At 63.6% G+C, this 110,554-nt stretch carries 119 protein-coding genes and 1 pseudogene; 26 read left to right on the top strand and 94 right to left on the bottom strand.

Annotation, left to right across the window (positions count from 1 at the left end; translation table 11 throughout):
- Positions 1–176: 176 nt before the first annotated feature.
- Positions 177–1,964: a peptide ABC transporter substrate-binding protein gene (locus BM118_RS09590; protein ID WP_177234159.1), complete on the top strand. Its 1,788-nt coding sequence runs from the start codon at positions 177–179 to the stop codon at positions 1,962–1,964.
- A gap of 386 nt (positions 1,965–2,350) precedes the next feature.
- Here the strand turns inward: BM118_RS09590 and BM118_RS09585 are convergent, their stop codons facing one another.
- The 3 genes from BM118_RS09585 to BM118_RS09575 are packed head-to-tail and all read right to left on the bottom strand — an operon-like array spanning position 2,351 to position 5,730.
- The gene (locus BM118_RS09585; RefSeq protein WP_092184602.1) at positions 2,351–3,223 is read right to left on the bottom strand and encodes an ABC transporter permease; all 873 of its coding nucleotides are present in this window, start codon (positions 3,221–3,223) and stop codon (positions 2,351–2,353) included.
- Complete coding sequence (locus tag BM118_RS09580) at positions 3,220–4,161, bottom strand: ABC transporter permease (protein WP_092184600.1); 942 nt, start codon at positions 4,159–4,161, stop codon at positions 3,220–3,222. Before BM118_RS09580 ends, BM118_RS09585 begins: the two co-directional genes overlap by 4 nt.
- Before the next feature lie 57 nt (positions 4,162–4,218).
- Positions 4,219–5,730: an ABC transporter substrate-binding protein gene (locus BM118_RS09575; protein ID WP_092184598.1), complete on the bottom strand. Its 1,512-nt coding sequence runs from the start codon at positions 5,728–5,730 to the stop codon at positions 4,219–4,221.
- 236 nt (positions 5,731–5,966) lie between these two features.
- On the opposite strand from BM118_RS09575, the gene BM118_RS09570 reads away from it, so the two are divergent.
- The 5 genes from BM118_RS09570 to BM118_RS09550 are packed head-to-tail and all read left to right on the top strand — an operon-like array spanning position 5,967 to position 12,466.
- On the top strand, positions 5,967–7,175 hold the full coding sequence (locus BM118_RS09570) for an ROK family transcriptional regulator (protein ID WP_092184596.1): 1,209 nt from the start codon (positions 5,967–5,969) through the stop codon (positions 7,173–7,175).
- Positions 7,172–7,948 carry a glucosamine-6-phosphate deaminase gene (gene nagB / locus BM118_RS09565; RefSeq protein WP_092184594.1) on the top strand — a complete coding sequence of 259 codons (777 nt, stop codon included), beginning with the start codon at positions 7,172–7,174 and terminating at the stop codon, positions 7,946–7,948. The genes BM118_RS09570 and nagB overlap by 4 nt, the downstream gene beginning before the upstream one ends.
- Entirely contained in the window at positions 7,945–9,540 is a 1,596-nt protein-coding gene (ggt, locus tag BM118_RS09560) for a gamma-glutamyltransferase (protein ID WP_092184592.1), read from the top strand. The genes nagB and ggt overlap by 4 nt, the downstream gene beginning before the upstream one ends.
- Positions 9,541–9,586: 46 nt before the next feature.
- Complete coding sequence (locus BM118_RS09555; protein ID WP_177234280.1) at positions 9,587–11,203, top strand: ABC transporter ATP-binding protein; 1,617 nt, start codon at positions 9,587–9,589, stop codon at positions 11,201–11,203.
- Positions 11,204–11,236: 33 nt separating this feature from the next.
- Positions 11,237–12,466, top strand: a complete 1,230-nt coding sequence (locus BM118_RS09550; RefSeq protein WP_092184588.1) for a Gfo/Idh/MocA family protein — start codon at positions 11,237–11,239, stop codon at positions 12,464–12,466.
- On the opposite strand, the gene modD is transcribed toward BM118_RS09550, so the two are convergent.
- Positions 12,375–13,337, bottom strand: a complete 963-nt coding sequence (gene modD / locus BM118_RS09545; protein ID WP_092184586.1) for a ModD protein — start codon at positions 13,335–13,337, stop codon at positions 12,375–12,377. The two genes, BM118_RS09550 and modD, sit on opposite strands and share 92 nt — an antisense overlap.
- Before the next feature lie 235 nt (positions 13,338–13,572).
- Between modD and modA the strand changes: the two genes are divergently transcribed.
- The 3 genes from modA to modC are packed head-to-tail and all read left to right on the top strand — an operon-like array spanning position 13,573 to position 16,360.
- The gene (gene modA, locus BM118_RS09540) at positions 13,573–14,325 is read left to right on the top strand and encodes a molybdate ABC transporter substrate-binding protein (RefSeq protein WP_092184584.1); all 753 of its coding nucleotides are present in this window, start codon (positions 13,573–13,575) and stop codon (positions 14,323–14,325) included.
- Positions 14,326–14,330: 5 nt separating this feature from the next.
- Positions 14,331–15,017 carry a molybdate ABC transporter permease subunit gene (modB, locus tag BM118_RS09535; RefSeq protein ID WP_092184582.1) on the top strand — a complete coding sequence of 229 codons (687 nt, stop codon included), beginning with the start codon at positions 14,331–14,333 and terminating at the stop codon, positions 15,015–15,017.
- On the top strand, positions 15,014–16,360 hold the full coding sequence (gene modC / locus BM118_RS42260) for a molybdenum ABC transporter ATP-binding protein (protein WP_177234158.1): 1,347 nt from the start codon (positions 15,014–15,016) through the stop codon (positions 16,358–16,360). The genes modB and modC overlap by 4 nt, the downstream gene beginning before the upstream one ends.
- On the opposite strand, the gene BM118_RS09525 is transcribed toward modC, so the two are convergent.
- The 11 genes from BM118_RS09525 to nifH form a co-directional block, all read right to left on the bottom strand.
- Positions 16,334–16,540: a TOBE domain-containing protein gene (locus BM118_RS09525; protein WP_063195642.1), complete on the bottom strand. Its 207-nt coding sequence runs from the start codon at positions 16,538–16,540 to the stop codon at positions 16,334–16,336. The two genes, modC and BM118_RS09525, sit on opposite strands and share 27 nt — an antisense overlap.
- 3 nt (positions 16,541–16,543) lie before the next feature.
- Positions 16,544–16,840, bottom strand: coding sequence for a ferredoxin family protein (locus tag BM118_RS09520; RefSeq protein ID WP_092184580.1), 297 nt, complete (start codon positions 16,838–16,840; stop codon positions 16,544–16,546).
- Positions 16,841–16,879: 39 nt separating this feature from the next.
- A complete protein-coding gene (locus BM118_RS09515; RefSeq protein ID WP_092184578.1) occupies positions 16,880–18,187 on the bottom strand; it encodes an FAD-dependent oxidoreductase in 1,308 nt (435 codons plus the stop codon).
- 15 nt (positions 18,188–18,202) lie between these two features.
- Positions 18,203–19,309, bottom strand: a complete 1,107-nt coding sequence (locus BM118_RS09510) for an electron transfer flavoprotein subunit alpha/FixB family protein (protein WP_092184576.1) — start codon at positions 19,307–19,309, stop codon at positions 18,203–18,205.
- A 19-nt stretch (positions 19,310–19,328) separates the two neighbouring features.
- Positions 19,329–20,171, bottom strand: a complete 843-nt coding sequence (locus tag BM118_RS09505) for an electron transfer flavoprotein subunit beta/FixA family protein (protein ID WP_092184574.1) — start codon at positions 20,169–20,171, stop codon at positions 19,329–19,331.
- 193 nt (positions 20,172–20,364) lie between these two features.
- Positions 20,365–20,694: a nitrogenase stabilizing/protective protein NifW gene (nifW, locus tag BM118_RS09500; protein ID WP_092184572.1), complete on the bottom strand. Its 330-nt coding sequence runs from the start codon at positions 20,692–20,694 to the stop codon at positions 20,365–20,367.
- Positions 20,687–21,478 (bottom strand): serine O-acetyltransferase, encoded by a 792-nt coding sequence (gene cysE / locus BM118_RS09495; RefSeq protein WP_092184570.1) that lies wholly within the window; start codon positions 21,476–21,478, stop codon positions 20,687–20,689. Before cysE ends, nifW begins: the two co-directional genes overlap by 8 nt.
- 7 nt (positions 21,479–21,485) lie before the next feature.
- Positions 21,486–22,667, bottom strand: coding sequence for a homocitrate synthase (gene nifV / locus BM118_RS09490; RefSeq protein ID WP_092186112.1), 1,182 nt, complete (start codon positions 22,665–22,667; stop codon positions 21,486–21,488).
- Between the two features lie 143 nt (positions 22,668–22,810).
- Entirely contained in the window at positions 22,811–23,296 is a 486-nt protein-coding gene (irr, locus tag BM118_RS09485) for a Fur family transcriptional regulator Irr (protein ID WP_092186111.1), read from the bottom strand.
- A gap of 11 nt (positions 23,297–23,307) precedes the next feature.
- Complete coding sequence (locus tag BM118_RS09480; RefSeq protein WP_092184568.1) at positions 23,308–24,036, bottom strand: nitrogen fixation protein NifQ; 729 nt, start codon at positions 24,034–24,036, stop codon at positions 23,308–23,310.
- Positions 24,037–24,101: 65 nt separating this feature from the next.
- The gene (gene nifH / locus BM118_RS09475; protein WP_092186110.1) at positions 24,102–24,992 is read right to left on the bottom strand and encodes a nitrogenase iron protein; all 891 of its coding nucleotides are present in this window, start codon (positions 24,990–24,992) and stop codon (positions 24,102–24,104) included.
- Between the two features lie 392 nt (positions 24,993–25,384).
- Between nifH and BM118_RS09470 the strand changes: the two genes are divergently transcribed.
- Both BM118_RS09470 and BM118_RS09465 read left to right on the top strand, forming a co-directional pair.
- Positions 25,385–25,819 carry a response regulator gene (locus BM118_RS09470; protein ID WP_092184566.1) on the top strand — a complete coding sequence of 145 codons (435 nt, stop codon included), beginning with the start codon at positions 25,385–25,387 and terminating at the stop codon, positions 25,817–25,819.
- A gap of 10 nt (positions 25,820–25,829) precedes the next feature.
- On the top strand, positions 25,830–26,240 hold the full coding sequence (locus BM118_RS09465; RefSeq protein ID WP_092184564.1) for an ArsC/Spx/MgsR family protein: 411 nt from the start codon (positions 25,830–25,832) through the stop codon (positions 26,238–26,240).
- Between the two features lie 3 nt (positions 26,241–26,243).
- Here BM118_RS09465 and BM118_RS09460 read toward each other — a convergent pair whose 3' ends face one another.
- The 3 genes from BM118_RS09460 to BM118_RS09450 are packed head-to-tail and all read right to left on the bottom strand — an operon-like array spanning position 26,244 to position 27,181.
- Complete coding sequence (locus BM118_RS09460; RefSeq protein WP_092184562.1) at positions 26,244–26,597, bottom strand: (2Fe-2S) ferredoxin domain-containing protein; 354 nt, start codon at positions 26,595–26,597, stop codon at positions 26,244–26,246.
- Positions 26,594–26,929, bottom strand: coding sequence for a Grx4 family monothiol glutaredoxin (gene grxD, locus BM118_RS09455; protein ID WP_092184560.1), 336 nt, complete (start codon positions 26,927–26,929; stop codon positions 26,594–26,596). Before grxD ends, BM118_RS09460 begins: the two co-directional genes overlap by 4 nt.
- Before the next feature lie 18 nt (positions 26,930–26,947).
- Positions 26,948–27,181 carry a BolA family protein gene (locus BM118_RS09450; RefSeq protein ID WP_092184558.1) on the bottom strand — a complete coding sequence of 78 codons (234 nt, stop codon included), beginning with the start codon at positions 27,179–27,181 and terminating at the stop codon, positions 26,948–26,950.
- A 355-nt stretch (positions 27,182–27,536) separates the two neighbouring features.
- On the opposite strand from BM118_RS09450, the gene BM118_RS09445 reads away from it, so the two are divergent.
- Genes BM118_RS09445 through BM118_RS09430 form a run of 4 tightly spaced genes read left to right on the top strand, consistent with a single transcriptional unit; the run spans position 27,537 to position 29,419 of the window.
- Complete coding sequence (locus BM118_RS09445) at positions 27,537–28,016, top strand: hypothetical protein (RefSeq protein WP_177234157.1); 480 nt, start codon at positions 27,537–27,539, stop codon at positions 28,014–28,016.
- Between the two features lie 7 nt (positions 28,017–28,023).
- On the top strand, positions 28,024–28,353 hold the full coding sequence (locus BM118_RS09440; protein WP_092186109.1) for an iron-sulfur cluster assembly protein: 330 nt from the start codon (positions 28,024–28,026) through the stop codon (positions 28,351–28,353).
- A 38-nt stretch (positions 28,354–28,391) separates the two neighbouring features.
- Positions 28,392–29,159, top strand: a complete 768-nt coding sequence (locus BM118_RS09435; protein WP_092186108.1) for a dienelactone hydrolase family protein — start codon at positions 28,392–28,394, stop codon at positions 29,157–29,159.
- Between the two features lie 14 nt (positions 29,160–29,173).
- Entirely contained in the window at positions 29,174–29,419 is a 246-nt protein-coding gene (locus tag BM118_RS09430; protein ID WP_092184554.1) for a hypothetical protein, read from the top strand.
- On the opposite strand, the gene BM118_RS09425 is transcribed toward BM118_RS09430, so the two are convergent.
- The 19 genes from BM118_RS09425 to BM118_RS09335 form a co-directional block, all read right to left on the bottom strand.
- Positions 29,408–29,860 carry a group II truncated hemoglobin gene (locus tag BM118_RS09425; protein WP_092184552.1) on the bottom strand — a complete coding sequence of 151 codons (453 nt, stop codon included), beginning with the start codon at positions 29,858–29,860 and terminating at the stop codon, positions 29,408–29,410. The two genes, BM118_RS09430 and BM118_RS09425, sit on opposite strands and share 12 nt — an antisense overlap.
- 207 nt (positions 29,861–30,067) lie before the next feature.
- Positions 30,068–30,517, bottom strand: coding sequence for a Rieske (2Fe-2S) protein (locus tag BM118_RS09420; RefSeq protein ID WP_092184550.1), 450 nt, complete (start codon positions 30,515–30,517; stop codon positions 30,068–30,070).
- A gap of 17 nt (positions 30,518–30,534) precedes the next feature.
- Positions 30,535–30,759 carry a hypothetical protein gene (locus tag BM118_RS09415; protein WP_092184548.1) on the bottom strand — a complete coding sequence of 75 codons (225 nt, stop codon included), beginning with the start codon at positions 30,757–30,759 and terminating at the stop codon, positions 30,535–30,537.
- 16 nt (positions 30,760–30,775) lie between these two features.
- Positions 30,776–31,084: a 2Fe-2S iron-sulfur cluster-binding protein gene (locus tag BM118_RS09410; RefSeq protein WP_092186107.1), complete on the bottom strand. Its 309-nt coding sequence runs from the start codon at positions 31,082–31,084 to the stop codon at positions 30,776–30,778.
- Between the two features lie 34 nt (positions 31,085–31,118).
- Positions 31,119–32,318, bottom strand: a complete 1,200-nt coding sequence (locus BM118_RS09405; RefSeq protein ID WP_092184546.1) for a DegT/DnrJ/EryC1/StrS family aminotransferase — start codon at positions 32,316–32,318, stop codon at positions 31,119–31,121.
- Positions 32,315–32,584 (bottom strand): hypothetical protein, encoded by a 270-nt coding sequence (locus BM118_RS09400; protein WP_092184544.1) that lies wholly within the window; start codon positions 32,582–32,584, stop codon positions 32,315–32,317. The genes BM118_RS09405 and BM118_RS09400 overlap by 4 nt, the downstream gene beginning before the upstream one ends.
- Positions 32,585–32,596: 12 nt before the next feature.
- On the bottom strand, positions 32,597–32,956 hold the full coding sequence (locus BM118_RS09395; RefSeq protein WP_092186106.1) for a DUF3024 domain-containing protein: 360 nt from the start codon (positions 32,954–32,956) through the stop codon (positions 32,597–32,599).
- Between the two features lie 10 nt (positions 32,957–32,966).
- Positions 32,967–33,206 (bottom strand): nitrogen fixation protein NifZ, encoded by a 240-nt coding sequence (locus tag BM118_RS09390; RefSeq protein WP_092186105.1) that lies wholly within the window; start codon positions 33,204–33,206, stop codon positions 32,967–32,969.
- Positions 33,206–33,523 carry a nitrogen fixation protein NifZ gene (locus BM118_RS09385; protein ID WP_092184542.1) on the bottom strand — a complete coding sequence of 106 codons (318 nt, stop codon included), beginning with the start codon at positions 33,521–33,523 and terminating at the stop codon, positions 33,206–33,208. Before BM118_RS09385 ends, BM118_RS09390 begins: the two co-directional genes overlap by 1 nt.
- Positions 33,520–34,293, bottom strand: coding sequence for a 4Fe4S-binding leucine-rich repeat protein (locus BM118_RS09380; RefSeq protein WP_092184540.1), 774 nt, complete (start codon positions 34,291–34,293; stop codon positions 33,520–33,522). The genes BM118_RS09385 and BM118_RS09380 overlap by 4 nt, the downstream gene beginning before the upstream one ends.
- Positions 34,286–34,816 carry a hypothetical protein gene (locus BM118_RS09375; RefSeq protein WP_441299751.1) on the bottom strand — a complete coding sequence of 177 codons (531 nt, stop codon included), beginning with the start codon at positions 34,814–34,816 and terminating at the stop codon, positions 34,286–34,288. The genes BM118_RS09380 and BM118_RS09375 overlap by 8 nt, the downstream gene beginning before the upstream one ends.
- 13 nt (positions 34,817–34,829) lie before the next feature.
- Entirely contained in the window at positions 34,830–35,138 is a 309-nt protein-coding gene (locus tag BM118_RS09370; RefSeq protein WP_092184536.1) for a HesB/IscA family protein, read from the bottom strand.
- Positions 35,139–35,150: 12 nt separating this feature from the next.
- Positions 35,151–35,375 (bottom strand): 4Fe-4S binding protein, encoded by a 225-nt coding sequence (locus tag BM118_RS09365; RefSeq protein WP_092184534.1) that lies wholly within the window; start codon positions 35,373–35,375, stop codon positions 35,151–35,153.
- Positions 35,376–35,385: 10 nt separating this feature from the next.
- Complete coding sequence (nifB, locus tag BM118_RS09360; RefSeq protein WP_177234156.1) at positions 35,386–36,948, bottom strand: nitrogenase cofactor biosynthesis protein NifB; 1,563 nt, start codon at positions 36,946–36,948, stop codon at positions 35,386–35,388.
- Positions 36,949–37,236: 288 nt separating this feature from the next.
- Positions 37,237–38,103, bottom strand: coding sequence for an SIR2 family NAD-dependent protein deacylase (locus BM118_RS09355; RefSeq protein WP_092184532.1), 867 nt, complete (start codon positions 38,101–38,103; stop codon positions 37,237–37,239).
- Positions 38,103–38,324, bottom strand: a complete 222-nt coding sequence (gene nifT / locus BM118_RS09350; protein WP_092184530.1) for a putative nitrogen fixation protein NifT — start codon at positions 38,322–38,324, stop codon at positions 38,103–38,105. The genes BM118_RS09355 and nifT overlap by 1 nt, the downstream gene beginning before the upstream one ends.
- The gene (gene nifS, locus BM118_RS09345; protein ID WP_092184528.1) at positions 38,321–39,517 is read right to left on the bottom strand and encodes a cysteine desulfurase NifS; all 1,197 of its coding nucleotides are present in this window, start codon (positions 39,515–39,517) and stop codon (positions 38,321–38,323) included. The genes nifT and nifS overlap by 4 nt, the downstream gene beginning before the upstream one ends.
- Positions 39,518–39,546: 29 nt before the next feature.
- Entirely contained in the window at positions 39,547–39,840 is a 294-nt protein-coding gene (locus BM118_RS09340; protein ID WP_092184526.1) for a NifU family protein, read from the bottom strand.
- Between the two features lie 38 nt (positions 39,841–39,878).
- The gene (locus BM118_RS09335; RefSeq protein WP_092184523.1) at positions 39,879–40,199 is read right to left on the bottom strand and encodes an iron-sulfur cluster assembly accessory protein; all 321 of its coding nucleotides are present in this window, start codon (positions 40,197–40,199) and stop codon (positions 39,879–39,881) included.
- Positions 40,200–40,527: 328 nt separating this feature from the next.
- Here BM118_RS09335 and BM118_RS09330 point away from each other — a divergent pair, with 328 nt between their 5' ends.
- Complete coding sequence (locus tag BM118_RS09330) at positions 40,528–41,118, top strand: hypothetical protein (RefSeq protein ID WP_092184521.1); 591 nt, start codon at positions 40,528–40,530, stop codon at positions 41,116–41,118.
- A gap of 10 nt (positions 41,119–41,128) precedes the next feature.
- On the opposite strand, the gene BM118_RS09325 is transcribed toward BM118_RS09330, so the two are convergent.
- Positions 41,129–41,533, bottom strand: a complete 405-nt coding sequence (locus BM118_RS09325; protein ID WP_092184519.1) for a Rieske (2Fe-2S) protein — start codon at positions 41,531–41,533, stop codon at positions 41,129–41,131.
- A 259-nt stretch (positions 41,534–41,792) separates the two neighbouring features.
- Between BM118_RS09325 and BM118_RS09320 the strand changes: the two genes are divergently transcribed.
- Genes BM118_RS09320 through BM118_RS09310 form a run of 3 tightly spaced genes read left to right on the top strand, consistent with a single transcriptional unit; the run spans position 41,793 to position 42,834 of the window.
- Positions 41,793–42,242, top strand: a complete 450-nt coding sequence (locus tag BM118_RS09320) for a hypothetical protein (protein ID WP_092186103.1) — start codon at positions 41,793–41,795, stop codon at positions 42,240–42,242.
- Positions 42,242–42,517 carry a hypothetical protein gene (locus BM118_RS09315; RefSeq protein ID WP_092184517.1) on the top strand — a complete coding sequence of 92 codons (276 nt, stop codon included), beginning with the start codon at positions 42,242–42,244 and terminating at the stop codon, positions 42,515–42,517. Before BM118_RS09320 ends, BM118_RS09315 begins: the two co-directional genes overlap by 1 nt.
- 2 nt (positions 42,518–42,519) lie before the next feature.
- The gene (locus tag BM118_RS09310) at positions 42,520–42,834 is read left to right on the top strand and encodes a hypothetical protein (protein WP_092184515.1); all 315 of its coding nucleotides are present in this window, start codon (positions 42,520–42,522) and stop codon (positions 42,832–42,834) included.
- A gap of 21 nt (positions 42,835–42,855) precedes the next feature.
- On the opposite strand, the gene hspQ is transcribed toward BM118_RS09310, so the two are convergent.
- From hspQ to nifD, 9 genes are all read right to left on the bottom strand, one after another.
- Positions 42,856–43,173 carry a heat shock protein HspQ gene (gene hspQ, locus BM118_RS09305; protein ID WP_092184513.1) on the bottom strand — a complete coding sequence of 106 codons (318 nt, stop codon included), beginning with the start codon at positions 43,171–43,173 and terminating at the stop codon, positions 42,856–42,858.
- 19 nt (positions 43,174–43,192) lie between these two features.
- On the bottom strand, positions 43,193–43,480 hold the full coding sequence (gene fdxB, locus BM118_RS09300) for a ferredoxin III, nif-specific (RefSeq protein WP_092184511.1): 288 nt from the start codon (positions 43,478–43,480) through the stop codon (positions 43,193–43,195).
- A 13-nt stretch (positions 43,481–43,493) separates the two neighbouring features.
- Complete coding sequence (locus BM118_RS09295; RefSeq protein WP_092184509.1) at positions 43,494–43,694, bottom strand: CCE_0567 family metalloprotein; 201 nt, start codon at positions 43,692–43,694, stop codon at positions 43,494–43,496.
- Between the two features lie 9 nt (positions 43,695–43,703).
- Positions 43,704–44,174, bottom strand: a complete 471-nt coding sequence (locus tag BM118_RS09290; RefSeq protein ID WP_092184507.1) for a NifX-associated nitrogen fixation protein — start codon at positions 44,172–44,174, stop codon at positions 43,704–43,706.
- An 11-nt stretch (positions 44,175–44,185) separates the two neighbouring features.
- Positions 44,186–44,581, bottom strand: coding sequence for a nitrogen fixation protein NifX (gene nifX, locus BM118_RS09285; protein ID WP_092184505.1), 396 nt, complete (start codon positions 44,579–44,581; stop codon positions 44,186–44,188).
- A gap of 22 nt (positions 44,582–44,603) precedes the next feature.
- On the bottom strand, positions 44,604–45,986 hold the full coding sequence (gene nifN, locus BM118_RS09280; RefSeq protein WP_092184503.1) for a nitrogenase iron-molybdenum cofactor biosynthesis protein NifN: 1,383 nt from the start codon (positions 45,984–45,986) through the stop codon (positions 44,604–44,606).
- Positions 45,987–45,991: 5 nt separating this feature from the next.
- Positions 45,992–47,659: a nitrogenase iron-molybdenum cofactor biosynthesis protein NifE gene (gene nifE / locus BM118_RS09275; RefSeq protein WP_092184501.1), complete on the bottom strand. Its 1,668-nt coding sequence runs from the start codon at positions 47,657–47,659 to the stop codon at positions 45,992–45,994.
- Between the two features lie 120 nt (positions 47,660–47,779).
- On the bottom strand, positions 47,780–49,339 hold the full coding sequence (nifK, locus tag BM118_RS09270; RefSeq protein ID WP_092184499.1) for a nitrogenase molybdenum-iron protein subunit beta: 1,560 nt from the start codon (positions 49,337–49,339) through the stop codon (positions 47,780–47,782).
- 77 nt (positions 49,340–49,416) lie between these two features.
- The gene (nifD, locus tag BM118_RS09265; RefSeq protein ID WP_092184497.1) at positions 49,417–50,919 is read right to left on the bottom strand and encodes a nitrogenase molybdenum-iron protein alpha chain; all 1,503 of its coding nucleotides are present in this window, start codon (positions 50,917–50,919) and stop codon (positions 49,417–49,419) included.
- A 426-nt stretch (positions 50,920–51,345) separates the two neighbouring features.
- Between nifD and BM118_RS09260 the strand changes: the two genes are divergently transcribed.
- The gene (locus BM118_RS09260) at positions 51,346–51,798 is read left to right on the top strand and encodes a SufE family protein (RefSeq protein WP_092184495.1); all 453 of its coding nucleotides are present in this window, start codon (positions 51,346–51,348) and stop codon (positions 51,796–51,798) included.
- A gap of 13 nt (positions 51,799–51,811) precedes the next feature.
- Here the strand turns inward: BM118_RS09260 and BM118_RS09255 are convergent, their stop codons facing one another.
- From BM118_RS09255 to BM118_RS09220, 8 genes are all read right to left on the bottom strand, one after another.
- Positions 51,812–52,165 (bottom strand): nitrogen fixation protein NifZ, encoded by a 354-nt coding sequence (locus BM118_RS09255; RefSeq protein WP_092184493.1) that lies wholly within the window; start codon positions 52,163–52,165, stop codon positions 51,812–51,814.
- Complete coding sequence (locus BM118_RS09250; protein WP_092184491.1) at positions 52,162–53,403, bottom strand: cysteine desulfurase; 1,242 nt, start codon at positions 53,401–53,403, stop codon at positions 52,162–52,164. The genes BM118_RS09255 and BM118_RS09250 overlap by 4 nt, the downstream gene beginning before the upstream one ends.
- 4 nt (positions 53,404–53,407) lie before the next feature.
- Positions 53,408–54,733 (bottom strand): Fe-S cluster assembly protein SufD, encoded by a 1,326-nt coding sequence (gene sufD / locus BM118_RS09245; protein ID WP_092184489.1) that lies wholly within the window; start codon positions 54,731–54,733, stop codon positions 53,408–53,410.
- Between the two features lie 4 nt (positions 54,734–54,737).
- On the bottom strand, positions 54,738–55,496 hold the full coding sequence (sufC, locus tag BM118_RS09240) for a Fe-S cluster assembly ATPase SufC (protein ID WP_092184487.1): 759 nt from the start codon (positions 55,494–55,496) through the stop codon (positions 54,738–54,740).
- 34 nt (positions 55,497–55,530) lie between these two features.
- A complete protein-coding gene (sufB, locus tag BM118_RS09235; RefSeq protein ID WP_092184485.1) occupies positions 55,531–57,027 on the bottom strand; it encodes a Fe-S cluster assembly protein SufB in 1,497 nt (498 codons plus the stop codon).
- Positions 57,028–57,091: 64 nt separating this feature from the next.
- Positions 57,092–57,286, bottom strand: a complete 195-nt coding sequence (locus BM118_RS09230) for a 4Fe-4S binding protein (RefSeq protein WP_092184483.1) — start codon at positions 57,284–57,286, stop codon at positions 57,092–57,094.
- A 147-nt stretch (positions 57,287–57,433) separates the two neighbouring features.
- Complete coding sequence (gene nifA, locus BM118_RS09225) at positions 57,434–59,173, bottom strand: nif-specific transcriptional activator NifA (protein WP_092184481.1); 1,740 nt, start codon at positions 59,171–59,173, stop codon at positions 57,434–57,436.
- Between the two features lie 255 nt (positions 59,174–59,428).
- Entirely contained in the window at positions 59,429–60,268 is an 840-nt protein-coding gene (locus BM118_RS09220; RefSeq protein ID WP_092184479.1) for an SDR family NAD(P)-dependent oxidoreductase, read from the bottom strand.
- Positions 60,269–60,586: 318 nt separating this feature from the next.
- Here BM118_RS09220 and BM118_RS09215 point away from each other — a divergent pair, with 318 nt between their 5' ends.
- Entirely contained in the window at positions 60,587–61,423 is an 837-nt protein-coding gene (locus tag BM118_RS09215) for a xanthine dehydrogenase (RefSeq protein ID WP_092184477.1), read from the top strand.
- A gap of 268 nt (positions 61,424–61,691) precedes the next feature.
- Here BM118_RS09215 and BM118_RS09210 read toward each other — a convergent pair whose 3' ends face one another.
- The 30 genes from BM118_RS09210 to BM118_RS09060 all read right to left on the bottom strand — a co-directional run bounded on the left by BM118_RS09210 (position 61,692) and on the right by BM118_RS09060 (position 95,476).
- Complete coding sequence (locus BM118_RS09210; protein ID WP_092184475.1) at positions 61,692–63,059, bottom strand: PAS domain-containing sensor histidine kinase; 1,368 nt, start codon at positions 63,057–63,059, stop codon at positions 61,692–61,694.
- Positions 63,034–64,491, bottom strand: coding sequence for a sigma-54-dependent transcriptional regulator (locus BM118_RS09205; RefSeq protein ID WP_092184473.1), 1,458 nt, complete (start codon positions 64,489–64,491; stop codon positions 63,034–63,036). The genes BM118_RS09210 and BM118_RS09205 overlap by 26 nt, the downstream gene beginning before the upstream one ends.
- Entirely contained in the window at positions 64,488–66,188 is a 1,701-nt protein-coding gene (locus tag BM118_RS09200; protein WP_092184471.1) for a hydrogenase maturation protein, read from the bottom strand. The genes BM118_RS09205 and BM118_RS09200 overlap by 4 nt, the downstream gene beginning before the upstream one ends.
- Positions 66,189–66,197: 9 nt before the next feature.
- Positions 66,198–67,238, bottom strand: coding sequence for a hydrogenase expression/formation protein HypE (gene hypE, locus BM118_RS09195; protein WP_092184469.1), 1,041 nt, complete (start codon positions 67,236–67,238; stop codon positions 66,198–66,200).
- Positions 67,235–68,377 (bottom strand): hydrogenase formation protein HypD, encoded by a 1,143-nt coding sequence (gene hypD, locus BM118_RS09190; RefSeq protein WP_092184467.1) that lies wholly within the window; start codon positions 68,375–68,377, stop codon positions 67,235–67,237. Before hypD ends, hypE begins: the two co-directional genes overlap by 4 nt.
- Positions 68,374–68,610 (bottom strand): HypC/HybG/HupF family hydrogenase formation chaperone, encoded by a 237-nt coding sequence (locus tag BM118_RS09185; RefSeq protein ID WP_092184465.1) that lies wholly within the window; start codon positions 68,608–68,610, stop codon positions 68,374–68,376. Before BM118_RS09185 ends, hypD begins: the two co-directional genes overlap by 4 nt.
- Positions 68,610–70,865, bottom strand: coding sequence for a carbamoyltransferase HypF (gene hypF, locus BM118_RS09180; RefSeq protein ID WP_177234155.1), 2,256 nt, complete (start codon positions 70,863–70,865; stop codon positions 68,610–68,612). Before hypF ends, BM118_RS09185 begins: the two co-directional genes overlap by 1 nt.
- 2 nt (positions 70,866–70,867) lie before the next feature.
- A complete protein-coding gene (gene hypB / locus BM118_RS09175) occupies positions 70,868–71,794 on the bottom strand; it encodes a hydrogenase nickel incorporation protein HypB (RefSeq protein ID WP_092184461.1) in 927 nt (308 codons plus the stop codon).
- The gene (hypA, locus tag BM118_RS09170) at positions 71,794–72,135 is read right to left on the bottom strand and encodes a hydrogenase maturation nickel metallochaperone HypA (RefSeq protein WP_092184459.1); all 342 of its coding nucleotides are present in this window, start codon (positions 72,133–72,135) and stop codon (positions 71,794–71,796) included. The genes hypB and hypA overlap by 1 nt, the downstream gene beginning before the upstream one ends.
- On the bottom strand, positions 72,128–73,222 hold the full coding sequence (locus BM118_RS09165; protein WP_092184457.1) for a nickel-dependent hydrogenase large subunit: 1,095 nt from the start codon (positions 73,220–73,222) through the stop codon (positions 72,128–72,130). Before BM118_RS09165 ends, hypA begins: the two co-directional genes overlap by 8 nt.
- The gene (hybE, locus tag BM118_RS09160; RefSeq protein ID WP_092184455.1) at positions 73,219–73,728 is read right to left on the bottom strand and encodes a [NiFe]-hydrogenase assembly chaperone HybE; all 510 of its coding nucleotides are present in this window, start codon (positions 73,726–73,728) and stop codon (positions 73,219–73,221) included. The genes BM118_RS09165 and hybE overlap by 4 nt, the downstream gene beginning before the upstream one ends.
- Positions 73,725–73,934 (bottom strand): rubredoxin, encoded by a 210-nt coding sequence (locus BM118_RS09155; RefSeq protein WP_092184453.1) that lies wholly within the window; start codon positions 73,932–73,934, stop codon positions 73,725–73,727. The genes hybE and BM118_RS09155 overlap by 4 nt, the downstream gene beginning before the upstream one ends.
- Positions 73,931–74,794 (bottom strand): hydrogenase expression/formation protein, encoded by an 864-nt coding sequence (locus tag BM118_RS09150; RefSeq protein WP_092184451.1) that lies wholly within the window; start codon positions 74,792–74,794, stop codon positions 73,931–73,933. Before BM118_RS09150 ends, BM118_RS09155 begins: the two co-directional genes overlap by 4 nt.
- Positions 74,791–75,237 (bottom strand): thioredoxin domain-containing protein, encoded by a 447-nt coding sequence (locus tag BM118_RS09145; RefSeq protein ID WP_092184449.1) that lies wholly within the window; start codon positions 75,235–75,237, stop codon positions 74,791–74,793. The genes BM118_RS09150 and BM118_RS09145 overlap by 4 nt, the downstream gene beginning before the upstream one ends.
- A 269-nt stretch (positions 75,238–75,506) precedes the next feature.
- The gene (locus tag BM118_RS09140; RefSeq protein WP_011089676.1) at positions 75,507–75,803 is read right to left on the bottom strand and encodes a HypC/HybG/HupF family hydrogenase formation chaperone; all 297 of its coding nucleotides are present in this window, start codon (positions 75,801–75,803) and stop codon (positions 75,507–75,509) included.
- Positions 75,804–75,829: 26 nt separating this feature from the next.
- Positions 75,830–76,408, bottom strand: a complete 579-nt coding sequence (locus BM118_RS09135) for a HyaD/HybD family hydrogenase maturation endopeptidase (RefSeq protein WP_092184447.1) — start codon at positions 76,406–76,408, stop codon at positions 75,830–75,832.
- Positions 76,409–76,423: 15 nt separating this feature from the next.
- Complete coding sequence (gene cybH, locus BM118_RS09130; RefSeq protein ID WP_092184445.1) at positions 76,424–77,167, bottom strand: Ni/Fe-hydrogenase, b-type cytochrome subunit; 744 nt, start codon at positions 77,165–77,167, stop codon at positions 76,424–76,426.
- A 9-nt stretch (positions 77,168–77,176) separates the two neighbouring features.
- Entirely contained in the window at positions 77,177–78,967 is a 1,791-nt protein-coding gene (locus BM118_RS09125; RefSeq protein ID WP_092184443.1) for a nickel-dependent hydrogenase large subunit, read from the bottom strand.
- 29 nt (positions 78,968–78,996) lie between these two features.
- Positions 78,997–80,088 carry a hydrogenase small subunit gene (locus tag BM118_RS09120; protein ID WP_092184441.1) on the bottom strand — a complete coding sequence of 364 codons (1,092 nt, stop codon included), beginning with the start codon at positions 80,086–80,088 and terminating at the stop codon, positions 78,997–78,999.
- Positions 80,089–80,285: 197 nt separating this feature from the next.
- Positions 80,286–81,725 carry a nickel-dependent hydrogenase large subunit gene (locus BM118_RS09115; protein ID WP_092184439.1) on the bottom strand — a complete coding sequence of 480 codons (1,440 nt, stop codon included), beginning with the start codon at positions 81,723–81,725 and terminating at the stop codon, positions 80,286–80,288.
- A complete protein-coding gene (locus tag BM118_RS09110) occupies positions 81,722–82,738 on the bottom strand; it encodes an NADH-quinone oxidoreductase subunit B family protein (protein WP_092184437.1) in 1,017 nt (338 codons plus the stop codon). Before BM118_RS09110 ends, BM118_RS09115 begins: the two co-directional genes overlap by 4 nt.
- A gap of 67 nt (positions 82,739–82,805) precedes the next feature.
- Positions 82,806–84,125, bottom strand: coding sequence for a DUF3422 domain-containing protein (locus BM118_RS09105; RefSeq protein WP_092184435.1), 1,320 nt, complete (start codon positions 84,123–84,125; stop codon positions 82,806–82,808).
- A 40-nt stretch (positions 84,126–84,165) separates the two neighbouring features.
- Complete coding sequence (locus tag BM118_RS09100) at positions 84,166–86,481, bottom strand: TonB-dependent receptor (RefSeq protein WP_092184433.1); 2,316 nt, start codon at positions 86,479–86,481, stop codon at positions 84,166–84,168.
- Positions 86,462–87,541, bottom strand: a complete 1,080-nt coding sequence (locus BM118_RS09095; RefSeq protein ID WP_092184431.1) for a HoxN/HupN/NixA family nickel/cobalt transporter — start codon at positions 87,539–87,541, stop codon at positions 86,462–86,464. The genes BM118_RS09100 and BM118_RS09095 overlap by 20 nt, the downstream gene beginning before the upstream one ends.
- Positions 87,542–88,774: 1,233 nt before the next feature.
- Positions 88,775–89,761: a hypothetical protein gene (locus BM118_RS41275; protein WP_177234154.1), complete on the bottom strand. Its 987-nt coding sequence runs from the start codon at positions 89,759–89,761 to the stop codon at positions 88,775–88,777.
- A 254-nt stretch (positions 89,762–90,015) separates the two neighbouring features.
- A complete protein-coding gene (locus BM118_RS09080; RefSeq protein ID WP_143099453.1) occupies positions 90,016–90,768 on the bottom strand; it encodes a S1 family peptidase in 753 nt (250 codons plus the stop codon).
- Positions 90,769–91,199: 431 nt separating this feature from the next.
- A complete protein-coding gene (locus BM118_RS09075; RefSeq protein ID WP_092184427.1) occupies positions 91,200–92,054 on the bottom strand; it encodes a carbohydrate ABC transporter permease in 855 nt (284 codons plus the stop codon).
- Position 92,055: 1 nt separating this feature from the next.
- Positions 92,056–92,904, bottom strand: coding sequence for a carbohydrate ABC transporter permease (locus BM118_RS09070; protein WP_092184425.1), 849 nt, complete (start codon positions 92,902–92,904; stop codon positions 92,056–92,058).
- A 92-nt stretch (positions 92,905–92,996) separates the two neighbouring features.
- The gene (locus BM118_RS09065) at positions 92,997–94,025 is read right to left on the bottom strand and encodes an ABC transporter ATP-binding protein (RefSeq protein ID WP_092184423.1); all 1,029 of its coding nucleotides are present in this window, start codon (positions 94,023–94,025) and stop codon (positions 92,997–92,999) included.
- Positions 94,026–94,135: 110 nt separating this feature from the next.
- Positions 94,136–95,476 (bottom strand): extracellular solute-binding protein, encoded by a 1,341-nt coding sequence (locus BM118_RS09060; protein ID WP_092184421.1) that lies wholly within the window; start codon positions 95,474–95,476, stop codon positions 94,136–94,138.
- A 722-nt stretch (positions 95,477–96,198) separates the two neighbouring features.
- On the opposite strand from BM118_RS09060, the gene BM118_RS09055 reads away from it, so the two are divergent.
- Entirely contained in the window at positions 96,199–97,026 is an 828-nt protein-coding gene (locus tag BM118_RS09055) for a universal stress protein (protein ID WP_092184419.1), read from the top strand.
- Between the two features lie 285 nt (positions 97,027–97,311).
- Here BM118_RS09055 and BM118_RS09050 read toward each other — a convergent pair whose 3' ends face one another.
- From BM118_RS09050 to BM118_RS09020, 7 genes and pseudogenes are all read right to left on the bottom strand, one after another.
- Positions 97,312–98,208, bottom strand: a complete 897-nt coding sequence (locus BM118_RS09050; protein ID WP_092184417.1) for an ABC transporter permease — start codon at positions 98,206–98,208, stop codon at positions 97,312–97,314.
- 3 nt (positions 98,209–98,211) lie between these two features.
- On the bottom strand, positions 98,212–99,165 hold the full coding sequence (locus BM118_RS09045; RefSeq protein WP_092184415.1) for an ABC transporter permease: 954 nt from the start codon (positions 99,163–99,165) through the stop codon (positions 98,212–98,214).
- Between the two features lie 59 nt (positions 99,166–99,224).
- Entirely contained in the window at positions 99,225–100,829 is a 1,605-nt protein-coding gene (locus tag BM118_RS09040; protein WP_092184413.1) for an ABC transporter substrate-binding protein, read from the bottom strand.
- Positions 100,830–100,862: 33 nt separating this feature from the next.
- A complete protein-coding gene (locus BM118_RS42545; RefSeq protein ID WP_092184411.1) occupies positions 100,863–102,902 on the bottom strand; it encodes a dipeptide ABC transporter ATP-binding protein in 2,040 nt (679 codons plus the stop codon).
- A 350-nt stretch (positions 102,903–103,252) separates the two neighbouring features.
- A pseudogene (locus BM118_RS09030) lies at positions 103,253–103,657 on the bottom strand (LysR substrate-binding domain-containing protein); the annotation flags it as partial.
- Between the two features lie 185 nt (positions 103,658–103,842).
- Positions 103,843–104,991 (bottom strand): CapA family protein, encoded by a 1,149-nt coding sequence (locus tag BM118_RS09025; protein WP_092184407.1) that lies wholly within the window; start codon positions 104,989–104,991, stop codon positions 103,843–103,845.
- 114 nt (positions 104,992–105,105) lie between these two features.
- On the bottom strand, positions 105,106–105,369 hold the full coding sequence (locus tag BM118_RS09020) for a hypothetical protein (protein WP_143099452.1): 264 nt from the start codon (positions 105,367–105,369) through the stop codon (positions 105,106–105,108).
- A gap of 256 nt (positions 105,370–105,625) precedes the next feature.
- On the opposite strand from BM118_RS09020, the gene BM118_RS09015 reads away from it, so the two are divergent.
- Positions 105,626–106,075: a YbhB/YbcL family Raf kinase inhibitor-like protein gene (locus BM118_RS09015; protein WP_092186102.1), complete on the top strand. Its 450-nt coding sequence runs from the start codon at positions 105,626–105,628 to the stop codon at positions 106,073–106,075.
- A 17-nt stretch (positions 106,076–106,092) separates the two neighbouring features.
- On the opposite strand, the gene BM118_RS09010 is transcribed toward BM118_RS09015, so the two are convergent.
- Complete coding sequence (locus BM118_RS09010; RefSeq protein WP_092184403.1) at positions 106,093–106,311, bottom strand: hypothetical protein; 219 nt, start codon at positions 106,309–106,311, stop codon at positions 106,093–106,095.
- A 168-nt stretch (positions 106,312–106,479) separates the two neighbouring features.
- Here BM118_RS09010 and BM118_RS09005 point away from each other — a divergent pair, with 168 nt between their 5' ends.
- The 3 genes from BM118_RS09005 (at position 106,480) to groL (ending at position 110,034) form a co-directional block, all read left to right on the top strand.
- Entirely contained in the window at positions 106,480–107,106 is a 627-nt protein-coding gene (locus tag BM118_RS09005) for a thiamine pyrophosphate-dependent enzyme (protein ID WP_244550117.1), read from the top strand.
- A gap of 890 nt (positions 107,107–107,996) precedes the next feature.
- A complete protein-coding gene (locus tag BM118_RS09000; RefSeq protein ID WP_092184401.1) occupies positions 107,997–108,311 on the top strand; it encodes a co-chaperone GroES in 315 nt (104 codons plus the stop codon).
- Between the two features lie 70 nt (positions 108,312–108,381).
- Positions 108,382–110,034 (top strand): chaperonin GroEL, encoded by a 1,653-nt coding sequence (gene groL, locus BM118_RS08995; protein ID WP_092184399.1) that lies wholly within the window; start codon positions 108,382–108,384, stop codon positions 110,032–110,034.
- A 209-nt stretch (positions 110,035–110,243) separates the two neighbouring features.
- On the opposite strand, the gene BM118_RS08990 is transcribed toward groL, so the two are convergent.
- The coding region (locus BM118_RS08990) for a transposase (protein ID WP_143099451.1) at positions 110,244–110,554 on the bottom strand (311 nt) is incomplete at its 5' end.

Genomic DNA, 110,554 nt, shown 5'->3' with positions numbered 1-110,554 from the left:
TGGAGATCGACGATCCCCGATCGGCGACGCGACGGCCGAGACCACGGCTTTGACAGATGCGCGTTCGTCATTTCGCCGCAGGCGTTCCCCGCCTTGTCGGCATTGCCGCCTCGTCCATGATGAAACATGATGGGTTGCCGGGGACGACTTTTCTTTGCGAAGGTGGAGCTCATCCGATGAACGAGAACGAAATCCGCAAGGCCATCGCGGAGGTGAAGGACGGCACGCTGTCGCGGCGCTCGTTCATCCGGACACTGGCCGCGGTCGGGATCGCGGCGCCCGTTGCGAGCCAGATCCTGCTCTGGAACGACGTCGCGATGGCGGATGCCACCTTGCCATACAAGCCGACCAAGGCCGGCGGCGGCGGCCCGCTCAAGATCCTGATCTGGCAGGCCCCCACCCTGCTCAATCCGCATTTCGCAATCGGGACCAAGGACCAGGTCGCCTCGCGCATCTTCTTCGAGCCGCTTGCCGGCTGGGACAAGGAGGGCAACCTCATCCCCTGCCTCGCCGCTGAGGTTCCGACCAAGGCGAACGGCGGCCTCTCGCCGGATGGCACCAGCGTGACCTGGAAGCTGAAGCAGGGCGTGAGGTGGCATGACGGCAAGCCCTTCACCGCCGACGACGTCGTCTTCACCTGGCAATACGCCGCGGATCTGGCGACCGCCGCCTACACCACGGGATCCTACCAGAATATCAAGGTCGAGAAGATCGACGACCACACCGTCAAGGTGATCTTCAAGGCCCCGACCCCGTTCTGGGCCGACCCCTTTGTCGGCTCCGTCGGCCAGATTCTGCCGAAGCATCATTTCGGCGACTATGCCGGCGCAAAGTCGCGCGATGCGCCGGGCAATCTGAAGCCGGTCGGCACCGGCCCGTACAAATTCGTCGAGTTCAAGCCGGGCGACTTGCTCTCGGCCGAACGCAACCCCGACTATCACGTCAAGAACCAGCCGCATTTCGACACGATCGAGATCAAGGGTGGCGGCGATGCGGTCTCCGCGGCGCGCGCCGTGCTCCAGACCGGTGAATACGACTATGCCTGGAACCTGCTGGTAGAGGACGAGGTCCTCAAGCGCATGGAGGCCAGCGGGAAAGGCAAGGTGGAGTTCACGCTCTCAGGCGGCGTCGAGTTCATCATCCTCAACACCACGGACCCGTGGACCGAGGTCGACGGCGAGCGCTCGAACGCCAAGACCAAGCATCCGACGCTGTCCGATCCGGCCGTGCGCCGGGCGTTCAACCTGCTGATCGACCGCGAGGCCATCCAGAAATTCATTTACGGCCGCGCCGCCGTCGCGACGGCAAGCTTCGTCAATCAGCCCAGCCAGTTCAAGTCGAGCAAGCTGAAATACGAGTTCAGCATCGACAAGGCGAACAAGATCCTCGAGGAGGCCGGCTGGAAGATGGGCGCGGACGGCATCCGCGAGAAGGACGGCAAGAAGCTCAAATACGTCTTCCAGACCTCGATCAACGCCCCGCGGCAGAAGACGCAGGCCATCATCAAGCAGGCCTGCCAGAAGGCCGGCATCGACATCGAGATCAAATCGGTCACCGCGTCGGTGTTCTTCTCGTCCGACGTCGGCAACCCCGACACCTACTCGAAGCTCTATTGCGACATGGAGATGTACAACACGACGCAGCCGCAGCCCGATCCGGAGCGGTTTTTGAACCAGTGCGTCTCCTGGGAGATATCGACCAAGGAGAACAAGTGGCTGGGCCGCAATGTCTCGCGCTGGTCCGATCCCGAAGCCGACAAGGCCTACAAGGCCGCGCAAAACGAGCTCGATCCGGTCAAGCGCGCCGCACTGCTGATCAAGGTCAACGAGATCTTCTGCGAAGCCAACGTGCTCGTGCCGCTGCTCTCGCGCAACATCGTCGGCGGCGCCGTCAACAGCCTCATGACCGACATCTCGGGCTGGGACGTCACGACGTGGAATCTGGGGAGCTGGTATCGGAGCTGAGGGCGGAACACTTTCTCACCGTCGTCTTTGCGAGTTCGCAACGCTCTTAAATCCATCCTAAGGTGCGAGCATGGGACGCAACGCGTCCCATGCTCGCACCTCCAGCGACAACGGCTTCGCCGTTGCGCAGGGGTGACGGTGATGGAGTGGCGCACGCTCTTCCCACATCGTCATTGCGAGCGCAGCGAAGCAATCCAGAGTCTTTCCGCGACGGCAGTCTGGATTGCTTCCGCCTTCGCTAAAGCTTCAGCGGACAAGTCGCTCCGCTCGCAATGACGGATCCGGACATTGTGGGACGGGATCGCCGCCGGGGCCTGGGCACGGCGGTCATCAACGGCTCTCCAGCAATTCAAGGCCGGCAGATCGAAGATCGCAGCGCCTTCGATCTACTGCCTGGGATTGAGCGCATCATTCAGGCCGTCACCCATCAGGTTGAAGCCGATGACGAGCGCAATGATCGCGAGCCCGGGCCAGAATGCCATCCACGGCGCCTCGCCGAGAAATTGCCTGGCAACGTCAAGCATGGCGCCCCATGACGGGGCCGGAGGAAGCTGGCCAAGTCCCAGAAAGGCCAGGCTCGCCTCGGCGAGAACTGCAATCGCCATGGTCAGCGTCGCCTGCACGATCGTCGGCGCGAGCACGTTCGGCAGAACCTGTCCGGTCAGGATGGCGATATGGCCGAGGCCTTGGGACCGGGCCGCCGCGATGTAATCCTCGGTGCAGACAACCAGCGTCTCGGCACGCGCGACACGAACGAAGACCGGCACGGCGGAAATGCCGATGGCAATCATCGCGTTTTGCAGGCTGGGGCCCAGGAACGCGGCGAGCGCAATCGCCAGCACCAGAAAGGGGCAAGCGAGCAGCGCATCGGCGAGGCGCGAGATCACCATGTCGGTGGGGCCGCCGAAATAGCCGGCGATGAGACCAAACGGGAGGCCGATCAGCACCGCGACCGTCACAGATATCATACCGGCGGCAAGCGAGGCCTGCGTGCCGAAGATCACGCGCGACAGCACGTCCCGGCCGAGATCGTCGGTGCCGAACCAGTGCGCCGCACCGGGTGCCGCGCGAATCGCCATCCAGTCCGGCGCGTTCGGATCGTACGGCGCAATCCAGGAGGCAAACATCGCCAGCACGACGAAGAACAGAATGATCGTGGCCCCGATGACGGCGGATGGCTCGCGCAACAGGCGACGGACTTCCGAAGGAGCGGCGGCGCGCGCCTGGCTTGCGACCGGTGCCGTCTCAATCGAGCTCATGGCCTGAGCCTCGGATTGAGCAGCACATAGGCGACGTCGGCAATCAGGCTCATCAGGAGGAATAAGGCCGCCGTGCAGAGCACGACCGCCTGAACCACGGCATAATCGCGGCTGAACACGCCGTCGACGACCATCTTGCCGAAACCCGGGATGGAGAAGACCTGCTCCGTCAACACCGCGCCGGCCAGCAATTCGCCAAATTGCAGCGTGCCCAGCGTGACCACAGGGGTCAGCGCGTTCGGCAACGCATGACGCAGCACGATGGTGCTTTCGCGGACGCCCTTCGCGCGGGCGGTGCGCACGTAGTCCTGCTTCATCGCCTCGATCATCGCGCTGCGGACATGGCGCATCATGATCGCAGCGGTGCCCGTGCCGAGCACCAGAGCGGGCATCAGCATCGAAAGCAGGTTGCCTCCCACGCTTTCGGACGGCGGAACAAAACCTCCGGCCGGAAGCCAGCCGAGATTCACCGAGAACAGAAGGATCAGCATGATCCCCAGCCAGAAATGCGGGATCGACAGTCCGGCAAGCCCGAACAGACTGGCACCGTAGTCGAAGGGCGTCCCGCGCCCCAGCGCCGCGAAGATCCCGATCGGCAACCCGACGAGCAGCGCGACCAGCATCGACAGGATCGCGAGCTCGATGGTCACCGGCAATTTTTCCGCCAGCATGGTGCCGATCGGCAATCGGGTGCGTACCGACGTGCCGAAGTCGCCATGCACCAGGGCTTTCAGCCAGACGGCGTATTGCACCGGGATCGGGTCATTGAAGCGATACTTCTGCCGAAGATACTCGACGACTTCGGGATTACGCTCTTCTCCGGCGAGCGCCAGCGCAGGATCGCCGGGTAGCAGTTTCTGCAGACCGAACACCATCATCGACACCAGCAACAGGGTCGGCAGCAGGACGGCAAGCCGGCGCAGAAGCAGGGTCTTCATCGGGGCAGACTGGTCCTCACCAGGGCAAGCGCGTCGGCGGGCGCGAGGCGTTGCGCATCAATTCACCGGCCTGACGCCGACCAAACGCAAGAGACCGTCCGGCACCATGACGATGCCGCCGACCGATTTGCGGGCCGCAAAGAACCAGTTCGGGTGATGAAGGGGAATCGACGAGAGCGCCGTCAGGTAAATGTCCGTCGCTTTGGCGTAGAGCGCCTTGCGCTTGGCTTCGTCAGCCTCGCCCCGGGCCTGGTTCAGGATCGCATCGAGATCCTTGTTGCAATATTTGTTGACGTTCTGGGAGCCCGTGCAGCTGAAGAAGGCGACCAGCGTCGGGTCCGGGTCGGCGCGGCCGCTCCAGTTGCCGATATAGGCTTCGAAGTTGCCGTTCATGTAGCGCTCGATGGCAGTGGCCGTTTCCATGGGCAGCAGCTTGACGTCGAAACCGGCCTCGCCCGCCATCGACTGTATGATCTGTGCGACCCGGGAATCGCCGGCCGTATTCTCGTACTGGATCTCGACCGGCACGCGAGTCATCCCGGCGGCGGCAATCATTGCCTTGGCCTTGGCAACGTCGCGAGCCGGCGCCTTGCGCGCGCCATTGTAGAACGGAGATGACGGCGGGATCATCTGGTTATCCGGCAGGAACTCGCCGTTGAAGGCAACGCGATTGATGACATTGCGATCGATCGCCAGCTCAAAGGCCTGACGCAGCGTCGCGTTCTTGCCGAGCGGCGTATCGGCCTTCGCGCCCGCGCCGACATTGAACATCAAATGCGAGACGGCAAGTCCCTGGCCGGAATGCAGGGCAAGGTTGGGATCGTCGCGCACGGTCTTGAGATCGGTCGGCGCGATGCGCTCTGCGAGATCGAGATCGCCCGCCCGCACACGCGACAACCGCACGGTCGAGTCGGGAACGTAGTAGTAGACGACCTCGCCATAGCCGACCTGTGCAGCGTTCCAGTAGCCGGGATATTTCTTGACGCGAATGAGGTCGCGCGACTTGCGCTCGACAAATTGATACGGACCGGCACAGACCGGCGCGGCGGCAAATTCCCCGGCTTTCTCCGTGGCAGCCTTGGGCGAGACCATCATGCCGGCACGATCGCTGAGATTGGCCAGCAGCGGAACGAACGGCTCCGACAGGTTGAACTTCACCTTGTCCGCGGCAAGCGCTTCGACGTTCGCGATCGGCGCCAGCTCGGCCTTGCGCTTGGAATCCGGCATCGTCTTCATGCGCTCGATATTGAACTTGACTGCCGCCGCATCGAACGCGGTGCCATCGTGGAACGTGACGTTCTTGCGCAGCGTAAAGGTGATCGACTTGCCGTCCGCGGCCCACTCCCATGCCTCTGCCAGCTGCGGCACGATCTTGAGGTCGGCGGAGATATCGACGAGCTTGTCGCACAGCGCCGCAAACACGAAGCGGCCTGCGTACGTGCCGCTGAGCGCCGGGTCGAGCGCATCGGGATCGTCCTGAACGCCGACCCGCAATGTCGCGGCGCTCGCCGAGACAACGCCCGATGCGATCATCAGAATGGCCGCCAACGCCGTGCCCATCCGCTTCATACGGAATTCCTTTCGTCCCAAGGCTTCGTCCAAGGCTTCGTCCAAGGCTCTGCTGTGGAAGGACAAGACAAGCACGCCCAATCCAATTTGTAAATATCCCGAACAAATTGCCCTAGGGCATGCAATTAAGTTACAATATATCAGCTCATTGACAGGCAAAATCCGCAAATTACGCCCCTTGACTGCAAGCTCAGCGATGTATTAGTTCGACATATTGACTAATTGGATCGAGGCTCATGCAAGACGCCCCCTCATCGCCCGTTGCGCGACAGCAATCCGTTCGCCTCGTGGTTGAGCGCCTGCTGCGTGATCGCTCGGTATCGCGCGCCGAAATCGCCCGCAGCACGGGCCTGTCCAAGCAGACCATCTCCGAAGTGATGCGTGATCTCGAACGCGACGGCTGGGTCCATGAGGACGGCCAAATTCAGGGCAGCGTCGGGAGAAGCGCCGTCACCTATGCGCTCCGGCCGGACGCCGCCTTCGTGCTGGGCATCGACCTTGGCGGCACGAAACTGCACATCGCACTCGCCGATCTGCGCGGTGAGATCGTCGCCGAGAGCATCGAACCGACATCCAGCGACGGCGGCGCTGCCGTGGTCGCACAGATCGAGCGCATGAAGGATGCCCTGCTTCAGCATGCGTCCGTATCGGCGCAACGTTTGCGCGGCGGCGTGATGGGAAGCCCGGGGATGGTCGACCCGGCGTCGGGCAGCATCGTCATCGCGCCCAACATCCCCGGACTGGATAGCCTGGACGTGAGGGCCGCGCTGCGCGAACGGCTCGGGATCGACGTCACCATCGAGAATGACGTCAATCTCGCGGCAATCGGGGAGCATTGGCGCGGCAACAGCCGCAGGGCGCGCAGTTTCGCCTTCATCGCAGTCGGCACCGGCATCGGCATGGGCATCTTTTCGGACGGCTATCTCGTGCGCGGTGCACGCGGGGCGGCCGGCGAGATCGCCTACCTGCCGCTTGGGGGCGATCCCTACGATGCGCGCGGCCTTCGCTTCGGTACCCTGGAAACCGCCATCGGCAGTGCCGGCATCGTCGAACGCTATCTCGGGCTCGGCGGCAGCCCCGGCAGCACGGTGCGCGATGTCTTCGATCGGCTCGAAATCGAGGAGGCGGCACGGATCACGATCGACGAGGTCAGCCGGATTCTCACGACCGCGATCCTGGCCGTGCACAGCATCCTCGATTCGGAGATCATCATCCTGGGAGGCAGCATCGGCGCACGACCCGAATTGAAGCTCCGGATCGACGAACATCTGGGACGCTGCATGCGCGAGCCTGTTCGTATCGAGCTGAGCGCGCTCGGCAATCGTGCCACACTGATCGGCGCGATCGGCAGCGCGATCGACCTCGTGCATCGCTCGCAGTTTGGCATCGGCAGGGATGCCGGCCCGTTGGCGCTTCCCGCCGCGGCGGCAGATGTCGCGGCATGAAAGAACACGCGCCGAGAATTGAGGTTGTCGGCAATGTGAGTGCCGTCGCCGAACGCGCAGCCGCACATCTCATCGCCCGGCTGCACGATCGGCAGCCGATTACCCTCGGTCTTGCGACCGGAGCGACGATGACGCCGCTCTATGCCCGCCTTGTCGCCGCGACCCGCGCCGGCCTCATCTCGTTCCGAACGGTGTCAAGCTTCAACCTCGACGAATATGTGGGCGTCGCACCCCAATCGCCCGGAAGCTTCCATGCCTATATGCAGCAGCATCTGTTCGGGCATGTGGATATGGAAGCCGGTCGGGCAAGGATCCCCGATGGTACGGCCGACGACGTCGCCGCCGAGGCCGCGCGCTATGAGGCGCAGATTGCGGCGGCCGGTGGCATCGACCTGCTGCTCCTCGGCATCGGCGCCAACGGCCATATCGGCTTCAATGAGCCGGGTTCGGATTTCGCCTCACGTACCCGCGAGGTCAGACTCGACGAAGCAACCCGCATCGCGAATGCCATCAATTTTCCCGATCCGGCGTCGGTTCCCGAACGTGCGATCACGATGGGCATCGCGACAATCCTGGAGGCTCGGCGCATCCTCCTTGTCGCCAGAGGACCGGAGAAAGCAGCCGCAATCGCAGCCGCGATCGAGGGTCCGATCACGGCAGCTTGTCCTGCCTCGGCGCTTCGCCTGCACGGCAACGTCGACATCCTTTGCGATGAACCGGCCGCCGCAGCCCTCACCACGCGGCCCCACAACAACAATCGGAGAAGGGCATGAGCTGGGGACAGCGCGATTTCATGGTGCCGGGACGCTCGCTGGCGGTGGGCGACCGGGGCATGGCCGCGACTTCTCATCCGGCCGTCACGCTCGCCGCGGTCGAGATCCTGCGCGGCGGCGGCAATGCAGTCGATGCCGCCATTGCCGCGATCGCCCTCCAGGGCGTCATCGATCCGCATATGACCGGCATCGGCGGCGACTGTTTTGCGATCTATGCTCCCGCCTCCGGCAAACCTGTCGCCGTCAACGGCTCGGGTCGCGCACCGGCGAAGGCCGAACTCGACTGGTTTCGGCAACGGGGGCTAGCGTCGATCCCGGACGATTCACCCCATGCAGTCACGGTTCCGGGGGCGGTCGATGCCTGGTGCCGCCTCTCTGCCGACTATGGTTCAAAGGGCCTTGACGAGGTTCTGGCGCCCGCGATCCGCGCGGCCGAGACCGGCTTTGTGGTCACGCCCCGCGCCGCACTGGATTGGGCCCGCTACGGCGATCGCATCGAACGACATCAGACTGGCGTACCGGTCTATCTGCCCGGTGGCACTGCGCCCGCCGTCGGCAGCAGGCTCGGTCATCCCGCACTCGGCGCGACGCTGCGCCGGATTGCACGCGAGGGACGCGCCGCATTTTACGAAGGTGCCGTCGCCGAAGACATCGTCGCAACGCTCAAGGCGCTGGGCGGGGTGATGCAGCTTGAAGATCTGGCAAGTGCCCGATCGGAATACGTTGAGCCGATCAGCGCCGACTACCGCGATCATCAAATCCTGCAATGCCCGCCCAACGGACAGGGCGTCGCGGCGCTGCTGATCGCCCGCATCCTTGCCGGCTTTGACATGGCCAACCCGGCGCTCGGCGAGGCGGATCGCATACACTTCCTTGCCGAGGCGACCAAGACGGCCTACCGGCAGCGTGACGCGCTGGTAGCCGATCCGGCATTCCGTCCGCTCGATGTCGACGCGCTGCTCTCGGAGGCGTCAGTCACGGCAATGCGCTCCTCCATCGACCGGAAGCGCGCCAGCGCAGCAGCGGATTTCGACATGCCTGTTCATCGTGACACGGCTTACGTTGCCGTCGCCGATCGCGACGGCAACATGGTGTCTTTCATCAATTCGCTGTTCTTCGCCTTCGGCAGCGGCATCTACGCCCCTCGCTCGGGCGTGCTGCTGCACAACCGGGGTTCGGGATTCTCCCTCGTCGAAGGACATCCCAATGCCATTGCGCCGCGAAAGCGTCCCTTTCACACCATCATTCCGGGTCTGCTGGCGCAGCGTGGCAAGCCGATCATGGCCTTTGGCGTGATGGGTGGACAATACCAGGCGGCGGGACATATGCAGATCCTGAGCGGCGTGCTCGATCGTGGGCTCGACATTCAGCAGTCCTCAGACGTGCCGCGCAGCTTTGCGTTCGATGGCGCCCTGACGCTCGAACCCACGATTCCCGGGGCTGTTGCCGACGAACTGATTGCGCGCGGTCATCGCGTGGTCTGGGCGGACGAACCGCTTGGAGGTTGTCAAGCCGTGCACGTCGATCTTTCCAGGGGCGTCGCCTTCGGCGCGTCGGACCATCGCAAGGACGGCATCGCACTGGCGGCGTGACCGGGATGAGAAAGACCGTGATGTAGGATCGGACAGCATGAGCGAGATGGCAGAGGCGATCCTGACGATCGAGCGGCTGACGCTGGCGCTGCCCGCCGGCGCGGATCGTGCCTTTGCCGTCGAGGACGTTTCACTTGCCCTGTATCCGCGGCAGATCCTCTGCGTCGTCGGTGAATCCGGCTCCGGTAAATCGGTCTGCGCCTCTGCCGTGATGGGCCTGCTGCCCCAGGCCATTCGCCCGGTTGCAGGGGCCATTCACTTTGAGGGACGCGATCTGCTGAACCTCCCGGCAGCCGAATGGCGGGCGCTGCGCGGGCGGCGCATCGCGATGATCTTTCAGGAACCGATGACGGCGCTCAATCCCGTGATCAGGATCGGCGACCAGATCATGGAAGCGTTCGAGGCGCACGGCCAGCTCACCCCGACCGAGCGGCACGCCCACTTGCGCGCCCTGCTCGAAGAGGTCGGCATGCGCGATCTCGAGCGGATCATCCGCAGCTACCCGCATCAACTGTCGGGCGGCCAGCGTCAGCGCGCCATGATCGCAATGGCACTCGCGCTCGAACCATCGATCCTGGTCGCGGACGAACCAACCACGGCACTCGACGTCACGACACAGGCGCAGATCCTTCGGTTGATCCGGGACATTCAGCAGCGGCGCGGCATGGCAGTGCTGTTCATCACTCATGATTTCGGCGTCGTCGCCGACATCGCGGACCGCGTCGCGGTGATGGAGAAGGGCCGCGTCGTCGAACAGGGGCCAATGGAGGACGTGCTCGAGCGCCCACGGCATCCCTATACGCGTCGGCTGCTCGCCGCGGTGCCCGGCGGGACCCCGCCGGTCCGGGCCGAGATCGAGAACGAACCGATCGCCTGCGCGGCGACCGGACTTGCGAAGACCTATCGTGGCAACGACTGGTTCAGCTCGCAGACCGAGGTCGCAGCCGTGAAGAACGTGCACTTCGAAATCAGGCGCGGCGAGACGCTTGGCCTGGTTGGAGAGTCCGGCTCAGGCAAGAGCACGATCGGCCGGCTGGTGATGCGTCTTACCGACGCCGACGCGGGCGTGGTCCGCATCGGCGATCTGGATTTCTCCGAGGCCCGTGGGGCCCGCCTGCGGGATGCCCGCAAGCACGTCCAGATGGTGTTCCAGGATCCCTTCGCCTCGCTCAATCCACGTCGCCGCGTCGGGCGGATTATCGCCGACGGACCGATCGCGCATGGCGTCCCGAAGGCGCAGGCCTACGCGCGTGCCGAGGAACTGCTCGTGCTCGTGGGTCTCGACCCAAGTGCCGCACGACGCTTTCCGCATGAATTCTCGGGAGGGCAACGCCAGCGGATCGGAATCGCGCGCGCGCTGGCGCTCGACCCGGAGGTGCTGGTGGCCGACGAACCCGTGTCAGCGCTCGACGTCTCGGTCCAGGCGCAGGTGCTCGCCTTGCTCGAGACATTGAAGGTGCGGCTGCGGCTGGCGGTGCTGTTCATCACCCACGATCTCAACGTCGCAGCCCAGGTCTGCGATCGGATCGCAGTGATGCGCCTCGGCGAGATCGTCGAGATCAGGCCAACCGCAGATCTGCTGAAACGACCGGAGCATCCCTATACACAGGCCCTGCTGGCCGCGATCCCGGGCAGGCAACGCAGAACGCCAACGTCGCTCTGAACCGCCGCATTTTCATTGAAGGAGGTCTCTGACATGCAGAAGCTCACGGAACTTCCACAGCTGCGCGTCGGTCTCGTCGGCAGCGGCTTCATCGCCGCGTTCCATCTGCAATCCATGCTCGGCGTGCGCAACGTCAGCGTCGGCGGCGTCTACAGCCGTTCTGCCGAGCGGCGCACGCGCATCGCGGACAAGGCGCGCAGTCTCGGCCTCGGGCCGGCGCGTGTGTTTGACAGTATCGAGGCGATGTCCATGTCCGGCGAGGTCGATGCGCTTTGGCTGCTGACGCCGAACGACAGCCGTCTCGACATCATGCGCGAGATCCACCGCGTGACCAAGGCCGGGGCTCCCCTGCGCGCCATTGCCTGCGAAAAGCCACTCGCCCGCACGCTTGCCGAAGCACGGGAAATGCGCAGGCTCGTCGAAGATGCAAGCTTGCTTCACGGTTATCTGGAGAACCAGCTTTTCTCGACCGCGGTGATGCGCGGCAAGGATATCATCTGGCGGCGAGCCGTACCCGGAAGCGGGCGCCCCTATCTCGCGCGTGCCGCCGAGGAGCATTCAGGACCGCACGAGCCATGGTTCTGGCAAGGCGACAAACAAGGAGGGGGCGTGCTCTCCGACATGATGTGCCATTCAGTCGAGGTCGCACGCTTCATGCTGACCGCGCCCGGGGCAAAGCGCGACTCCTTGCGGCTGCTCAGCGCCAGCGCCACGACGGCCAATCTCAAATGGACGCGCCCCCAATACGCCGCCGACCTCAAGACGCGAATGGGGGTCGATTTCACCAAACGTCCGGTCGAAGATTTCGCGCGCGGGATGCTCACGTTGGAAGATGCCGACGGGCATCAATTGATGATCGAGGCGACAACCTCATGGGCGTATGTCGGCGCCGGCTTGCGCATCCAGCTTGAATTGCTGGGTCCCGAATATTCGATGGAGTTCTCCTCGCTCTCGACCGGCCTCAAGGTCTTTCTCTCCCGCGCGATCCGCGGATCAGAGGGCGAGGACCTCGTCGAGAAGCAGAATTCCGAGCAGGGTCTGATGCCGGTTGTCGAGGACGAAGCCGGGATCTACGGCTACACCGATGAGAACCGCCATATGGTGGAGGCATTCAGGCGAGGCATGAGCCCCGCGGAAACCTTCGATGACGGGGTCGGCGTCATGGAAATGCTCATGGGACTCTATCGCTCGGCGGAACTTGGCCGGACCATCCATTTCCCGGATCCCGAACTCGAACACTATGTGCCTCTCGTGGCGCGCTGAGGGCGTGAAGCCCGTGTCCGGCTGCAGCGATCCGCACCTGCACGTCCTTCGGCTTCGCCAGATAGGGCGATGACGTGACCAGGACATCGGCACCGGCGGCTGCATAGGCCGCGGCATTCGCCGCATTGATTCCGCCGGCGGCAGCAATCGTCGGACGGGCGCGCGCATAGGCCATCGAAGTCACGCGCTTGACCAATGCGGCGATCCCGGCCGGTGAAAACTTCTCGGCCTGTATCACGTCGAAACCGGCAACCGCTGCGGCAAGTGCGGCATCGATCGTCTGCACCTCGATCACGAGTTTCTTCTCCGGTGCCGCCCGGCGCAATCGCCCGACCGCCTCGAACAACGGCAGCTCACCGAGGAAGGCGCGGTGCTCGGGAAACACCAGCACCGTCTCCGAGAGGCCGAGCCGGTGCATCACGGCACCGCCCGCCTTCACCGCCGCCACCGCAAAGCGCTTCGTGCCCGGCACGTTCTTGCGCGTGCAGGCGACCGGGATGTGCGGGGCGACCGCTCTCGCCGCGTCAACAATGGCGCGGGTCTCGCTGGCGACACCCGACCAGATCTCGATCAAGGTCTGGGCAACCTTCCAGCTCCGCAGCAGCGCCGCAGCCGGACCGCGCGCCTGAAGGATCGGCGCGCCCTGCTCCAGCGTCGAGCCGGATGCGGCGAACAGCTCCACCTCGCAGCCAGAGAGCTCGATGATCCCGGCTGCATCCTCGGCGAGCGCCAGCACCATCGGCGCCCGCGCGGCAAAATGCATGACGCCATCGACCCTGCCGATCTCCAGCGCCTCGGTGGTGAGATCACCGTAGGGGACGTCGTCCTCCAGCAGGCATTCGAGCTCGGCGCGCGATGCAACGGTTGCCATGTCGTGCTTCCCTCCGCCGGCGTCGGCTTGCCGACAGGCAATGTCGGAAACCCGACAAGGAAAATCGATCCTGTCGCCGCGAGGCGCAGGAACACCCTTGATTCGAGGCTATTCTTGCAAGGCACGCACCAGATTTCGCCGGTGCATCCGGCACGCCGATTGCTGAGACCATTGCGGCCGCAGCCTCGCAGCAATCAAGCTGTGCTGAAGCGACTGCCGTCCGCTGGAGTTCATCATGAAACCGCTTCGCTCGATCGCCCTCGTCATGAGCTGGCTGCTCGCGTGCGCGCCGGCCCAAGCGGCGCAAACCAACGTTGCCGTGGCCGCCAACTTCACCGATGCCGCCAGGGAGATCGCCGCCATCTTCAAACGGAAGACAGGACACGAAGCGGTGCTGAGCTTCGGGGCAAGCGGACAATTCTATACCCAGATCTCGCAGGGCGCACCGTTCCAGGTCTTCCTGTCAGCCGACGAATCACGGCCGAAGAAACTCGTCGAGGACGGGCTTGCGCTCGCGGACAGCCGCTTCACCTACGCGATCGGCAAGCTCGTGCTGTGGAGCAAGTCGCCCGGCGTCGTGACGGGCGAGGAGACACTGAAGGCCGCCTCCTTCGCAAAACTCTCGATCTGCAATCCGGCCGCGGCGCCGTACGGGCTCGCCGCCGTGCAAACCATCAAGTCGCTGAACCTGTACGAGACACTGAAGCCGAAGCTGGTCGAGGGCGCGACCATCACCCAGGCCTATCAATTCGTCGAGACCGGAAACGCCGAGGTCGGTTTCGTAGCGCTGTCGCAACTGACCGGCAGCGATGCCGGGTCGCGCTGGGTGGTGCCGCAGGCGCTCTATGATCCGATCCGCCAGGACGCGGTGCTGCTGAAGCTAGGCGCCGGAAACGATGCCGCCCGCGCGTTCATCGCCTTCCTCAGGGGCCCCGAGGCGCGCGCCGTCATCGAGAAATACGGCTACGTGCTGGACGGGCAGAGCTGAAGCGCATGGAGATCTGGTCGGCAGAAATCCGCCAGTCGGTCTTATTGACGGTCGAGCTCGCCGCGATCTCGACCGCGATCCTGCTGGTGCTGGCCACGCCGCTGGCCTGGTGGCTGGCGCACGCCAAGGGCTGGTGGACCGAGATCATCGCGAGCATCGTCGCGCTGCCGCTGGTGCTGCCGCCGACCGTGCTCGGCTTTTATCTCCTGGTCCTGCTCGGCCCGGACGGGCCCGGCGGATGGATCGCACGCCTCTGGGGCGGGCGCACGCTCGCCTTCACCTTCGAAGGCCTGATCATCGGCTCGGTGATATATTCGATGCCTTTCGTGGTGCAGCCGATCCGGAACGCCTTCGCCGCAATGGGCGATCGGCCGCTCGAGGTCGCCGCCACCCTGCGCGCCTCACCCTTGCGTACCTTCTGGACCGTCGCGGTGCCGCTGGCGCGGCCTGGCTTCTTGACCGGGGCCGTGCTCGGATTCGCGCACACCGTCGGCGAGTTTGGCCTCGTGCTGATGATCGGCGGCAACATTCCCGGCCGCACCAAGGTGCTGTCGGTCGCGCTGTTCGACTACGTCGAGACCTCGCGCTGGCGCGAGGCGAGCATCCTCGCCGGCGGCATGGTGATCTTCGCCTTCGCGGTGATCCTGACCATGACGCTGGTCGACAAGCGTGCCGGGAGGGCTGCGGCATGAGAACGGCCGAACCCGGCCGCATCAACGCGGCCTTCCGCGGCAGGCTCGGCAATTTCACGCTTCATGCCGAGCTCAGCCTGCCCGCCACCGGCGTCACCGCGATCTTCGGTCCGTCCGGCTGCGGCAAGACCTCGGTCGCGCGCTGTATCGCCGGCCTGCAACGCATGGCCGACGGTTTTTGCGCGGTGGATGGTGAAATCTGGCAGGATCGCAGGTCGTTTCGGCCCGTGCACCGGCGACCAATCGGCTACGTGTTCCAGGAAGCCAGCCTGTTTCCGCATCTTACGGTGCGCGGCAACCTCCTGTTCGGTGCGCCGAAGGCCGCGGGCGCGCAGATCGCCTTCGACGAGGTCGTGGAGCTGCTCGGCCTTGCCGCGCTGCTCGACCGTTCGCCGCATCGCCTCTCCGGCGGCGAACGGCAACGCGTCGCAATCGGCCGCGCATTGCTGTCGCAGCCAAAGCTCCTGCTGATGGACGAGCCGCTGGCCGCGCTCGACCGCACCACCAAGAACGAGATCTTGCCGTTCCTCGAGCGGCTGCACGAAAAGCTGGCGCTCCCGGTTCTCCATATCAGCCACGACATGGCAGAGATCGAGCGCTTTGCCGATCATCTGGTGTTGATGGAGCATGGCCGGGTGATCGGCGCCGGTCCGCTGCACGCGTTGCGCAGCGATCGGCATGGAGATTGCCCGGACCGACGGAACAGCGTAGGAAACCCGACGAGGATGACTTCCATGCCGATCGACTTCCACGACATCGACCCGAACCGCGTCGCCGCGATCCTCTACCGTCCGCAGGACGACGTCGACAGCCTGCTGGCCGACTTCGCCCAGGATCTCGTGCGCTCGGGCGAGCGGATCGGCGGGGTCGTCCAGCGCAACGTCAAGGACGGCGGCGGCTGCCAGGTCGGCATGCAGGCGATCGACCTCATGACCGGCGCGGAAATCTCGATCTGCCAGCCGCTCGGACGCGGCGCGATGGCCTGCAAGCTCGACGCCGCGGGGCTTGCCGAGGCGGCCGTCGCCGTCGGGCGTGCGATCACGGCGGATGTCGACCTCGTCGTGTTCAACAAGTTCTCCAAGCAGGAGGCGGCCGGCAAAGGCCTGCGCGACGAGCTGGCCGGCGCCATCGCCGCTGGTATCCCCGTGCTTACGGCGGTGCCGGAAAAATGCCTGGACGCCTGGACCAATTTTACCGGCGGTATCGGCACCAGCCTGCTGTGCGAGCGGGACGTGATCGAGGGCTGGTGGCGGGACTTGTCCTCGCGCATGAAGCGGGCGCGCGAGCCGCGCCTGCCGTCCGATGCGCCCGCGGCGCTACTTGCCGATCATCACGTCGGATGACTTGATCACGGCGGAGACGGCGTCGCCCACCTTCAGGGCAAGATCGTCCACAGCCTCGTTCGTGATCGCGGAAAACACGACCAGCCCCGGGGCGAGTTCGATCTTCACATGGGCCGTCGTCGTGCCCTTGGTGACGGCGATAACCCGTCCGGGGAGAATGTTGCGAGCACTGAGCTTCATGGGTCAGCCGAACTTGAACAGCACGCCGTAACCACCGCGCGGATAGCTCCACTCGATGTCGCCGCTCTCCTCGCAGATCACCCGGCAGGTCCCGCACTCGATGCAGCCGTCGACGGTAATCTCGACCTGGCCCTTGTCGTTGAGCTCGTAGCAGCGTGCCGGGCAGGCCTTCAGCATGCTGAGGAGCTCGGGCGACGGCGTCGCGTGCGGTCGCACCTTGATGTGGGCCCGGCCGGCATCGACCAGATAGCGGTTGTAGAACAGCTTGTCCTCGACACGCACGGATGGCTCGATCGACATGGCTTGGGTCTCCGTCGCTGGTGTTGCGTTTCCTTAAAATCACCGCCAGGCGCGCGCGAGGCGGAAAGCGTCGCCGAACAGCCCGCTCCACGACCGCGCCTTGATGAACGATTTGAACGTCGTCTTCTCCTTCTCGACCTTCGGCGTGCCGTCGACGCGCAAGAAGTTCTGCATCGCCCTGGAGACGAGTTCCGGATAGGTCAGGAAGAAGTTCTGCGACTGGGTGTGCATCAGCGCGGGCATGTCCTTGTACTTCTTCAGGTCCTTGATGACGAAGGACTGGTCCAGCATCGTCTTGTAGAGCGACAAATTGTCAGCCGTCATCGGATCCTTGCGCGACTTGACCTGGAAGATCGCCTCTGCCGCGATGCGGCCCGAGGTCATCGCGAGGTTCGACCCCTCGCGATGGATGGCGTTGTTGAGCTGGGCGGCGTCGCCGACCACGACCCAGCCGTCGCCGTAGAGCTGAGGGATGGCCTTGAAGCCGCCTTCGGGAATGAGGTGCGCGGCATATTCCTTCACCTCGGAGCCTTCGATCAGCGGAGCGACCGACGGATGCCGCTTGAAGCGGTCGAGCAGGCCATACGGCGTCTCGCCGGTGCGCTGGAAGTCGGCGACGAGGCAGCCGATGCCGAGCGAGATGCATTCCTTGTTGGCGTAGATGAAGCCCATGCCGGTCATGCCGCGCGAGATGGTGCCGGCGGCCTCGATCACCATGCCTTCGTCGCCGCGAAGGTTGAAGCGGGCCTCGATGGTCTCGCGCGGCAGGAAATGCATCTCCTTCACGGCGAGCGCGACCTTGTCGGGCTTGGGCCGCTCGCGCAGGCCCGCGCGGGTGCCGAGCAGGCCGTTGACGCCTTCCGCCAGCACCACGACGTCGGCATGAATCTCGCCGTCCGCGCGGTCGGTGCGCACGCCGATCACCTTGCCATAGGCATCCTGCGCGAGCTCGGTCACCGTCGTCTCGCACAGCACGATGGCGCCGGCCTCGCGGACTTTCTGCGAGAACCATTTGTCGAACTGCGCGCGGATGATGGTGTAGCGGTTCGGCTTCTCCTCGTTGAAATCGTCGGAACGATAGTGCAGGCCGGTGTGCGAACGGTCGTCCATCATCCAGAAGCGTTGCTCGACCAGATGCCGCTCCAGCGGCGCGTCCTCGCGGAAATCGGGGATCAGCTTCTCCAGCATGTCGGCATAGAGGATCGCGCCTTGCACGTTCTTCGAGCCGGAATATTCGCCGCGCTCGAGCTGGAGTACCTTCAAGCCGCGCTGGGCGAGCGTGAGCGCCGCGGCGTTGCCGGCCATGCCGGCACCGACGACGATGGCATCGAACTTCTCCTCGATCATGACGCCTCTCCCCTTCTAGCTCGCGATCCGGTCGCGCGAATGCGGTGACAACCGGGCACGGAACGCCGCGGTCAGGGCCGGAAGCAGCCGGATCGCGTCCGTGACGATGCCCACGTGAGCGAAATCGAAGATCGGCGCGTTCCGGTCGGTGTTGATGGCAACGATCAGGTCGGCGCCCTCGACGCCGACGCGGTGCTGGATCGCGCCGGAAATGCCAGCGGCAATGTAGAGCTTCGGCCGGATGGTCTTGCCGGTCTGGCCGATCTGGCGGTCGGAGGTGACCCAGCCCTTCTGCACCAGCGGTCGCGAGCAGCCATACTCGGCCCCGAGCACCGTGGCGAGCTGGCGCACCAGCTGGAAATTCTCGGGCGAGCCAAGCCCCAGCCCGCCCGCGACGACGACGTCCGCATAGGCGAGATTGGATTTTGCGGAGTCGCGGTCGGGCAGGAACGACAGCACCTTGGTCACGATGTCATCCTCGACGAGACCGAGCGGATGGCTGACGATGCGGCCGACAGGACGCGCCGCGCGCTCCGGCATCGGCATCACGCGCGGGCGTACCGTCGCCATCTGCGGCCGGTAGTTCAACGTGTAGATCGTGCAGAGCAGCGAGCCGCCGAAGGTCGGGCGCGTCGCGGCAAGCGAGCCGTCGGCATCGACGTCGAGCTCGGTACAGTCCGCGGTGAGGCCGGTGAGCAGGGTCGTCGCCACCGAGCCCGCGAGATCGCGACCGAGCGTGGTGGCGCCAAGCAGAAGGATCTCGGGCTTGTAGCTGTTGACGACGTCGGTCAGCGCCTTGGTGTAGGATTCGTTGCGGTAGTCGGCGAGCAGGTTGTCTGCCACCATGTAGACGAGGTCGGCGCCGTAGCAGAAAGACTCCGCGGCGGCGGCCTGTGTTGCTTCGCCCTCGGGGCCGATCACGACCGCGGCGAGATCAACCTTGAGCTTGTCGGCGAGCTTGCGGCCGGCGCCCATCAGCTCCCAGGACACCGGGTGAACCTGACCGCGCTCCTGCTCGATGAAGACCCAGACATGCTTGTAGGCCTTGAAGTGCTCCGGCAGCTCCTTCTTGGTCGCGGCGCGCCCGGAAGCAGGTGCGGCGGTTTTCGGTGCTGTGCTCATCGTGCTTGCTCCCCTCGCCTCAATAGCCGCGCGCCAGCGCCGCGAGCTCGGTCTCGAGCGCCGGCTGGCGTTTGAAGATGGCGTCGATCAGCGCCTCCGCCGGCTGCTCGCCGGCTTCGATCAGCATCGCCTTCTCGCTGCGCGCCGCAGGCGCGAACACCCGCTTGACGATGGTGGGCGAGCCGCGCAGGCCGCATTTCGAGATGTCCTCGACGCCGGCATCCTGCGCGCTCCATTTCACGATCGGCGCGCGCGCGGCGCGCAAGGCGTCGGCCATCGCACCGCGGCGGATCTGGTTGGTCGCCTCCAGCATGGTGACGAGGCACGGCAGCCTGGTACGTAGGAGCTGCACGCCTCCCTCGGAGCGCCGCTCGGCGTCGATGGTGCGGGCCGTGAGGTCGAGCGCGCTGATCTTGGCCACATAGGTGAGCTGCAACAGGCCGAGCCGCTTGGCGATGCCGGGACCGACCTGCGCGGTATCGCCGTCGATGGTCTGCTTGCCCGTGAAGACGAGGTCGGGCGCGCCGAACTCGGTCGAGATCTTGCGGATCGCGGTGGCGAGCGCGTAGGTGGTGGCGAGCGTATCGGCGCCGGCAAAGAAGCGATCGGTCAGCAGCACGGCGCGGTCGGCGCCGAAGGTCAGCGCCTTGCGCAAGGAATCCTCGGCCGAGGGCGGCCCCATGGTCAGCACCGTGACCTCACCGCCGAACTGGTCGCGCAGCTCGAGCGCCGCTTCCAGCGCAAAGAGGTCGTAGGGGTTGATGATGGTCGGCACCCCCTGGCGCATGATGGTGTTGGTCACCGGATGCACGCGAATCTGCGCGGAGTCGGGAACCTGCTTGATGCAAACGACGATGTGCATGCGCTTCTCCAGGACTCGTCTACGGGACTTGGTTCGCAAGAAGAACAGCAAGTGTCGTACCAACTGCCGACGCGACGAAAATCAGATGTCGCTACAGCAACTTACAAAAGTGACGGTATCGGCTGCATCCCCTTCGGGCAGCGGAGCCGACAACGCTGCTGCGACACGCGTCGCAAATGCGACAGAGCACTGCTCACTTCAGCGTGCCGATCTGCACCAATGTCGGCGCCTGCTTCGGCTGCGGCGCGACGGCATCCTTCAGGACCTTGAAGACGCGCTGATCGATCGGGGACGACGCGACGAAGTCCGCGTAGGCACGCTCCAGCACCGTCTTGCACCGCTCTGCCACGGCCTGGTCGGTCGCACCGGCAAAATCCTCTCCGGCGAGGTACTGACCCATGCGCCGCAGGATATGCAGCCGCGCCACATTGACGATCCTGGGATCATAGTCGACGCCGAGCAGTGTGAAGAACTCCTCGGCCGCCGATGCCTTGTGGAGTTGTGCCAGGATTCCGTCAGCCATTGTCGACCTCCATCGGGCTCGGCGGCGCCGCACAAATCGTGTTCGACGTCGCGGGAGCGCCCGCGTCTCTCGCGCGCTTCTGCATGTGGGTCAGCCGCGCCTCCAGGAACTCGACGCGGTCGAGCAGCACCGCGATGGCGTCGCCGACGGGATCGGGCATCAGATGATGGTCGAGATCGATCCGGCCGACAACGCGGCGATGACCGAGTTGGGGACGCACGACGCGCGCGGGAATGCCGACCACGGTAACGTCCGGCGGCGTGCTGTCGATCACCACCGAATTGGCACCGACGCGCGAGCCGGCGCCGACCGTGATCGGCCCGAGAATCTTGGCGCCCGCCCCGACCACGACGCGATCTTCCAGCGTCGGATGGCGCTTGCCGGGAAACCACGACGTGCCGCCGAGCGTGACGCCGTGATAGAGCGTGACGTCGTCGCCGATCTCCGCGGTCTCGCCGATGACGACGCAGGCGCCGTGATCGATGAAGAAGCGCCGGCCGATACGCGCGCCGGGATGAATGTCGACGTTGCTCGCGAAGCGCCCGAACCACGATAGAAGCCTGGCCGGAAAGCGCCAGCCGCCGGCCCACAGCCGGTTGGCAATCCGGTACCAGATCACGGCATGGATGCCGGGATAGGTCAGGAGCGTCTCGAACTGGCCACGCGCGGCCGGATCGCGCAGGCGCACGCAGCCAATGTCCTCGCGGATCAGCTTCAGCAGCGACGGCTTTACCGGCCCGGGAGGGGACGGTTCGGCGAGTGGAATATCGACGACACAGGCCATGGCAACCTCACGCGCAATTGAGAAGCGAGCGCTCGCGCACCTCGCGCCAGATCGCCGTCACCGTCTCGCGCGCAACCGCCCCCTTGTGCGCGACTGCGTGCTGGCGGACGCGGGCAAGAACGGTCCTGGCTTCTTCGACGCTGAACGAAAGCTGCAGCTCGGCGAGCAGCGCGGTGATCGCGGCGAGCCCCGAATGCTTGCCGATCACGATGCGATTGGAGCGCCCGAGCAGCCGCGGATCGAGCGCCTGGTAGGTCCGCTGGTCCTTCAACAGCCCGTCGACGTGAATGCCGGATTCGTGGGTGAAGACGTGCTCGCCGACGATCGCCTTGTTGAGCGGAATGGCGCGCGCCGCGGCGGCAGCCACGACGGATGCGACGTTCTCCAGTTCGGACAGCACCACACCGGTATCGCAGCCATAGAGCTGCTTGAGCGCGACGGCGACCTCCTCCAGCGGAGCGTTGCCGGCCCGCTCGCCGAGACCTATCACGGTGACGGAGGCATGCGTCGCACCGGCCTTGATCGCAGCCAGCGTATTGGCGGTCGCAAGCCCCAGGTCGTCATGGCCATGAAATTCGAGCTCGATATCGGTGGTGGCGCGAAGCGCTCCGATCAACGCGAAGGCGGCGTCGGGATCGAGCACGCTCAACGTGTCGGCGATGCGGAAGCGCCGCGCGCCGGCAGCTTTCGCTGCCGCGATCAGATCGACGAGGAACTCGATATTGGCACGCGAGGAATCCTCGCCGCCGACCGCAACGTCCAGGCCCTTGTCGCGGGCATAGCCGACCACGCGTCGCACCTGGTCGAGCGCCGCTTGCCGGCTGCCGCCGAGCTTGGCGGCGATTTGCACGTCGGAGGCGGGGATCGAGACATTCACCATGGAGACGCCGGTCTCGATGGCCGCATCGACGTCCGACCGCTTCATCCTGCACCAGCCGATGATCGTCGCCGGCAGGCCGGCTTCGACGATCGCACGGATTGCGCCGATCTCCTCATGGCCCATCGCCGGCGTTCCAGCTTCGATCTCCATGATGCCGGCCCGCGCCAGCGCGCTGGCAATGGACACCTTTTCGGCGGTCGTGAAGGCCACGCCGGGCGCTTGCTCGCCATCGCGCAATGTCGTGTCGTTGAGGACAATCGATCTCGACTGCTTGTTGTCGGACAGGGACAATTTGCCGGCGAAGGCCATCGGGAGGCTCCGTAGTTCGTCTTCCGCCGACACCTCAGCAACCGCCGTGCCATCGCCGGCAGCGTCGCCAGGCATTTGAAATCGTTTGATTTCCCGGCTTCGACGAACTTTGTCGCAAATCCGACAGGGTCGGAAAGGCGACGTCACGTGTCGCTGGGCTTACGGCGGATATGAATGATGATGTCGAGCCTGGCGATCTCGTGCCCCGGCAAGGCATCCGGCACGTGCTCGAGCACGAGCCTTTCCGGAACATCGATCAAGACGTCCTCGCCGACGAGATAAAAATGCGGATGCACGCTGGTGTTGGTGTCGAAGAAGGACCGCGATCCGTCGGGACCGATCCGCCGCAACAAGCCGGCCTGAGTGAACTGGTTCAGGGTGTTGTAGACGGTCGCAAGCGACAGGTAGACGTCGGCTTCGAGAGCCTCGCTGTGAAGCATCTCGGCCGTGACGTGACGATCGCCTTTGCCGAACAGCAATTCGGCCAAGCTCAAGCGTTGGCGCGTCGGACGCAGGCCCGCTTTGCGCAACCGCCGCACCGCGGTGCAGTCATTGTCGCACGGCGCAGGCCACGCAGGCGGCCCCTGCTCCAGCGAATCCGCGACCGATCTTTCCGCGATGACATCCATGTCCATGGGTCTCAGGTCCAGCCACCGCCGCCGGAAACGGACTGATCGCCGCCACCGCGCAAAAATTCCCGCCGGCGCTCCGCCATCCGGCTCTCGCCGCTTTCCTCACCGAAGCAGAGATCGAAATCGTTGCATTGCGTGCAGACCGGCGACGTGCACATCACGAAACCATCGTCCTCGCACAGCATGCGATAGAAGAAGCGCTTCCAGCGCATATTCCCGGTGTTGCGGGCGGCTAGCGGCGCAAAATGACGCGTCAGGAGGCGCGACAATTCCGGCCGCTCGCGCAATCCAAGGTCTTCCCAGAGATGGTTCGGCTCCATGGCGCGCCGCGCCACCATTGCCGCGAGCCAGCGGCCGGTCTCGCCTTCGGTCGATCGTTGCGCAAGCAGGAGATCGCGCACCATGATCGTCTCATCGTCGATTTCCGAAGCCGATTTCGGCATCCACGCGAACGCGCGAACCATCGCGGACGGGAAATAGCGGGCAAGCACATCGTTGAGCTGCTGCTCCGAAAGACCGGCGCGTTCTGCGATGGCGCCGCCGTCCATCACGGCCGCGGCCAGGATCGAGGCCAATACATGACGATCGAAGTCCTCGTCGTCGCTGATGTCGGCCCCCGCCGGATCGTGGCCGGTCAGCAGGCGGTAGAACTCTATTCCGGTATGCGCCTCGCCGGTACTGCAGCCAGCCGGCGGAGATGACGCCGATTCGATCGTGCTTAGCTGCGCTACAATCATGAGAAGCTCCGCCGGCTATGCCGAAACGTGCCGGCCTCCCGATCGGGAAGGCCGGCACATGCGTGTTACGCCGACATTGCTGCAAGTTCGGCAGCGGTCTTGCCGACAACGGTCTCGTCGACCGGTTTCATGATGCCGTGCTCCATCAACATATCCTCGAGCTCGTCCATCGTGATCGGGGTCGGGATGATGCCCTTGCCGGCATTGTTGTGGATCTTGTGCGCAAGCTTGCGATAGTGCTCGGCCTGCTGGGACTCCGGTGCATATTCCAGAACCGTCATGCGGCGCAGCTCCGCGTGCTGCACGATGTTGTCGCGTGGCACGAAGTAGATCAGCTGGGTGCCGAGCTTCTTGGCCATGGCTTCCGCCAACTCCAGCTCCTTGTCGGTCTGCCGTTCGTTGCAGACGAGGCCACCGAGGCGCACGCCGCCGGAATTGGCGTACTTCAAAATGCCCTTGGAGATGTTGTTGGCGGCATACATCGCCATCATCTCGCCGGACATCACGATGTAGATCTCCTGCGCCTTGTTCTCGCGGATCGGCATCGCGAAGCCGCCGCAGACGACGTCGCCGAGCACGTCGTAGGACACGTAGTCGATGTCCTCATAGGCGCCGTTCTCTTCCAGGAAGTTGATCGAGGTGATGACGCCGCGGCCGGCACAGCCGACGCCCGGCTCCGGGCCGCCGGACTCGACGCAGCGGATGTCCCGATAGCCGACCTTCATGACGTCCTCGATCTCGAGGTCCTCGACGCTGCCCGCGTTGGCGGCAAGGCTCAGAATTGTGTCCTGCGCCTTGGCGTGCAGGATCAGGCGGGTCGAGTCCGCCTTGGGATCGCAGCCGACGATCAGGATCCTGTGACCCATCTCGGCAAGCGCCGCGAGCGTGTTCTGCGACGTCGTCGATTTGCCGATACCACCCTTGCCGTAAAACGCGATTTGTCTCAGTGAAGACATGTTGCTCTCCATCAACCGATTGCCAATGACTCCGCGCTGCTCGCGCGAGATTGCTTCTCTCTCAGAAGCGTGGGCCCGCGGGGTTCGGGAAGGAGAACATCGCTCGCCAGCAGCGTCGGCGTGTTCTCAGCCCTCACTCGTTGTTGCTGCATCCAAATAGCAACTGGCGTGCCATTCGCTGCGCACGCACTAAGACGCTGATCGCACTCGTAAAATATTTCGCTGCCCGCAGCCGACAGAAGCTGTGTCGAACCCTACAGAGGTAGGGCCTCTGTCAGGAACCGGACAAGAATCGAAGCGATGGCGGTGCAAATGCACCGCGATCGCCGGAGCGCAGATGCGGAACGGAAATTGCTAATCCTCGTTGCAAGGCGATTTGAGGAGAACGACAGATGCAGATCGGTGTCGAGACAGCCAAGGCCGTCGACCAGCGGCGCGTGTTCGTGGTCGATGAAGACGAGATCACGCGCGCGGCACTCCAGTTCATGCTGCATGACGAGATCGAGACCCACGAGCTCGCCACGCCGGAAGAGGCCTACGCAAAGGGCGTGGACTGGCTGAAGCCCGACGTGGTGCTGCTCGGGGTCTCCTTCCTGAAGGCCCGCGGACCGAGCCTGATCGGCGAGCTCGGCGCGAGATTTCCCGGCGTCCGCGTTCTCATCGTCACCGATAAGTCCGACGAGACCACCGCGGTCGAAGGAATGAAGGCGGGCGCTCACGGCGCCGTGGTGAAGCCGCTGACGCTGGAAGGCGTCCGCAAGAAGGTCGACACGATCCTAGGCCGCGGCGGCGCCGCCCCGCTGATCCAGCTCAGCGCGATGAAATAGGAGCCTGGATGTGGCGATCGTCCTGTTCTACCAAAAGCCCGGCTGCGGAACCAACGCCCGGCAGATCCGCGCGCTGGAAGCAGCCGGTCATCAGGTGATCGCGAAGAGCCTGTTGGCCGAACGCTGGACCGCTCAGGACCTGCGCGCCTTCTTCGGCGAGACGCCCGTTACGACCTGGTTCAACCCGGCCGCGCCGCGCGTGAAATCAGGCGAGGTGAAGCCGGCGGAGATCGACGCGGCGGGCGCGATCGCCCTGATGCTCGACGATCCCTTGCTGATCCGACGTCCGCTGATCGAAGCCGGTGGAGCAAGATGCGCCGGCTTCGACCGCGAGCCGGTGCCGTCGTTGCTGGGCGCCGAGCGAAGCGACCTCCAGGGCTGCACGCGCCCGGAAGCGATGCCGCGCTGCGCGGAGCAGTGACGCTCAGCTCCGCGCGAGCACCATCACCAGGCGATCGACGCGCCGACCCTGCGCGAGATGCTCATCAACGATCTGGTCGATGTCCTCCAGCGTGGTCGGCCGATACCAGACGCCATCGGGATAGACCACCATCAGAGGACCGGCGCCGCAGAAACCGAGACATCCTGATGCGGTGAAACCGACATCGGTGAGCCCCTTTGCCTCGATCGCCTTGCCGAGCCGTTCCCAGAGCGGCCCGCCGCCGGCCGCTCCGCAGCTCCCACGTGGATGGCCAGGCGGACGCTGGGTGTGGCAGGCGAAGACGTGATGGCGGTAGAGCTGCGGGAGCTCGAACTCTTCGGTCATTCCGTCGCTCATGACGCCGCCACCGCAACGCCCTTGTCGTTCAGCACCGCGGTCAGCTCACCCAGCTTGAACATCTCGCGCACGATGTCGCAGCCGCCGAGAAACTCGCCCTTGACGTAGAGCTGGGGGATGGTCGGCCAGCTCGAGAACACCTTGATGCCCTCGCGGATGTCGGGATCCGCCAGTACGTTGACGCCGGTGAAGGGCACACCGAGGCCGTTCAGGATCTGCACGACAGCGCCGGAGAAGCCGCATTGCGGCGCGGCCGGAACGCCCTTCATGAACAGCACGACATCGCTGCCAGCGATGATGTCCTTGATACGTTGTTCGGTCGGATCGCTCATGCTTCTATCCTTTCATATTCATTTCGGCACCGCCGTTTCGAGTGCGAGCGCATGCAGCGCCTCGCCCATTCTCCCCTTCAAAGCGGCGTAGACCATCTGATGCTGCTGAACCCGGCTCTTGCCGGCAAAGGCATGCGAGACGACACGTGCGCCGTAGTGATCGCCGTCGCCGGCAAGATCGGTCACGATCACATCGGCGTCCGGAAACGCTTCCCTGATCAATTGTTCGATGTCCGGCCCCGCCATCGCCATGTCGCACACTCCTACTCTGTCGCCCGCTCCATGCAAGCGCCAAACCAACTTCGGAACACGTGCTTTCAAAGGCACTTGCGCTCTTTGCGCCGGCACCATGTCCAACTTCCGACAACACCGCGCTCGTGCGTGTCGATGACCTGACGAACGCAGGCCGCCCTGCTCCGGACACCGCGCTGATGCCTCGCGGCGCCTCGAATCGATGCGGTTTCACATCGTTTTGCGCGCGGCCCGGCTTTTGCTTCGTGGGGACAGCACCCGTATTCCGATACGCTAGACGAGGAGCTCAAATGTCTCACCCGGACTCCAGTGGATTTGGCGTTCGATGCCGCATCCCGACGATGGCGGGTGGCGAATGACGGCTGTTCTCGTCGATTCCGACGGCATCAATTTCGGAGAGCTCGCGCCCGAGATCGACTCGCTGCTCCAGCAGGGCGTGGTCAGCTATCGACGTGACCCTCTCGAAGCCGATCGCATCTTCCGCCAGGCTCTGGACGCGGCACCGACCGAGCTTGCCGTCTATTTCTGCCTCTACAAGACCCACACCTATCGCGGCCGTCTCGACGAGGCCCAGAGCATCGCCGAGCGCGGACTGCGGGAGGCCGCGCACCAGGCCGGTTGGAGTTCCGACTGGCGAGGCTGGCAACCGCTGCCCGAGCCGCCGGATGGCGCCGGCCGCTTCGCGCTCTACACGCTGAAGGCGCTCGCCTTCATCCATCTGCGCAAGGACGAACAAAAGCAGGCCCATGAGCTGCTCGCTGCCCTGCGCCGGCTCGACCCCACGGGCGCGGTCGGCTGGCCGGTCGTTGCGGCGCTCGCCGAAGGGCTCCAGTGAGGTGGCGATGACGACCACAGAGCTCGCCGACAACGATACGCTGATCGCCGGCATCATCGCCGCGCTGCGGACCGTGCACGACCCCGAAATCCCCGTGAACATCTACGACCTCGGCCTGATCTACCGGATCGAACCGAAAGAAGACGGCCTGGTCGAGATCGACATGACGCTGACCGCGCCGGGCTGTCCGGTTGCCGGCGAGATGCTGTCCTGGGTGGAGAAGGCGGTGGTCGAGGTCGTCGGCGTCGGGAACGTCGTGGTGCGGCTGGTGTTCGATCCGCCCTGGGACACCTCGCGAATGACCGACGACGTCAAGCTCGAGCTCGGCCTGCTCTAACAAAAGAGCCTGGTCCCACCGAAGAGGAGAGGATGCAGATGATCGAACTGACCGCCAGCGACGGAGCGAGCTTCTCCGCCTATCGTGCCGAGCCTGCCGATACGCCCAAAGGCGCCGTCGTCGTGCTCCAGGACGTTTTCGGCGTCACGTCCGAAATCCGGAAGGTCGCCGATGCCTTCGCGGCCAAGGGTTACGTTGCGATCGCGCCATCGCTGTTCGACCGGGTGAAGCCGGGCGTCGACCTCGATCACGACGAGAGCGGCAAGGCCGAGGGTGCCGCAATCTGCGCGCAGATCCGCAAGGAGCAGGCGATCTCGGACATCCAGGCGACCGTCGATGCGGTGAAGGACGCCGGCAAGGTCGCGGTGGTCGGCTTTTGCTGGGGCGGCGACCTCGCCTACACCGCGGCCAACAAGGTCAACGGCATCGCCTGCGTGATCGGTTATGACGGCATCGAGACCGTCGCCGACTATCGCGAGAAGCGCAAGGTGCCGACGCTCCTGCATTTCTGCGAGGGCGATCCGGAGCTGCCGACGGAGGCAGTCACGCAGTTTCGCGCCTGGCGCCCCGACGTCAGCGCCTTCACCTATCCCCAGTCCGTCCAGGGCTTCGGTTGCGGCGAGCGCGGCAGCAATCGGCAGGATACCGCAGCGAAGGCGCTGGAACGGACCCTGTTCTGGATCTCGCAATATGTCGAAGGGCAGCAGCCGATCCTGCTGAAGAATGCGGGCGCCTATGCCCAGGCGAAAACCGAGAAGAAGAAAAAGAAGAAGGGCGACGACGATCTCGGACCACCGATGGATTGAGGGAGTCCCGCGAGATGCTGCCGACGACCATCCTCATCGACGACGCGCCGCGCTGCGTCGTGCGGCCGACCGACACCAAGGATCTCAATCGCTTCATCCGCAACGGCAAGGGATTCTTGCTCGCCGGGCGGCCCGAAGGCAAGATCACGCACCGGGCGGCGAACCAAACCGAGATGGGCAAGTGGCAGAGCGGCCTTGCCCTGCACAAGGCCTGGGGCGGTGCCGAGGACGAGTTCTTCGGACTGCCGCTATCGGATTGACGCCGCTCCCGTTGAGGCGTGCCCGCCACGCGCATCGTGCGGATTTCCCGCCTGGTTACGCATCCAGTCGGCGAGCCTGGTGAGTGCGGCATCGAGCTCACCTCGCGCCGCCTCATCGGCAACCGTCTCCTCCAGCGCGCCGCGCATGCAGAGCAGCCACGCATCGCGCTCGGCGCTGCCGATCGGAAAGCCCATGTGACGCTGCCGCAACCGCGGATGGCCCTTCTCCGGCGAATAGAGTTTTGGCCCGCCGGTCCACTCGGTGAGGTAGCGCTTCAGCACCTGCTTCGTCGATGTGAGGTCGTCCGCATGCATGGCACGAATGCCGGCGGCTCCGGGAAGTTCGTCCATCCGGCGATAGAAACTTTCCACCAGCCGGTCGATGACGACCGGGCCTCCGATCCGCTCGAACATTGAAACAGTGACCACCGTATCGCTCATGCCGATGCCTTCTCTGCTGCACGCGCCTACTCGTCCATGCTGGGCGACAGGATAACCTCGGCCGGCGCCCCGGGGCCTTGATCGGCGACAAACTCCAGCGTGGACACGCGCGAAAGTCCATCGCCGCTGTCCATCAGCACCACGGCGTCCTCCGGCAGCCCCTTCAACCGGTCGAGTAGTTGAGCGACGGTTATGCCCGGTGCTCCGCTAATCCGGATGGATCATGATGTCCATGGTCTCGTCATGGTCGTCGAAGGCGTCGAACGGGCGATCGTCCTCGACCAGCCGCTCGCCGCACAGGCAGACCTCACCATCGACCACCGCCAGCGCGATGGGCTGGAGATTCTTGCCGTTGCAGGGACCGTCGATGCAGAGCCCGCTGTCGATCTCGAACGTGGCGCCGTGACGGCCGCATTTCAGGAACGCGCGATCCTGCGTGAAGAAGTCGCCGCTGCCGATATTGAGCCAGACCCCGTCATGCGGGCAGGCGTTGACGTAACCGACATAGGCGTTGTCATGGGTCCGGATCACGACGATCGGGAACGGCCGGCTTTCGCCTGATACGTCGATGCGCGACAGGCTGAAGGCCCTGGCGCCGCCGCGCTCGATCGCGTCGCTCGCGCAGATCACGAAGACGTCGATCTCTTCCGAACCCATGGCATTCCTCCCGCCGGTCAGGCCGCCGCCGGCGCGGCCGCCTGCTTCAGCGCCGTGAGCTCGTCCCGCGTCAACCGGAACACGCCCCGCCCGCCCGCGAGCGTCTGGTAGACGTCGCCGGCCTTGTCGCTGAGGAAGTCGAACCAGGCCTGCGGCGCGAGGCCCTCGGGCCGCTCGCTGATCTCGACCACGGTACCGTTCGGCGCAAAGCGCGCGTGAAGAATGACGTTCTGTTTGTCCATCGTCCCGCTCCCGCGTTCAAAAGCCCGACGAGAAGCCGAGCAGCTCGATCTTGACGTCCTCGGTGCCGAGCACGGTGGCCTGGCAGGCAAGGCGCGACTTCGAGCCGACGCCGACGATCGAATCGAGCTTCTCGTTCTCGAGCCGAGCAATCTTCGACAGGCCCTTGCGCCCCTCCTGCACGAAGATGTGGCAGGAGCCGCATTTGGCCTGGCCTTCGCATTTGTGCGGGATCGCGATTTCGGCTCCGAGCAGCGCGGCGAGCAGCGTCGTGCCCTCCGCAACCTCGATGGTCTTGCCTTCGGGCATGACGGTCAGTGTGGTCATGGTCTTCATCCTCTCTGTTATGCGTATCCGTGGTTCAGTAGATCGCCGCTCCCGCGCCCACATTGATCGAGGCGTCCTTCATGGTCTCGACGATGAATTCGATCTGGCCGTCGGTGAGATGGGTATGGAACGGCAGCGCGACGGCGCGGTCGGCGATCTTCTCGGTGACCAGCAGGTCGCCGCGCCGATAGCCGAGATCGAAATAATGTCGCTGCAAATGCAGCGGATGGCTGTAGGCCGCCGCCTCGACCTGCTCGACCCGGAGATCCTCGGCAATGGCGTCGCGGCTGGAGCGGGTAAAGCGCGTGCCCAGATGGACGAGATAGAGGAACCAGTTCACCTCGGTCACATCGGGCGCGATATAGGGCGGCTTGATGCCCTCGAAGGACTGCACATGCGTTGCATAGAGCTGCTCGACCAGCCGTCGGCGTTCGATGATCTCGTCGATGCGCCTGAGCTGCGCCAGCCCGAGCGCGGCCGCGAGATCGCTGATCCCCGCCTGATAGGACGCCGCCGAGCTGACCACGACCGAGGAGCGCTCATTCAGCCGGTGCGAGCGGTGGCGCCGCAGCGTCACGGCAAGGTCGATATCGTCGGTGACGACCATGCCGCCCTCGCCGCAGGTCAGCAGCGAGGGCTGTGCGAAATCGAACACGGCGACGTCGCCGAAGCCGCCGACCAGCCTGTCCTTGTAGCGCGAGCCGATCGCCTCGGTGGAGTCCTCCAGCAGGAGCACGCCGTGCCGGGCCGCGATGTCGCGCAGCTCCGACCAGGGTGCCGGATGGCCGTTGGTGTTGGCCGCGAGGATGGCGCGCGTCCGGGGCGTGATGCGTTCCTCCACCTTCAGGGGCGCCAGCGTTCCGGACCAATAGTCGATATCGGCGAACACGGGCCGCGCGCCGGCGAGGCTGATCGCATGCGCGGTTTCGCGGAACGAATAGGACGAGGCGACGACCTCGTCGCCGGCGCCGATGCCATACGCCTTCAGCGCGAGCACGAGGCCGATGGTGCCGCTCGGCACCGCAACCGCATAGGCTCGGCCGACATAGGCGGCAAACGCAGCCTCGAACTCCTCCGCGAGCAGACCGCTGGAGAGCCGCGGCGAGCGCAGGACGGCATCGACCGCCCCGATCTCCGCCAGCGTGACGTCGGGATCGGAGAGCGGAATGAAACCGGTCTCGACCGGGACCTCGCCGGTTTCCACATCGTCATAGACGAGAGCAGGCTCCGTCATGACCGGACCGCCCGCCTTGCCAGCACGATGCCGGTCGCGCGTGCCGGATCGTCGGTGATCTCAGCGCAATGATCGGCACTGTCGAGCAGATGCAGATCGAACTCCGCAAAGCTTCGGTACGGCGTCTCCGTCACGTCGGACGCATCGCAGCGGATCCAGACAAGATGGGGGAATTTCTGCCGCAGTTCGAGATAGGCCCGCGGCGCCGCGTTTGGCGATGCCAGCATCTGCTCGATTTCAGCCAGTTCGATTGCCGCCACTGCCATTCCCCCACTCCGCTATTGCCAGAACACGCGCTCGGGATCGGCGTTCAGGGCATCGGTCACCGATGCCAGCCGCTGATGCACGCCATGCAGCTCCCAGGCGCCCGTCTCGTGATCCTTGCGAAACAGTTTCCAGCTCGCGCTCGCCGCATCGTGATGCAGCAGCGCGACGTCGATGACACCGCCCTCCGCGTCGATGTTCCGCGAGCAGCACGGGCTCTCGACGAGATAGCCGCCGGTCACGCCCGTGACCACCGGCGAGACGTAGCGATAGCGCTTGCGCGATCCGAGGGCGCGCTCGATCCGCCTGCGATCGAGCTCGTTGGGATGCGCGGGCAGATGCACGTCCGGCTGTCTGAGGACCGCTGCATTCATCATGGCATCCCTACAGCGGACTGATTTCTTCTTCGAGGCAGCCGACCACCAGCCGCTCACCGAACTCGACGAGATAGATCGGCAAATTCGCATCGGTATGCCGGCCGACCTGGACGATCTCGCCGGTGCCGCCGACGCCGACCAGGAGCCCCTCGGCCGGCGCATCGGGAAACGAGCCGTCATTGTGCAGGTCCACCGCGGCCTTCACGCGCTGGCCCCATTGATACTTCGGCAATTTGGGTTCGATCATCATGATGCAGCCTCCGGCAGCGGAATATCCTCGACCGCGTCGCGCGGGGTGACGGGATCAAGTTCCTTGCGCTTCATCCCGACGCGGTTGCCGCTTTCGAGGAATTCGACGCCATAGATGTAGAATTGCTGGAGAAAGGTGCCGATCGAGACCACGTAGCCAACCTCGCCCTTCCTGGCGAGGATGTCGCCGATCTCCTTGCCGGCATAGGTGCCGTCGTTGCGGATGGTGCGCTTGGCCCGCACCTTCTCGCCGAAAGAGAAGAACGGCGGGGCCGTCAGCTCGACGACGTCGCTGTCGCGTACGATGTTGCTCATGGGGACGCTCCGGTTCCTCGTTCCAGCCGCAGGGCGACCCGAGACAGTGCGACCTCGCGCACCAGGGCGTCCTTGTCCTCGACGAGCCCGGTGAGCTCGCCGACCGCCGCACGGCTCGCGACCTCGTGGCGGATGCGCCAATCCTGATCGCGACGCATGAGCACCAGGGATTCCGGCGACAGGCGCTGCGCGACCTCGAGCCGCACCGCGGCGTCGCGATCGTTGATCATGCCGAGCAGCCATTCGTCCGGTATCCGCCGGGCCACGACGCGGCGCACTTCAGCTTCCTCGTCGTCAATCATCCGGCCGAGCAGCAGCGGTGCCAGCCTGCGCGCGACGACGAGGCGGACATAGTAATCCGCATCGGACGCCATCGGCAGCAGCTCGTCGCCGTCGATCAGAGTGGCAACCCGCATCCTGACCTCGCGATGAGGATCCTTGCGCAATTCCAGCGCATAGCGCCTGGGCAGGCGGCGGACCGCGTTCCAGCGCACGGTCTCGTCGGCGTCGCCGAGCAACGGCGGAAGCAGGAACAGATTGGCGAACTTTGCCGCGATCGCGCGCACCTCGAAGTGCGGATGGCCGAGATAGCTGTCGGCAAGCCTGGAATTCCAGGTGAAGAAGCGATCGATGCGGCGCGCATAGCGATCGTTGACGCAGGCATGCCTGATCCGGCACCCACCGGTGCCGCTGAGCGCCAGATGCGCGCAAGTTCCGCAATCGACCTGTCGGCCCTGCCAGTCGAGCGCCTCGTCGATGTCGTCACTCATCGTCCTGCCCCATCCGGTCGAGCACGCCCAGCAGCACCTTGGCGCCGATCTTGTCGGTGGGATCGAGCTCGAGCAGCTTCTCGACCGCGAGCCGCCCCTCATCCGCCTGACCGAGGCGCATCCGCAAATAGGCGTAGCCCTTCAGCGAGAACAGGAAGAAACGCGGCAGGATGTTTTCATAGCGACCGAACTCCGCATCGCTCGCTCGCACGTGGCGCCAATCGGCCGGAAGATTGTTCTCCTGAGCCGCCTTCAAGAGGCAGCGCCGGGCGACATCGAGCGCCTCGGCAAGACGTCCCTTGTAGAAATAGAAGCGATAGAGACCGATCAGCACGGCGGCGTGACCAGGGGCGAGCGCCTCGGCTTCACGCAGATGACGTTCGGCAATGTCGTCCAGGTGATAGGAGAGCCCTGCCTCCCACAAATGATGTTCCGCCTCGCTCGGCAGCCCGCGCCCGAGCAAGGCACTGGTCACCAGCGCCTCGTTGATCTCGACTTGCGGACTGACAAACGTGTCGGACATCATTCGCGCCTGTTCAGTGATGCCCGCAGGAGACTTGCTTCGGATCGTGGAACACGAGCCCCGTCTGGGTCGGCGTATCCGCGAAATCGATGGTCACGCCGTCGAGCAGCAGCCGGCTTTCGGCCGGCAGGAACAGCTTGACGCCGTCGCGCTCGACCACCGCATCGCCGGCCTGCGGCTCGGCGCGCACGCTGACGTCGGCGGCGAGGCCCGAGCAGCCGCCCGGACTGACCGCGAGACGAAAGCCGCTGCCCGCGCCGCCGTCGACGCGGAGCATCATGCGCATGAACTTCTGCGCCGCCGGTGTAATGGTGAAGTTCATCCCTTTCCTCCTTCAGGCAGGCGCTTGGTAGCGCGGCAGTGACGTATCGACGACGCAGGTGTTGTCGACCGGGCAGACCGCCACGCATTGCGGCTCGTCGAAATGACCGAGGCATTCGGTGCATTTCTTGGGATCGATCACGAACGTCCCACCCTTCTCGCGGATCGCAACGTTCGGGCATTCCGGCTCGCAGGCCGAGCAGCTCGTGCACTGCGAGGCGATGATCTTGAACGGCATCGATCCCTCCTCAAGCCGCCGAGATCAGCGCGCCCTGGCGGATCGCGGCATCGCCGCGCTCCACGTGCTCGATCTCGCCGCTGTTGACCTTGTCGAGATAGGCCTTGAACCAGGCGATCGCCGACTTCTCGATGAACTCGTGGGCGTATTGATCGACCGGCTCGATGCCGGCCTTGATCAGATCGCCCTTCGGGCAGCCGCCGATCTTGGCGACGAACACGGCATGGCAATCGTTGATCGCGCGAATGATGGTTTCGAGGCTGTCCTCCTCGCCGTAGCCGCCCTGGCAGTAGAGATCGACGCGGCGATGACCGACGAATTTGGCGCCCGTGGTCGAGAGCTCGTAGACCTGGAACTCCTTGGCGTGACCAAAGTGCTCGTTGATCAGGCCGGAGCCCTTGGTCGCGACCGCGGCCAGCACCTTGATGTCGCTGGAGCTACCGGCGAGCTCGGCCAGCTCCTCCTGCTTGGCCGCGACCTTGGCGACGCGTTCCTCCTCGACCTTGGCCTGATAGGCCTTGCGGGTGTCGGCGTCGTACTTCACCTCCATCGCCATGATCTTCTCGGTGGTGAACTCGGCGCTGCGGTCCTCGCCGAGCAGGCCGACCGCGTCGGCGCGGCACTGCCGGCAGTGCCGCATCATGTTCATCTCGCCTTCGCAGGAATCCTGGAGCGCCTTGAGCTCTTGCGCGCTGGGGCCGCGCTGCCCGTTCAGGCCGAACACGGTGCCATGCTCGGGCGAGGAGATCAGCGGCATGATGTTGTGCAGGAAGGCACCGCGCGACTTCACGGCCTTGTTGACCTCGACCAGGTGCTGGTCGTTGATGCCGGGGATCATCACCGAGTTGATCTTGCAGAGAATGCCGCGCTCGGTCAGCATCTCGAGGCCCTGGAGCTGCCGATCGGTCAGGATCTTGGCGGCCTCAAAGCCGGTGTAGCGCTTGTGCTTGTAGAAGATCCAGGGATAGATCTTTGCGCCGATCTCGGGATCGACCATGTTGATGGTGATGGTGACGTGATCGACGTTGAACCGCGCGATGGCGTCGACGTGGTCGGGCAACGTGAGCCCGTTGGTCGACAGGCAGAGCTTGATGTCAGGCGCGGTCTTGCTGATCAGCTCGAAGGTCTTGAATGTCTTTTCGGGGTTGGCCAGGGGATCGCCGGGGCCGGCGATGCCGAGCACGGTCATCTGCGGAATGGTGGAAGCAACCGCCAGCACCTTCTTGGCGGCCTGCTCGGGCGTCAGCTTCTCGCTGACCACGCCGGGGCGCGATTCATTGGCACAATCGTATTTGCGATTGCAGTAGTTGCACTGGATGTTGCAGGCCGGCGCGACCGCGACGTGCATGCGCGCATAATGATGGTGTGCTTCCTCGCTGTAGCAGGGATGGTTCTTCACCTTCTCCCAGATCTCGGTCGGCAGATCGCCCTGCCCCGCCTGCGATCCGCAGCTTGCCTTGCCGCTGCCGCCGGTGGTGCCGCACCCCTTGTGCTCGGCGATGGCCTGCATGATCTCGCCGACTTCGGCGACGGGACCGTTGCTGCTCGCGTCGTGTTGCGCTGAAACGTCCATTTTCTCAGTTCTCCTTGCAGGCCGAACGGATTTCGCGGGGCTCTGATTTCGAGAAGCGTTCTAAGAGTCGTTCTGGAAAGGTATTAGCAACCCGCATGCCACCGTCGCGTCCGCAACTTTCTCGGCTTGCTTCAATGAGTTAGCGCGCGTGTTCGGGAATGTCGGGTTGCCAACGCGTGTTGGAAAGGTGACAGACGCGACATCATCGGCGACATGCATCGATGCGCAGCGGATCTCCGCGCGAAAACCAATTCGCGCGGAGATATCAGGTCGACAACGCGATGGAGGTCAGCCCGCCAGCACGAGCTCGATCGCGCGCGGGAGCGGGATGGCGAGCGGCATCAGACCCTGGCTCACCAGGAAGCGCAGCTCGTTCTTCGACAGCGCGTCGGGCTCCACGACGGCATAATGGATGTCCGCGGAACGCTTCGACAACTGCCGCGCGTAGGTTCGCAGGAGCTGGTCGTTGAAGCGGCAGCCGAGGAACAGGAAGCTGCGGCCGGTACGGCGCGCCTTCACCTCGTCCGGAATCGGCGTCTGGATGTCGATCTCGGTCAGCACCTCGACATAGTCGGCGTCGGAGATCAGAAAATTCTTCGCCGGCGCGACACTGCCGTGGGGCTTGTAGAGGATCGTGGTCCAGTCCTTGGCCTGTGCGCGATCGACCTCCTGGCCGGCGGCATCGTAGAACCGGTACCAGCGGTCCTCGCCGATGCCGGCACGAGTTATGCCCTGGATCTCGCCCCAGTCACTGCGCGCGGCAAGCGCGCTCCGCATCGCGCCATCGTACCAGCTGTCGACGATCAGCGGCAGTGGCAGGGTGGCGAGATGGCGATGCAGCGCGGTCGGCGCCACCGGGGTGGCAAAGGCGTCCGCCATCAGCGCTGTCACTGTGGCGCGATGCCTGGTGCTCTCGATGTGCTGCGCCGAGGCCCAGGCATTGCCCCTGGCGCGTCGCGGCAGCGCGACCCTGGTGCCGAAAAAGGCCGCCAGCGCTTCCGGATTCATCGGCACGGCCGGCCCGGCGAGCTCGGCGACGCCTGGTCCGAGATAGGGGATGACGTCGCCGCCGCGCAGCCGCGCGACGATGCCGCTGAAGATGGCTTCGGCATCGGCCGGAGCGGCGAAGTCGATCTGCGGGACCGGTGCGTTCATCACTCGTCTCCCTCTCCGCCGCGCTTCCTGGCGTTGACCGTGATCGGCAAATTGGTATCGGCGGCCATCTGCGGCAGGTCGAGCACCCAGCCATTGGCGATCCTGATCCAGCCGCCCCACAGCGTCGCATGCTCGCATTCCACGATCGGCTCCTCGAGATCCTTCTTCGGCACGTAGATCGACAGGCCGGTCTCAGGCGAGCGGCGAATCATGACTTTCATAGGCTGAGCTCCTCGGTAAGAGAGGTGCCGCTCGCGCGCTCTTGCCACGAAGGAGACAATGCTCTCAGTTTCGATAGGATGTCCGGCAGCACGTGCAGGACGCGGTCGATTTCCTCGGCCGTTGTTTCGCGGGACAGGGAAAAGCGAATCGCGCCGCGTAGCGCCCGCGGCGGCACGCTCATCGCGCGCAGCACGTGCGAGGGCTCCATCGAGCCGGAGGCGCAGGCCGATCCCAGCGAGGCGGCAATGCCGGCGCGGTTCAGATGATGGATGATCGCCTCGCCCTCGACATGCTCGAAGGCGATGTTCGCCGTATTCGGCAGCCGGCTCTTGAGGTCGCCCAGCACCATGCAGTGGCCGAGCCGCAAGATCCCCTGCTCCAACCGGTCGCGTAGCGCGGCGATTTGCGTCCGCTCCTGTTCAAATTGCGCCGTTGCAAGCTCGGCTGCCTTGCCGAGCCCGATGATGCCGGGCACGTTTTCGGTGCCCGCACGGCGGCGGCGCTCCTGCGGACCTCCCAGGATCAGCGGCTGGAATTTCGTCCCCTTGCGTACATAGAGCGCGCCGATCCCCTTGGGGCCGTGCAGCTTGTGGCCGGAGAGCGAGAGCATGTCGATCTCGGTGGCATTCAGGTCGATCGGAATCCGTCCGACGGCCTGCACCGCGTCGGTGTGAAACAGCGCACCGGCCGAGCGAGCCATCTTCGCCAGGAATTCAATCGGGAAGACCGTGCCGGTCTCGTTGTTGGCCCACATCACGGAGGCGATCGCGGTGCGCGGGCCGAGCGCGCGCCGGTAGGCCTCGATGTCCAGACGACCACGCGCATCCACCGGGATGAGATGGCTCTTGACGCCGCGGCGACCGAGATCCTCGACCAGCGACAGCACGGCGGGATGCTCCACGGCGGTGGTGACGATCTCGTCGCGTCCCTCCTGCACCGCGAGCGCAGACAGGATCGCCGCATTGTCGGATTCGGTGCCGCCCGAGGTGAAGACGATCTCGTGATCGAACGCAGCACCGATCAGGCCCTGCACGCGGCGCCGCGCCTCCCGCACCGCTCCGGCGACGTCGCTGCCGAAGGCATGCGCCGAGGATGCGTTGCCGAACTGTTCGGAGAAGAACGGCAGCATCGCCGCGACGACGGAAGGATCCGTGCGGGTCGTCGCGTTGTTGTCGAGGTAGATTGGCCGCACGGAAGCCCTCTTTCAGTGGCGAGCCTTGTTCAGTGACGGGGCTTGGCCGCCCCGGCAACGGGGATCAGGCGGACGAACTCGCCGAGCCGTTCGATCAGGCGGGCCTGGATGCCCTCCAGCGTCGCGCTGGCGAGCTTGCAGAACACGCAGGCCCCGGTGAGCCTGACCATGATCTTGTTGCCGTCGATCTCGAGCAGCTCGCAATCACCGCCGTCGCGCTTGAGATTGGGCCGGATCTCGTCGAGCACGGCGCGAACGATGCGTTCACGATCGCCGGGTTCGGCGGCCGGCAACTGCTTGAGATGTTCGGATTCGACGAGCATTTCATGTTCTCTTTCTTGCGGGGATCGAAGGACACGGCTCAGCTGAACGACTTGCCGCAGGAGCAGCTCGACTTCGCGTTGGGATTGTCGAAAGTGAACCCGGAGCCCTCCAGCGCGACGACGAAGTCGATCGTCGTGCCGTTCAAGTGCTCGTGGCTCTTGTTGTCGACGAACACCTTCACGCCGCCGCGCTCGATGACGGTGTCGTCGGGCTTGGCTTCCTCGGCGAGGCCCATCATGTACTTGAAGCCGGCGCAGCCGCCGGTTTCGACCATGATGCGCAAGCCGCTCGCCGGCTGCGCCGCCGAGGAGATCGCGGTCTTCACCGCATTCACCGCGCTGTCCGTCAGGTTGATCATCGCTCGCCCTCGCTGTCTGGGTCCGTTGCAATGAGGGATCGCAAGTCCCGTGCCAGAGCGCATACGTCTGAAACCACTGCGTTTTCACGTGGCCGGCCTGTTGCCTTTGCGACGCTTGTCGGGTTCACGACACGCGGCCCTGGCGACGCCGGGACAAACGAGACGGCAACGCGATACCGGGCGTTGCGCATCGGCTGCGCAAACCGGCCCGGATTCCTGCTGCATTCAAACTTTCGGCGCATACACGCGCGGTCGGCAAACTCCTTGCATAGGACCGGCCGAAACTTTTGCGCACGTCCGTGTGCGGCAATGAGACGAGGAGGCATTCATGACGTCGATCGACAACACCGCCCTTGGCCGCCTGGACAAGGAGGGCCGGCTGCTGAACGCCGTGCTGAAGGGCGACACCACCAAGCCGGGCCGCTTTGGCTTTCGCGGCGACATCGCGCTGAAATTCCAGGCCCAGGTCGCCGACGAAAAGCGGCCGCCGGATTACTCGATCGAGCAGGTGCTGACGGTGGCACAGGAGGGCGAAGAGACCATCCCGGTGCTCGCCGGCTATCTGCATTCCTTCGCCTATCTCGCCGACGTCGCCAAGGTGCTGGACGGCGCGCTGAGCCCGAAGGGCAGCTACTTCATGTTCTGCAACAACATCGACCTCCTGGCGAAATACCGCACCAGGATCGGCGACATCGAGTTCCGCGTGCTGCCCTGCGACGAATCGACGGTGTGGAAGGAGATGATGGACCTTGCCGGCGTCGACAAGAACGACATCAAGAAGCTCGATACCGCCGGCAAGCTCGACTACCTGCTCGACGCCGCCAGGGATCTCGACGGTTCCTTTGCCGAGATCTCCTACGAGGACGGCGTCGCCAGGATGGAGCCGGTGAAGAACCGCAACGAGAACCGTCCGGTCTGACGCAGTCGCCTCAGGCCTCTTCCTCGCAGGCCGTCTCTTCCTCCTCAACCAGCCTGACCCCGGTGACGCAGATGTCGCCGTCGAGCACGGCGAGCGCGATCGGCGTCAGGCTCTGGCCTTTGCATGGACCGTCCACGCAATTTCCGGTGCCGAGCTCGAAGGTCGCACCGTGCTTGCCGCACATCAGCCGGGTGCCGTTGCCATTCAGGAACTGGTTGCGCTCCCAGTCGAGGTTCACACCGTCATGCGGGCATCGGTTGAGATAGCCGAACACCTGCTTGCCCCAGCGCACGATCACGATCGGCCAGGGCCGGGGCGCGCCGTCCTCGCCGACGATCACGAGATGAAAGCCGATCGCCCGCTGGCTCGGAATGTCGTTGAAGGCGCAGATCGCATAGGCGGTATTCTGGTCCATGCTGTCCTCGTTGCGGTCGGATGCCTCGAAGGCATTGCAAGAACCGCGCTAGCGATGCGGCACGATGCGCTCCCTTTGTTCTGTACGGAATCCGACACGCCCCTCCTCGTTGTCGCGACGTCCCGGTCCGGTTCGGCATGCGGGCGCGGTTTGCGAGCAGATTTCCTCATATCCGGCGACGCGGCTCCATCTCGGCGCGCACGCAACGTGGCATGGAATTTGATGTTGTTCAGTCAGGCCCGTTGGCATGGAGAATGACATGAACGTCGCGTCCGAATTCGCCGCCTGCTCCGAAGACGAGATCAAGGCGCTGCTCGATGGCGGCACGCTGACCGTCTATTCGGTCGCGCGCCCGATCACCGCGGATCGCCCGGTCGATCGCAGTGAGGTGCTGGCGACATTCAGGTTCGCGAACCCCGCCTTCGGCGCCGATGTCGCCGGCGCGAACCTGGCGGTCAATCCCGTACCCGCGAGCAGCGTCGGCACGCCCGGCTTTGCCCGCGCCTGCAAGGCCGACGGAACCGTGGTGGCGGACTTTTCCGCCGGGCCCGGTACGCGCGAGGTCAAGTTCGCCGAGGTCTCCTGCTCGCAAGGAGCGCCCGTGAAGATCACCGCGTTCAAGTTCATCGCCGAAGGCGGCTGGCCGGAGCGGCCCGACTATTACGATGCCCATCCGCGCCCCGGCTTTGCCATGCCGATGGTGCCGTGATGCCCGCCGCAGCCGACGGGGGCGCGAGGCCGATCCACGTCCTGTCCGACGGAGACAGGTTCGAGCTGCGGGCAAGCGCCGATCGATCGGCCTACGAGCTGCGGACAAAGGCCGACTTCTTCGTCGCCCATCTCCTGGGCGAGGATGCCCTGCGCTTCGGCGCCGATTATCGCGCGGTGCGGCGGCAACATCTGGCCTGGAAGCCCGACCAGGCACTGGCGCAGCTCTGGGATGACGGTGGTTACATGTGGTTCGCGGCGCAGGAGGCCGAGTGACGATGGCGATATTGGTCAAGACCACACAGGACGGCCGCAAGCTCGAGGTTGTCGGGCTCGCAATCACGCTGGGCGGCAAGCTCGAAGCGAGCGAGCTGATCGAGGTGAAGGATCATCCCTATCGCCGCGCGATCCGGGCCGCCGTGCCGGATGCGACCCACATGGCAGGCCGCGTGCCCCTGACGCCGGAGGAAGCCGAAATCGTGCTCGCCGCGTTCAGGAACGCCGAAGCCGACATGCTCGCCAATCCCGTCGCCATTCACGAACGGTTCCGTATTGCCGCGATGATGAAGGCCCGTGAGCAGGGGATCGAGTGAGGCGCCGCGCGGTCGCCCGCGTCAATTCATCGATTGGCTGCGGCGGCGATAGCTGCCCGCCTCGCCCACGTCGAACAGGCTGCCGATGCCGGGGTGACTGACCGGCTCGCCGGAATCGTCGGGCTCCAGATCATGCTCGGCGATGCAGGCCACAAAAGGAACCTCGTCGTCTTCGGCGAACAGCCGATAGACCAGGCTCGGTGTCCTGCCGTTGGCCGCGGGCTCGGTATCCATACCGCCGAACGACGTATCGACGTCGAAGATGACACCACGCATCGCATAGAGGCGGTGGCGGATCACCTGGCCGATATTGTATCTGGCGAACTGGGTCTTGCTCATTGCTGATCCGGTACGGCGCTCAGGCGGCCGCGGGGGCGTGGGTCTGGCAGTTGGTCGGACAGACCCGCGCACAGGCGCCGCAGCCGATGCAGGCGCCGTCGTCGTTCATCACCATGACCTTCTTCTCGACCTCGTCATCATCATCATCGAGCTCGATCATCTCGCCGTCCTCGTTGATGCCCTTCAGCGTCATGACCTCGCGGCCGCAGACCTTGTAGCAGCGGCCGCAGCCGATGCACTTCTGGGCATCGATCGACACCAGATAGTCCGGCTTCCAATCGCGGCCGTCGCGGGTTGCGTAGGACATGGTCGAGATCCGGTTATGCCTTTTCCAGCGACTTGAGATCCTCACGCTTGCGCTCGAGCTCGGCGAAGGCGTCGTGGGCCTTCTGGGCCACGCTCAGGATCGAGGTCCAGTTGATCGGAAGCTCCTCCGAGAGATCGTGGAGGTCCATCTTGGCCTGCGTGGCTTTGGCCGACAGCTTCTTGATCTCGGCCTTCAGCGTTTCAAGATCGCTCATGCTCGAACCTCAGTAGTTTGCAACATCGGGAAACTTGCGGATCATCTCGACCCCGCCCGCGACATATTTGTCGCCTTCCGCCGCGAGCTTGCCGAGATTGTCGAATCCGAAGCGGTGCACGTCGCGGAGCTGCTTGTTGACGACGATGAGACGGCCACCGATCAGGACCATGCGGCCGAAGCCTTCGTGGTGCATCTTCAGCATCGGCGAGATCATCACGCCGGTCGCCTTCTCGATCGAGAGCGCAACCGCATTGAAGAACAGCTCCAGCCGCCAGATCGTATCCGGATCGGGATCGCCGACGATCGGCAGCGCCCGGCGCTTCTCCTTGTCGAGGATGTAGGGCTCGAGCAGATCGAGATCCTTCTTGCCCTCCCAGGCGCCGTGAGTGTCCTGGGCCCGCCAGATATTGATGAGCTCCTTGACGAACGGAGCATCTGCCGCGGAATCGGGTTGGATCAGTTCAGCCGCATCGACCATGTTCGTTTCCCTCAATCTTCGAAATCAAGCGTGCGTTCCTGGTCCTTGGCGAGGACCTTGCGCAGCCAGGGCGGCGGCGTGCCCTTCAGCACATCCTCGAGCTTGCTGCACAGGTCGGTGATCGCCTCCGGCTGCGTCACCTTCATCGGATGGATGTTGTTGGCAACCACCCGCGCCGCGCCGGAGCCGCCGATCGCCGCGACATAGAGGATCGTGCAATCCTTGATCGCCTCGATCTTCGGCGCGAGCTTGTCCTCGTTGCCATCCTCCTTGAGGTCTCCGTCGAACTGGATCGCCTCGACAAAGCGATGGCCGTCCGGATTGACGTCGTAGATGGCGATGTTCTTGGCCCAGCCGAAATGCGCATCCACGCGCTTCAGGTCCTGGGTGGCAAAGGCGACTTTCATCGATCTGGTCCCTCTTCTTCCGTCAGTGCAGTTGTGGCGGGACGACCTGAAGGCCGCTGTCCGTGGTCCGCCAGGTGTCGGGGGTCGGCTGATGGTTGGCCTCGCGGTCGGCGATGACCAGATTGGCCAGATCGAAGACCAGATCGCGCGTGCCGCGGTAGCCAACCGATAGCTGGTGACCGGCGCCGAGCCGGTCGAACATCGGAAAGCCCGCGCGATAGAACGGGATCTTCAGGCGCGAGGCGGCCTGGCGGCCGTGCGAATGGGTGATGAGGAGATCGCAGTCGCGCGCCTTGGCGCGCTCCTCGAGATCCTCAAGATCGCCGATCAGGACCTCCTGGGTCTTGATGCGTTCGAGCACGGGCGAGACCGTCGTGGTCACCGCGGCCGCGACCTCGGCGCCCATCTCGTGCAGCATGCTGGAGAGATCGAACAGCAGGTCCGGCTCGGCGCCGATCGCGAGCCTGCGGCCGCCGATGTGGAAATGTGTGTCCAGCATCGCGTCCGCGAGCTGGCCGCGTTGCCGGCGGTATTTCGTCGGGACCGGCCGGCCGCTGATCTCGCTCAGGAAGGCGATGAATTCGTCGTTGGGGACGAGGCCGCAGAGCCGCTCGAACAGGCGGAACGGCACGCCGGCCTTCTGCTGCATGGCTTCCGCCGCCCGCTTCATCTGGGCGCCGATCGCGATCGTCCAGGCCGCCTGCCCCATGGTGGCGATCTCGTCGACCCCGATGCCGCCGATCGTGGTCGGCGTGAACTCGTCCGGGATATGGCCGTCGAGCGAGCCGGCAAGGTCCGGCAGGAACGACGGCTTGAGGCCGAAATCCTCCAGGATCGTGCGCAGCTCGTCGAGATCGCCGGGCGTAAGATGGCAGCCCGGCAGGACGTTGACACGCGCGGGATCGCGCACAGCTCCGGCCTCGACCGGGTCGACCAGCACCTCGACCATGCGCGCGACCGTCTTCTCCCAGCCGTCCTGGAAGGCGTCCTTGAAGTCGGGCGTCGAGACGTAGACCAGCGGGAATTTTTCGAACTGCGGATGTCTTTGCCGGATCAGGCGAATGAAGCCCTCGACGTCGTCGCCCTTGGTCTCCGTGACGCCGGTCGAGTTGATGCCGATGATTTCCGGCTTGGTCCGATTGTAGATGTTGAGGATCGCCTGCTCGACATTCTCATAGCCGCCGAGCACGGTCGCGACCTCGCTCATTGCGGTGGTCTGCATCGGCACGGCTTCCTTGAAATGCCGCACGAACAGCGTCAGGCCGAACGAGGTACAGCCTTGCGAGCCATGAAGCAGCGGCATCGCCCCGCGCAGCCCCATGAAGGCGAACGAGCCGCCGATCGGCTGGCTCATCTTGAGCGGATTGACCGAGCAGGCCTTCTTCGAGGTGGTGACGATCGCCATCGGACCTACTCCGCCGCCTGGAGCACGGGCGCAGGCTGCGCGGCCAGAATGTCCTCGATCCGCCCCTTGCAGGCGCCGCAGCCGCCCGACGCGTTGGTACGCTCCTTGACGCCGTCGACCGTGGTCACGCCATGCGCGGCGATCGCGTCCTCGATGGTGCCGAGGTCGACGGTCTTGCAGAAGCAGATCTTCTTCGCCCTCCGGGTGGCCTCGGCGAGCACGGGATCGGCGGCGATCTCGGCAGCCTGCGCGTCCATCTGCGCGATCGCCTTCGCCTGCCAGTTCACGCCTGCATCGTCCCACGGCGCGGGACGGCGGAGCTGCGCCCACATCGGATTGTAGAGCGCCTTCTCGATCTCCTCCATGAGCCGGACCATGCCGATATAGCCCATATAGCCGTGGCAGCGCTCCTGGTTGATGTCGAGCCAGGGCATCGCCGCCTTCAGCGCGACGAACTGCGACTTGCCGCCGGACAGCATGATGTCGGCACGCGCGTCCTTCAGCATCTTGTACATCTCGCGCGGCGTCATATCGTCGATCATGTGGGCGTCCTGGCCCATCAATTCCTTGATGCGCTCCTTGTCCTCCTTGGTGGACTTCTTCACGGAGGTGCCGACGATCTCGAGACCCGCTTCCTGAAGCGCCGCGACCACGGACCACGACTTCACGCCGCCGGTGATCAGCAGCACCTTCTTGTCCTTGAAGCGCGGCTTGAAGCGCTCGATCGCGGCCCAGGCTTTGGCCTCCTCGCGTGCGATCACCGCCTCGGTGCGGTCCATCAGCTCCGCCGGCGCGCCGCGCTCGATCAGCATGCGCGCGATCTCGCGCAGCGAATCGCTGGAATCCTGGATGCCGTAGAAGGAACCCTCGAAGAAGGGGATGCCGTAGCGCTCCTCCATCTTGCGCGCGACGTTGATCATCGCCTTGGAACACACCATCATCGCGGCCTTCGCCCGGTGCGAATAGGCGAGCTCGCGGTACTTGCCGTCCCCGGAGATGCAGGAGAGGATGCGGATGCCGAGCTCGTCGAGCAGCGGCTTGACCTGCCAGAATTCGCCGGACAGGTTGTATTCGCCGATGATGTTGATGTCGTAGGGCGTGGTGTAGTCCGGCTCCTCGGTTCCGATCACGTGCTCCAGCAGCGCCTCGCCGGCGAGCTTGTTGCCGAGGTTCTTCGGGCCGACGAAGCCCGGCGAATTGACGGGAATGACGGGCTTGCCGAACTTGGTCGCGGCCGCCTTGCAGACCGCGTTGATGTCGTCGCCGATCATGGCGGGAACGCAGGTCTGGTAGACGAAGATCGCCGGCGGATCGTATTTCTCGATGACCTCCCTGATCGCCTTGTAGAGCCGCTTCTCGCCGCCGAACACGATGTCGGTCTCGTTCATGTCCGTCGTGAAGCTGCGGCGCCAGAGGTCGGAGCCGGAGGAAGCGCTACCGCGATTGTCCCAGGAATTGCCTTCGCAGGCGATCGGGCCGTGAACGAGATGGGCGACATCGGTGAACGGCTGGAGCGCGATCTTGGCGCCGTCGAAGGCGCAGCCGCCGGCGGCTCCGCCCGGCTGCAACTGCTTGGTGCAGCCCTTCTTGCGCTCCGCCTCGGACTTGTTGGCGTTCTTGCCGCAGCCCGGCTCGTTGAAGACATCCTGGATGGTCGCCGACAGCGAAGTCATTCATTTCTCCTATCCACAGACCCGCTGCGCGAGCGTCGTTGCCCCGCAGTCTCGATCACTTTGGCTAGACTTGTCGTCTGCCGCCGCCGGCTTGCGGGGCGGCGGCAGATATTCTCGACGTCAGCGGATGATGTCGAAGCTGTAGTCGGTCTTGGCCGGCACGTTGGTGTTCTTGTCGATCTCGTCGAAGATCTTGTCGAGAATCTTCACCAGCACGTTCATGCCGCCCTGATAGCCCCACACCGGATAGCGATGGTGATGGTGGCGGTCGAACACCGGGAAGCCGATGCGGATCAGCGGCGTGCCGGTGTCGCGCTCCAGGTACTTGCCGTAGGTATTGCCGATCAGGAAATCGACCGGCTCGGTGAACAGCAGCGAGCGCATGTGCCAGAGATCCTTGCCGGCATAGGCGTGGCAGTTCTTGCCGAACGGCGAGCTCGCGAACAGCCCCTCCATCTTCTCGGCCCAGGCCTTGTTGCCGTTGGTCGAGAGCACATGGGTCGGCTCGGCCCCGAGCTCGAGCAGGAAGGCCGCAAGGCCGTAGCAGAGGTCCGGATCGCCGTAGATCGCGAACTTCTTGCCGTGAATATGCGCGCTGGAGTCGGCCATGGCATCCACCAGGCGGCCGCGCTCCTGCTCCAGGGCCTTCGGGATCGCCTTGCCGGTGATCCGTGACAGCGCCATCAGGAGGTCGTCGGTGGCGCTGACGCCGACCGGGTGGTTGAAGGCAACGACCTCCTGGCCGTGACCGCCGATGAAGGGCAGCGTCTTCTCCGTGCAATATTGCTGCATGGAGATGGTTGCATCGGCATGGATCGCGTTCGCCGCGTCCTCCAGCGTAGTGCCGCCGTCATACATGCGGAACTCGCCGTCGGTCGGGGTATCGAACACGTCGCTGTTGTCGGCGAGGATCGTGTATTCGATGCCCATCAGCTCGAAGATGCGCTTCATCTCGCGGATATTGCCGACGGTGTAGCCGTCGAAGCCGCCGATGAAGTTGATCTTGCCGTTCGGCTTGCGCTCGAGCTTCGGCGCGGTGCCGGCCTTGCCGTCCCAGAAGTGCTCCAGGATGCCCTTCAGCGCGTTGTCATAGCCGGTGACGTGGCTGCCGACGAAGGCAGGCGTGTGGGCGAAGGGAACGTCGAACTCGGCCGGGACCGAGCCCTTCTCCTTCGACGTCTTGATGAAGGCGTTCAGGTCGTCGCCGATCACTTCCGCCATGCAGGTGGTGGAGACCGCGATCATCTTCGGCTTGTACATGTTGTAGGTGTTGGCAAGCCCGTCGATCATGTTGTTCAGGCCGCCGAACACGGCCGCGTCTTCCGTCATCGAGGAGGAGACGCAGGAGCTCGGCTCCTTGAAGTGCCGCGACAGATGGCTGCGGTAATAGGCGACGCAACCCTGCGAGCCGTGCACGAAGGGCAGCGTGCCCTCGAAGCCGACCGCGACGAACACCGCGCCGAGTGGCTGGCAGGCCTTGGCGGGGTTGACGGTCAGCGCTTCGCGGGCAAAGTTCTTCTCCCGGTATTCGGGCGTCTTGGCCCATTCGCGGATGCGCTCGACCTCCGCGGGATCGTGCGGATTCTCGAAGAGCGCTTTCTTGTTGGCCAGCATCTGCTGGTATTCCGGACCCCGGAACAGCTCGAAGTGATCGAGCACGTGTTCGGCATTCTGTGTCATCGTGGCACCTTCGTTGGATTTCGTGTTCGATCGCCTGCCCCGGCTCCTCCCTGAATGGGAGGGGCCGGATCCTGCTTTCATTCCGCCGCCATCAGGCTCGGCCGCGGGGCATCCTTCCAGGGTGCCTTGGTCTTCTTCCAGATCGGGGAATTGATCGCCATGTCCATGTCGCGCGCGAAGATCGCGAACCCGTCATAGCCGTGATACGGACCCGAATAGTCCCAGGAATGCATCTGACGGAACGGCACGCCCATTTTCTGGAAGACGTACTTCTCCTTGATGCCGGAGCCGACGAGGTCGGGCTGGATCTTCTCGACGAAGCGCTCGAACTCGTAGCCGGTGACGTCGTCATAGATCAGCGTGCCGTCCTTGACATAGTGCTGGGCGGTGCGCTGGTAGTCGTCGTTGTGGCCGAACTCGTAACCGGTGCCGACGACTTCCATGCCGAGGTCCTCATAGGCGCCGATCACATGGCGAGGACGCAGGCCCCCGACGAACAGCATCACCGTCTTGCCCTCCAGGCGCGGGCGATACTTCGCGATCACCGCGTCCATCAGCGGCTGGTATTTCGCGATGACGCGCTCGGCACCTTCCTTGATCTTGTCGTCGAAGAAGCTCGCGATCTTGCGCAGAGATTCCGCGATCTTGGAGGGGCCGAAGAAGTTGTATTCGCACCAGGGGATGCCGAACTTCTCTTCCATGTGGCGGGAGATGTAGTTCATCGAGCGATAGCAGTGCAGGACGTTGAGCTTCGCCTTGGGCGTTGCTTCCAGCTCGGCGAGGCTGCCGTCGCCGGACCATTGCGCGATCACGCGCAGGCCCATCTCCTCGAGCAGGATGCGCGAGGACCATGCATCGCCGCCGATGTTGTAGTCGCCGATGATCGCGACGTCATAGGGCGTGGACTCGAACGCCGGCTTCGCGTCCGGGGAGACCTTGTCGAAGATCCAGTCCCGCACGGCGTCGTTGGCGATGTGGTGACCGAGCGACTGCGAGACGCCGCGGAAGCCTTCGCAGCGGACCGGCACGATGGTCTTGCCGTCGTACTCCTTGGACTTGACTTTCGACACCGCCTCGATGTCGTCACCGATCAGGCCGATCGGGCACTCCGACTGGATGGTGATGCCGTGGTTGAGCGGGAACAGATCCTGGATCTCGTCGATGATCTTGGCGAGCTTCTTGTCGCCGCCGAACACGATGTCCTTCTCCTGGAAGTCGGAGGTGAACTGCATGGTGACGAAGGTGTCGATGCCGGTCGTCCCGATGTAGTAGTTGCGCCGCGCGGCCCAGGAATACTGACCGCAGCCGACCGGACCGTGGCTGATGTGGATCATGTCCTTGATCGGGCCCCACACCACGCCCTTGGAGCCGGCATAGGCGCAGCCGCGGATGGTCATCACGCCGGGGATGGACTTCAGGTTCGACTTGACGCCGCAGTCGGACTTTCCGGCCTCGTGCACGTTGAGATGCTTGGCGCGACGCTTGGCGGTCTTCTCGGGATAGACCTTCAAGACCTCGTCGATCAGTTGCTTGTTGCGCGCCTTGATCTCGGCGACGCTCTCGGTGGTTGCTAGGCTCATACGAATATCCCTCGGTTATCCCTGTGTGAACGATCGGACGCCTCCTCCGAAGCGCCTGATGGACGATCGACAGACCTCACAACGCGACCTGTCCCGGTACAGTCACTCTGCTCTCCTTCGGCCGATTGCCCTCAATCGGCGCGCCGCTCTCGCGATCTCTTTGCGCGAGGTCGTCTTCCACAAGGACTTTTGCAACGAGTGTGCCAGCACGCGCCGAACGCGAAAAACGAAACGATTGGAGTTAGATAGCTTCACGGCTGCCAATTGTTGCAAACCCGACATCGCGCCATGTCGACATGCGCCGCACCGACGGCTGTTCGAAACAAAACAAACGGCGCCGGACATGCATTTTCCTGCACGGAGGCATCGATCTGCACTGCGGTACGGAGCTTGCTTGATGCGTCTCACCAACGCATCGAGGCGCTCATGCAGTTCGAAACGAGATCCCAGCCAACGCCAATCGACGGCATCATCGAGAACTTCTCCCTCCTCGAAGAGTGGGACGATCGCTATCGCTACGTGATCGAACTCGGCCGCAAGCTGACGCCGTTTCCCGAGGCGCAGCGCACCGACGCCAACAAGGTGCAGGGCTGCGTCAGCCAGGTCTGGCTTGCGACCACCATCGAGCACCGAGACGGGCGGCCGCTCCTCACCTTTGCCGGCGACAGCGATGCCCATATCGTCCGCGGCCTAGTCGCGATCCTGATCGCCCTGTTGTCGGGACGGACGGCCTCGGAGATCGCGGAGGAAAGCCCCCTCGCCTTGTTCGAGCGGCTCGGCCTCGGCCAGCACCTGACGCCGCAACGCTCGAACGGTTTTCGGTCGATGGTGGCGCGGATGCGTGCGGATGCGACGGCCGCGCTGGCGGACGCCATCTGATTGCCGCGGAACGTCAGGCGACGTCGAACGCGGTTCCCATCCGCACCATCTCGCCTTCCCGCATGATGACGAACACCGACCGGGCCGCGAACTCGACGGTGTAGTAGAGCTCGCCGAGAAAGCGCCAGCTCTCCCGCACGACGCCGGTATCGCCGGGATAGACGAGCGGCTCGCCAATGTCCTTATGCGGATACGTACCGTCGTTCCTGATGAGGGCGGCGGCGCGGACCGGCTCGCCGGCCGAAAACTTGCCGGTGAAGCGGCGCTCCATGTTCCGCACCTCCCGGCGTCGATGGGCATCGTAGACGATGCGGGCAACGGGCCGCAGTTTGACGGGAAGCGGCTTGGCAGTGGTGTGCTCACTCATGAGAACAGCTCCTGGGCCCTGGTCAAAGCCTCGGCCAGTGCGTCGACCTCTTCCATGGTGTTGTAGAGCGCGAACGAGGCGCGGCAGGTTGCGGTCACGCCGAAGCGGTCGAGCAGCGGCATTGCGCAATGGGTTCCGGCGCGCACTGCGACACCGGAGCGGTCGATCACGGTTGCAAAGTCATGGGCGTGGGCGTTCTTCATCTCGAACGATACGAGCGCGCCCTTGTCGGTGGCTGTCCCGATGATCCGCAGCGAATTGATCCCGCGCAGCCGTTCCTGGGCATAGGCGAGAAGGCTGCTCTCGTGCCTGCGGATCCGCGCCCGGCCGATCGATTCGACATAGTCGATGGCGGCCCCGAGGCCAATAGCCTGCACGATCGGCGGGGTTCCAGCTTCGAAGCGGTGCGGCGGCTCGCCGTAGGTGACGGTATCGCGTGAGACCTCCCGGATCATCTCGCCGCCGCCGTTGAACGGGGGCATGGCGGCCAGATGCCCGTACTTTCCATAGAGTGCGCCGATACCGGTCGGCCCATACAGCTTGTGCCCGGTGATGACGTAGAAGTCACAGCCGATGTCGCGGACGTCGACATCCATGTGGACGGCGGCTTGCGACCCGTCGACCAGGACAGGGATCCCGCGCGCATGCGCCAGGCGAACGACCTCCTTGACGGGGACGACGCTGCCCAGCACGTTCGACATCTGGGTGATTGCGACAAGCCTGGTCCGCTCGTTCAGCAGCTTCTCGAACTCATCGATCAGGAAATTGCCATCATCGTCGACCGGCGCCCATCTGATCACGGCGCCCTGCCGTTCGCGCAGGAAGTGCCAGGGCACGATGTTGGCGTGGTGCTCCATGATCGAGAGCACGATCTCGTCACCCTCGGCGATCCTTTCACGGCCGAAGGTCTGGGCCACGAGATTGATCGCCTCCGTGGCCCCTCGGGTGAAGACGATCTCCTCACGCCGCTCCGCATTGAGAAACTTCGCGACCTTGTCGCGCGCACCCTCGTAGGCCTCCGTGGCGGCATTGGCGAGATAATGCAGACCGCGATGCACGTTGGCGTATTCGCTGGTATAGGCCTCCGTCAGCCGGTCGAGCACAGCCTTCGGCTTTTGCGCCGAGGCCGCATTGTCCAGATAGACCAGCGGCTTGCCGTGCACCTGCATCGACAGGATCGGGAAATCCCGGCGAACGCGGTCGACGTCGTAACTTCCATTGCTTACCGCTGGATGCATGGCATCATTCCCGCCCCTTGAGCCAGGCGAGCATCGACTGCGACAGCGCGTCGCGGAGATCATCGCGCGCGATGGCATCGATCACCTCGCCGACGAAGGCCTGGATCAGCAACGCCTCGGCTTCCTTTTCCGGAATGCCGCGGGCCATCAGGTAGAACTTCAGTTGATCATCCAGCGCGCCTGTGGTCGTGCCATGCCCGCACTGCACGTCATCGGCGAAGATCTCGAGCTCCGGCTTGCAGTTGGCGACGGCTTCGTCGGACAGGAGCAGCGCGCGCGCCATCATCCTGGCGTCGGTCTGCTGCGCGCCCGGCTGCACTGTGATCCTGCCCTGGAACACCGCACGGGCTTCGTCGTCGACCACGGCCTTGAAGACTTCCCGGCTCTGCGAGCCCGCGGCGGCATGATCGACGGTGAGCGTGGTATCCGCATGCTGGCGGCCGGCCAGAAGGCTTGCCTGGTGCACATTGGCAATGGTCCCCTCGCCCGCAAGCTTCAGGAAGAGCTGGTTGCGCACCACGGCGCCGCCGATCGTGAAGCCGAATTCGCGGTAAGTCGCATCCGCGCCGATCTCGGCCAGCAGCGTCGCAATATGCATCGCGGCCGATCCTTCGGAGGTGACCTTGATATGGTCGAGCCGGGCACGATCTCCCACGATCATTCGGAGCGCGGCGTTGACCAGGTAGTCGGATTGATCCGGCCCCTCATGCGTCTCGACCAGCGTGACGGCAGCGCCTGTGCCGAGTTCCAGCGACGACCGCGTGAACATCGCGGAAGGCGTGCCGGCCGTGGCGACGAAGGCCAGATGAATCGGCCGCGCCACGACGACATCGGGATCGACCGCGATGATCACGCCATCGGCGGCGAACGCGATATTGAGCGATGTGGCCGCGTCGTCCCCAGCGGTGCCGGCGTCGAGCGAAACTGGCATCTGGCCCGCGTCGAACGCCTTGGCGGTTGCCCGGACGCTGACGCCGGGCTCAAGATCGGCAAGATCCGACAACTCCGGGACGAAAACCCCATCGACGATCAAGAGCCGTCGAAAGTCGAGGCCCGCGAAGACCGCCCCGGCCTTTCCCGCGGTGGCCTTGGCAACCGCATCGGGCCGCGGCGCCAGCGGCTTGGCATCACGAACCAGACGCCGGAGATCGGTGTACTTCCAGGCCTCGACGCGGGAGTGCGGCAGTCCCTGCGCCACGAAGCGGTCGAAGGCGTCACGCCGGAGAGCCTCAACCTCGCCGCCGCCGGGCAGGCTGTGGCATGCAGCCGCGAACAGATCGGCCAGCCCGATCTCGGCGGAGGTCTTCACGGGACGGATCTCGGCATTCATGGGATCACGCCGCCTCGCTCTGATACTGCGCGTAGCCCGTGGCCTCCAGCTCGAGCGCTAGTTCCTTGCCGCCGGTCTTGACGATGCGCCCGGCGGACAGCACGTGCACGACATCAGGCACGATATAGTCGAGCAGCCGCTGATAGTGGGTAATCACGATCATGCCGCGGTCGGCCGCACGCAGACGATTGACGCCGTCGGCGACGATGCGCAACGCGTCGATGTCGAGGCCGGAATCGGTCTCGTCCAGTACACAGAGTTTCGGCTCCAGGAGCGCCATCTGAAGCGTCTCGTTGCGCTTCTTCTCGCCGCCGGAGAAACCGACATTGAGCGGCCGCTTCAGCATGTCAGGGTCGATACTGAGCTGCTTGGCAAGCTCGCGCACCCGCTTCAGCACATCGGGCGAAGACAGCTCCTCCTCGCCGCGCTTCTTGCGCTGGGCATTCAGCGCCGTCCGCAGGAACGTCAGCGTGGCAACGCCGGGGATTTCGAGGGGGTATTGAAAGGCCAGGAACAGGCCCTTGGCGGCCCGCTCATCGGGCTCCATGGCGAGCAGGTCTTCGCCGTTGAACCACACCTCGCCAGCGGTGATCTCGTAGCCCGGCTTGCCCGACAGCACGTAGGAGAGCGTCGACTTGCCGGCGCCGTTCGGGCCCATGACGGCGTGGATCTCGCCCTTGTTCACGGTGAGGTCGAGCCCGTTCAAAATCCGGCGGCCGTCGATCTCGGCCTTGAGCCCGCGAATGTCCAGGAGCACCGTCATCGCACTTCTCCTTGCCTGTTGGGTTCAAAGATGGTCATCCGACACTCCCTTCAAGCGAGATCGAGATCAGCTTCTGCGCTTCCACCGCGAACTCCATCGGGAGCTGCTGGAGCACGTCCTTGACGAAGCCGTTGACGACGAGGCCGACAGCCTCTTCCTGCGAAAGACCGCGCTGGATGCAGTAGAACAGCACGTCCTCGGAGATCTTCGAGGTCGTCGCCTCGTGCTCGAACGTCGCCGAGGAGTTCTTGGCTTCGATGTACGGCACGGTGTGCGCGCCGCATTTGTCGCCGATCAGCAGGGAGTCGCAGGCGGTGAAGTTGCGCGCGCCGGTCGCCTTGCGATGCGCGGTCACGAGCCCGCGATAGGTGTTCTGCGACTTGCCGGCCGCGATGCCCTTGGAGATGATCCGGCTCGACGTGTTCTTGCCGAGGTGGATCATCTTGGTGCCCGAATCGACCTGCTGGAAGCCGTTCGAGATCGCGATCGAATAGAATTCGCCGCTCGAGTTATCGCCGCGCAGGATGCAGCTCGGATACTTCCAGGTGATGGCGGAGCCGGTCTCGACCTGGGTCCAGGAGATCTTGGAGCGGTTGCCGCGGCAGTCGCCACGCTTGGTGACGAAATTGTAGATGCCGCCCTTGCCTTCCGAGTTGCCCGGGTACCAGTTCTGCACCGTCGAATATTTGATCTCGGCGTCGTCATGCGCGACGAGCTCGACCACGGCGGCGTGCAGCTGGTTCTCGTCGCGCTGCGGCGCGGTGCAGCCTTCGAGATAGGAGACGTAGGAGCCCTTGTCGGCGATGATCAGCGTGCGCTCGAACTGGCCGGTGTTGCGCTCGTTGATGCGGAAATAGGTCGACAGCTCCATCGGGCAGCGCACGCCCGGCGGCACGTAGACGAACGAGCCGTCGGAGAACACCGCCGAGTTCAGCGTCGCGTAGAAATTGTCCGAGGTCGGGACCACCGAGCCGAGATACTTCTGCACCAGCTCGGGATGCTCGCGGATCGCCTCCGAGATCGGCATGAAGATCACGCCGGCCTTCTTCAGCTCCGCCTTGAAGGTGGTGGCGACGGAGACCGAGTCGAACACCGCGTCGACCGCGATCTTGCGGCGGGCCGGGTCTTCCTCGCCCACCTTGGGCTCGACGCCTTCGAGCATGGCGACTTCCCGCAAGGGAATGCCGAGCTTCTCGTAGGTCTTGAGGATTTCCGGATCGATCTCGTCGAGCGAGGTGACCGTCTTCTTCGGCTTCGGCGCCGAATAGTAATAGAGGTCCTGGAAGTCGATCTTGGGATAGTCGACGCGGGCCCAGGTCGGCTCGGTCATGGTCAGCCAGCGCCGATAGGCCTCGAGCCGCCACTGGAGCATCCAGGCGGGTTCGTTCTTCTTCTCGGAGATGAACTTGACGGTCTCTTCCGACAGCCCCTTGGGGGCCTTGTCGGACTCGATCAGGGTCTCAAACCCATAACGATACTGATCGACGTCGATATCGCGGACCCGTTCGATGGTTTCCTGAACCGCCGCCATCTATCGCTCCGTCCGCAAGGGAGATTTCCAACCCACCAGTCCCGACTGCGCCATCGAGGTGCCCTCAAGCGGGAATGCAGGTGTCGGGCACCGGACAGACGACCGCGCATTGTGCCGTATCGAAATGGCCCTCACACTCGGTGCACTTCTTCGGATCGATCACGTACATGTCGCGCTTGAGGCTGATCGCGGCGTTCGGGCACTCGAACTCACACGCGCCGCAGACCGTGCATTGCGAGGCGACAATCTTGTAGGACATGTGTTCCGACTCCCTGAGCAGACGATGCCGTCGGACATCTCCCTTTCAAGCGTCGTGCCAACCGTCAACAGTCGGAAATTCAACGACTATTTTTGTGGATCCGGTTGTCGTGGCCCCGACAGCATGTCGCATCTGCGACAGTCACCGTCAGAGCCGCTTGACCTCGATGCCGTGCTTCTTCAGCGCGTAGCCGATCTGCCGCGGCGTCAGGCCGAGCAGGCGCGCAGCCTTGGCCTGGACCCAACCGGACTTCTCCATGGCGGCAATGACGCTATCGCGGTCGGTCACGCTTCCATCGAGAGAGGCGTTGGCGGAGCTCGACGCGGACGCGCCCGGCTCGACGGCTGGCTGCGGTGCACTCACGGCCGTCTCGCGCCGAGCAGCGGCTGGAAGGACAGAGAGCGGCACGATCGGCAACGAGCGCTGCGGCGCGTTCTCGGATCCACCCTTCCACAACATGGCGGACAGGCACTGGCTATGACAGCACGCGAAATCGTTCCTGACGATTTCCGGTCCGGGCGCCAGCGTCGCCGTGCGCTGCACGCAGTTCTCGAGCTCCCGCACGTTGCCGGGGAAACCGCAGCTCATCAAGACGTCGATCGCGTGCCGATCGAAGCTCAGCGTACGACCGTTTTCGGTGTTGAAGTTCTTCAGGAATTCGTTGGCCAGTAGCGGAATGTCGCTGCGCCGCTCGCGCAGCGGCGGCAGCATCATCGGCACCACGCTGATGCGATAATAGAGATCGGCGCGGAATTCGTTGCGGGCGACGGCTTCTTCCAGGTTGCGGTTGGTCGCCGCGATGACACGAACGTCGACCTTGATGGTCTGGTTGCCGCCCACCCGCTCGAACTCCTGCTCCTGGAGCACCCGCAGAAGCTTGGCCTGGAAGGAGGCCGAGATCTCGCCGATCTCATCCAGGAACAAGGTGCCCTTGTCGGCGAGCTCGAACCTTCCCTTCCGCGCATTGAGCGCACCCGTGAAGGCGCCCTTCTCGTGGCCGAACAGCTCGGACTCCAGCACCGATTCCGGCAGAGCCGCGCAATTGATCTTGATGAACGGACGCTTGGCCCGTGGCGAGAGCTCGTGAATGGCCTTCGCGATCAACTCCTTGCCGGTACCGGATTCGCCCCGCAGCAAGACCGTCGAGTTCGACTTCGCCACGACCGCGATTTTCTCCAGCAGCCCCCGCAGTGCCTGACTGTCGCCGATGATGCCTTCGACGTGAACCCTGCGGCGGTCGCGCGCCGGCTTGAGCTCGGACAGCTCCTTCTGAAGGCGATAGCTCTCATGCATCAGCCGTTCGCGGTCCTGCGCGACGACGCGGTGCAGCTTCACCGTCTGGCCGACCAGATTGGCGATCATGGTCAGCAGACGCACGTCGGAATCGAGCCGGTACAGCGGCCGCTCGTCCCAGACCCGGTCGATCGTCAGCGTGCCGACCACCTTGGCATCGCTGCGGATCGGCACGCCGATGAACGACACGCGCGTCGTCTCCGAGGCCCCGAGGGTCTCGACGTCCGCCGGGCTGAAGGCGGGATGGGTCGCGATGTTCTCCGCGACCAGCGGCATCGCCGTCGCAACGATCTGGTCGACGGCCTTTTGCGGCAATCGCCCACGATAGCGCTCGTCACTGCCTTCGCTCCAGCCGGCACCAACCGCTAGATCGGGAACTCCGTCATCGGAGAGCAGCGCCACGACGCCATGACGCATCTGGAGGAACGATTGCAGGAGATTCACGACATTGGCGAGCGTCGTCTCCAGTCGCGTTGGTGCCGTCAATATCTTGGAAATCTCGAAGATACCGGTCAGCGCGATCTCATTCAGCGGCACGATCGGCGCCGTCTGTCCGGCACTGTGCCGTTCAACCAAGGGAGCAGCATTCAGCATGACGGAATCTCCGTTGCCCGTTACATCCTCCCCGGCGAGTTCTTTGGAATTTGTCGTATTCTCGTTCATGTCGTGTCAGGAGTCGCGCTCAACTTGTCGGCATCGCTGCAAAAAGATTCCGTCGTACCTGCACGCTTTGTCATCCGATTCACGAAATTTACCATTGGGATACGCGACATGCTCAAGAATGAGATCTCCGCATTGATCCAGCGCAAATCGACAAAATTTCTTTGGCGGCTGGTCCCATGTGCATGATCAGACGTGCTGTCCTCCGTTGATCGGCACTTCCGCGCCCGTGACGTAGCTGGCCGCCTCCGAGCACAGGAAGAAGATCACCTTCGCGACCTCGTCCGGCGTTCCCACGCGATGCAACGGTATAATCGGTGCCAACTGCGCCTCGGTTTCCGGCGACAGAATGTCCGTCTTGATCTCGCCGGGGGCAATCGCGTTGACGCGAATTCCGAACGGCGCGTAGTCGTGCGCCATCTCGCGGGTCAGGCACGTAAGCGCCGCCTTCGACGTCGCGTAGGCGGTGCCGGCAAACGGATGCACCCGGGAACCGACGATCGAGGTGACGTTGACGATCGAGCCTGCAGCCCGTTTCAGCTCGTCGACCAGGCCCTGCGCGAACAGGATCGGCGCGAGCAGGTTGACGTGAAACACGCTCATCCAGGTTTCGACCGGCGTCGTCAGAGAATTCAGCCGCGTACCGTCGGCGGCCTTGGGCGAAATGCCGGCATTGTTGATCAGTGCATGCAGCGGCCCGCCGTTGAGCCGCTCCTTGATCTCGGCGACTGCGCGCGGCAATGCGCGATGATCGCCCAATTCGACCTGCACATGGTTGTCTGCCCCCGAATCCCAGGGACATCGGCCACCATCGAATGGTTGCCGGGAACAGGTAATGATCCGCCAACCTGCTTCGGCAAACAGCTTTCCCGTCGCATGGCCGATGCCCCTGGACGCACCGGTCAGCACGAGCGTCTTCCGCTCGCCGTGTTGCGCCCGCGACTTGTCGGCGTGGAACGGGCACAGCGCGACATCAGGCACTGACGCGCCCGCCGGCGCACCATCGCGGCCCAGTAGATCGAGCGTCACGCAAGCTCCTCACTGCGTCCTGACCAGACGCCAGACAATGACGATGGGAGCAACTTTGCAGGATTTGGGCCACGCCCTGTCGACCAATCGCTGCGGTTTTCGCGGCTGGATGTCGGCTTCGCGACACGTTGGACGGTTTACAACACGGGCGCGTGTGCTTTCGAACCAAATGCCGCCGTCACTGCGCGCACCTTGTTCCTGAATGCCGGTCGGCAGTTGAGAGCTGTTTTTCAATCGTTCCAAATGGCCCGGCTCTTGCTCTTCCCGTTTCAAGCTTGATCGCGCCTCGCTGCACTTTCTCCGCAAACGTGGTTTCAAATGCCCCAGCCGAACGACCAACGACCCTTTGCCGTTATCCTCGGCACCAACGAGATCGCCTCTGCGATCGGCATCCAGCTCGTGCGCGCTGGATATTGCGTGGTGCTGTCGCACGATCCGGATCCGCCGGTGATCCGGCGCAAGATGGCATTTCATGACGCGCTCTTCACCGAAACCGCTCAGGTCGAAGACGTGGCTGCCGAGCGTGTGGACGACGGCATGCAGGTCTATCAGGCCTTGCGCACACCGGCTCGGGTGTTCGTCACCTGGCTCGGCTTGCTCGACCTGCTTCCGGTTCGCCAGATCGACCTCTTGATCGACGCGCGCCTCCAGAAGCACCGTGTCACACCCGATTTGCGGCGACTGGCGCGATTGAGCATCGGATTGGGCCCCGGCTTCTCGTCGGACTTCAATTGCGATGTCGCTGTGGAGACCCGTCCCGGCAAGATCGGGCTCGTCGCCGACCGGCGCTGGACCGACGCGGCCGACGGCGTTGCGAGTTCGCTCGGCGAGGCCGGCGCCGAACGTTTCGTCTATTCGCAGTTCGCGGGCCGCTGGCACACGCCGGTCGAGATCGGCACCCGCGTCTACAAGGACCTGGTGCTCGGCCATCTCTCCGGTGTTCCTCTGCTCGCGCCTCGCGACGGAATCCTGCGTGGCATCGCCCGCGACGGCAGCGAAGTTCCGGCCGGCGTCAAGCTGCTGGAGGTCGATCCGCGCGGACGCCACGCCCAATGGACCGGCACGGACGACCGCGGCCGCGCCATCGCCACCGCCACGACCGCCGCGATCAGGCTCCACACTGCGCGTCGCATCCCGCAACGGAATCCAGCATGATCGTCTGCTCCTGCAACATCATCAGCGATCATGACATCAGAGGTGTGGTCGTATCAGCGAACGAGGAGCTTTGCTCGGCTGCGCAGGTCTATAATTGCCTCGGATGCAGTGTACGGTGCGGGCTGTGCTCCCATTCCGTGAGACGGATTCTCGAGGAGCAACTGCCTTGCGACCTGCAATATTCGAACACGGCGGAGACGATGCCGCAATCATAGCGATCCGCGGAAAAAAATCCCGCCATGGGCAAAGCGCGCCTCGCGGCCGGCAGCTAGACCGCCGGCAACAGGAAGAAGAACGTGGCGCCCCCGTTCGGCTCGTTGACCGCGGACAACTCGCCGCCATGTTCGCGCACGATCCCATAGCTGATCCACAGGCCAAGCCCGGTCCCTTCGCCGACCTGCTTGGTGGTGAAGAACGGCTCGAAGATATGGCTGATGTGGTCCTTGTGTATGCCCGGGCCGTTGTCGGAGATCCTGACCAGGACCTCGTTGCCCCTGCGCGCGGCTGAGACGACCAGCCGCGGCGAGGCGGTGCTCCGCATCGCGTCGATGGCATTCTCGACGAGGTTGACGATCACCTGATGCAACTGTCCCTCGTTGCCGGAGATCCACAGCCCGGGGTCGACCTCAATCTGCACGTCCACGCGCACGTTCTTGGTACGGACGGCCCACAGCACAGCCGTGTTGATCAGCCGCTCGATGTTGACACGCTCGACCTCGCCGAGCCTGCTGAAGGAGAGGCGGCGCAGGTTCTTCACGATCTCGCTGATGCGAACGGCACCTTCCATGGTGCCTTCGATCAACGGGCCGAAGTCATCCAGGATGTCGTCGATACGCAGCTTCTTCCTTAGTGCAGCGAGGTCGTCGTCCCCGGTGTGTCCGTGAATCGCATCGATATATGCCACGATCGCCGTGCGGTAGCGCGTCAAGGTATGGATGTTGCCGTAGACGAAACTGATTGGGTTGTTCAGCTCGTGTGCAACGCCTGCGACGAGGCGGCCCAGACTCGCCATTTTCTCCTGCTCGACCAGCTGCCGCTGCGCGCGTTGAAGTTCGTGATGGGCCTTGTGCAGAGCCTCATACGCACGCCGAAGCTCGCCGATCGGCCGTCCGGTCAGGACAACGCCGATGAAACGTCCGCGATGGTCGTGCCGTGGCGAGCTGTTGATCGCAAACAGGTCCGAGCTGCCTCCATCGGTCGAAAAACGCAGCTCGCCATCCACCACATCGGACGTTCCACGCGGCTTGAGAAGCGACATCAGCTTGGCGTTGTCTGCGGCGTCGATGATATCGGCCATTTTCTTGCCGACGATCTCGTCATTGATACGGCCGAGCGTGCGCTGGAACGCGGAATTGACCTGCTGAACCGACCCTTTCGCGTCGCAGACGATAAGGATGTCGGAAACGGACTCGATGACGTTGGTGACGAAGGCCTGCGCCTCCTCGAGCTCCGCATTCTTGTGCTCGAGATCGACCTCATAGCGCAACAGGTCGGAATAGACCTCGTCCATCTTGCGGATGACTTCGATCCAGGCGCCTTCGCGCTCGTGATCGAACTCGATCGCGCCACGGCTGGTGACCAGCTTGAGAAGCGAATCCACCTCGCTCGCTTCAGGAGAATGCGTCGCCTTTGGCATTTTTTCTCAAGTCGTACCTGGACAGCTTGTTCCTGAGCCCCACCCGTGACAGGCCCAGCTCGCTGGCGACACGGCTGATATTTCCGTCGTATCGCTCAAGATAATTCATGATAACCGACTTCTCGAGATCCTCCACTTTATCTTTCAGGGAGGCCGATCCGTTCAGCTTGCCGTGGGTCGGGACCGGCGCGGATCGCCTTCCGTTGCGGCGCCCCAGCAGCGGCGGGGCGCGCAGCTCGTCCTGGTCGGCAAGGACCGCCATGCGCTGGATCTCGTTCTGGAGCTCGCGCACGTTGCCCGGCCAGTGATATTTGGTGAATTCATCCAGGACCGAACGCGCAAAGCGCAGATTCGGCCTGTTGAAGGAGCTCTTGACCGCCGACAGCACACCCTCCGCAATCAGCGGAATGTCCATCGGACGCTCACGCAGCGCCGGCATGTGCACCGGGAAGGCGGCGAGGCGATAATACAGATCGCGCCGGAAGCGCCCGGCCTCGACCTCGGCCTCCAGATCGCGGTTGGTCGCCGCCACCACGCGCACGTCGACCTTGCGCACGCGCTGCGCGCCGAGCGGCCGGATCTCGCTCTCCTGCAGCACGCGCAGGAGCTTGACCTGGAACGCCGGCGAGGTCTCGCCGATCTCGTCGAGGAAAATCGTGCCCCCATCCGCGACCTCGAACAGGCCGATGCGATCCTGATAGGCGCCGGTGAACGCGCCCTTCTTGCAACCAAACAGCTCGCTTTCCAGCAGCTCGTCCGGCAACGCGCCACAGTTCTCGACCACGAACGCCTTGTTGGCCCGGGCCGAGCCATAGTGGATGGCGCGTGCCAGCAGCTCCTTGCCGGTGCCGGACTCACCAGTGATCAGAACGGAAATATCGTAGTCGGCGGCACGCCTGCCGAGTTCGATCACACTGTGCATCGGGCTCTCCGTCGAATGCACGATGCGGTCGAAGTCGTAGAGCTGCTTGGCCACGCCGCGCTTGACCGAGACGACCTTCTTGATGTGACCCGACGTCGCCTTGACATCAACGCCGGCGGTTTCCGTCTCCTTCTGCAGCCGATAGAGCTGAACCGCCTCCTTGACGGTCTCGATCAGCTGCTCCGGCTGCCAGGGCTTCGTGATATATTGATAGATGCCGGCCTCGTTCAGCCCTGCGATGATGTCCTCGGACTCAGAATAGCCCGAAATGATCATCCGTACCGGATCCGGCCAGAGCTCGCGCACGCGTTTCAGGAAGCTCACGCCGGATTCGTGCGGCATTCGCTGGTCACAGAGGATCGCGTGAACGATCTCCCCCTCGAGCAGCTTCTCCGCGTCGGTCGCGTTGCCGACGCAGAGCACCTCGAAATCTTCCCTGAGCACGCGTCGCAGCGCTTCCTGCGAGCGCACTTCGTCGTCGACGACGAGAATGGTCCCCTGAATGCTCACGATGACACCGCCATACCAGCAGGCCGCCCGGGCAAGCGCGTCGACCGGTGGCTCGCGATGGTCAACGGCGTGCGCGACTTGGGCACCTTGCGGATGAAGTTGTAGCGCGCGACATGGTAGCTCGGATCGAAGCCATAGAAATTCAGCTTCATCCGCCGCAGCTCCTCGTCGCGGTAGGCCTGCAAGGGCTTCTCGACCTCATCGGCGGCTCGCCGTTTCTGCTTGTCGGCGAGGCGCGCGGCAAGATCGGCGTTCGACGCCATGGCGGCGCCGCGCTTCACGAGGCTCTCGTCCGTGAGTTCCACGCCTGACAGCACGCGATCGACGATCCCGAGACGCCGCGCTTCCGCCACCCCCATCGGGAGCCGGCATTGCGTGATCCGGGTTGCGTTCGCTGCGCCCGCACGGCGCGGCAACAGATAGGTCCAGTATTCCGAGCCGTAGAGGTTGCCCATGTCCTTGTAATGCGGATTGAGGACGATCTGGTCGCTCGCCCAGACCTCGTCGGCGGCGAGGCTCAGGAACACGCCGCCGGCACCGGCATTGCCGCGAATGACCGAGATGACCAGGCGGTCGGTGGTTTCGATGATCGCGCGGGCGAGATCGTCGATCGCATTGATGTTGCGCCAGGACTCGTCCGCGGCGCTTTCGGCGGCTTCGATCTCGGCAAGATGGATGCCGTTCGACCAATAGTCGGGGCCGCCGGTCAGCAGCAACACCCTGGTCGGGCGTGCCAGCGCGGCGCGATAGGCGCCGAGCAAGGCTTCGCAGTCGCCGGTGCTCATGGCGCCGTTGTAGAAGGAGAACGCGAGCTCGCCGACCTCGCCATGCTCGCGATATCGTATCGGAGCGTAGCCGCAACCGGGCCGGTGCGGCAGGTGCGCGGCCTCTGCCGCGAAGACCTTTGCCGCCGACAGCTTCAGGCTCTTCGGCGCAAGTCGCCTGACATGGCCGATCCAGACCGCGCCATCGACCGTGGCGCGCGCCAGCGCGCCCTCGCATTGCGCGATGACGGTGCCGGGCACGCCGGAGATATCGTGCGCTTCATGCGCATCGAACAGCCTGACCTCCTGGAAGAACAGGCTATCGGCGAGGCCCGGCATGCCATCGGCGCTGTTGATCTTGCGCAGGACGGTCGCGGTCGTGTCGTGCTGCCAGTCGATCGTCCGGTCCGCCTGACGGCAAGGTCCCCGCACCCGAATGCGCGGATCGCCCGCACGCATCGGCTGCGGGGCAGCCCGTCCGGCTTCGATCGCCTCGATGGCTTCGAGCACCGCCTCGACCGCGCATGACGTCACCTCGTTGCGATAGATGCTGGACTTGGCCGCGCGCCGCATCGGGAAGGTACGGAACGCCCAGACCGGACCGGCATCGAACTCGCCATCCGCCTGCAATACCGTGACGCCCCATTCGCCTGCACCTTCGAGAATTCCCCAGTCGAGCGCGGACGGACCGCGGTCGCCGGGCGGACCGGGATGGACGACCAGGCAGCGCACGCTCCGCCAGACGTCGTCAGGGATCGCCCGCTTCAGGAACGGCGCGATCACCAGATCCGGCCTATGCAGCGCCACGCTCTCACGGGTGACGTCGGCATGGATGTCGAGCTCGACCGAGACGTCGTGGCCCCGCTCGCGCAACTCGACATGCAGCCGCTGCGTCAGGCTGTTGAACGAATGCGACAGGAGCAGGATGCGCATCTCGAAGCCTCAACAGATTCTTGGCAGCTGTTCGCCCGACAGCCAGTCGACGATTCGTCCGCCGCCAAAGCTCGTCGCCATCTGCACGAAATGATGGTCGTCGGCAACCGCCTCGCCGATGTCGGCGGCCTCGCGGCCCAGCGGATGCGCCCGCATCGCGGCCAGCACCGCCGCGGCGGCCTCCGGCGCGACGACCGCCACCAGCTTGCCCTCGTTGGCGACGTGGAGCGGATCAAGTCCAAGCAGCTCGCAGGCCGCAGCCACGCCCGGCTTCACCGGGATCGCCTCCTCAAGGAGATGGAAGCCGAGGTTGGACTGCTGAGCGATCTCATTCAGCGCAGCCGCGAGCCCGCCGCGGGTGGGATCGCGCATCAGGCGGATACCGCGGCCACCGGCTTCGACCATCTTCGCGACGAGATCGTTGAGCGCCGCCGAATCCGAGACGATTTCGGTCTCGAAGGCGAGATTCTGCCGCCTCGACATGATGGCCACGCCGTGATCGCCGAGCGTGCCCGAGATCAGGACACGATCGCCGACGCGGGCTTTCTCGGCCGACAGGTCGAGCCCGTCGGGCACGACGCCGACGCCCGCAGTCGAAATGAACAGCCCGTCGGCCTTGCCGCGTTCGACCACCTTGGTGTCGCCCGTGATGATGTGGACACCGGCCGTGCGCGCGGCTTCCCCCATGGACTCCGCGATCATCTTGAGATCGGCGAAGCGAAAGCCCTCCTCGATGATGAAGCTCGCCGAGAGATAGAGCGGCTTTGCACCGGCCATGGCGATGTCGTTGACGGTGCCGTGCACCGCCAGCGAGCCGATATTGCCGCCGGGAAAGAACAGCGGCGAGACCACATAGCCGTCGGTCGTCATCACCATGCGCCCGGCACCGACGTCGAAGGCCGACTGGTCGTTGCCGCGTGCCAGCCATTCGTTGCCGAAGGCCTCGTGGAACAGGCCCAAGATCAACTGCGCCATGGCACGGCCACCAGAGCCGTGAGACAGGTCCACGCAGCCGTTCCTGATATCGAGCTTGCGCTGGTAGGTCTTCATGACGCCCGCCTCTGCTGGTGGTCCCGGAAGCGGCCGTAGGTCCAGTGCGCGGCGCAGGCCCCTTCGGAGGAGACCATGCAGGATCCCATAGGCGTCTCCGGCGTGCAGACGGTGCCGAACAGCTTGCAGTCGACCGGCTTCTTCACTCCGCGCAGGATGGCACCGCATTCGCACGCAGGATTGTCGTCGACGCACAGCTCGTTCATGTCGAAGCGGACCTCCGCGTCGTATTTGGCGTAAGCGCGCTTCAGCTTCAGCCCGCTATAGGGCACCTGCCCGAGCCCGCGCCATTCGAACTGATCGCGCAGCTCGAAAATGTCGGAAACCTCCTCCTTGGCGCGCAGATTGCCGTCGCGGTTCACGGCGCGGCTGTACTGGTTCTCGACCTCATGCCTGTGCTCGTTGACCTGCCGCACCAGCATCAGGATCGCCTGCATCATGTCGAGCGGCTCGAAGCCCGCGATCACCACGGGCTTGCCGAACTCCTCGGCGAAGAACTCGTAAGGTGCGGTGCCGATGATGGTCGAGACGTGGGCGGGTCCGACAAAACCGTCGATCTCGACGCGGCCGATGTTGCGGATGTCGGGGCTCTCCAGGATGTTCTGCATGGCCGGCGGCGTCAGCACGTGGTTGCAGAATACGCTGAAGTTTTCGAGCCGCTTCTTCCCGGCCAATCGGATCATGACCGCAGTCGGCGGCGTCGTCGTCTCGAAGCCGATTGCAAAGAACACGACCTCGCGTCCGGGATTGTCCTCGGCGATCCGGATCGCGTCGATCGTGGAATAGACCATGCGGATGTCGGCACCACGGGCCTTCGCCTTCAGCAGCGATGCGCCCTGCGAACCCGGAACGCGCATCAGATCGCCATAGACGCACAGGATGATGTCCGGCCGCTCGGCGAGCCGGATCGCCATGTCGATGCGCCCGGCCGGCAGCACGCAGACCGGACAGCCGGGACCGTGAATCATCCGTACGTTCTTCGGTAGCATGTCCTCCAGGCCATAACGTGAGATCGCGTGCGTATGGCCGCCGCAGAATTCCATGAAGCGATAGGGCTTTCCCGGATCGGCTTCCGCGCGAATCGCCCTCGCGAGCCCGAGCGCGATCTCCTTGTCCCGAAACTCGTCGGCGTATTTCATGACGCGGCTCCCTGTCCCTCGGCGCTGAGCTCGCGCAATAATTCGAGCGTCCGCTTCGCCTCCTCCGGATCGATCTTGGTCAGGGCGTAGCCGACATGGATGATCACGTAGTCGCCGACGGCGAGATCTTCGATCAAGGCGACCGAAATTTCCTTGCTCACGCCGTCGATGGAGACGATCGCCATCTCGTCGGGCAGGAGCTTTGTGACCTCAGCAGGTATCGCGAGACACATCAGGCGGTTCCTTCCTGGCCTTGCGGTTCGAGGAGTTGGAGTGCGGCGATCCAGGCCTGCCCGAGGCTGAGACCGCCGTCATTGGGCGGCATTTGCCGCGGCAGCAGCGCCGTGAGGCCGGCGGCAACGCAGCCGCGCCCGATGCCGTCCGACAGGACCGCGTTGAGGAAGCAGCCGCCGCTCAAGGCAACGGTCGTGATGCCGGTCTCGCGTGCCGCTCTCGCGATCCAGTCGATGCAGGCAGCGGCAAGCGTGCCATGGAACAGCTCGGCCCCGTCAACGGGATCAATCCCCTCGGCCGCAAGGCGCTCGAACAACGGAAACAGAGAGAGCACGCCGTCCTCGATCGTCCAGCCGCCCTTCGCGATGCGTGGCGTACGAACACGCGCCTCCAGCTTCATCGCGGCTTCGCCCTCATAGCTCTGCACCTGACAAAGGCCAAGCAGCCCCGCGGCCGCGTCGAACAGCCGGCCGGCACTGGTCGTCACTGGCACGCCAGGCTGGTCGAGCATGGTGCCGAGACGTGCGGCCTGCGGCTGCATCGCAAAACGGGGCGCGATCGCATCGCCGCGGCACAGGCCATGCAGCACGCTTGCCGCCATGCGCCACGGCTCGCGCGCGGCACGATCGCCACCCGGCAACTTCATCGGCGCCAGATGGCCGAGCCGCCGGAACCGCGCGCTCTCGCACAGCAGGAGCTCGCCGCCCCAATTGCCGCCTTCGCTGCCATGGCCGAAACCGTCGAGCACCAGCGCCAACACCGGCCCCGCGACGCCATGCTCCGCCATGACGGAAGCGGCATGGGCATGATGATGCTGGACCGCGATCAGCCGCCGTCCGCTTGCCTCGGCGAAGCGGGTCGAGACCATATTCGGGTGCAGGTCATGGGCGACGACGACCGGCTCGACATCCAGCGTCGAGAGCAGATGGCCGACGGTTTCCTCGAAAAAACGGACCGCCTCCGCAGTGTCGAGGTCGCCGATATGCTGGGAGACGAAGGCTTCGTTGCCGCGCGTGACCGTCACCGTCGATTTCAACGCGCCGCCGACGGCAAGGATCGGCGGCACCGGCCGCGCGAGGCGGACCGGCTCGGGCACGTAACCACGGGCGCGGCGGATGAACTGCGTCCGGCCGGCGACCACCGCGGCCACGGAATCGTCGGCACGGGTGACGATGTCGCGGTCATGGGTGACGATGAGGTCGGCAATGCCGACGAGCCGCAGCTCCGCCTCGCAATTGTCGATCACGAGCGGTTCGCCGCCGGGATTGGCGCTGGTGGCTACGACCGCCCAGCTTCCGCCGGGCCGCGGATGCACCGCGTTCAGCATATCGAAGATCAGGTGATGGAGCGGCGCGACCGGCAGCATGATGCCGATCCGCGACAGCTCCGGCGCGATCGCGGGCGCGAGCCGATGGCGCGACCTCATCAGCACGATCGGCCGCGGCGACGTTTCGAGCAATGCAAGCTCCGCGGCATCGGCGTCGGCGATGTCGGCGACTGCGTCCCGCGAGCCGACCATGACGGCAAAGGGCTTTTGGTCGCGCTCCTTGCGCTGCCGCAGCCGCCGGACGACCGCCTGGTCACGGGCATCGCAGATGAGTTGATAGCCGCCGAGCCCCTTGATCGCAACGATCGCGCCAGCCGCAATCGCGGCGGCGATCTCCTCAACCCCGTGGCTGAGCCTTGGGCCGCATTGCGGGCAGGCGATCGCCTCGGCATGGAAACGGCGGCTCTCGGGGTTGGCGTAGTCACCCGCGCAGGCCTTGCACATCGCAAAGCGCTTCATCGCCGTGGCCGCGCGGTCATAGGGCAGCCGCTCGGCAATGGTGTAGCGCGGACCGCAATGGGTGCAGTTGACGAAGGGGTAGCGATAAAAACGGCTGGCGGGATCGAACAGCTCGCTCAGGCATTCCGGGCAGGTCGCGGCATCGGCGACGATACGCGTCGATACCCTGCCCTGCTCGCTGGCGCGGATACAAAACTCCTCGCTCGCCATGGCGCCGACCGGGTGCACCGAGATTTCGTCGATGCGGGCGAGCGGCGGCTTTTCGAGCGGCAGCGCCGCGACGAAGTCCGACGCACGCTCCCCTTCCACCTCGATGATGACACCGTGGGAATCGTTGGCGACGAAACCGCCGAGGCGATAGCGCGTGGCGAGGCCGTAGACATAGGGACGAAAGCCGACACCCTGCACCGCGCCGCGCACATGCAGGCGCAGCCGCCGTCCGTCCAGTGCTGTAGCCTCGCCGCCCATCGTCACTCCGCCGCCGTCATCGCGGCCGGCTTCATCGCCTCCATCCGCCTGCGGATCCAGGCATAGAACGCCGCAAAGCCCTCGCCGGTGCGCGCCGACACCGTCAGCACCTCGATCTTCGGGTTGACCCGCCGCGCATATTCGATGGTCCTGGCGAGATCGAAATCGAGCACCGCGGCGAGATCGATCTTGTTGATCAGCATCAGGGACGAGGCGGCGAACATGTCGGGATATTTCAGCGGCTTGTCCTCGCCCTCGGTGGTCGAGAACACCACGATCTTGCAGGCTTCGCCAAGATCGAACGCCGCCGGGCAAACGAGGTTGCCGACATTCTCGATGAAGAGCAGCCCGCCGTTCAGCCAGGGAAGCCGGTCATAGGCCTCACCGACCATGGCAGCATCAAGGTGGCAGCCCTTGCCGGTGTTGACCTGGATCGCCGGCACGCCGGTCGCGCGAATGCGCTCGGCGTCGTTAGAGGTCTGCTGGTCGCCTTCGATCACGCCGATCGCAAAACTGTCCTTCAGTTCGGAAACGGCGCGGACCAGGAGCGACGTCTTGCCGGCACCGGGGCTCGAAACCAGGTTGAAGACGAGTACATCGTCCGCGCGGAAGCGGGCGCGGTTATCGGCGGCGAGCCTGTCGTTCTTGCCGAGGATGTCACGTTCGACCTGGATGATGCGTTCGCTGCTCATGCCCGCGATCGTCTGCCCGGCCGGATTGGCACTGCGATCGAGCAGACCTGCATCGCCGCGACCATGATCATGATGCGCACCGTGATGATGGTGGTGTTGATACCCATCACCGTGATGGTGGTGATGATGCCCATTGTCGGCATGGTCGTGATCGTGGTGATGCCCGTCATGATCGTGGTGATCATGCGCATGTTCGATGGACGCCTTGCCGTCGCTGCAGCCACATACCGTACACATCAGTCGACCTCCAGTTCCCTCACGCGCATCTCCTCGCCCCCCGTCACCTGCAATTGATAGCCGCCGCAGGACGGGCACGGCTCGTATCGCTGCTTGATCTCGACACTCTTCGCGCAGGCCATGCACCAGGCCGTTCCCGGCGTCTCGATGATCTCGAGCTTCGCGCCTTGTGCGATCGTCCGGGCCGCAACGGCCTCGAAGCAAAACTGCATCGCTTCGGGGGCGACATGGCTGAGCGCGCCGATCTCGAGGCACACCGTCTTCACCTTGGAGAACGAGCGCTTGCGTGCCTCATCCTCCACGATCCCGATGATGCCCTCGCACAATGCCATCTCATGCATGGCCGGCCTCGCGGAAGCCGAGGCTGAAACCGACACAGGGGTCGAACGAATTGACCAACGCGCGGACTGCGTCCTGTCCTTGCCGGCCGCCGTCGATCCGCGCCCCTTCGAGGCTCCGGACCAACGGCCCGCGCGCGTGGAAATTCCATTCAGTCGGCGCGAGGAATTCGAAGCGGAGGATACGTCCCTCCCCGTCGAGCTCGACGGCGTGGTAGAGCCGGCCGCGTGCGCATTCGACCGCAGCCGCGCCCCTCCGGAGGCCAAGGGAATAGCTCGCGACGACGTCATCTTCGAGCTCCTGTCCGCCGTCCTCGAGCCAGGTACAGAGCCGCGCCACCTCGGCGATCCGCGCCTTGAGACGCTCGGCGGCTCCCGCATCCGGCGGCAGGGCCGGCTCGCGTCCGATGCTGCGGGCCCAGACGCCGGTCTCCGGGACCCGGCCATGGAGCTCGGGCGCATCGGAAAAGTGCGCACCGTCGGCCAATAGCCGCATGACGATGTCGAGATCATCTCCGGCAGACAGGAAGGACCGTTCGGCCACCGGTATCGACAATTCATCGCCATCGAGGCTGGCAAGATACGCCGCCAGCGCGCTGCCGGGCGCAGGAAGCCGATCCTCACCCGTGACTCCGAGGTCGTTCAGCGCGGACTTGATCTGGACCACCGCCTCACGCCGCGGAGAAACCGGACTGCCCTCTTCAACGCCACCGCAAAGAACCACGCTCGCCTGCATCATGGTGCGTACGGCCGCTGCGCGCGCGTCGTCGAGCGCAAGCCGCCCGATGAACAGGCTTCGCAACAATTCCGTCAGCCGCTCGGCGATCACGGCTGTGACGCGGCGTTGCGAGGTCGCGGCGGATAGCTTCTCGCCCCGAGCGGCCTCGACCGCCGACAGAAACGCAACCTGGTGCGCGACCGAGCAGAGCGAGAACAACCGCGGCAGCACGGAGAGCAACGATTCCGCAGGCTTCCCCGCAAACAGGCGCGTCAGCGGCGGCCGGCTGCGCGGCTGGATCGCGACGTCGGCGATCGTGGCACCGTGCAACAGCACCATAATGTCGATCTCGTTGCGGAACGAGAGGCTCATCCGCGCCGCTCCGTCAAGGCACCCCGCAGGAAGTTACGCCGATCGATCGGGCTTGTCGCCGGTTCGCGGCGGCGGACCGCCTCCTCGCTGTCGGCCGGCAGCATCAGCTCGGTGAGGGCAGCTTCGGCCGTCGCCCGCGCGGCGGCCATGTCGGCGAACTGGAACATCGGTGAGAACAGCGAGCAGCTTGCAATCCGGCCCATGTGCCCGACCTCGCTGAGGGTGAACTCGATATCGCCCGCGGGAAAACGGATTCGCAGGGTTGACGTGGCCTGCGCCGCCGCGCGCGCCGGCATCACCACGTTCATGAACCACGGCGTGACCATGATACCCACGATCGTGTCGTTGAAGGAGCGGAAGCCGACCGCCTCGACGCCGAGCGCCTCGTTGTAGATCGGCAGATCGCGCATCGCGCGCTCGCCGATCTCCCGATAGCTTCCGGCCAGAAGCTCGCCCCACGCCGCTGCGTCGGCGTCGGCGGCAGGAACTGGTGCGCTCCCGGTCATGATTCGATCGCCATGAACTTGGATTTCGGGGCATCGCAGTTCGGGCAGTGCCATTCCTCCGGCAGCGCCGCGAACGGGGTGCCGGGCGCGATCTGGGCCACCTCGTCGCCATCGGCCGGATCATAGATGGTCCAGCAGATGCCGCATTCCAGTCGCGTGACGTCGGCAACGTCCAGGCGCACGCCAAAATTCTCGAAGGCGCTCATTTGAAATAGGCCTCGATGATTTCCTGCAGCCGCTCGGCGGAGTCCTCGAAATCTTCATCCGCGGCAAGTGCGACGGTCGGCACACCGCCGACTTCGAGCGTATCGAGAATGATGGTGTCCATGGCGTTGAAGAACTGCACCGACCAGACATTCCGGATGCCGGTGGACAGCACCCGGCAAGTGCCATAACCGCGCGACACGAGCTGGATCGGTCCGTTCCGGATCGTATCCTGCAGGAAGCTCATATCGACCGGACTCATCGGCAACAGCGTGAAATTGATGATCTGCGAACGGATCCCGGGCCGCCAGGCCAGCGCCCGCTCGCGGATTTCGGCGAGCACCGGCAGCACGTTCATGGCGCCCTCCGGCACCTGTCCGATCTCGAAATCGGCGGATGTCAGGTCGGCGGCCGCGCGCTTGACGATCTCCGGAATAGCCCCGATCTCGAGATATTCGGAGGTAGCGTCGGTCTCGAGCCGCACCCGCCAGATTCCGGCCAGCACCGATTCCTGAATCTGCGCCAGCGATCCGTCCGGCAGCGCGACAACGCCGCCAACCTCGCCTTCGCCAAGCACGTCGGCCACCAGCTTGCTCTCGAGATCGTTGAGATTGGCGAGCCGGAACAGTTGCGTCGGCGCATCCGCCTTTTGGTCCGCTATGGCGTCCGCGATCGTCGAGAGCAGCGCGACCGCATTCGGGCAGATCCTGGCGAGCTCCGCGCTGTCGAGCGTTGCAAGCTTTGCGAGCGCCCCGGCCGCCGTCAGACTGCCCTTCGACGCATTGAGACTCTCCTCGCCGATCGGAAACACGCTGACCGGTTGCTCGGCGCCTTCGGGCGCATCCCAGAATCCGACTTTCATAGCTCGACACCCTGTGCGCGATGCTGGGGGACAATGGTGACGGCAACCGCGGCGCTTTGCCCGCGCGGACGATCGATCAGCTTGGTGATGCGGTCGACATAGACCGACCAGTCCTGGATCTTGGCGATCAACCCCAGCGTCTCGCCCTTGGCGACGAAGATCAGCGTCGGCTGCACGCGCACGCCAAAACGCTGTCCGAGCGCGCTCTCGTCGCCGCGCGCGATGACCGCACCGCGCAGCCGGCCACCGAACGCGGCGATCAGCTCCGGCAGCACCACGGCAACGTCGATAGCCTCCGGAAAGCGGTTGGGATCGCCAGCCGACAGCAGCACCGCGACCGTACCGGCCTCATCAGCCGCGCCAAGAAAACGATCGACCGTCGTGACATCGACCTCAGGTAGGCCGTGTCGCGTCAGATCATGCTTCCCCACCTGGAATTCCATCGGACCTCCCCTGACAAGCTTATGAATTTGCTGGGATAGGGGTTAGCAAGGCATGTGCCAGGACGTGCTAGCGACTTTCCGGATTTATCTCATTGACTTACATCAGATATTTTATTGCGGCGCGGATGACGCACGCCCCGATGACAAGATACTTTCCATTTTCAGTGAAAGCTATCTTTGCAGATAGAAAGATGCCTTCCAGGCAGCCCATGGCACCTGCACACCGATCCGGCCGCGGAGGCGGTCATCCCACTTGCCTGGACGTTGGCCTATTCGGACCGCAGGTGCGCGGGCAGTTGCGGCTCGCGGTCGATCAGGTCGGCGAAGAAGCGGTCGCAATCCTCACCGTCGAGCGCAGCACCAAGACCGTCGATCGCGGCGCCAATCAGGCGCGCCTCTTCCTCATCGAGAAGCCGGATCGCGGTGTCGATATAGACCAGCACGTGGGTGCCGACCGGCGGGTTGGAGAGCAGCAGCATGGAGACGCGGCGCTGTTCGCCGCGAAACGCGCACAACGCCGAGACGCCATCCGTCTCGACAATCGTCATCGGCAGGCCGAGACACATCGTGCTTTCTCCGGAGATCGCGCCTGTCAGGCTGGCCGCATCTCGTAATTGGCGTGATCGATGTCATTGGCGAGCAGCCGCTCGGACTCCGCCAATGGCGCGCTGCGGCGGCTGACCGTGACGCCCCACTCGGCCAAAACCTGGCAGGCGAGATCGATCGAGGGCGCGATCTGGTCGCGCACCGGCGGCGTCAGCGGCCCGCCCCAGTCTTCGAGATCGAGCGGCTGGCAGCCGATCAGCACGAGATGTTTCGGGCATCGGCCGAGCAGGTCGGCGGCGCTGATCACCTCCTGGAAGCCGGTCTGGTGCAGGCTCATCTTCTTGGCGCCGGTGAAACGCGGCACCTCGTCGTCGCGCACGAGCTTCAACCGGCCTGGCTCGAGCCCATAGTCGATGGCATCGAACACGATCAGGCGGTCGGCCTCTTCCAGATAGTTCACGAGGTAGAGCCCCTGCGTGCCGCCATCGAGGATCGTGACGTTGTCAGGCACGGCGTAGCGGCGGTGGAACTCCTCCACCGCGCGCACGCCGAAGCCTTCGTCGGCCCACAGGATGTTGCCGATGCCGAGCACCAGGATGCGGTTGTCTTGCGGGAATGTCGGCATCGGTCGCGTTCCCCTTCAGTCACGGAATTGCCGCTCGCCCGAGATCATCGAGGAGATGATGCTCTGGCGCGACATGATGTCTTCACGGATCGCGGCGTAGATGTGCACCATCACGAACACGATCAGCGCCCACATGCCGAGATGATGCCAGGTATGGACGTCCTGGCTGTTCGGCCAGATCGCAAACACCCAGCCGAACAGCTTGTGCTGCCAGCTATCGATGCCCGCCCCTTCCGAATAGAGGGCAAAGCCGGTGACGATCATGAAGGCCACGAACAGGGTGAAGCCCGTGAACATCGCGGTCTGCGCCAGCGGATTGTGCCCGACATACATCTTCGGTTCGCGCTCCAGGAACGCGTACCAGCGGATTTCGTGCAGCACTTCCTTCCAGAACTGCTTGCGATGAACCGGGATGTAGAAGATCTGCCGGGAGTGGTGGTTGCCGACGAAGGCCCACAGGATGCGCGTGAGGAAGAACACCGCAAGCACCTGTCCCGCAGCGAAATGGGCGAAACGGATGTAGCCCATCACGAAGTTGTCGGACGCCTCGCCCGCGACCGTCGGCAGCGGCGTTCCGATCAGATAGCCGGTCACCATCAGCACGATGATCGAGAACGCGTTTACCCAATGGCAGATCCGCACCGGCGCTTCGTAGACATAGACGGTGGGACGCCCCACCGCACGTTCTCCGGAAGCGTCGGCTGCGATCGCGGCGAGGTCGGGCCTGGCGTCGGAGGCGGGAGCAACTGCATCCATCATGGTCGCCTCCTACCTGACCTTGACCTTGGCCAGTTCCTGGCCATCCGGGCTCATGACATGCGTCGAACAGGCCAGGCACGGATCGAAGGAATGGATCGTGCGCAGGATCTCGAGCGGCTGCTCGGGATTGACCATCGGCGTGTTCATCAGCGACGCCTCGAAAGCGCCGATGTTTCCCTTGGGATCGCGCGGTGAGCCGTTCCACGTCGTCGGCACAACGCACTGGTAGTTATCGATCTTGGTGTCCTTGATCTTGATCCAGTGCGCGAGCGCGCCGCGCGGCGCCTCGGTGAAGCCGACGCCCTTGGCTTCCTTCGGCCAGCTCTCCGGCTTCCACTTGTCGACGTTCGCGGTCGAGCTGTCGCCGGCCTTGATGTTGGCGACGAGCTTGTCCTGGAAGTAGCGCATCTGGCGTCCGGCCCAGACGGATTCGAGCGCGCGCGCTGCGGTGCGGCCGAGCGTCGAGAACAGCGCCGACACCGGCAGGTTCAAATCCCGGAGGAACTTGTCGACGGGGTCCTTGAACTCCGCCTTGTTCTGGGCATAGCCGACGACCCAGCGCGCCAACGGGCCGACCTCCATGGCATGGCCGCGCCAGCGCGGCGCCTTGATCCAGGAGTATTTGCCGCCCTCGTCGAGCTGTTCGATCGCGGTCTTGGTGCCCTTCGCATTGGGCCCCAGCACGTAGTTCGGCTCGGTCACGCCGTCCCAGGGATGAAGTCCCTTGGTCTCGTCGGGATATTTGTACCAGGAGTGCACCACGAACTCCTGGATCTCGTCGGGGTTGGCGTGATCGACCGGAAACACCTCGGACAGATTGCCGTTGATGATCGCGCCGCGCGGCAACTTGAGACTCTTGGCGGAATAGTCATTGGCATGCTCGGGCACGTCGCCATAGGAGAGCACGCTCTGGCTCGAGAGGCCGCCGCCATAGAGCCAATCCTTGTAGAACGACCCGATCGCTGCAACGTCCGGCAGGTAGACCATTTCGTTGAACTCGATCAGCCGGTCGATGATCGAGGAGATCAGGTTCAACCGCTCCATGTTGATGGCGCCGACGGCACCGGTGCCGTCGACATTGATCGGACAGGGCACGCCGCCGACGAGCCAGTTCGGATGCGGATTCTTGCCGCCGAAAATGGTGTGGATCTTGACGATCTCCTTCTGGAAATCGAGCGCCTCCAGATAATGCGCCACCGCCATCAGATTGGCTTCGGGCGGCAGCTTGTAGGCCTTGCTGCCCCAATAGCCGTTCTTGAACGGACCTAGCTGTCCGGACTCGACGAATTTCTTCAGCCTGGTCTGCAGATCCTTGAAATAGCCGGGCGACGACAGCGGCCAGTTCGAGATCGACTGCGCCAGCGTCGAGGTCGCCCGGGGATCGGCCGAGAGCGCGGAGACGACGTCGACCCAATCCAGCGCATGAAGGTGATAGAAATGGACGACGTGGTCATGCACCTGCAATGCAAGCTGCATCAGGTTGCGGATCGAATTGGCGTTCTCCGGAATGGTGATCCCGAGCGCGTTCTCGACCGCGCGCACCGACGTCAGCGCGTGCGTGCCGGTGCAGACGCCGCAGATCCGTTCGGTGAAGGCCCAGGCGTCGCGCGGATCGCGGTTCTTCAGGATCACTTCGATCCCGCGCCACATCGTGCCGGTGGAAACCGCGTTGCGGATGACGTTGTCGGCGTCGACATTGACCTCGACCCGCATGTGACCTTCGATACGGGTCACCGGATCGACGACGATGCGCTTGCCGGAATTGTCGAGATTGAAGCCGTTGGGAGTCTGGATACCCATGGTTGTCCTGCCCTCGTATGTCTCTTTGCTCAGCTGTTGTGGTCGGCGTCTTCGCGCTTGCTCGCGAGCCGCTTCACTGCGGTCACGGCCGCATGCGCGGCCACCGCGGCGCCGACGGCGCCTGCCGCCACCATGCCGATCTGATCGGCGTTTTTCTCGATGCCGAACTGCTTGATGTTGGTGAGACGGTCGTAGAACGAGCCCTTATCCCAGAAGCCGTCCTCCGAGCAGCCGATGCAGCCGTGGCCCGACTGGATCGGGAAGGAAACGCCGCCATTCCAGCGCACGGTCGAACAGGCGTTGTAGGTGGTCGGGCCCTTGCAGCCCATCTTGTAGAGGCAATAACCCTTGCGGGCGGCCTCGTCGTCCCATTCCTCGACGAACTGACCGGCGTCGAAATGCGGTCGCCGATAGCACTTGTCGTGAATGCGCTGCGAGTAGAACATTTTCGGCCGGCCCTGGCGGTCGAGCTCGGGCAGTTTTCCGAAGGTGGTGATGAAGGTGACGACGCCGGTCATCACCTCGGCGATCGGGGGGCATCCCGGCACCTTGATGATGGGCTTGTTGGTGATGACCTTGTCGATCGGGGTCGCCTGTGTCGGATTGGGCTTTGCCGCCTGTACGCAGCCCCAGGATGCGCAGGCACCCCAGGCGATGATCGCCATTGCGTCCTCGGCCATCATCTTCAGCTTCTCGACGAACGGCTTGCCGCCGTCGATGCAGAACATGCCGCCTTCGTTCAGCGGCGGATTGCCTTCCACCGCGAGGATGTACTGGCCTTTGTGCTTGGCGCGGGTCTCCTCGAGGATGGCCTCCGCCTGGTGCCCCGCGGCCGCCATGATGGTGTCGTCGTAGTCGAGCGAGATCATCGACAGCACGGCATCCTTGACCAGCGGATGCGCGGACCGGATGAAGCTCTCGGAGCAGCAGGTGCATTCGAGGCCGTGCATCCAGATCACCGGCACGCGCGGCTTGGTCTCGAGCGCGTTCGCAATGCGGCTCGCCGCCAGCGGCCCGAGCCCGAGGCTCGTCGCCGTCAGGCTGCAGAACTTGTGAAAGCTCCGACGCGTGATGCCTTGCCGCCTGATCACGCTGTAAAACGTTTCCGTCGCCGCGCCCATGAATCCTCCCGCCTTCGCTTTGACTTTTCGATGACGTCAAGGACAGCAAGAAGCAGGCCAACAGCCTGGAGTGATTCAAAAGTGGAGAGATTCCAGAACGTTGGGTGTTTGAATTGCTCGCAGGAGCGGTACGCGAGGATGCCGAAGATGCGAGAGGCGGAAACAATTCGATTTGCAGGCGGCAACGAAGTTTCCGGTCAATGCGCGGTGCACACCATGCAGGGATCGAACGAGCGCACGATGTGCTGGATCGCAACCGCACGCGGTCCGGCATCGCCGACGTCGGTGCCGACCAGCGCCTGCTCCAGCGGACCGCCGACGTCGAAGGAATCGCGCGGCGAGAAATTCCAGGTGGTCGGCGCGATGATCTGGTAACGCTCGATCCTACCCTCGCTCACCGCCATCCAGTGTCCGAGACTGCCGCGAGCAGCCTCGACGAGCCCGACGTAGCTTCCGTCGGGGATCTCGCGCGCGTTGTTGCAGAATGGCTCCGACAATCGCAGCGCGCGCGTCCACTGCTCCATCGCCAGCGCGATGCGCGCGGTCTCGATCAGCCGGGCGATCACGCGGCTGCGCACATTGGTGCCATCCCGCGAAACCAGGTCCGTGATCAGCGCCTGGCCCGCCACCGTCTGGCGCGCGATCGCGCCGACCTCGATCGGCTGGCCCGAAAGCCGCGGCGCCTTGCACCAGCTATAGGCCGCCGGCTTGTCGGGATCCGGGACCGTGCTGCTATGGGCGGGATCTGCGGAGGACTCCCGCATCCACGCATGCGAGACGTCCTCGGTGATCTGCGTCAGCGGCAGCGGTTCGATCGTTGCGCGCGGACCGAACAGGCCGCGTGGAAACAACTCGCCGTCGACGCCATGATAGGCGCCGTAGCTCATCATCAAACCAGTGCCCCTGCCGAGCCCGGTCAACGCAAGACTGTCCGCAAGCCGCAGGAAATGGGCAAAATCGCCGCCGCGGCCGTCGCGCCAGCTATCCAGCTCGTCCGCAGAGCCGATCGCCAGCACATTCTCCAGCGAGTCCGCGAAGACGATACGCTCGAGGAAGCGACGAAAGGCCGTCGTGATCGACAGCAGCCGGACGCGCTCGCCAAGATCGATGGCGCGCGTCGTGCCGCCGGGCTGGAACGCCAGACTGTGCGGCCATTTTCCGGCGATGATGCCCATAGTCTCGAGCAGCCGCGCCCGCGCCGGCAACGCGTCACGCGCAGCGCTGCCGCGGGTTGCTGCAAAGCGCTCGCGCGTCTCCACGTGCCAGCTATGGGCCGCATAGGCCTCGCGGGCAAAGTCGGGCATGAAAAAGATATAGAAGTGGGTCAGATGGTCGGCCGCATTTTCCGCCGCATGGGCGATGTTGGTCGCAAGCAAGCCATTGGGCGCAGCGTCAACGGACATGGCGTCACGCAGTGCGGCGGCGGACGCGACCGATTGCGAGACCGAGCAGATACCGCAGATCCGCGGCGCCAGCGCCAGCGCGTCGAGCGGCGGCCGGCCTTCCAGGATCTGTTCGAAGCCGCGGTAGAGCGGCGCCGTCACCTCGGCGCGCATGACGCGGCCGCTCTCGACGTCGAGGCGGACTTCGAGATCGCCCTCAACGCGGTTGAACGGGCCGATCGTGATCCGCGTCATGGCTTGCCCTTGGTCGTCGAACGGCCCGGCGGCACAACCACGTGGTCGGCGGTCGCATTCAACCGCACGCGCCGGGGCGTTGCGGACTTCGACAATGCCGCGAGCGCGACGAACCAGGCTTTTGGCATGTCGGTCGGCAAGCCAACCGGAATGCCGGCGAGCTTGGCGGTCTCCAGGAAGTTCTGCGCGCCTTCGAATCCCGGCGAGGTGCAGGCGATACAGGCATAGCCGCCCTTGGTGCAGGAACCGCCGCCGTTCCAGGAGCGCTGGTTGCAGTCGCCCACCGCCTGCGTCGCCTTGCAGCCGAGATGCTCCATCAGGCAGCCGCGCTCCGACATCGTCTCGGCGCTCGCCTTGAACTCGTAGAACTCGTTGCGCGAGCAGCCGTGATGGGCGAGATGATTGGCGATGAATTTCGGCCGTCCGTAAGCGTCGAGATCGGTCGCGGCAAGATCCTTGCTGGTCAATGCCAGGATGGTTTCCATCATCCAGCCCGGATGCGGCGCGCAACCCGCGACATTGATGACGGGTAGACCGAGTCGCGAACGGAAGCCCGCGCCCAGCGCGCCGCCGCTATCGGAACCTTCGAACTGCAACCCCACGGCATCGGTCGGGTTCGATCCGGCGGCCGGCACGCCGCCATAGGCGGCGCAGCTTCCGACCGCGATCACATAGTCGGCCAGCGGCGCGAGATCGAGCATCCAGCGATAGACCGAGCGGTTGGTGCCCGCCAGCATGTTGAAGCGGCCGCTGTCGTTCGGCCCCCGGGCGACGGAGCCTTCCAGCAGCAGCAGATCCAGCCGCACCTTGCCGTCCAGCACGGACTGCAGCACCTCGACCGCTTCCTCGCCCGTCTCTTCGCTCACCGACGGATGCCATAGCAGGTTGATGCCGAACTGCCTGAGCTCGTCGAACCAGCCGGAGGCGCCGCTTTCGAGGATCGACATGGTGCAGCCGCCGCAACTGGCCCCCTGCAGCCAAAGCACGTTGGTCGTCCCATCCGATCGGCTCATGGCTCCTCCTCAGCCTCCAAGCATCCGCCGCTCGTAGCACAAGAGCAAGGCTTTGGCTTGACGGATCTCAATCATGCCCGCCCGACGTCCCGCCGTCATGCTTCAAGTGCCGCTGGCGAATCCGGTGCGTGACAATCCAGGTGATGCCGATGGCGACCGGCACGAACAGCGCGGTCGCCAGCGACGGCTCGACATGGATGCCGCCGTCATGCGCGCCCTTGGCGAGATAGCCGAACAGGCTGACGACGTAATAGCCGATCGCGGCCACCGAGAGGCCCTCGACCGTACTTTGCAGGCGCAATTGCAGCTTGGTGCGCTCGTTCATCGAGCGCAACAGGTCGCGGTTTTGCTCCTCCAATTCAACGTCGACGCGGGTGCGCAGAAGATCGGCGGCGCGCGCAAGCTTGATCGACAAATTGGCCTGACGCTCCTCCAAGGCGGCGCAGGTGCGCATCGCCGGCGCCATCCGGCGGGCGAGAAACGACGACCAGGTCGGATAGCCCGCGATCTCGCCGCCTTCGATCACCCCGAGGCGGGCCTGCACGATGTCGTAATAAGCCCGGCTGGCCCCGAACCTGAACAGGCTGCCGGCGGCGCCACGCTCGAGCGAGGCGGCGAGCGCAGTCAGCTCGGTCAGAAGATGATTGTTGAGCTTGAGGTCCTCCGCACCCTGCATCTCCTCGAGCACCTCGACCAGTCGGCGCCCGATGTGATCGACCGATGGTGCGAGCTCGAGCGCAGCCGGCAGGCCGAGCAGCGCCAGCGTGCGATAGGTCTCGATCTCCAGCACGCGCTGCACCAGAGCGCCCAGACGGCCCGGCGACAGGCCGTCGTTGCAGACCAGGAGACGCACGAAGCCGTGCTCGTCTACGCGGAAGTCGGAGGCGACGACGGCCGGACCGCTTTGGACGGCGGCCATGGCGAGACTGCCTTTCTCGAAAAGCTGCTCGGCGCGTTCGATCGCGGCTGACGTCTGCTCGACCTCGAGCTTGAGCGCGACAAGCAATTGTCCCGTCTGCGGCACCGCGCGGATCAGCGCCACGAGCTCCTCGTCCACCGCACCGAATGGATGGGGCAACTCCGCATGATGCCAGATCCAGGTGAATGTCGTGAACTCGGAATGCTGCTCCCAGCGCAAGACGATTGCACCGATCGTCACCTGATGGTGTTTTGCGGAGGCATCCGGCGCCGGCAGTCCGTGCGCGGTACAAAAGGCGGCGAAGCTTTGCCGATCGGCGGCGGCGGTGTCGCCCTGGCTGAGAAACGCAAAGCGCAGGGCGCCGAGTGGCGCGGTCAGCCGCGTGAACGGACGGGCATGCACCTCACTCAGCACCGCACCGCGCTGCGGATGCTGCCGGAAGCTGGCGAGATCAGGACCAGAGTTCATCGACGAATCCTCGGCTTTTGACGGGCACAACCCGCCTCTTCTAGAACGTTCCGGCCATGGTGAGGCGGAACGTCAGCGGCTCGACCGGGTGCAGCACGTAATCCATCACGCCGTTCTGACACACGGCCGTCGGCGCGGTGCCCGACGTGCAGAGATTATAGAGCGTATCGGTCTTCAGCAGCGAGCCATAGGCATAAGTAATCTGGTTCGATCTCGTATTGAACAGGTTGAGCACGTCGAGCTGGACCCGCCAGCCATTGTCGGCGCGATAACCGAGGCGGCCGTTGAAGATGCTGGTCGCGGACGAGCGGAACGCATTGTCTTCCGTCAGCGGGCTGGCGGCCAGATAGCGCCAGCGCAAGGTCCCGAACCAGCCGGTCCTCTCGCCGAGCGTGATGCCGGCCGATGCCACCATCGGCGGCGCATTCGGAATATAGTTGCCGGGCGCATTGCCGATCTGTGCCTCCGGATAGCCGGCGAGCGAAGCGTAGACCTCCGCCTGGTCGCTGTCATAGCCGCGAAAGCGCGCATGGGTCATCGCCAGATCAGCATCGATGTCGATCCAGGACCGCGGCCGGTAGTGGTTGGTCCACTCGAAGCCATAGCGGCGGCTGGCGCGGGTCGCTGAGGTGTCGCCGGCATCGCCGGAGAACAGGATCTCGGAATCCTGGTCGAGGATGAAGACGCTGACCGAGGAATCGAGGCCGGGAATAATCCTGCTGCGCACGCCGATCTCGGCGCCCCTGGTGCGCACCAGCAGCGGCGCCGGCGAGAGTTTCGTCGCGGGATCGCTCGGGTCCTCCGTCGTCGTCGCGCCGCGGGCGTCGTTGGAATGCATGCCATAGCCGGCGCCGAGGAAGAATTCGGTCTGGTTGAACGGACCGAGCACCATCCTGAATTTCGGGCTGCCGAGCGAGGCATCGACGTGACCGGAGTTGTTCGCGTTGAACAGCGAGGTCACGTCAGCGGCATAATAGTCGCCGCGCCAACCTATTGTGGTCCGGAGCCAGTCGGTCCAGCGCACGGTGTTTTCGGCATAGACGCCGACGCTGCCCTCGCCGACCTTGTCGCTGCGGACATTGGTGCGGAAGCTGCGCTGGACCGTGTTGGTGAGTGCGAGATCAATCGCGTCATAGCGCGATTGCAGGCCGACCGTGGTCTGCATCGGCAGGCCCGCGAACGAGCCGGTCAGCGTGCGCGAGATGTTGGCGCCGGCCAACAGGCGGTCGTCGTGCTGGTGGAACTGGTCGCCGAGCACGGGATCGGCGAGGTAGTAGGTGAAGTTGTTGTAGAGGTCGAGCTGGCTCTTCACGGCATAGGCATTCGCCTTCCAGGAGCCGAGATCGTCGCTCTGCGCCACGCGGCCCGAGAGCGCGAAGCGGTTGGTATTGCCACCGTCGGTCGGGTCCTCCGAGCCGAAGCGGTCGAGCAGACCCGACGTGAGCGCGCGCTGCGGCACCTGGTCGGTGGAATTCCATCTGTTCGCATAGGCCATGCCGGTGACGGAGACGCCGTCGGTCGCGGTGCCCTGGCTGTAGCGCACGAGCCCGTTGAGCTTGCGCACATTGTCCGGATTGTCCCAGGGGCCGTTGTAGGCGCCGAGCTCGCCGGCGACGAGCAGCGCCCCGTCGCCGACCTTGGCGGAGTCCATGCCGAGCAGGCGGCGATAGCCAAAACTGCCGGCGGTCACCTGTGCAAGGCCCTTCTCGGTGCGGTCGATCAGGCCGATATGGACGCTGCCGGCGGAGGCGAAATCACCCGCGTCGGCGAAGTACGGACCCTTGCGGACGTCCATCGCGCGGACGGTTTCCGGGATCAGCCAGTTGAGATCGGCATAACCCTGGCCATGCGCGTGGGTGCGCATGTTGACGGGGACGTCGTCGACGTAGATTGCGAGATCGGTGCCGTGGTCGAGGTTATAGCCACGCAAGAAATACTGGTTGGCTTTGCCTTCGCCGGAATGCTGGGTCACGATCAGCCCCGGCGCGGCTTCGAGCGCCTCGCCTGGCCGTGCGAAGGGGCGCGCGTTGAGCTCTTCACCGGAGACGGTGAGCTCGCTGGCCATGCCCGGCGGCCCCTTTGCGCCGGAGGCGACGCTGCGGGCGTCCGAGGTTTGCGCGGCTGCCGGAGAGACGAAGATGCGATGACCGGCCGGGAGCGGCCTGCCGGCGCGCCGCGATGCAGGCGACTTTTTGCGATGCGGCGTCTCGCCGCCGGCGACCTGGACCGGCGGCAGCTCGCGCAAGGCGCCATCGCTCTGCGCGGAGGCGTTGCCGTGATCCGCAAGAAGCACGAAGGCCGAGAGCACCGTCAGCGGACCGCGGCGCCGGCCAGGCTCAGGCTGCCTCGGTCGCATCGGCGCATTCCAGGACTTTTGCCGCGACGCGGTGCCGGCCACCCGCAAACATGCGGCGATAGGTCACGACCGAGACCAGCCAGGCGAGCGCGAACAGCGCGATCACGGCGAAGCCGAAATTGGCCAGCGAGTCGTTGACGGCCTCGACCAGCGCCCACACGCCGCCGGACTGGCCGAGCCGGTCGCTGATAAGCCCCAGCGCCTCGATGCCGCCGATGAACAGCGCGACCGCGACCGAGGCGCCGGTGATCGTGAGGTTGTACCAGAGCTTGCGATAGGGATCGACGAAGGCCCAGCGATAGGCGCTGACCATCAGCGCGGAATCGGCGGTGTCGACCAGCGCCATGCCGGCGGCGAACAGAGCGGGGAACACCAGCACATGCGCAAGCGAAGCGCCGTGCGCGGCTTCGGTGGCGGAGATGCCGAGCAGGCCGATCTCGGTCGCGGTGTCGAAGCCGAGCCCGAACAGCAGGCCGAGCGGGTACATGTGCCAGGGCTTTGCGACCAGGCGGAACATCGGGCCGAGCAGGCGCGTCAGCAATCCGCGATGAGCGAGCAGCGCATCGAGCTGCGCGGCGTCGTGGATGCCCTGCTCGCGCACGTCGCGCAAGGTTCGCCACAGGCCGGCGAAGATGGCGAGATTGATCGCCGCGATCACCAGCAGGAACAGCGCCGAGACCGAGGTGCCGATCAGGGAGCCGATCTCCTTGAGCAGGCTTTCGCCCCCAAAGCTCACCACGCCGAGCATAAGCAATATCGTTGCGACCACAACGACGGTGGAATGGCCTAGCGCGAAATAGAGGCCGACGCTTCGCGGCGTATCGCCCGCCTGCATCAGCTTGCGCACGACGTTGTCGATCGCGGCGATGTGGTCGGCATCGACGGCATGGCGCAGGCCGAACACCCAGGCGAGCAGCGCGGTCGCCATCACCGCGGGCCGGTCGGCAAACAGCGTGAAAGCCCACGCCCATGCGGCGACGTTGGCAGCGATCAGCCCGCCGAACAGGACGATCGAACCGGGCTCGAACGCTTGCCTCGCGACCTGACCTGACCGATCCATGCCCCCTCCAAGTATGATGTTTGTATCAATCCATCATACTCTCCAGCAAGAGCCGGGCCACGTTCGGGGGAGGCAGCCGACCGCCCGGTCGGCGCTGGTGAAGGCGCTGGTTTTGTGGAGGTTTCGTATCGGGAGCGCTGTCGCAGAACACGCATCTTGTGGAAATCAACTATCCACGATCGGCAACACGCGGTCACCACGAAACGGAGCAAACGCCGCAAATACGTGAGACCGGCTCAAACCTGGGAGTCCATCCGCCGACGACTGCAACACGGCACCAACGGAGCGGTGGGCGACAGTCTGCCGCTCACCGGCGCAACTTGGCCGGACCGTCCATTTCCCGGATCCCGAACTCGAACATCATGTTCCTCTCGTGGCTTGCTGCCGGCGTGAAGCCCCTGTCCGCTTCTTTCCCGTCCATCAGCTGCTACTCTGCGGACGGATGTCGCACGATGGATGGCCCCCCGAAACTGGATCGCGTCCGACCAGCCACTCGCTTCCTGTTTCGACGGTCCGCAAGCGGCGCAGAGCATCGACCTGTCAAACAGCGGACACGCCTTTCCGTTCTCGCGGCGCATTTCGCCCGAGCTTTGCCCCATCTCTCGTCCTCTTGAGCCAAGAGGGCGCAGGGAAGGCCGGGTGCTGACCTAGCACCCGCGGTCTGCTGCGCGAGGTATAGCGCAGAAGAAACCGCACAGCAGCATACAGGTGTAGCCAATCACTCGGCCTTCCCTGCGCAGTGGTTGGACGGCTTATGCCGTGCTCTCCCGGGAGCCGAGTTCCTGCTGGCCTCCCTCGCCCCGGCGAAAGTCACCGGCCCCGCGCCGGTTGACGCGACTGCCGCCTCCGCAAGAGCTTGACCGTAGCAACGACGGCCAGGACCACACGGTTTTGCCGTACGCGCGGCCCGCCATTTCGCCGCAGTTTTCCCGGCCCTGTCGACGGAGCCGGAAACTTACAGGCGAGACGAACCTGACAGCGCCGCTCGTCCAGCGCGAAGCTTCGGGCTCACGGAGAGCAATCCGCCCTGCCCTAACCTCTCGCGCCCGACGCTGCCGCGTCCACCGCAAGCCCGGCTCGCGAAACGTGACGACACAAGATCGCCCCTCAAGGATGAGCCGGGATGGGCGACAAATACGATACTTCCGAATTTCGGTAAAGTGGAATATTTTTGCGGGGAGGGGTTGACGGGGTGGTGGGTGTTTTGCCCGACGGGCGGAAACATTCCAGGGACTAGCGATTTTGCTTTGCCGCTTCAGCCGCAGCCATATCTGCTCTTGAGGACAGCCATGCGGGCACCGAGCCAGTATCACGCCTGGCTACATTCGCGGCTTTCCGGAAGTCCTCCAGTGCCTGCTTGGGATACCCATTCATCAGTTCGGACATTGCTATTATGGTCAGGCACTTCCAGCAGTTGCCTATTTGAGTCTCGTCCCGATCCAAAATGTTCACCATCAGCGTCCCTGGCTTTAGCGACGAGACGCGAGGATCCGTAAGAGCCAGCCACATGATGATATCGACGGCGGCATACTTCGGTGTTGCGGGATCTGCCGCGACGCGCTCACAGGCCGAGCGGAACGCCTGCGAAAAGCCTTGCTCATCGCTACCGGTCGACATGTAGGTACGCGAAGAGCCTGCGTTGGCTCTACAGTCCACATAGTCGACTGTCGCTGCGTTCGCGATAGTTATTTCCACGGGCGGGATGCGGCTCGCCCATTTGTAGCAGTCGATTCCAGTGCTGGATAGATCTTGGGCATTCCACCTCATCAGACCCCAGCACTCCGCGTCTTCGGCGCGAAGCCACATCATGCTCGATGGTTTAGTGTACTTGCCGAATCCCTCAATGACTCCCCAGGGCACGCCATGGGCGGTAGCGTTAGCGGCCATGGCCTTATTGCATTCGGGGGCCGGGATTCCGTTTGGTTGAGCGCAAGAATGAATACCAACGCGCCCACCCATATACACGACGCGCGTTTTGCCGGACACAAACAGCGCCATAGCGCAGGCCGAAGCGCACGACGCGCCCGCCCTCACTACGGTTCGGATAGCGCCGCGCGCATCCATATTTGCAGCTATGGCAAGCGCTTCGCCGACCAAGCCACCCGGGCTGTCTAGCTCCAAGGTTTGAAACTCTGGCAGCGCAGCAAATTTTATCGCGTCGCCTTTTTCGATTGGGCCTGACGCTTGTACGGTGTGGCGGTCGCGCCAGTTCAAATCCATAGCCCCTGTCCCGGTTATTGCGGCGACTAAAAGGAGCATCGCTATCGCGATTCGTCTCAACATAGAGCGGGCCCGTGACTTTGAAAAAGGTGATTGAAGCCCCTTGATCGGAACGCATTCACGCTCAAGAGCTTTCCTTGCAATATCGAAACTCTCCCGCTAGCTCGTAGGATGGGTAGAGCGAAGCGAAACCCATCGATACTACCCGACACGAGGCGTGATGGGTTTCGCAAGTGCTCTACCCATCCTACGCGTTATTTGAATTGTTCAGCTATGCGCTGGACGATCGCCGCATACCATGAAGCACCAAGGCCGATTTGCACTCCATCTGCAGGGTTCTTTACATCCAGCGTGCCCGAATGCACGCCCAAGAAGTAGTAGTTTGTTCCAGCGGTGAGCTCTGTGTTGCCATTCTCCTGATTTACCCATGTCGATTTTGGTTTCGACACAACCGGACTACCACTCGTTCCCGGATGTAGATTTATGTCGGTCAGAAAAAGAGGCTTACCTTGGAAGGGAACACCGTACGCACTCGCAACCATGCCTCCGCGAAGAACCGCAAGATTGTGCGGAAAATCAGAGACGCCTAACGGAAAGCCGATTATGAAAACATCTTCGCCAGGCTGCATTGTGTACTGCTTTGGCAAGAAGTTTGCCGCGCTCCAAGCTTTCACAATGAATTTTTGCGTAAGCTTAGCTTTGTCCAGTTGCAGCACGGCGACATCAGCCTCGGTCGACTGCAGATCCGTCTTCCAGGCGGGTGCGTTCGCAGCGTCGTAAAGCGGAATGTCATAGTTGGCATTTTTGGTAGTATCGTTGCCATCCGTATGCAGTCGAATCCGGAGCGTGTCTGGTACGACTTTATCGCCTTTCACAACGTGAACGTTCGTAACGAAGAATAGCTTATCGTTGTTCTCGTAGAAAAATCCACTTGCGGTACCAATCTGACTACCGGCCTTAAGTTGAACAACTAGCGAAACCGTCAGCATGATTTCGTTGATAGCCATTAAACGCCCCACCTCGGATACGGCCAAATGCGGACATGCAACCGCAGTTTCACTCGAATTAGGTTGCACAGGTTAGAAGATGCACGCGGCCTATACAACCGTGGCTTCGGCGATAGGGTCGCGAACTCGTCAACTCTTGGGTATTTGAGATAGGATTTGGTAGCGGGAGACCGCTACCGCCTTTCCCCACACGACGCAAATCTACGATATTTCCTCCGATCGTCTGCCTAAGCTCAGAAGCTTGTCGAACGATAGGGTCAAATCGTGGAGGCGCAACCAATACCCAATTGATCACAATGCGTTCGTTGACCGACGTCGCGCCCAGCCGCCGAACAGCCGCGACACTGCCCCCGGCATACCAGGACTTTTGCAACACAATCCGCCAAGAGCTGACATGGTATGGTGACGCAGAGCGTATCGGGTTTCGCGCGTCACTTGATCGCTCCCATCGTAAAGCCAGCCACGAAACGAGCGACGAAGAAATTATAGATGACGGCAATTGGCACGCTCGCGATCAGGCAGGCGGCCATCATCGAGCCCCAGAAATAAACGTCGCCTCGCACCAGAAAGGTCGGCACACCGACGCTCACCGTATAGCTCGACGACGCTGTGATGAACGTGACGCCATAGACAAATTCTTGCGTCACTAGAGTAAAGGCGAAGATCACCGCCGTCAGTATTCCAGCGACCGAAATCGGCATCACCACTTTGATGAACGCGCCAAAGCGGCTCAGCCCGTCGATCATGGCCGCGTCCTCCAGATCGCGCGGGATCGTCTTGAAGAAGCCCATCAGAAGCCAGGTGCAGAACGGCACGGTGAAGCTCGGATAGACGAGGATGAGCGACCACACCGAATCCTGCAATCCCAGTATCGCGATGATGCGCGAGAACGGGATGAACAGGATCGTCGGCGGTACCAGATAAGTGAGGAATATCGTGACGCCCAGGGTTTGCGCCCATGCGCCGGCCATGCGCGCGAGCGCGTAGCCTGCCGGGACCGCGAGCACAAGCGTGATGATCACGACGGCCACCCCGACGAAGCCGGTATTCAACAACCATTGCAGATATTGGGTGTCCTCGAACAGCACCGAAAGATGCCTAAGTGTCGGTGGGTCGTTGAACAAATAAGGGTTGTTTTCGGTGTTGTGCAGGTCCTGCGTGGTTTTGAACGTGGTGATCAGCATCCAGTAGAACGGGAATGCAAGGAAGGTCACGAAGAAAGTCAGAATGGCGGCGTGGCCGGCCTGCTTGGCGATACGACGTCCGCTGGTTAATCGAGAGGTCATCTCACGTTACCTCGGTGCGCCGGGCGAACCACAGAAACAGGATGGCGACGCCCGCGAGAACAGGGAATAGGAACAGGGAGATGGCCGCGCCTCCCGCAAGATCACCTCCCTGAATGCCGGTGAAATAGGCCCAGCTGGCAATGACTTGCGTGGTGTCGTAAGGACCGCCACGCGTCAGCACGAATACGACGATCAGATCAGTGAAGGTGAAGATGATGCCGAACAACAACGCCACCAGCGTGATCGGCAGAATCAACGGCGTTGTGATCTGGAAATGATGGCGCCAGAACCCGGCTCCATCCACTTCTGCAGCGTCGTGGATGTCTTGCGGGATCGACGACAGGCCGGCCAGGATGATCACGGTCGCCAGCGGAAGAATGCGCCAGACGTTGACGATGATGATCGACGCCTTTGCCAGGATTGGTTGGCCGAGCCAGATCGGCCATTCGTTCGGTCCGAGCAGACCGGCTGCGCGCGCCGTCCAGTTGATGACGCTGTAGATCGAATCGAAAATCCAGAGCCAACCGATGCTGCCAAGCGAGATCGGCGCCACCCACGGCAGCAGAATCAACAGACGAACCAGCCATTTGCCGGGGAAATCGATGGCAAGCGCCGTCGCCAGAATGTTGGCGAGCACCATGACGAAAAACTGGGAAACGATGGTGATGACGATTGTATTCTGCAGCGAAAGCCAGAAAGTGCTGCTGTCGACGATCCGCCGGAAATTTTCTAGCCCGACGAAATGCGCCTCCTGGCCGGCGACCGTCGCGCTGGAAAGGCTGTAATAGATCGAGAGCAGGAAGGGAAAGCCGACCAGCAGAATAATGTAGAGGATCGCGGGCGCCAGCATAGCGCGCCACAGCCAGCGATCGTTATCGGCAAGACGCGACAGGAAGCGGTCTTGCGCGCGGGTCCTGCGGGCCGTCCCCGCGATGATTGACGTCACGTCGCACCTCCATCGATGCGCCGCCCGCTCTCCTTATCGAAGCAGGCGATGTCGAGGCGCCGTACAACGAAATCGTAGACCTCGCCGGCGTCGATATGGGTGCGGACGTTCGACGGGATCTTGGAGATCACGTGCGCCTCGGGTGTGCGGCCGTCGATCACGCCGTAAACCAAGCGGTCGGCGCCGAGATACTCGATGCGGGTGATGCGGAACGGAAAGTCGACGATGTCATCGTCCGGCTCAACCTCCTTCGGCAGGAACGCCTCCGGCCGGAATCCGATCCAAGTCTTGCCATCCTCGATCAGATTCATCGGCGGTGATCCGATGAACGTGGCGGCGAAGGTATCGGCCGGCGAGCCATAAATCTCGTGCGGAGTGCCGATCTGGTGGACACGACCTTGATTGAGAACAGCGATTCGGTCACCCAGGCCCATGGCCTCGGCCTGATCATGGGTGACGTAGATGGTGGTGGTGCCAAGGCTGCGCTGAAATTGCTTTAGCTCGTCGCGCGCGGAGTTGCGCAACTTGGCGTCGAGATTCGACAGAGGCTCGTCAAGAAGGAAGACGACCGGCTCACGCACCACCGCGCGCGCAAGGGCGACGCGCTGACGCTCTCCGCCCGACAGCTGACGCGGCTTGCGGTCAAGGAAGCCTTGAATGCCGAATATCTGCGCCGCCCAGGCGACCTTCTTGCGGATCGCCTCTCTTGGCATGCCGACTGCACGCAGCGGAAACGAAATGTTCTTTGCGACGGTGAGGTGCGGATAGAGTGCGTAACTTTGGAACACCATGGCGACATTTCGTGCGCGCGGCGGGAGCCCGGTCACGATGTTTCCATCAATCACGATGTCGCCTGAGGTTGGCCGCTCGAGGCCGGCGATCAAACGCATCAACGTCGTCTTGCCGCACCCCGATGGGCCGAGCAGAACCAGGAATTCTCCTTCCCTGGCGACGAGGTCAATGCTGTCGACCGCGCGGACCTCGTCGAAAAGCTTGGTGACACGTCGTGTTTCCACAATGGCCATGCGCGACTCCCGATTGCCTCACCTGCGAAGCGTTCGCCGGAACGGCTCCGGTGCAAGGCTCCGTTGGGCTCGGAACTCCCATGCCCCAACGGCAACGCGCAACGAGACGATCAGATCATCTTCCGATCTTTCCATTTCGCCCAGATTGCCTTCATCTTGACTTCCGCACGCTTGAGAGCGTCCTCCGGAGTCTCGGCGCCGGCCGCTGCTTCCGCAAACATCGTATTGATCGCCCAGGTATTGAAAGTTTCGTCGATCGCGGCGCTGGAGTAGCCGGGATAGCCGACGTTGGTTGCCCAATCGAGCACGTCCGAGAGCACCGCGTACTTGTCCGGCGGCACCGCCTTGGAATCCTTTGAGATGATTTGCGCGAGATCGGGCACCGTATCCGAGAAGCAGGGGAAGTTGTAGAATTCGCTCGCCATGAACGCGCTCTTGAAGCTGTCGATGTAATCGACCAGGAATTTCTTGGCACCATCGATATTTTCGGAAAACTTCCAGATCAGATAGCAGCTCATCAGGTGTTCGAGGCCAATCTGGCGGACCGGACCTTTCGGCGGCTTGGCAAGGGCGATCTTCTCGTGGATCGGAAGCTTGTCGTTTTCGCCGGCGCGCGTGATCGAAATCGCATTGAGCACCAGCGACGATCGACCGGCGAGCATCTGCCGGTTATTGGACGACGCATCCCAGGCAAACACTTCCGGCGTCTCAGTTTCCTGGAACAGCGCCTTGACGAATTTGAGCGCTTCGAGGGTTTCCTTGGAATTGATGGCGAGGTTGCCCTCGGCGTCCTGCTCGTGCGCACCGAACGAGTACATGATCGCCCGCATGGCCATAGCCGTGTCGATCTCGGCGGAAAGACCGATGCCGACCGGAATGCCGGTCTTGTCCTTGATCTTCTTGCCGCCGACGCGGGCGTTGTCCCAGGTGTCGGGCTTCATGCCGATGTCGCCCCATAGGTCCGAGCGGTAGTTGACGGGATCCGGCACGAAGCTGTCGGAGAATGCGAAGTATTTCTTGGTCCTCGGGTTGTAGGTGCTCTTGACCGCGAGATCGATCGGCTTGCCGTGCTTCGTCGCGCACTCGGCATAGACCTCCGTCATGTCGACTACCTGATCTTCGAAGACCGACGGTGGCGCGAGGAACATCATGAGGTCGTGGCCCTTCTGCGCCGAAACTTCCGCCGCTGCGCGCGAAGGGATCAGGGCGAGGTTGATGTTGTCGACAATGACCTCGGTGCCGTTCTTGGCGCCCCATTCCTTGGTGTAGGTGTTGTTGAACCACTTGTCGTAGCCGGGGACGAAGTGACTCCATTGCAGGATCTTCAGTGTCTTGGCAGCACGGGCCGGCGCGACGTGAAAAAATGGTCCGACGGCTGCGGCTGCACCCACAGCGGTCCTGATGACGTCGCGGCGCGAAAGCCCGGAGCGACGAGATGCACGGGATGACATGTTTCCCTCCCATTGCTTGATCGTTCAGCGGGAGGTTATGTGCCGGTCAACCGCAGAGACGAGCTCCCGCTGACATTAGCTGGCGATAATTATCCCACGGGCAGGAAATGTTGACAACGCTGCAACGGTGCTCCCATCCAAGAAGAACTCTGTTGCCGGACTGCAGGCCCGGCTAGTCGCACATGATCCTCGGACCGTGGTGGCGCGCTTGATGTTCGCGCCGGCGCCCGGGTCCGTGCCGCGTCGCAATCTTGCCAAAGGATGGGATATCGTCAGAAGCGGACCTGATCCTGCGCACCAGAATCATAAAATTGTTTAGATCTTTCAATACCATATATCTGACCCTCCTGTTCGGAGCGCCGTTCCAGACGCGGTTTCAAGGGCGCCTCTGGCCGGACCAGTCGAGGGCTTCCGCGGGGAGACGGTGGATCGCCTGCAACCCAACGCGGGCGCCGGGTTTCTGCAGGGCGCGCCAGAGCGAGCCATTCGGCTGATCGGATTCCCGGTAGGTGTGTGTACCGAGAACTAAACCCGGAGGATGGTAGGACGGAGCCTTGAAGCGGTGCCCCTTTGCGAGCCTCGCGCTTATCTCACGCTTTCGCGCCAATGCCCTCACCAAGTCGACCGTGAACGACAAAGCTGGCACTAGGAGCGCCGAAAGCTGCTACTATCTATACCATTATAGCAAAGAGGGAGGCGATCACCGAACTGGAGGCAGACGCATGATCAAGGATATTCTTGTCAACCTGTCTTACGAGACATCGCAAGATGACGTTTCCAATTACGCCATATCGGTTGCGAAAACATTCGACGCACACATCGTGGGGACCGCCTTTTCCTACTCTCAGGCAATGGTCGGTGGCATTGACCTGTCGGCTAGCTTTATTCTAGCCCAGCAAGCCGAAGCTCAAGAACGCGCAGAGTCCGTGGCCACCACGTTTGACGAGGCGACGCGTCGCGCCGGCGTTTCAGGCGAAACGCGCAGGATTGAAGCTAGCATTGGCGACGTACCAACCCAGTTTGCACATATCGCAAGACGATTCGATCTCTCCGTGATTGGCCAATTTGAAAGCGGCAGGGATCATCCGACCAAACATATTGTCACTGAGGCGGCGCTGTTCGAATCCGGTAGACCAGTGCTCATCGTTCCTTTTATTCAGAAAGATCGCCTCAAACTCGATCATGTCATGGTGTGCTGGGACGGCAGCCGGGCAGCCGCGCGAGCGGTCGCCGATGCCATGCCGTTTCTTACCCGCTCCGGCAAGGCAAGTATTGTTATTGCGGACATTCAGAGCGCGAAGAGCGCAGATCTTCCGGGAGCGGATATCGCGACCCATCTGACCCGTCACGGAGTGAACGTCACGATTGAGCGCATTCCCGTCAGCAAGATCGACGTCTCAAATGCAATCCTGTCATATGCAGCCGATACGTATCCCGATCTCATTGTCATGGGCGGGTACGGGCATTCCCGGTTGCGCGAATTTATTCTTGGCGGAACGACGCGCGGCATGCTTGCCTCGATGACCAAACCCACATTGATGTCGCACTGACCAACCGACGAGCATCAATGTGCGTGGGGACGCGTCGCAAAATGTCGGCGCAACGCCGAAGGTTCCCCCAATTGACGGCCCAACCTCCAGAGGTCGAGGGAACCGATCCTCCACGTCAATTTCGATCGGAAACAATGACGAATCCGAAGAGATAGGGCGAAAGCGGCAGCGCGAGGTTGCGCAGCGACACGCCGCTGAGGATGTGGGCTCGGCCGCGGCGGATGTCGATCGCATGAACGATTCCGGTCGCAATCGCGAACCGGCGATGCCGGGCTTAATCGCGTGTTACACCTTGAAGCGTGGATCGAGGTAATCGCGCAAACTGTCGCCGAACAAATTGAAGGCGAACACTGCAATGCTGATGGCAACGCCCGGGAACAAAATCATCCACGGCGCCTCGCGGTAAAAGTCGGCGGCGTTGCCCGACAGCATCAGGCCCCAGGCCGCGGTCGGCTCCTGCACGCCGAGTCCCAGGAACGACAGCGAGGCCTCGGCCAGGATCGCCTGCGCGACGAACGCGGTCAGCATGATGAGGTAGGGCGCGACCACGTTCGGCGCCATGTGCCGAAAGATGATTCGGGTGTGCGAGTAACCCGCGGCGCGCGCCGCGTCGACATAGGGCATGATCCGCACCGACAGAGCCGCCGCGCGCACCACGCGCGCGACGCGCGGCACGATCGGGATGGAGATGGCGAAAATCAAGTTCACGTCGATGCCCTCCAAAAGGAGCTTGCCAAATGCCGCCACCACGACGAGGGCGAGTACGATGATCGGAAACGCCAGCAGTACGTCGACCACGCGCTGGATCCAGTTATCGATCCGGCCGCCGAAATAGGCCGATGCGATGCCGAGAATGGCGCCGACCGAGGAGCCGACGAATGACGAGGTGAACCCGATCACCAGCGCCGTGCGCGAGCCATAGATCAGGCGCGAGCAGATGTCGCGGCCGAAGGCGTCCGTGCCGCACCAGTGATCCCAGGACGGCGCGGTAAGCAGCGAAGCAAAGTCGATCGCCAACGGATCGTATGGCGCAACCCATTCGCAGAAGATCCCGGCGATCAACATCGCGCAGATGATGGCGAAGCTGATGGCGCCAAGCGGCTGTTGACGGCAGAATTCCACAAATGCCCTGGGTTGCCGGATTTCCGGTGTCGGCGCAGGTGTGGAGGAAACGACCGACACGGATCACCCGTACCTGATGCGCGGATCGAACACGGCATAGAGCAGGTCGACCAGCAGATTGACGAATACGTAGAATGCGGCGATCAGCATCACCATGCCCTGAATCAGGGTAAAATCGTTGTGCGACACGCTTTGCACGAAGAGCATCCCGATGCCGTTGAGATTGAATACCTGCTCGGTTACCACTAGCCCGCCGATCAGGAATGTGAATTCCAGGCCGATGACCGTGATCGCCGGCAATAAGGCGTTGCGCAACGCGTGGCGCGAGATCACCAGCCTCTCGTACACGCCTTTGGCGCGGGCGGTCCGGATGTAGTCCTCGTTGAGGACCTCGAGTAGAGAGGAGCGAATCATGCGCGCCGTCACCGCGCAGTAGCGGTAACCAACAGCCAGGGCCGGCCAGACCAACTGCGTCAGGTTGGCGATGGGATCGACGTAGATCGGTGTAAACGTGATCGGCGGCAACCAATTGAACACGGCGAGCAGGCCCGACATGATCAGCATGCCGAACCAGAAAGCGGGAATGGAAATTCCGCCGATGGTGGCTATGCGCATCAGATAGTCGATCCAGGTGTCGCGAAAAAGCGCGGCCATGGTGCCCAATGGAATGGCAATCAGCACCGCAAAGATCGTCGCCATGATCGCGACCTGCAGCGAGAGTTCAAGCCGAAGTGAGATCTCTTCCATGACCGGCCGTTCCGTCCACATCGAACTGCCGAGATTCAGCGTTGCGACGCCCACCATCCAGTCCTTGAACTGGATGACGAGGGGTTTGTCGAGGCCGAGCTTTTGTCGCTCCATTTCGATCGTTTCCTGCGAGACGGCTCCGCCGTCCCCCCGCAGCTTCACCTCGACGATATCGCCGGGAACGATGCGCAGCATGAAAAAGACGAGGATCGCTACGCCAAGCAGCGTGGGGATCGCCAGCAGCACGCGGTTGATCGTGTAGCGGAGCACGTTGCGATGCTTTCGTTCCGAGTTTCGACCTCATTCTGGTGAGGTCGGGCGAAGTTGCCTTAAGTGTTCAGCCAGACTTCCGCCAGATCCTGACCGAGATTGTGGCTCGGCGACATTTTCCAGCCCATCACCACCTTGTGGGTCGGCACGATGCGGTGCCACCATAGTAGCGGCTGCTGGTAAGCCTGCTCGAACAGCCGCTTTTCGAACGCCCGGATTATCGCCTTGCGCTTTTCGACGTCGCGCTCGCGCAGATGATCATCATAGAGCTTGTCGAGCTCCGGATCCTTCGAGCGCGAGCGGTTTTCCGGCGCACGCGTGACCGACAGATATTTGGCAAGCCCGAGGCTGGAATCATCCATGAACAGGTTCGAGAAGTCGATCGCCACCTCGTGGTTGCCGGCGTTCATCGTGGCCAGATAGGGCGCAGTGTCGAACTGCTTGTGCTCGACTTCGACGCCGACCTGCCGCCACTGGTCGACCAGGAAGATACCAGCTGGCGTGTAAGGCATGGCGAGGTTGCGGTTGTGCAAGGTGAACTTCAGGTTCGGCACGCCGGCGTCGGCCAGCAGCTTCTTGGCTTCCTCGCGGGACTTTTTGATGTCCTTCGAGAAGCCGGGAAGTTTGAGCAACTCCGACTCCGGCGTCGCGAACGGCGAGCCGGGCCGGATCAGACCGCCGACCGCGCGAAGCGTCGAGATGCGGGATAGGCCTTGGCTGCCGCCCCAGCGATCGATCGCCATGCAGAGGGCGCGGCGGACCCGCAGGTCGTCGAATGGCCTTTTTTCCACGTTGAAGCAGACGAGCAGATTGAGCGTCCAACTCGATTCCTCGATCCGAATCTTGTCGCCCATCGCCTGCACCAGCCGGTCGCGCTCGGCCGGGGAAATGCCGCGAAACTCGCCCAGCACCTGCCCGCCCTGCACCGCGTTGAGCATAGCGGCGGCCTGCAGCGTGAACACACCTTTCCAGCCGTCGAGATACGGCAGACCCTGCTTGAAATAGCTCTCGTTCTTCCTGCCGGAAACGTGGCTGCCCCTGACGTGCTCGACGAAGGTAAACGGGCCAGTGCCGTTGATCCTCGTGCGTGGTCCTGCCGGATTTTCGGCGAGGTCTTTCGCCGAATAGATGACGTTCCAGGGCGACGCGAAATGTTCGAGCATCGACGCGTTGAGGTTCTTCATCTTGAATACGACCGTGGTCGGGTCGGGCGTCTCAATCGTGCCGATGTCGTCGAACGTGGCCTTGCGCGCGGACACGACTCCCTGCGGCGGGTTGCGCAGCCGCTCGTAGGTTGCCTTCACATCGCCCGAGGTAAGCGGCTTGCCATCGTGGAATTTCACGCTGGGATGGAGCTTGAAGGTGTAGCTCATCAGGTCCGGCGCGCCCGTCCAGGACTGCGCCAGGTCGCCCTCGACGGCCGGGAACTTGGACAGGTTGAAGCGCAGAAGCGTGGAGTAAAACGGCGCCGCGAAATGTAGCGTTGCATAGGTATCGCTCCCATGCGGATCGTAGTGCGGTGTCTCAGCGCTGATCGCGAACGTAAGCGTGCCGCCGCGTTTCGGAGTCTGCGCTTGAGCCTGCACAGTATCCAACTTCAACCCGCCCAAGCCAAGGGCAAGCGCGCCACTCAGGTGCGTTAGCACCGTGCGTCTTGTTTCCATGGCGTTTCCTCGTGTGTTGTCGCCCTCCCGTCGTCAGATTTTGATGCAGGCAGCATAATGTCCCGGCCGTTTCTCCTCCAGTGGCGGAATCGTCGCACGGCATTCCGCGCTGGCAAACGGACAACGGGTATTGAAGACACATCCGGTCAGCGGCGTGAGATGGCTGGGCAGCTCGCCTCCGATGACGCGCGGTGCACGCGCCTTCTCGACTGTCGGGTCGGGGATCGGGGCGGCGTCGAGCAGAGCATTGGTATAAGGATGCAATGGGTTGCGATAGAGTTCATCGCGATCTGCTATTTCCACCACCCGACCGAAATACATGACCACCACGCGCATCGAGATGTGGCGGACTACGGCGAGGTCGTGAGCGATGAAAAGATAGGTCAACCCAAGGCGGTGCTGCAGATCCTCCAGCAGATTGATGATCTGGCCCTGGATTGACACGTCGAGCGCGGACACGGCCTCGTCGCAGACGATGAACGACGGCTCTATGGCGAGCGCGCGCGCGATACCGACGCGCTGGCGCTGGCCGCCGGAAAGCTGGTGCGGATATCGTTCCGCGAGCTCCGGGCGCAGGCCGACTTGACCGAGCAGTTCTCCGACGCGCGCATCGGCCGCCTTGCGGTCGGGAACGAGCCTGTAGACGTGCACTGGCTCACCGACGATCTGGCCGACCGTCATGCGTGGATTGAGCGATGCGTAGGGATCCTGGAAGATGACCTGGATCTTGCGTCGAATTGTCTGTAGCTCGGCCGGCGAAGCGGTCACGAGATTTATGCCGGCGAACGTGATCTCGCCAGCGGTTGGCTGTTCGAGTCGCAGGATCAGTCGGCCGACGGTGGTCTTGCCGCAGCCGGATTCGCCGACCAGGCCCACGGTCTCCCCGGGATAGATCGAAAAGCTCACGTCCTCGACCGCGCGCACGACCGTGGCCGCGCTCCCGAACCTGGCGCGTACCGGGAAATGTTTGGTCAAGCCGCGCACCGACAGGAGCGGCTCGGCGGCTTGCGTGGCCCCCTTCTGCCCGGCGGCGCTGCTCGCCTCCCACACAATCTTCCCGGAGGCTATCTCTTCATGGCGGTGGCAGCGCGATAGGCCACCGGTGTCGGTCGGCACGAGCGCCGGCTCGTGCGCGCAAATTTCAACGCGGAAAGGGCAGCGCGGCGCAAAGCGGCAACCGGGCGGCGCGTTGGCGAGATTCGGAACCAGACCTTCGATTGTTTCGAGCTTCGCTCCTCGCGGGCGATCGAGCCGCGGCACCGAGCGCAGGAGGCCCATTGAATATGGGTGGCGCGGGCGATGGAATATCGCCTCGGCTGAACCCTGCTCAACCAGGCGCGCGGCGTACATCACGATGACGCGGTCGGCGTAGCGCGCAACCACGCCGAGATTGTGCGTGATGATGACGAGCGCAATGTTGAGCGTGCGCGACAGATTCTTCATCAGCTCGAGGATCTGCGCCTGAATGGTTACATCGAGCGCGGTGGTCGGCTCGTCCGCAATGATCAGCTTCGGATTGCAGGCAAGCCCGATCGCGATCATCACACGTTGGCGCATGCCGCCTGAGAACTGGTGCGGGTATTGATTAAGCCGTCCTTCGGCGTCGGGGATGCCGACGAGCTGAAGCAGCTCGATGGCGCGGGCGCGCGCCTGCTCCTCGTTCATGTCGAGGTGGATAGTCAGCGGTTCGGTGATCTGCAGCCCGATGGTGAGCAGCGGATTGAGCGACGTCATCGGCTCCTGGAAGATCATCGAAATGTCGCGCCCGCGGATTTCGCGCATCCGCTCCTCGTCGAGGTCGAGCAGATTGCGGCCATCGAAAATGATGCGGCCCTGCGGGACGCGGCCGGTGTGTCGCGGCAGGAGGCGCATTATCGAAAGGGCCGAGACCGACTTGCCGGACCCCGATTCGCCGACGATGGCGACGATCTCGCCACGCCCCACGCTGAAACTTAACCCCTCGACCGCCCGCACCACCCCACGCGAGGTGAGAAAATGGACATGCAAATCTTCTACCTCAAGCAGCGTGCCCGCCTGCTGGGGTTGCAGTTTGGGTCGAAGCGTCTCCTTCATCCTGGACTCGATGAGGTCAGGTGTTTCGGTCTCCAAGCATATCCCAATTGGCCAATAGAGGTGGTCCCAATTTCTGGTAAGAATGGCGGCTTGGCTGGTGGACGCGAGGGTTGGCCTGGGTTCGATCGCTCCGCCAGTTTTTCCCCGTCTGCCGGCGGAGAATGACTCTCGTCCGTATCCTGCCACCGAGGGCCCGGGCGCCGGCTTTAGTCAACTACATCACGGGTGCTGTGGAAAATTTCCAGCGCCAGCCGCAATACGGCCGATCCCACCTGGTCCCAGCCGCTCGACAGCGACAGCACGATGACAGCGACCCGCTCCGTTCCACCGGAGACCCCGACTGCTTTCTACTAGATTTCCGTGCGCAAAGCCGCGCGCTCGTGGCGGATACATTGCGGCCGGGCGGGTGCGTTCAGCGCGTGCTTCACCATTTGGCCAAGCGCCAGGAAGTCGCCCTTGCGTGGAGACGTCCGGCGCCACGCCAGCCCGATACTGCGGCCGGGTTGCGGTTCGACAAAACGAAGGAGCTTCACTCGATCGTCGCGCAACTCGGCATCGGCCGCGACTTCTGGAAGTAGTGTGGCGCCATATCCGTTCGCTACCATCTGCATGACCGTTGCAAGGCTCGTTGCACTGAGGCTCGAGGCGACATTCCAACGCCCCTTGGCACAATAGTCGAGCGCCTGATCCCGCAGACAATGGCCTTCTTCCAGCAGAATAAGCTTGCGCTTCTTTACCTCGCAGGGCGTCACGCGCGAATGGCTGGCCGCTTCGAGCGGCTACCGCGCCATTCCAGCCGGCGATCCTCGTATCGGCTCTAGAGAGGTTCTCCGAGTCTAGGATAGCTGCTGCCTTAGAATTGCGAGATCTTAGCGTTCGCTCAATTTTCGAGTTTTTCAAGAGTGTCTGCCAAAAGCAGTACCGGGGAAGCTGACGAGGGTTAAGTCGTTGCCCTCTGCCCGATAAGTGCAAGCTGCCGTTCGGAATCAAAAATGACTCTTGTTCCGAACTGCTGACATTCCCCATCCAGTGCCCTTCGGATCCATTCAATGTCCTGCCGCGATGGAATGGAGAGACGAAATTTCTTGATCTGCAGGGGAACCAGTTTGAGCGCATGGAGGTTTCCGTTGGCCGGATCCAGGTCGGCGAAATACATCAACGCCAGGTCGTCACGGTAGCGCTCGTAACCACGGATCCCTTCATAGTCGTTCAGAAAATCACCGCAGCCAAAGAGGATGAGACGATCTCGATAGATTTCGATTGCTCTCGGATGATGCGAAGAATGCCCGTGAACGATCGACACGCCTGCCTGATCGATGAGCGCCCGTGCAAAGACCTTCTGCTCGTCCGGAATGTGATATCCCCAGTTGGATCCCCAATGGATCGAAACGACTATGAGATCGCCCGGCCTCCTGAGTGCCATGACCTGGTTGGCGACCTGCAACGCGCTCACCTCGCATAGGTCAGGCAGCAAGTTGACGCCTGGAGCGTCGGGCGTCGCAGCCCACCCGAACGGGATGCCGCTCGATGTCGATCCGAACGAGAAGATCAGGAGCCTTGCTTTGGCAAGGTTCAGCACTGCGGGTGCGCGCGCCTCGCGATCGTTGCGTCCTGCGCCCGTCGCTTTGACGTTGAGTTTCTGCAGAACAGTCAGCGTCTCCAGCAAGCCGGCGCGGCCCCAATCGAGCACATGGTTGTTGGCCAATACACAGCAGTCGATCTTGGCAGCCACGAGACATTCTGCATTCTCGGGGCTCACGCGGTAGTTGATGCCCTTGTTCGCCCGGTCATTACTGCGGGTCACAGCCGTTTCGAGATTGATGATCCGCGCGTCCGGCTGCATGCGCTCCAATTCGCCCAGCGCAGCGCCCCAAACGTAGGACGACCCGTTGCGCCGCGAAATGGGCCCGTTCGCCTGCTCGGCGAGCAGCACGTAAGTCTCCGCCGTCCGCACGTGGCGTTCGTAAATCTCGGAGCTGCAGGGATGCGCCAGCACCTGGTCGATGCCGCGGCCGCACATGACATCTCCGCATAGAAAGAGCCGCACCGATTTCCGATGCCCAGCCGTCAGATGTCGTTCCTCAGCCATCAATTATCGCCTGGTGCGATGGATTTGACATTCGCTACCTTGGCTCAGCGAGCATTCACGGCGAATGTCAAATCCAAACCGCACTGGAAGTGATATTGGACACTAGTCTTCGCGTCAGGCGTGAGATCCTTTGAACGCCGTCATCACCTCGGCCAGCATCCGCACCTCGTCTCCCGCATAGCGCGGAGAGAACTGAAACGGCTCGACGGGGCGCATGGCTTGCCGCGCAATTTCTCCTGCAGCCATGGTTGTAAGATCGAACAGTGTCTCCGCATAGACCGTCGGGTCCCCGCAGCGACCGTTGACAAGGCTCGGATTGAAGATGGGGCGCATGGCAGCCTGTTCTGCAGCGGGTTTTTCACGCATTTCGGGCGTCACTCTGCCTCCACTGCCCAACGATACCCTTTTACACCGGGTAGAGTTTGGGCATGCCCGACGAATTTCCGATTTGAGCAGACATTACTGATTCCGCACTGGGCAAAATCGAGCTATACCGCCGCGATCCGATCGCGCTCGCGGGCGATGTCGTCTGCGAACCTCATCCTCGGCGCAGCCGATCTAGTGAGGTCGAGCCCGTCTCTGAGGAACTCGTCAAGCCCGAGCCAATGTCTCCTGCAGCCCGATGGAGAGAGCCATGAAGCTCGTTTCAAGCACGTTCGCTGACGGAGCAGCAGTTCCACGGCGCTTCACCTGCGATGGAGAAAACCTCTCGCCACCTTTGCAATGGTCGGACGCGCCGGGGGGAACGCGGAGTTTTGTCCTGCTCTGCGACGATCCCGACGCACCTGCCGGCACATGGCACCACTGGGCGGCCTACGATCTTCCGCCGACAGTCACGGAACTTGCTGTCGGTGCCGCGCAGAACAAGAACATCAAGCAGGCGGTCAACGATTTTCGCAAGATGGGGTATGGCGGCCCGTGTCCGCCCCATGGCCATGGACCTCACCACTACCACTTCCGGCTGCTCGCGCTCTCGACCGACCATCTTTCGGCAAAGACCAATGCGTCCTGCCCTGAGGTCGAGCGAGAGGCACGCAAATACGCCATCGCGGAGGCGACCCTCGTTGGTTGGTATGAGAGATAGCACTGGAGAAGTGCCGCTCACCCGTGCGTGAAGTCACCGGGTTTCAATCCGAGCGCTTTGACAGCGGCTTCGGGAAGCGTCCCCAACGCTTCGACGCTTTCATTCGGGGCCATGATTGCTGCGACAATTGCTTCGGCCTTGGCAGGATCTCCCTCGGCCACGAAATAGACCGTGCGAAGGGCTGTGCCGCCGCCTCGCGGTTCAGTTGTTACCAGGACAACCTGACCATTCGCCATGGTTTCATATACCACCGTGGCAGTGCCGCTTCCATGTCGCATGGAGCCCCATAACCGCAGTGCGGCAGTGCCCCCCTGCGCGCCGAGGCGACTCGCCACGGTATTGCAACGTCGCGGCACCAGCACCAAGTGAGCTGTGGGGGCCGAAATCGCTCCCGGAGCGAGACCGTGGCCAGCAAAAGGGTGGCAAACGAACGGCTCCCGGTGATCGCGCACTTCGACGTGCGCCGCCGCAATTACCTCGCGTCAGACGGCTCTATAGCCCGGCCGCTCCCTGTGTTCGCCGCCGATGCCAAGCTGCTTGTCGGGCTTTATCGGGCCATGGTGCTCCTGCGGCTTTTTGACAGAAAGGCTGTCGCATTGCAGCGTACCGGCCGGCTCGGGACCTATGCGGTTTCGCTCGGGCAGGAGGCGGTGTCGGTCGGCATCGCCAGTGCAATGCGGGAAGAAGACGTCCTGTTGCCCTCCTATCGCGACAATGGTGCGCTTATCTGGCGTGGCGTCAAACTGGAGGAGATATTGCTGTTTTGGGGCGGGGACGAACGGGGCAATCGCTTCTCCGGATCGGTCCACGATTTCCCGTTCTGCGTTCCCGTCGGATCACAGGCACCGCATGCTGCAGGCGTCGCCTATGCGTTCAAGCTGCGGAGGGAACCGCGTGTCGCCGTTTGTATGTTCGGCGACGGCGCCACCTCGAAAGGCGATGTTTACGAAGCGATGAATTTTGCCGGTGTGCACAAATTGCCGGTCGTGTTCGTCGCCACCAACAACCACCACAGTCATCGCCACAGATGAAGCGCGCTTTGTTCTACGCAGGATCGTTCTAGGGCTGCAGCAATCACATCTCGCGACGGCGCGGAGCATCTCGCTCGAAGCGATACCCCCCTCTGCGAGCGGTCGGGGTTCGGGTCAGGAGACCGCTACCGCCTTTCCCCACACGACGCAAGTCTGCGATATTTACTCCGATCGTCCGCCTAAACCTCAGAACTTTGCCGAAGGTTCAAATCGGGGACACGCAACCACCGATACCGGCATTCGCTTCAAGTCGCCATTTGAAACGTCCAAAGAATTTCATCGCGACATCTCTCCTCCAACCCCACGCTCAGAAGCTACGGTTTGCGCAGTAACTGGTGGTAACATCACGGAACTGGCCGCAACAGCCTTTGTCGCGCTGCTCATTGTTTTGCTGTCGGTTCGAACGATCGGATACAGAGGAGGACAGTGCAGTGGCGAAGGGAGAGAATCTAGAAAGAAAGTTGCTCTTCCTCTGCATCTCAGGTGCTCTCGGTAGGCGAGAGGGATGGGATTTCCCGACCCCTCCGCGTACGCCGCGGGTCTAGACTGCCGTTGGACGCGGCATCATTGTACCTGAACAGACTAATCTAGACGCGCGCAACCCTGCCCGGCTAGCCATTGGATGGCAAAGCCAAACAACAACCTGGGCAGGCGGTACAAGCCCGCCTAGAGTTTCCCCAGCGGCTTCCTCCGACCAGCCAAGACTTGATTCCAGGGGCTGCTTTAGGTGGCTCTGAATGGATTTCCGCGGACCGGTGAGGACGACGGATTTTCGAAATCCTTCGCAGCTTCGCCTTGTTTGCCGACCAAGCCGGCTTATTTTCGGAGCGGTCGGCACTCGCTAGCTTCGACTGCTATTTCAAAAAGCGACTAGAAGATAGGAGGAGAGCATGAAATTCCGTCCGCTTCACGACCGCGTCGTGGTCAAGCGCATCGACGCAGAAGAGAAGACCGCTGGCGGCATCATCATTCCCGACACGGTCAAGGAAAAACCCTCGCAGGGCGAAATCGTCGCCGTCGGCCCCGGTGGCCGCGACGAAGCCGGCAAGCTGATCCCGATCGACCTGAAGGTCGGCGACCGCGTGCTGTTCGGCAAGTGGTCGGGCACCGAGGTCAAGATCGACGCCCAGGAGCTGTTGATCATGAAGGAGAGCGACATCATGGGCGTTCTGACCGACGTGTCTTCCAAGAAGAAGGCCGCCTAATCCACCGCTCAAGCGCCTGCCCGGCGCCTCATCAAGGGTGAGACCAAGTCAAGAACTCAGGAAACCCACTATGTCAGCAAAAGAAGTCAAATTCGGAGTCGAGGCCCGCGACCGCATGCTGCGCGGTGTCGACATCCTCCACAATGCGGTAAAAGTGACGCTCGGTCCGAAGGGTCGCAACGTCGTCCTCGACAAGTCGTTCGGCGCTCCCCGTATTACCAAGGATGGCGTCACCGTCGCCAAGGAGATCGAGCTCGAAGACAAGTTCGAGAACATGGGCGCCCAGATGGTGCGCGAAGTCGCCTCCAAGTCCGCAGACGCGGCTGGCGACGGCACCACCACCGCGACCGTGCTCGCCGCTGCGATCGTCCGTGAAGGCGCCAAGTCGGTTGCCGCTGGCATGAACCCGATGGACCTGAAGCGCGGTATCGACTTGGCTGTGGAAGCCGTCGTCGCTGACCTCGTCAAGAACTCCAAGAAGGTCACCTCGAACGACGAGATCGCCCAAGTTGGCACGATTTCAGCCAATGGCGATGCGGAGATCGGCAAGTTCATCGCCGACGCCATGAAGAAGGTCGGCAACGAGGGCGTCATCACCGTTGAGGAAGCCAAGTCGCTCGCGACCGAACTCGAAGTTGTCGAGGGCATGCAGTTCGACCGCGGCTATATCTCGCCCTACTTCGTCACCAACGCCGATAAGATGCGAGTTGAAATGGATGATGCCTACGTCCTCATTAATGAGAAAAAGCTGTCTCAGTTGAATGAACTACTTCCCTTGTTGGAAGCGGTGGTGCAGAGCGGCAAGCCGCTTGTGATTATCGCCGAAGACGTCGAAGGCGAAGCGCTCGCCACCCTCGTCGTCAACCGTCTCCGCGGCGGCCTGAAGGTCGCGGCCGTCAAGGCTCCGGGCTTCGGCGATCGCCGCAAGGCTATGCTGCAGGACATCGCGATTCTGACCGGCGGCCAGGCCATCTCGGAAGACCTCGGCATCAAGCTCGAGAACGTCACTCTCAACATGCTCGGTCGCGCCAAGAAGGTCATGATCGACAAGGAGAACACCACGATCGTGAGCGGCGCCGGCAAGAAGGCCGACATCGAGGCGCGGGTGTCCCAGATCAAGGCGCAGATTGAGGAAACCACCTCGGACTACGACCGTGAGAAGCTCCAGGAGCGTCTCGCCAAGCTCGCAGGCGGCGTCGCGGTGATCCGCGTCGGCGGCGCGACCGAGGTCGAGGTGAAGGAGCGCAAAGATCGCGTTGATGACGCGATGCATGCGACCCGCGCGGCGGTTGAAGAAGGCATCTTGCCAGGCGGCGGTGTTGCGCTGCTGCGAGCCTCCGAGCACCTCAAGGGCATTCGCACCAAAAATGACGACCAGAAGACGGGGGTCGAGATCGTGCGCAAGGCGTTGTCCTACCCGGCCCGCCAGATCGCAATCAACGCGGGCGAGGACGGCTCGGTCATCGTCGGCAAGATCCTCGAAAAGGATCAGTACTCGTACGGCTTCGACTCGCAGACCGGCGAATACGGCAACCTGGTCTCCAAGGGTATCATCGATCCGACTAAGGTGGTTCGAGTGGCGATCCAGAACGCGGCGTCCGTCGCAGCGCTCCTGATCACCACCGAAGCTATGGTGGCGGAAGTGCCGAAGAAGAACACCGGTGCGGGCGGCATGCCTCCGGGCGGCGGCGGCATGGGTGGCATGGGGGGTATGGACTTCTAAGTCCGACATTCAGAGCTCAACAATAAGGCTCGGCAGCGACGCCGAGCCTTCGCTGATTTCCTAGCGGTCAGCCGCGGTCCAACACTCGCGCACCGTATTGCGCGAGCGCGTCGAAGCCCGCGCCGCCGACAAATGTCAGGCGGCCGAGTTTCGAGGAGGACACCGCCCGGAATCATCCTGAGAGCCTGACTCAAAAAGCGTGGGCGTTTTCAGGGTCTGGCCAAGCGGCGAGTTAGGAGCCTCAGATGGGCGGCGAGCAACCAGGCTAGCTCGGTGGCGGCGGAGCCTTCGAAGTCTTTGGAGAGGCGACGACATCTGCCGAACCATGCAAAGGTACGCTCGACGACCCAGCGCCTGGGCAGGAGCTGGAAGCCTTTGACCCCGAGCGGTCGCTCGACGATCTCGATCGTCCATGGTCCGCAGTCGGAGAGTGCGTTGACGAGCTGTTTGCCGCGATAAATCCGATCGGCAAAGACATGCTCAAGCCTTGGGAAGCGGTCTCGCAAGAGCTCCAACAGAG

It is taken from the genome of Bradyrhizobium sp. cf659 (assembly GCF_900113725.1).
GTDB lineage: Bacteria > Pseudomonadota > Alphaproteobacteria > Rhizobiales > Xanthobacteraceae > Bradyrhizobium.
Note: the sequence above shows the minus strand (reverse complement) of the source record. Positions and strands in the feature narration are given on the sequence as shown.

Coding starts and splice junctions, on each gene's coding strand:
- BM118_RS09255 (WP_092184493.1), bottom strand. CDS start 52,165: ATGAGTGAGCACACCACTGCCAAGCCGCTTCCCGTCAAACTGCGGCCC.
- BM118_RS09145 (WP_092184449.1), bottom strand. CDS start 75,237: ATGGAATTCCAGGTGGGGAAGCATGATCTGACGCGACACGGCCTACCT.
- nifT (WP_092184530.1), bottom strand. CDS start 38,324: ATGAAAGTCATGATTCGCCGCTCGCCTGAGACCGGCCTGTCGATCTAC.
- nagB (WP_092184594.1), top strand. CDS start 7,172: ATGAAAGAACACGCGCCGAGAATTGAGGTTGTCGGCAATGTGAGTGCC.
- BM118_RS09365 (WP_092184534.1), bottom strand. CDS start 35,375: ATGCCGTTCAAGATCATCGCCTCGCAGTGCACGAGCTGCTCGGCCTGC.
- BM118_RS09000 (WP_092184401.1), top strand. CDS start 107,997: ATGAAATTCCGTCCGCTTCACGACCGCGTCGTGGTCAAGCGCATCGAC.
- nifE (WP_092184501.1), bottom strand. CDS start 47,659: ATGACTTCGCTGTCGGCGACCATCCAGGATGTCTTCAACGAGCCGGGC.
- groL (WP_092184399.1), top strand. CDS start 108,382: ATGTCAGCAAAAGAAGTCAAATTCGGAGTCGAGGCCCGCGACCGCATG.
- BM118_RS09355 (WP_092184532.1), bottom strand. CDS start 38,103: ATGAACGCACCGGTCCCGCAGATCGACTTCGCCGCTCCGGCCGATGCC.
- BM118_RS09320 (WP_092186103.1), top strand. CDS start 41,793: ATGAACGTCGCGTCCGAATTCGCCGCCTGCTCCGAAGACGAGATCAAG.
- BM118_RS09260 (WP_092184495.1), top strand. CDS start 51,346: ATGCAGTTCGAAACGAGATCCCAGCCAACGCCAATCGACGGCATCATC.
- sufC (WP_092184487.1), bottom strand. CDS start 55,496: ATGACGGTGCTCCTGGACATTCGCGGGCTCAAGGCCGAGATCGACGGC.
- BM118_RS09505 (WP_092184574.1), bottom strand. CDS start 20,171: ATGCACATCGTCGTTTGCATCAAGCAGGTTCCCGACTCCGCGCAGATT.
- BM118_RS09460 (WP_092184562.1), bottom strand. CDS start 26,597: ATGAGCGACGGAATGACCGAAGAGTTCGAGCTCCCGCAGCTCTACCGC.
- BM118_RS09055 (WP_092184419.1), top strand. CDS start 96,199: ATGATCAAGGATATTCTTGTCAACCTGTCTTACGAGACATCGCAAGAT.
- BM118_RS09150 (WP_092184451.1), bottom strand. CDS start 74,794: ATGAAAGTCGGATTCTGGGATGCGCCCGAAGGCGCCGAGCAACCGGTC.
- BM118_RS09070 (WP_092184425.1), bottom strand. CDS start 92,904: ATGCTGGCGCCCGCGATCCTCTACATTATTCTGCTGGTCGGCTTTCCC.
- modB (WP_092184582.1), top strand. CDS start 14,331: ATGGAGATCTGGTCGGCAGAAATCCGCCAGTCGGTCTTATTGACGGTC.
- BM118_RS09580 (WP_092184600.1), bottom strand. CDS start 4,161: ATGAAGACCCTGCTTCTGCGCCGGCTTGCCGTCCTGCTGCCGACCCTG.
- BM118_RS09230 (WP_092184483.1), bottom strand. CDS start 57,286: ATGTCCTACAAGATTGTCGCCTCGCAATGCACGGTCTGCGGCGCGTGT.
- BM118_RS09415 (WP_092184548.1), bottom strand. CDS start 30,759: ATGGACAAACAGAACGTCATTCTTCACGCGCGCTTTGCGCCGAACGGT.
- modD (WP_092184586.1), bottom strand. CDS start 13,337: ATGGCAACCGTTGCATCGCGCGCCGAGCTCGAATGCCTGCTGGAGGAC.
- hypF (WP_177234155.1), bottom strand. CDS start 70,865: ATGGGCGGCGAGGCTACAGCACTGGACGGACGGCGGCTGCGCCTGCAT.
- BM118_RS09400 (WP_092184544.1), bottom strand. CDS start 32,584: ATGGCAGTGGCGGCAATCGAACTGGCTGAAATCGAGCAGATGCTGGCA.
- BM118_RS09590 (WP_177234159.1), top strand. CDS start 177: ATGAACGAGAACGAAATCCGCAAGGCCATCGCGGAGGTGAAGGACGGC.
- ggt (WP_092184592.1), top strand. CDS start 7,945: ATGAGCTGGGGACAGCGCGATTTCATGGTGCCGGGACGCTCGCTGGCG.
- cybH (WP_092184445.1), bottom strand. CDS start 77,167: ATGATGGATGCAGTTGCTCCCGCCTCCGACGCCAGGCCCGACCTCGCC.
- nifA (WP_092184481.1), bottom strand. CDS start 59,173: ATGCTGAATGCTGCTCCCTTGGTTGAACGGCACAGTGCCGGACAGACG.
- BM118_RS09550 (WP_092184588.1), top strand. CDS start 11,237: ATGCAGAAGCTCACGGAACTTCCACAGCTGCGCGTCGGTCTCGTCGGC.
- BM118_RS09370 (WP_092184536.1), bottom strand. CDS start 35,138: ATGAACTTCACCATTACACCGGCGGCGCAGAAGTTCATGCGCATGATG.
- nifN (WP_092184503.1), bottom strand. CDS start 45,986: ATGGCGATCGTCACCACCTCGAAGAAGGCCTGCTCGGTCAATCCGCTC.
- BM118_RS09295 (WP_092184509.1), bottom strand. CDS start 43,694: ATGAGCGATCTTGAAACGCTGAAGGCCGAGATCAAGAAGCTGTCGGCC.
- nifD (WP_092184497.1), bottom strand. CDS start 50,919: ATGAGCCTAGCAACCACCGAGAGCGTCGCCGAGATCAAGGCGCGCAAC.
- BM118_RS09510 (WP_092184576.1), bottom strand. CDS start 19,309: ATGAGCACAGCACCGAAAACCGCCGCACCTGCTTCCGGGCGCGCCGCG.
- BM118_RS09075 (WP_092184427.1), bottom strand. CDS start 92,054: ATGACCTCTCGATTAACCAGCGGACGTCGTATCGCCAAGCAGGCCGGC.
- nifV (WP_092186112.1), bottom strand. CDS start 22,667: ATGGCCTTCGCCGGCAAATTGTCCCTGTCCGACAACAAGCAGTCGAGA.
- cysE (WP_092184570.1), bottom strand. CDS start 21,478: ATGGCCTGTGTCGTCGATATTCCACTCGCCGAACCGTCCCCTCCCGGG.
- BM118_RS09575 (WP_092184598.1), bottom strand. CDS start 5,730: ATGAAGCGGATGGGCACGGCGTTGGCGGCCATTCTGATGATCGCATCG.
- BM118_RS09425 (WP_092184552.1), bottom strand. CDS start 29,860: ATGAGCGATACGGTGGTCACTGTTTCAATGTTCGAGCGGATCGGAGGC.
- BM118_RS09340 (WP_092184526.1), bottom strand. CDS start 39,840: ATGCTCGTCGAATCCGAACATCTCAAGCAGTTGCCGGCCGCCGAACCC.
- irr (WP_092186111.1), bottom strand. CDS start 23,296: ATGGATGTCATCGCGGAAAGATCGGTCGCGGATTCGCTGGAGCAGGGG.
- BM118_RS09440 (WP_092186109.1), top strand. CDS start 28,024: ATGACGACCACAGAGCTCGCCGACAACGATACGCTGATCGCCGGCATC.
- BM118_RS09120 (WP_092184441.1), bottom strand. CDS start 80,088: ATGGGCGCGGCGACGGAAACGTTTTACAGCGTGATCAGGCGGCAAGGC.
- BM118_RS41275 (WP_177234154.1), bottom strand. CDS start 89,761: ATGGATTTGAACTGGCGCGACCGCCACACCGTACAAGCGTCAGGCCCA.
- BM118_RS09015 (WP_092186102.1), top strand. CDS start 105,626: ATGAAGCTCGTTTCAAGCACGTTCGCTGACGGAGCAGCAGTTCCACGG.
- hspQ (WP_092184513.1), bottom strand. CDS start 43,173: ATGAGCAAGACCCAGTTCGCCAGATACAATATCGGCCAGGTGATCCGC.
- BM118_RS09520 (WP_092184580.1), bottom strand. CDS start 16,840: ATGTCGATCGAGCCATCCGTGCGTGTCGAGGACAAGCTGTTCTACAAC.
- hybE (WP_092184455.1), bottom strand. CDS start 73,728: ATGACCGGGAGCGCACCAGTTCCTGCCGCCGACGCCGACGCAGCGGCG.
- fdxB (WP_092184511.1), bottom strand. CDS start 43,480: ATGTCCTACGCAACCCGCGACGGCCGCGATTGGAAGCCGGACTATCTG.
- BM118_RS09515 (WP_092184578.1), bottom strand. CDS start 18,187: ATGATCGAGGAGAAGTTCGATGCCATCGTCGTCGGTGCCGGCATGGCC.
- hypE (WP_092184469.1), bottom strand. CDS start 67,238: ATGAAGACCTACCAGCGCAAGCTCGATATCAGGAACGGCTGCGTGGAC.
- BM118_RS09105 (WP_092184435.1), bottom strand. CDS start 84,125: ATGAACTCTGGTCCTGATCTCGCCAGCTTCCGGCAGCATCCGCAGCGC.
- BM118_RS09310 (WP_092184515.1), top strand. CDS start 42,520: ATGGCGATATTGGTCAAGACCACACAGGACGGCCGCAAGCTCGAGGTT.
- hypD (WP_092184467.1), bottom strand. CDS start 68,377: ATGAAATACGCCGACGAGTTTCGGGACAAGGAGATCGCGCTCGGGCTC.
- BM118_RS09080 (WP_143099453.1), bottom strand. CDS start 90,768: ATGGCTATCAACGAAATCATGCTGACGGTTTCGCTAGTTGTTCAACTT.
- BM118_RS09155 (WP_092184453.1), bottom strand. CDS start 73,934: ATGAGCGCCTTCGAGAATTTTGGCGTGCGCCTGGACGTTGCCGACGTC.
- modC (WP_177234158.1), top strand. CDS start 15,014: ATGAGAACGGCCGAACCCGGCCGCATCAACGCGGCCTTCCGCGGCAGG.
- sufB (WP_092184485.1), bottom strand. CDS start 57,027: ATGGCGGCGGTTCAGGAAACCATCGAACGGGTCCGCGATATCGACGTC.
- BM118_RS09110 (WP_092184437.1), bottom strand. CDS start 82,738: ATGAGCCGATCGGATGGGACGACCAACGTGCTTTGGCTGCAGGGGGCC.
- sufD (WP_092184489.1), bottom strand. CDS start 54,733: ATGAATGCCGAGATCCGTCCCGTGAAGACCTCCGCCGAGATCGGGCTG.
- nifW (WP_092184572.1), bottom strand. CDS start 20,694: ATGGCTGACGGAATCCTGGCACAACTCCACAAGGCATCGGCGGCCGAG.
- BM118_RS09115 (WP_092184439.1), bottom strand. CDS start 81,725: ATGACGCGGATCACGATCGGCCCGTTCAACCGCGTTGAGGGCGATCTC.
- BM118_RS09435 (WP_092186108.1), top strand. CDS start 28,392: ATGATCGAACTGACCGCCAGCGACGGAGCGAGCTTCTCCGCCTATCGT.
- BM118_RS09585 (WP_092184602.1), bottom strand. CDS start 3,223: ATGAGCTCGATTGAGACGGCACCGGTCGCAAGCCAGGCGCGCGCCGCC.
- BM118_RS09385 (WP_092184542.1), bottom strand. CDS start 33,523: ATGAGCAACATCGTACGCGACAGCGACGTCGTCGAGCTGACGGCCCCG.
- BM118_RS09335 (WP_092184523.1), bottom strand. CDS start 40,199: ATGATCAACCTGACGGACAGCGCGGTGAATGCGGTGAAGACCGCGATC.
- BM118_RS09165 (WP_092184457.1), bottom strand. CDS start 73,222: ATGAGCCTCTCGTTCCGCAACGAGATCGACATTATGGTGCTGTTGCAC.
- BM118_RS09390 (WP_092186105.1), bottom strand. CDS start 33,206: ATGATCGAACCCAAATTGCCGAAGTATCAATGGGGCCAGCGCGTGAAG.
- BM118_RS09125 (WP_092184443.1), bottom strand. CDS start 78,967: ATGGGTATCCAGACTCCCAACGGCTTCAATCTCGACAATTCCGGCAAG.
- BM118_RS09555 (WP_177234280.1), top strand. CDS start 9,587: ATGGCAGAGGCGATCCTGACGATCGAGCGGCTGACGCTGGCGCTGCCC.
- BM118_RS09040 (WP_092184413.1), bottom strand. CDS start 100,829: ATGGAAACAAGACGCACGGTGCTAACGCACCTGAGTGGCGCGCTTGCC.
- BM118_RS09250 (WP_092184491.1), bottom strand. CDS start 53,403: ATGCATCCAGCGGTAAGCAATGGAAGTTACGACGTCGACCGCGTTCGC.
- BM118_RS09010 (WP_092184403.1), bottom strand. CDS start 106,311: ATGGCGAATGGTCAGGTTGTCCTGGTAACAACTGAACCGCGAGGCGGC.
- BM118_RS09135 (WP_092184447.1), bottom strand. CDS start 76,408: ATGCCGACATTCCCGCAAGACAACCGCATCCTGGTGCTCGGCATCGGC.
- BM118_RS09525 (WP_063195642.1), bottom strand. CDS start 16,540: ATGAAGCTCAGTGCTCGCAACATTCTCCCCGGACGGGTTATCGCCGTC.
- BM118_RS09210 (WP_092184475.1), bottom strand. CDS start 63,059: ATGCCAAAGGCGACGCATTCTCCTGAAGCGAGCGAGGTGGATTCGCTT.
- BM118_RS09480 (WP_092184568.1), bottom strand. CDS start 24,036: ATGATTGTAGCGCAGCTAAGCACGATCGAATCGGCGTCATCTCCGCCG.
- nifH (WP_092186110.1), bottom strand. CDS start 24,992: ATGTCTTCACTGAGACAAATCGCGTTTTACGGCAAGGGTGGTATCGGC.
- BM118_RS42545 (WP_092184411.1), bottom strand. CDS start 102,902: ATGAAGGAGACGCTTCGACCCAAACTGCAACCCCAGCAGGCGGGCACG.
- BM118_RS09405 (WP_092184546.1), bottom strand. CDS start 32,318: ATGACGGAGCCTGCTCTCGTCTATGACGATGTGGAAACCGGCGAGGTC.
- BM118_RS09185 (WP_092184465.1), bottom strand. CDS start 68,610: ATGTGTCTCGCGATACCTGCTGAGGTCACAAAGCTCCTGCCCGACGAG.
- BM118_RS09380 (WP_092184540.1), bottom strand. CDS start 34,293: ATGAGTGACGACATCGACGAGGCGCTCGACTGGCAGGGCCGACAGGTC.
- BM118_RS09470 (WP_092184566.1), top strand. CDS start 25,385: ATGCAGATCGGTGTCGAGACAGCCAAGGCCGTCGACCAGCGGCGCGTG.
- BM118_RS09410 (WP_092186107.1), bottom strand. CDS start 31,084: ATGACCACACTGACCGTCATGCCCGAAGGCAAGACCATCGAGGTTGCG.
- hypB (WP_092184461.1), bottom strand. CDS start 71,794: ATGTGTACGGTATGTGGCTGCAGCGACGGCAAGGCGTCCATCGAACAT.
- BM118_RS09330 (WP_092184521.1), top strand. CDS start 40,528: ATGACGTCGATCGACAACACCGCCCTTGGCCGCCTGGACAAGGAGGGC.
- BM118_RS09450 (WP_092184558.1), bottom strand. CDS start 27,181: ATGGCGATGGCGGGGCCGGACATCGAACAATTGATCAGGGAAGCGTTT.
- BM118_RS09025 (WP_092184407.1), bottom strand. CDS start 104,991: ATGGCTGAGGAACGACATCTGACGGCTGGGCATCGGAAATCGGTGCGG.
- nifX (WP_092184505.1), bottom strand. CDS start 44,581: ATGAAAGTCGCCTTTGCCACCCAGGACCTGAAGCGCGTGGATGCGCAT.
- BM118_RS09290 (WP_092184507.1), bottom strand. CDS start 44,174: ATGGTCGATGCGGCTGAACTGATCCAACCCGATTCCGCGGCAGATGCT.
- nifK (WP_092184499.1), bottom strand. CDS start 49,339: ATGACACAGAATGCCGAACACGTGCTCGATCACTTCGAGCTGTTCCGG.
- BM118_RS09060 (WP_092184421.1), bottom strand. CDS start 95,476: ATGTCATCCCGTGCATCTCGTCGCTCCGGGCTTTCGCGCCGCGACGTC.
- BM118_RS09315 (WP_092184517.1), top strand. CDS start 42,242: ATGCCCGCCGCAGCCGACGGGGGCGCGAGGCCGATCCACGTCCTGTCC.
- BM118_RS09570 (WP_092184596.1), top strand. CDS start 5,967: ATGCAAGACGCCCCCTCATCGCCCGTTGCGCGACAGCAATCCGTTCGC.
- BM118_RS09375 (WP_441299751.1), bottom strand. CDS start 34,816: ATGTCCGACACGTTTGTCAGTCCGCAAGTCGAGATCAACGAGGCGCTG.
- BM118_RS09420 (WP_092184550.1), bottom strand. CDS start 30,517: ATGGGTTCGGAAGAGATCGACGTCTTCGTGATCTGCGCGAGCGACGCG.
- BM118_RS09325 (WP_092184519.1), bottom strand. CDS start 41,533: ATGGACCAGAATACCGCCTATGCGATCTGCGCCTTCAACGACATTCCG.
- nifB (WP_177234156.1), bottom strand. CDS start 36,948: ATGGACGTTTCAGCGCAACACGACGCGAGCAGCAACGGTCCCGTCGCC.
- BM118_RS09430 (WP_092184554.1), top strand. CDS start 29,174: ATGCTGCCGACGACCATCCTCATCGACGACGCGCCGCGCTGCGTCGTG.
- BM118_RS09065 (WP_092184423.1), bottom strand. CDS start 94,025: ATGGCCATTGTGGAAACACGACGTGTCACCAAGCTTTTCGACGAGGTC.
- BM118_RS09395 (WP_092186106.1), bottom strand. CDS start 32,956: ATGAATGCAGCGGTCCTCAGACAGCCGGACGTGCATCTGCCCGCGCAT.
- BM118_RS09095 (WP_092184431.1), bottom strand. CDS start 87,541: ATGGATCGGTCAGGTCAGGTCGCGAGGCAAGCGTTCGAGCCCGGTTCG.
- hypA (WP_092184459.1), bottom strand. CDS start 72,135: ATGCATGAGATGGCATTGTGCGAGGGCATCATCGGGATCGTGGAGGAT.
- BM118_RS09100 (WP_092184433.1), bottom strand. CDS start 86,481: ATGCGACCGAGGCAGCCTGAGCCTGGCCGGCGCCGCGGTCCGCTGACG.
- BM118_RS09215 (WP_092184477.1), top strand. CDS start 60,587: ATGCCCCAGCCGAACGACCAACGACCCTTTGCCGTTATCCTCGGCACC.
- BM118_RS09445 (WP_177234157.1), top strand. CDS start 27,537: ATGACGGCTGTTCTCGTCGATTCCGACGGCATCAATTTCGGAGAGCTC.
- BM118_RS09140 (WP_011089676.1), bottom strand. CDS start 75,803: ATGTGTCTCGGCCTGCCGATGACGATTGTCGAGACGGATGGCGTCTCG.
- BM118_RS09200 (WP_092184471.1), bottom strand. CDS start 66,188: ATGCGCATCCTGCTCCTGTCGCATTCGTTCAACAGCCTGACGCAGCGG.
- modA (WP_092184584.1), top strand. CDS start 13,573: ATGAAACCGCTTCGCTCGATCGCCCTCGTCATGAGCTGGCTGCTCGCG.
- grxD (WP_092184560.1), bottom strand. CDS start 26,929: ATGAGCGATCCGACCGAACAACGTATCAAGGACATCATCGCTGGCAGC.